Source organism: Mesorhizobium sp. Cs1299R1N1, from assembly GCF_037179655.1.
In the GTDB taxonomy this organism is placed as follows: domain Bacteria; phylum Pseudomonadota; class Alphaproteobacteria; order Rhizobiales; family Rhizobiaceae; genus Mesorhizobium; species Mesorhizobium salmacidum.
This window is the reverse complement of record NZ_JAPYKR010000001.1, coordinates 286622-401964: the sequence shown is the minus strand read 5'-3', so window position 1 is coordinate 401964 and position 115343 is coordinate 286622. Positions and strand designations below refer to the sequence as shown.

Sequence of the window (115343 nt, the reverse complement as noted above, 5' to 3'; positions counted from 1 at the left end):
GCGCAATTATCAGGATGTGATCAAGGGAGCAGGAGGCGAAGTCCTGTTCGAGTGCAAGAAGGAGGAATGTGGCGGCGCTGCCGACCGCTCGTCGAGCGGCGGCGGCGGCGACATGAGCCTGACGATGTATTCCTTCCATGAAAGCGATCTCAAGGACGCGGCATTCTCCAATGGCGCTTGCGCGTTGGCTACCGGCATCAACGACCAGCGCTATTTCTCGGCCAAGGTGCCGCAGGACGGCGGCGACGCCTATGTCACGGTGCAGACTTATTCGTTGACCGACAATCTCTACTGCAAGGAACTCAACGGTCGCACCGTCGCCGTAGTGCAGGTGCTGGAACCCAAGGCGCGCGACAAGAAAATGGTGGTCGTCGAAGCGGCCAAGATGGCGGACTCGCTCTCCGCCACCGGCAGCATCTCCCTCTACGGCATCTTCTTCGACACCGACAAGGCTGACATCAAGCCGGAGTCCGAGCCGACGCTGAAGGAGATTTCGACGCTTTTGACCAATGAGCCCGGGATGACCGTGATCGTCGTCGGCCACACCGACAATCAAGGCGCCTTCGATTACAACCTAGACCTGTCGTCCCGGCGGGCGCAGGCGGTCAAGGCGGCGCTCGTGGCGAAATACGGGATCGATGGGTCGCGGCTTACGGCTGCCGGAGCCGGCATGATGGCGCCCGTCGCCAGCAATGACGAGGAGACCGGCCGCGCCAAGAACCGTCGGGTGGTTCTGGTCAAGTTGAACTAAGCGCTTTCGAGCGCTTCAAATTCTTTGTTGCGACGCAATCCGGACGGGAACCCACACTTTTCCGCGCGAATGGCTGTGGGCCTATAGCGGCCCGCCGGCACGGCCGCTTCCTGGAGATGAGGGCACGGACAATTGAGGCTTATGCCTGCTCGAGCGGCGCGGGCTTGGGCAGCGCCAAGGTGTTCACCAGCGTCGAGAGATCGGGTTCGTCGATGAGCATCGCGGCCTCGGCCGGCGCCAGCCAGGCCCGCTGCCGCCGTTTGGCCTCCTGCCAGTCGGCAAGCTCTTCCGTCACTTCCAGCAGAAACACGATGACGTCGACGCGGACAAAGCGGTTGGCCAAGCGTTTCCAGTAGGAATAGGTGCCCGCCGGCTGCTTCAGCGTTTTGCCAAGCACGCCGGCTTCCTCCAGCGCCTCGATGGTGGCTGCCTTGCGCCCGCTCTTGCCTTTCATCGGCCATCCCTTCGGGACGATGAAGCGTCTCGTCGTTCTCGATGTGACCAGCATCACCTCGATACCGCCGCGCGGGTTCAGCCGAAAGGGAATGGCCGCCACCTGGCGGATCCTTTCGCCTTTCTTGGCCTGGCGCACGGCCTTTTTCTTGGTGGCTGCCATCTTGATAATCCAGTCGCTGCAATGCCCCTTAGCGTGATGCGACGCCTTTGCAAAATCCAAACTGCCGCAGGGGCACCTAAAGTGCCCTACCATGTAAGTCGGCTAAATAAAAGAAGATGCCCGTCGATCAGCGGCAGGTGCTGACGGCGGTGTTGCCGATTATCTGCGTCTGGCAGCTCGGCCTGACCTGCGGAACGACAGGCGGCGGCTGCTGGACGATAACGCGATCCTGGGCACGATACTGCTGTTGCTGCTGCTGAAATTGCTGCCGCTGAACCCGGCTCTGCAAGGCCTGCAGGTCATTCTGCTGGATGAGCACATTGTTTCTGGCCGCAGGATCGAGCATCTGCGCGGAAGCAGGCGATGCAAAGCCGACGAAAGCCGCCCCGGCCAGTACCGCCAGTACGAAACTCATAGGTGTACGACGCATGTACATCCGCTCATTCCTGCAAAAAAACCTCATCGCACCAGATATATAGGGTGTTTGTCCTGCGATGCCATGGCGGGAATACGACGTGGACCTCAACAACCTCGACGGCGAAGCTCCGCTGAACTTCCTGTCGATCGACAAGCTGTTCACCGAATATGTGGTGGCCAAGGGTTCGGCGATGGCCGATTCCGGCATAGAGGCGAAGACCTTGCATCCGGCAGTGGACTTCAACGTCCAGTTCAAGGTGGATAACGGCACCAATCTCGTTCTCTACGCCGATCCGACCTTCCTCGAACTGGCGCAGGATCCGGGTTCCGGCACTCACCGATCCGGGCGTGTTCCAGATGGCGCAGTGGCCACTTTGCGGCTGCGGAGAATCTGCCCGGCAACCCGGCATTGCACTTGACGGGAGCGATCGATTCGCCGCTCTATCGGGTCGGCGCCGGCCTCGAGCCGAAAGGCGTCAATGCGTCGGCATGTCCGTCAGGTATAATGGCGCCTTCGGGGAAACGGTCAAACAGAATGCAGTCAGCGCGTCTCTCAAGGTCAGTTTCTGGACTGGCTCGAGGCGGAGCCGGGAGAGGTCTTGATGGGGAAATACGCGTATTTCGCAGCAGTGCTGGGTGCTGCCTGCATCGCCGGCCTGCCGGCCATGTCGGCGCAAACCAAGAGCGACAAGGTGACGGCAACACCGCCCGCCGCAGTTGACGCGCCGCAGCTGCCCGGTGGTGCATCGGCCTTGTCCGAAACTCACGGCGACTGGACGGTCAATTGCCAGATATCGGGCACGAACAAGGTCTGCAGCCTGTCGCATCAGCAGTTCAACAAGCAAAGCAACCAGCGGCTGCTGGCGATCGAGCTGTCGAGCAAGACCGGCGAGGATGCGACCGGAACCCTTGCCCTGCCGTTCGGCCTGGCGCTTGCCAAGGGTGTTGCGCTGACCATAGATGACCAGAAGCTCGATGGCAGCCTGCCGTTCAACACCTGCCAGGTGGTCGGCTGCCTTGTGCCGGTGGCGTTCGATGCCAATGTCACGCCGCTGCTGAAGAACGGCACCACGCTCAAGATCGACGCGTTCGCGGCCGATACCGGGCAAGTCGTAAGCTTTTCAATTCCGCTCAATGGCTTCGGCGGGGCGCTTGCCCGCACGGCTGAGCTTTTGGCCAACTGACGGCCTAGCGCACCGCAGGCGACAGGATATTGGCGGCTTCCGCCAACACTTGTCAGACGACGATCGTTTTCAACCGCTCGGCGATGAGCGCGGCGAGCCGCGCCGCGACCTCGTCCTTGGTCATTTCAGGCCATTCCTCGACGCCGTTCCTAGACACGATCCGGACCCGGTTGCGATCGCCGCCCATCACGCCTGAAGGACCGATGCCGCTGGTCTGCGACACATCGTTGGCGACGATGAGATCGGCACCTTTCTTGCTGAGCTTGGCCTCGGCGTTGCGCAGGAGATCCTGCGTCTCGGCGGCAAAGCCGACGACCAGGCCGGGTCGCCGCCCGTGGTGACCGACACCAGCCAGGATGTCGGGGTTCTCGACCATGCGCAGCACCGGCGGACCTTCGCCCGCAACCTTCTTGATCTTCTCACCGGCCGAATTCTCGGTGCGCCAGTCGGCAACAGCGGCGACGAATACCGCGGCGTCGGCGGGCAGAAGCTGCTCCACCGCGTCGCGCATTTCCTGCGCTCGCTCGACATGTATGGTTTTCACGCCGGCTGGGTCGGCAATGCCTACGGGACCGGAGACAAGTCGGACATCGGCGCCAAGCCTTGCCAATGCCGCGGCGATGGCGTGGCCCTGCTTGCCGGACGACCGGTTGGCGATATAGCGCACGGGATCGATCGGCTCGTGCGTCGGGCCTGACGTGACGATGATCCTGCGCCCCGCCAGCGGCTTGGGGCCGGCATCGAGCAGCGCCTCGACCGCGGCGACGATCTCCAGCGGTTCGGCCATGCGGCCTTCGCCGGCCTCGTTGCTCTCGGCCATCTCACCCTTGGCGGGGCCGACGAAGGTGACGCCGTCCTTGCCCAAGGTCGCGCGGTTGCGGCGGGTGGCGGGATGCGACCACATCTTCGGGTTCATCGCCGGGGCCATCAGCACCGGCTTGTCGGCGGCGATGAGGACGGTCGAGGCCAGATCGTTGGCATGGCCATTGGCGAGCTTGGCCATCAGGTCGGCGGTTGCGGGCGCCACCACCAGGAGGTCCGCCTCGCGCGATAGCCTGATGTGGCCGACATCGTGTTCATCGTTGCGGTCGAACATGTCGGTGAAGACATGGTCGGCGGAGAGCGCCCCGACCGACAGCGTCGTCACGAATTCCTGCGCCGCCGACGTCATGACCACCCGCACCGCCGCACCACGCTCGCGCAGCCGGCGGATCAGATCGAGCGCCTTGTAGGCGGCGATGCCGCCGCCGATGATGAGCAGGATGCGCTTGTTGGAAAGTGTGCCTCGCGGCAAGCTCTTGACTGCCAAGGCCGACGCCACGGTCGGGGCGCCTTGCGAATTGGCCAGTTCAAGGAGGGCTTTCTCGATCTGATCGAGACGGCCAACCGGGCCGATCTGGCCGTCGACAGCGGCCCGGATCATCACCCGCGCCTGTTCTTCCATGGAGCGATCGTTTTCCGCCGCCAGCTGGCGCAGCAGTTCCTTGACCTCATCATCAAGGTTGCGGATCGTGATGCTGGCCATATGATTGCACTCTGCTCATCTTGCCTGATTGCGATGATAGCAATGCAATCAAATCGCCGCAAGTCGCAGGCCTCGGAGCGAAGGCTGGCCCTAAAGAAGCTTCCAGGCGATATAGACCAGCGTCAGCGCGATCACCCACAGCGCCACACGGCCAGAACGGCTGTAGCGTGCCTCGGCCTTGCCAATGGCGCGGGCGGTCGCTTCATCGAAGCGCAGGCCGTGCTCGGCCATCAGGTCGATCTCTCGCGACAGCCGTTCCGTACGGGCCGCGAGTTCCGGCGCCTGGCGGATAAGCGCCAGCATCGCCTTGCCGCCGTCGCGTGCGTCGGTCAGCAAGCCGCGCGGCCCGAGGTTACCGGCTATCCAGCCACTGACTACCGGCTCGGCGGTCCTCCACATGTTGAAAGCCGGATCGAGCGTGCGCGCCACGCCCTCGACCACCACCATCGTTTTCTGCAGCAGGATCAATTCAGGCCGTGTCGCCATGTCGAAGAGTTCGGTCACCTCGAACAGCAGCGTCAAAAGCTTGGCCATGGAAATGGTTTCGGCCGGCTGGCCGTGGATCGGCTCGCCGATCGCACGGATCGCCTGCGCGAAGGCGGAGACGTTGTGCTGGCGCGGCACATAGCCGGCCTCGAAATGCACCTCGGCGACGCGCAGATAGTCGCGTGTGATGAAGCCGTAGAGGATCTCGGCGAGGAAGCGGCGCTCCTTCTTGCCGAGGCGTCCGGCAATGCCGAGATCGACGGCGACGATGGTGCCGTTTGCCTCGACGAACAGATTGCCCGGATGCATGTCGGCGTGGAAGAAGCCGTCGCGCAGTGTATGGCGCAGGAAGGACTGGATGAGATTGGCGGCGATCGCCTTCAGGTCATGGCCGGCGCTTTGCAGGCTGGCGATATCGTTCATCTTGACGCCGTCGACCCATTCCATGGTCAGCACGTCGCGACCGGTGCGTTCCCAGTCCACCGAAGGGACGCGAAAGCCAGGGTCTTCCCTGGTGCTTTGGCCAAGTTCCGAGAGCGCGGCCGCCTCGAGGCGCAGGTCCATCTCGATCCTGGTGGTCTGCGCCAGCGTCTCGGTTACTTCGACCGGCCTCAGCCGGCGCGACGATGGTATGTATTTTTCCTGCAGGCGGGCGGCGAGGAAATAGCTTTCGAGGTCCTGGAAGAAGCGGCGGCGCACGCCTGGCCGGATGACCTTGACCGCCACCTTCCTGGCGACGCCACCATCGACGGTTTCAGCGGCATGGACCTGAGCGATGGAGGCGGCGGCGACCGGATCGCCGAATTGCTTGTAGAGATCGCCGAGCTTGCGCCCGAGCGAGGCTTCGATCGCCGCGACCGCCTCGGCCGTCGGGAAGGTGTGCATCTTGTCCTGCAGCATGGCGAGATCGAGCGCCATGTCGTTGCCGACGACATCGGGCCGCGTCGCCAGGAACTGGCCAAGCTTGACATAGGAAGGCCCGAGCCGGACCACTGCCTTGGCCAGCCGATCGCTACGCTCATAGGCAAGCGCGCGGCGGCGGGTGAACAGCCGCGCCAGCCGCCAGCCGAATTTCGGCAGGCCGGACAGTTCCTCGCCGGGCAAGGCAGCGACGACGCCTTCGCGCACCAGCACCCAACCGGCCCGTACGAGCCGGAACCCCGCGCTGACGGTGCTCATGGCCGCGTCCGCCCCACCGGTTCGTTGAACTGGCGCAAGGCACGTCGCGTGTTGGAGATGGGCGACGGCGTCAAAGCTTCCAGCCCGAATGCAGGGCCGCTATGCCGCCTGAATAGTTGCGGAAGGAGACGCGATCGAAGCCGGCGCGGGAAATCATCGCCGCGAAGTTTTGCTGATTGGGGAATTTCGCGATCGATTCGACCAGATAGGAATAGGGCTCGCCGTCGCCGGTGACCAACTTGCCGATCCTGGGAATGGCATTGAACGACCAGGCTTCGTAGACCTTGTCGAGCAACGGCATCTCGACCTCGGAAAACTCCAGGCACAGAAGGCGGCCGCCGGGCTTCAGCACGCGGAACGCCTCGTCCAGGGCCACGTCGATATGCGGGACGTTGCGAATGCCGAACGCGATGGTGTAGGCGTCGAAACTGGCGTCAGGGAAGGGCAGTTCCTCGGCGTTGGCCTCGACGAAATCGGTGTTGCCGGACAGGCCCTTCTTTTCGGCCCTGTCACGGCCGACAGCGAGCATCGAGCCGTTGATGTCGAGCACGGTGGCATGGGCATGGCCATGGCTGGCATCGACGATGCGGAAGGCGATGTCGCCGGTGCCACCGGCAACATCGAGCACACGCCAGCCCGAGCGCTTGGGCGGATTGAGCCAGGCGACCATGGCATCCTTCCACAGCCGGTGCAGGCCGCCTGACATCAGGTCGTTCATCAGGTCGTAGCGATTGGCGACCTTGCGGAAAACATCGTTGACCAGGGACTGCTTCTCGCCTTCCCCTACACGCTTGAAACCATAGGAGGTTTCCATGCCGCCGGCGGCCGTGGTTCTCTCAACTGACATTTTTTTGATCCGTCATAAAACCGGCGGGACCATAGCCGATCGATGATGCGGGCGCTATTGTTTAAGGCGCGGTGTTCAGCCGCGCTTCCAGGTGGTGGGTTTTCAAGACCTGGACTGACCGACGGGATGTTTGAATGCCTTTGAAAGCGGAACTGCACTGCCACATCGAAGGGGCAGCGGCGCCAGATCTCGTCATCCGCCAGGCGCAGAAATACGGCAAGGATACCTCGCCCTATATCCAGAACGGGTCCTTCGTCTGGCAGGATTTCACCTCCTTTCTCGCGGCCTATGATTTTTCCGCCGACCTGTTCCGGACCGAGGAGGATTACGCGCGGCTGGCCGACCATTATCTGACCAGCCTGGCCCGCGACGGGGCAATCTACTCCGAGGTGTTCACCTCGCCGGACCACGCGACGAAAGCCGGACTGTCGCCCAAGGCCTACACCGATGCGCTCGGCGAAGGCATGCTGCGCGCCAAGGCCAAGACCGGCATAGAGGGCCGCATGATCGTCACCGGCGTGCGCCATGTCGGCGTCGAATCGATCGAGCGGGCGGCACGCTTCGCGGCACGCTGCGGCCATCCGCTGGTCACCGGTTTCGGCGTCGCCGGCGACGAGCGCACGGGCGACATGGAAGACTACGTCAGGGCTTTCGAGATCGCGCGGGAGGCCGGGCTCGGCATCACCGTCCATGCCGGCGAACTGACGGGCTGGGAGACTGTCCAGGCGGCACTCGACCATATCCGCCCGTCGCGCATCGGCCATGGCGTGCGCGCCATCGAAAATCCCGACCTTGTCCGGCGCATCGCTGATGAGGGCGTCGTGCTGGAGTGCTGCCCCGGTTCCAACATCGCGCTCAAGGTCTTCGACAGTTTCGCCGACCATCCGTTTCCGGCCCTGCAGGCGGCGGGCTGCAAGGTGACGCTCAACTCCGACGACCCACCCTATTTCTGGACCTCGCTGAAGCGCGAATACGACATTGCGGCGGAGCATTTCGCGATGAATGAGAAAGCGCTCGCCGCGGTCACCAGGACGGCCATCGAGGCGGCTTTCATCGACCGCAAGACCAAAGCGGCGCTTCTTGCCCGGCTGAACAGTGCCGCTCGCTGATTTCTTTTGACAAAGCTGTGGTCGATGCGGGCCAAGCGGTTCCTTGGCCGGTCCAATACCGCTAGGGTTCGCCCAAGCAGCTTGAAGCGCGACACGTCCGAAAGGGTCCATGCGCGCGGTTTCGGGCGACACCGCATCAGGAGAACATCATGAAGGGCGTCACCGTCGTCGACCATCCGCTTGTCCAGCACAAGCTGACCATCATGCGCAAGAAGGAGACCTCGACGGCCGGCTTCCGGCGGCTGCTGCGCGAGATTTCGCTGCTGCTCGGCTATGAGGTCACCCGCAATCTCGAACTGACGACGACAACGATCGAAACGCCCATGGAGACGATGGAAGCTCCGACGCTGGAGGGCAAGAAACTGGTCTTCGCCTCGGTCCTGCGCGCCGGCAACGGCTTGCTCGAAGGCCTGCTCGACCTGGTGCCGGCGGCCCGCGTCGCCCATGTCGGCCTCTATCGCGATCACGAGACGCTGGAGGCTGTCGAGTATTTCTTCAAGGCGCCGAGCGACCTCGCCGACCGGCTGGTCATCGTCGTCGACCCGATGCTGGCGACAGCCAATTCGGCGATCGCGGCGATCGACAAGTTGAAGGAGCGCGGCGCCACCAATATCCGCTTCCTGTGCCTGCTGGCGGCGCCCGAAGGCATCGAGCGCTTTACCAAGGCGCATCCGGATGTTCCGGTCTTCACCGCGTCCATCGATCGCCAGCTCAACGAGAAGGGCTACATCATGCCCGGTCTTGGCGACGCCGGCGACCGCATGTACGGGACGAAATAGGCCGTCTGATCCTCTTAGGTCTATAAAACGTCCCCGTACCGGCGAATTGAGCAGTAGTTCTCTGGCATCCAAGGTATTTTCGTCGTGTTACCCATACTCGGATTCTTGCCTCGATTAAGGCGCCCCACGAATGACACAAGGCGGATCTTCATCAGTGGGACGGGGAGGGCTGGGCCCACTTATCTTGTCGAGCTGCTAACGGAGCTTGGTCTGGATACCGGCGAATGGTCGGCGACAGATTATTCTCCGAAAGCCCGAGCCGGCCTGGAAAGAGGGATCTTTGATCCGTGCGGCCCGAGAATAATCAAGAGTCCATTTCTATGTGAGAATGTGGACGCGGTCTTGGCTGCTGGCATTAAGATAGATCACGTCGTCATTCCGGTCCGACGGTTTGAGGATGCCGCGGCCAGTCGAGCTTACGTGCAGGAAATAACAACTGCCTCGCCAGACGGCTCCCCGGTTGCGGGAGGACTGTGGGAGACGGACCATGCGGATGAACAGATTGGCGTTTTGTATCGCAAGTTCGCAAATCTGATTGAATCGTTGTCAAGAAACGACATTCCAATGACGCTAATCTCCTTCCCACGTAGCGCAACGGATCCCCAATACTTATTTGGCAAACTGTCCTCTCTAATGCCAGGCGTTAGCGAATCCATGTTTCAGCAGGCGTTTTCACGAATAGCGAAGCCGTCATTGATCCATAAATTCGCGTAGGCCAGGAGCAACACTACTGATATAGGCTGACGATTCCCGGCCCGATACGGTTCGTTTACGAAGACCTGCGGTTTCGGCCTGCGTTAAAAAAGCAAACATCATGACGTGGTAAGTGTCGACTTTCACAAAGGCCGATCCATGCTGCGCAAGCTTCTTATTCTCAGCGTCTTTGCCGGTGCGTCGGCATCGATCCCGGTTGTCTACCAGTCAAATCCGCGAATATTCGAAAACCTGCTGAAATCGGCGGTGACGGCCAAGCCCGGGGCCGAGACGCAACCCGAGGCCAGTCTGGCGTCTGTTCCCGGCAAACCGGTGGCGCCGCTGCCGACCGGCCGCAAGGTTGTGGTTGCGGCTGACGGGCGCGGACACTTCTCGTCCACCTTCAAGCTCAACGGCCGTCAGGTCGACGGCATGATCGACACCGGCGCGACGCTGGTGGCGGTCAATACGTCGACGGCGCGCAGGATCGGGCTGTCGCTCAATCCTTCCGATTTCAGTCATGAGGTCAGCACCGCCAACGGCGTTATCAAGGCAGCCGTGGTGATGATCGACCGCCTGCAGATCGGCAGCATCAGCGTCGACGGTGTGCAGGCGATCGTGCTCGACGACAAGGCACTGCGCACCAATCTGATCGGCATGAGTTTTCTCAGCCGGCTCGGCAAATACCAGGCCGAGAACGGCACATTGCTGCTGGTTCAGTAGGGTCCACTCAGCCGCGCGGCAGAATCCGCCGGATGACCGACTTGTCGGCGACCGGCTTCGAAGCACCGATCGCATAGGCTGAAAGCACAGCCGCGGCAGCCGCTTCGGCATCGGAGGGTGAGCGGGCGTGGATCAGCGCCAGCGCATCTCCGGCGTTTACTTCCGCGCCTATGGGCAGCAGCCTGGTGATGCCGACCGCGGGATCGATCTTGTCGTCGGGCCGTGTGCGCCCGCCGCCCAGCCCGACCACCGCGAGGCCGATGTCGCGGGTGGCTATGCCGGTAACGAAACCGTCCGTCGTCGCCTTGACCGCGAATTCCGTTGCCGCCCCGGGCAGGTAATTTTCCGGCTTCTCGATGAAATCCGCAGGACCGCCAAGCACAGTCACCATGCGCGCGAAGGTGACGGCGGCGCGGCCGCTGGCGAGCGTCTCGGTGGCGCGGCGCATCCCGTCCTGGTTGGACGATACCAGCCCCGCCGACTGCAGCATTTCAGCGGCAAGCGCCAGCGTCACGTCCTCCAGCCGCCGGTCGCGCAAGCGGCCGGTCAGGAAATCGACGGCGTTGCGCACCTCGACGGCATTGCCGGCGGCCGAGGCCAGCGGCTCGTTCATGCCGGTGATCAGCGCCGAGACCTTCAGCCCGGCGCCGCTGGCAACCTCGACCAGGCTGTTGGCGAGCGCGGTCGCATCGCGGGATTTTTCCATGAAGGCGCCGTTGCCGACCTTGACGTCGAGCACCAGCGATTGCAGGCCTGCCGCGAGCTTCTTCGACAGGATCGATGCGGTGATCAGCGGCACCGATTCCACGGTTCCGGTGACGTCGCGGATGGCGTAGAGCCGGCGATCGGCAGGTGCCAGATCGGCGGTCTGGCCGATGATGGCGCAGCCTGTTTCCAGCACCGCCTTGCGGAACAGCGCGATGTCGGGCTGGCTGATGTAGCCGGGAATGGCATCCATCTTGTCCAGCGTGCCGCCGGTATGGCCGAGACCTCGGCCCGAGATCATCGGCACATAGGCACCGCAGGCGGCGACGATCGGCGCCAGCATGAGCGAGACATTGTCGCCGACACCGCCCGTCGAATGTTTGTCGGTGACGGGGCCCGGCAAATCCGACCAGTCGAGCACGTCGCCGGAATCACGCATGGCAAGCGTCATCGCCACGGCCTCGTCGCGGTTCATACCGTTGAAGAATACCGCCATGGCGAAGGCCGCGACCTGGCCGTCGGTTACGGTGCCCGACGTCACGCCGTCGATGAAGGCGGCGATTTCGTGAGGCGCCAGCCTATGGCCGTCGCGCTTGTGACGGATGATTTCCTGTGGAAGCATCAGCTCTCCAGCAGCCCGTCACGGAACACGCGCTGCAGCACCGTTGCCAGCCGCGATCCGCCAACCGGCGCCATGTCCTTGGTTTCCTGGTGCGAAAGCTCGGCGCCGGTCATGCCCGCGGCCAGGTTGGTGATGACCGAGCAAGCGGCGACGCGCAGGCCGAGGAAACGCGCGAGAATGACTTCCGGCACGGTCGACATGCCGACGGCATTGGCGCCCATGATGCGCGCCATGCGGATTTCGGCCGGCGTCTCGAAGCAGGGGCCCGAGAACCACATATAGACGCCCTTGTGCAGCGCTGTGCCGGTCGCCTTCGCCGCGCGTTCGATCGCGTCGCGGATGCCGGCATCATAAGCTTCGGTGAGGCCGACGAAACGGCGGTCGCTCGGCTCGCCGATCAGCGGATTGGTGCCGGAGAAGTTGATGTGGTCGGTGAGCAGCATCACCGAGCCCGGCGGCATATCCGGATCGACCGAACCGGCTGCGTTGGTGAGGATCAGTTTCGTGATGCCGATGCCGGCAAGCACTTCCAGCACCGGCCGCATCGCGGCCGCAACGCCATGCTCGTAGTAGTGGGCGCGGCCGGACAGCATCAGCACCGGAACGCCGGCAAACAGCCCGGCCACCACTTCGCCGGCATGGCCGCTGACACCGCTCCGGGGAAAGCCGGGCAGGTCGGCATAGGAGACGCGGATGGGATTCTCGATCCGGTCGACCAGGCCGCCCAGGCCCGAACCCAGCACCAGCGCGGTCGACGGCGCCAGGCCGTCGAGCCTTTCGATAAGATGGTCCAGCGCCTTTTCCGTCATCTCGGCCTACGCATCATTTGATCCAGCTTTTCATTTTGAGCCAGCTTGTCATTTGAGCCAGCTTGTCATTTGAGAATGTCGCCGCGAAAACCATAGGGCAGCATGTCGCCCATGGTCACGGTCTCGGCCACGCCGGTGTTGTCGCACAGATAGAGCTTCGTTTCCGGACGGCAGAATTCGGCCAGCCGCTGGCGGCAGCCGCCGCAAGGCGAGCATTTGGCCATGCGTTCGGCAAGGACGGCGATTTCCACGATCTTGCCGCCGCCGCCCATGATGTAGTGGCCAAGCGCGGTGGTCTCGGCGCACCAGCCCTCGGGATAAGAGGCGATCTCGATGTTGGCGCCGGTGAAGATGCGTCCGTCCTCGGTGCGCAAGGCGGCACCCACCGGGAACTTCGAGTAGGGCGCATAGGCCTTGGCCATGGCGGACTTGGCCGCTTCGAACAGATCATGCGACATTCAGTTGTTTTCTCCGATGATCGTGTCCAAAACCCGGTGCTTCGTCCGCCGAACTGTCGACCCTTAGCGTTCCTTGACGTAGGGCACGCCGCCGGCGCGCGGCGGGATGGCCTTGCCGATGAAGCCGGCGAGCAGGATGACAGTCAGCACATAAGGCAGCGCCTGCATGAACTGCACCGACACCTTGCCGACAATGGGCAGCGGTGTCCCCTGCAGGCGGATCGACGCCGCGTCGAGGAAACCGAACAGCAAGCAGGCGAACATGGCGTTGACCGGCTTCCATTTGGCGAAGATCAGCGCCGCCAGCGCGATGTAGCCCTTGCCGGCGGTCATGTCCTTCACGAAGCCACCATTCTGCACCATTGACAGATAGGCGCCGGCGACGCCGGTGAGGATGCCGGTGCAGATCAGCGCGCGGTAGCGCAGCCAGGCGACCGAGATGCCGGCGGTGTCGACCGCGGCCGGATTTTCGCCGACCGCGCGCAGCCGGAGACCGAAGCGCGTGCGAAACAGCACCCACCAGGTGAACGGCACCATCGCAAAGGCGAAATAGACGAGGATCGAGTGGCCGGAGATCAGTTCGGCATAGATCGGACCGATGACAGGCACGTCCCTGGCCGCGTCGGCGCCAGGCCAGATGATCGCCTCGAACCGCTCGCCCGGTTGCAGCGCCGGCGTGCGGCCGCCCTGCTGGAACCAGGCCTGGCCGAGGATGATGGTCGATCCGGCGGCGACGAAGTTGATCGCCACGCCCGAAACGATCTGGTTGCCGCGATGGGTGATCGAGGCAAAGCCGTGCACCATCGCGAAGGCGACAGAGATCAGGATCGCCATGCCGAGACCGATGAGCGCCGAATGGAACACGGAAGCCGCGGCAGCACCCGCGAAGGCGCCGACCAGCATCTTGCCTTCGAGGCCGATGTCGAAAATGCCGGCCCGCTCCGAATAGAGGCCGGCGAGGCAGGCAAGAAGCAGCGGCACCGACAGTCGGATGGTCGAGTCCAGCACCTGGATGATTGCGTTGAAGATATCCATTTCAGGCACCCTTCCCGGTGACCGCCTGCATGCCCACCGATTTCGGGCTGAACGAAGCGAACAGAGCCTGGATATAGGGCCTGAACATGTGCTCCAGCGCGCCGGCGAAGAGGATGACCAACCCTTGAATGATGACGATCATGTCGCGGCTGATCGCCGGCATCTCGAAGGCGAGTTCGGCACCGCCCTGGTAGAGCATGCCGAACAGGATCGCCGCCAGCACGATGCCGACCGGATGCAGGCGGCCCATCAGCGCCACGGCGATACCGACGAAACCGGCGCCCGAAACAAAGTCGATCGCGACATTGTGCTGGTCGCCCATCACCGGATTGAGCGCCATCATTCCGGCCAGCGCGCCCGAGATCATCATCGCGGTAATGATGATGCGGGTTTCCGAAATGCCGGCATAGCGAGCCGCCTTCGGGCTGTGGCCATAGGTGCGCATCTCGTAGCCGAGCCTGGTGCGCCAGATCAGCAGCCAGACCAGGAAGGCCATCACCAGCGCCAGCAGGAAGCAGATGTTGAGAGGCGCCGAGCGGATCTTGGCGCCGAACAGTTCGATGATCCAGTTGAGCTTCGGCAGTTCCGCGCCGGCGAGGAAGTTGCGCGTCTGTGGCGCCTGCGACCCCGCCGGTTTCAACGGACCGACCAGCAGGTAGACCATGATCGAGGCGGCGATGAAGTTGAACATGATCGTCGTGATGACGATGTGCGAGCCGCGCCTGGCCTGCAGGTAGGCGGGGATCAGCGCCCACAATGCGCCCACAAGCGCCGAAGCGACGATGGCCAGCGGAAATGTCAGCCACCAGGGCAGAGTGCTGTCGAAGGAAAGACAGACGATGGCGATGCCGAGGCCGGCGATGTAGGCCTGTCCCTCGGTGCCGATGTTGAACAGGCCGCAATGCGCCGCCACCGCCACCGAAAGCCCGGTGAATATGAAGGTCGTGGCATAGAACAGGGTGAAGGCGATGCCTGTTCCCTTGCCGAAGGCGCCTTCGACCAGGATGACGGCGGCGCGGAACGGGTTTTCGCCGACCAGCATGACGACGAAGCCGGCGACGATGAAGGCGACCGACAGGTTGATCAGCGGGATCAGCCCATAGTCGGCCCAGGCCGGCAATTTGGCGTAAGGGGTGCTCATTGCGCGGCCTCCTGATGCTCGACACCGGCCATCAGCAAGCCAAGCTCGCCTTCGGTCGCGTCGGGGCCGCGCTCGCCGACGATGCGGCCGGCAAACATCACCAGGATGCGGTCGGAAAGCGAACGGATCTCGTCGAGCTCGACCGAGACCACCAGCACCGCCTTGCCCTGGTCGCGCATGGCGATCAGGCGCTTGTGGATGAATTCGATGGCGCCCACATCGACGCCGCGCGTCGGCTGGCCGACGATCAGCACGCCCGGGTCCTGTTCGATTTCACGTGCGAGCACGATCTTCTGTTGGTTGCCGCCGGAGAAATTGGCGGTCTTCAGGCGCGGATTGCCGGGACGGATGTCGTATTTCTCGATCTTGTCCCTGGCATCGGCCATGATGGCATCGATGTTGAGGAACGGTCCTTTGAGGTAGCGGGGATCGTCATGGTAGCCGAGGATGGAATTCTCGTTCTCCTCGAAGGCCAGCACCAGCCCGACATGATGGCGGTCTTCCGGCACGTGGGCGAGGCCGCGGTCGCGCAATTCGCCGGGATCGGCCTTGCCGGTGAGATCGATCGGCTTGCCCTCGAGCATCACGGAACCGGAAACGGCATGCCTGATGCCGGAAATCGCCTCGAGCAGTTCGGATTGGCCGTTGCCGGCGACGCCGGCGATGCCGACGATCTCGCCGGCGCGCAAATCGAAGGAGACGTCGTCGACCATGGTGACGCCGCGGGAATCCCTGACCGTCAGGTTCTTGACCACGAGCTTGACGGCACCGGCCTCGGCCTCGCCCTTTTCGACCCTCAGCAGCACGCGCCGCCCGACCATCAGTTCCGCCAGTTCCTCGACAGTGGTTTTCCTGGTCTCCCTGGTCGCCACCATCGTGCCCTGACGCATCACCGACACGGTGTCGGTGATGGCCATGATCTCGCGCAGCTTGTGGGTGATCAGCACCACCGTCTTTCCCTGTTCCTTCAATTGCCTGAGGATGCGGAACAGGTGGTCGGCCTCGGCCGGCGTCAAAACGCCCGTCGGTTCGTCGAGGATCAGGATTTCGGCGCCGCGATAAAGCGCCTTCAGGATTTCGACACGCTGCTGCAGGCCGACTGGCAGTTCCTCGATGATCGCATCGGGATCGACTTCCAGCCCGTATTCGCGCTCCAGCCGGTCAAGCTCGGAGCGCGCCTTCGCGATGCTGCTCTTCAGAAGCGCATCGGTTTCGGCGCCGAGGATGATGTTCTCCAGCACCGAGAAATTGTCGACCAGCATGAAATGCTGGTGCACCATGCCGATGCCGAGCGCGATCGCGTCATTGGGAGTCTTGATCGACGCCGGCTGGCCGCCGACACGAATCTCGCCGCTGTCGGCCTGGTAGAAACCATAGAGGATCGACATCAGCGTCGACTTGCCGGCGCCGTTCTCGCCGACGATGCCGTGGATGGTGCCGCGCGCGATCTCCAGATTGATGTCGCGGTTGGCGCGCACCGCGCCAAAACTCTTGTTGATGCCGATCAGTTCGATTGCGGCTTGCGCCATGCAGCCCGTCCCACTCTTATTTTTTATCGCTTGGTCAAGACGCCTAGCATGACGCTCCGCCCGTGCCAATTGTCCGGAGCAGCCTCCACTCTCGACAAATCCCCGCGCTCTTGTCAATTTCGAACGTGGCCGAAACTCTCGCATTCGCTAATATGGCGAGGTCGATTTGACGTTGCGGCGCAAGGTGTCGCGGCACAAAACTGAGGACTTTGCATGATCATGCCCACCGACCGGCTGACGACGCTGGAAATCCGCGCCGCCGAGCAGGAAAAGACCATCGAGGAACTGTCGGGCCAGATCGCCGAGCAGTGGAAGGTGATCGAACGCATGCAGCGCAAGCTTGATGCGCTGACCGACCGCTTCCTGGCGCTCGAAGAGCAGGCGGCACCGGACGTGCCAGTGACCAAACCGCCACACTGGTGAGCAAAAGGGGAGGGTCCTGGCCATGGCAGGTGAAAGCGACCGCATCGCAAGGGCCGGCGATTATGTGCTCGGCCTGATGAACGACGCCGAGCGCGAGCGGGCCGAGCGCGATCTCGAGATCGATCCTGCCTTCCGCGACGCGGTGGTGCGGCTCGCCGAACGCATGCATGTTTTCGACCGCACCGAAAAACCGACCGGCGCCAATCATTGGGCGCTGGTTACGCAACGCCTCGCCGAATTGCCGCAAATGCGCAGCGTTGGCCTGGGCGGCAACGATGCCAGGGCACCGACTGTGATCCGAAGCCTGTCCCGGCCACCACACGGCGTTGGCGTGCACGCGCTTGGCCACCGGCGTGGGTACGTCGTCATGGTCGGGCTGATCGCGGCCTTCGCGCTCGGCTATCTCGTGGGGAAACTGTGATCCAGCCGGCGCGACATCAGCATCATCGTTTCGCCGCCCTGCTCGCACATCTCGACCGTTTCCCAGCCGAGTGCCGCGTAGAACTCGCGCGCTTGCCATGTGTAGAGGTAGAGCATCTCGACGCCGACTGACGCCGCATGCGCTTCGATCGCCTTGACCAGCGCGGTGCCGGTTCCCTTGCCTTGATGAGCGGCATCGACGACAAGCCCGGCCAGCCATGGTGTCACATCATGCGCCGGTTCCAGTTCATGGTGCACCAGCAGGCAGGTGCCGACCGGCACATCGTTGACACGGGCAACCAAAGCCGTTTCAAAGCCGTCGCTGGTCAGAAGGTTGCGGAGCCCTGCCGCATCCTCTTCCAGCGTCCTTCCCGTGCCCTCGAAGAAGGCGGCAATCCGCAGTCGCGCCACGACGTCGATGTCATGCTCGCGCATGGATTCGATCGTTGGCTGCATTCCTCGCTCCTGTGCCATTTGCGAGCTTCGTCAGATCAGGCAAAAGCAAAACCGCCGGGCGTTGCCCGGCGGTTCCAGTCATTGCCGTACGGCGCCGCCGATCAATAGGGGCAGGCGTTATCAGCCGTGTAGTCGTGGACCTTGACCGTGCCGGCGATGATGTCGGCCTTGGCCTTTTCGACCGCCGCCTTCATCTCGGCCGTTACCAGCGCCTTGTTGTTGTCGTCCATGGCGTAGTCGACGCCACCTTCCTTGAGGCCGAGATTCTCGACGCCACCCTTGAAGGTGCCGTTCTTGCCGTCCATGAAGGCCGTGTAGACGGCAACGTCGACGCGCTTCAGCATCGAGGTCAGCACCTTGCCGGGCTGCAGGCCGTTCTGGTTGGAATCGACACCAATGCCGAGCTTGCCGGCATCGGCCGCTGCCTGCAGCACGCCGACGCCGGTGCCGCCGGCGGCCGCGTAGACAACGTCGGCGCCCTGATCGATCTGCGTCTTGGCGATCTCGCCACCCTTGGCCGGATCGTTCCACGCCGCCGGCGTGTCACCAGTCATGTTCTGGATGACGTCGGTCGCGCCGGCCGACTTGGCGCCGCCGACATAGCCGCATTCGAACTTGCGGATCAGCGGGATGTCCATGCCGCCGACGAAGGCAACCTTCTTCGACTTCGACGCCATCGCCGCCATGATGCCGACGAGATAGGAACCTTCATTCTCCTTGAACACCAGCGAGCGGACATTGGGCAGGTCGACGGCATCGTCGATGATGGCGAAGTTGAGGTCCGGGTATTCGGCCGCGACCTTCTTCAGCGCATCCTCCCAGGCAAAGCCGGCCATGACGATCGGGTTGTGGCCGTCCTCGGCGAAGCGGCGCAGCGCCTGCTCGCGCTGCGAGGCGTTCGACACTTCGAACTCGACGTAAGGGGTGCCGGTCTCGGTCTTGAACTTCTCGGCGCCGTGATAGGCAGCCTCGTTGAAGGATTTGTCGAATTTGCCGCCCAGATCGTAAAGGATGGCCGGCTGGACATCCGCGGCAAAAGCCGGAAGAACCATTGCGGTTGCGGCCAGGAGGCCGAGAACGATACGTTTCATGTGATCCACACCCTGTCGGTTATTTTTTCCGTTACGCACCGCCTGCCTGCCCGGTTCTCCGGCCGGCAAACGACGTCAGCCAGGAGTGTATTCCCCTCCCGCTCCCGGGCAATCTGGCACGGCCCGAAACAAAATTCACGCGGAATTTTGACCTTTTGGAAAAGCGCGCCATGGGCAAGCCGCGCCGCGTTCCGATCCTTGCGCGCAAGCTGTCGGGAGGCGGCCGGAATGACGCAGGCGATGGGTCAGTTCGCCGCGAACCGTCCGGTGCGCCGCTGCCGCCGGTAGCCGATGGCGTAAAGCAGGAAGGCCAGCACCGCGAATACGGCAAAGCCCGGCTGGTTGAGCACCCAGGCGATGGCGCCATCCCACAGCAGCGGACTGGCCTTGGTGCGGACGAAGCTTTCGAAGGCGGCCCGCGTGTCCGGCGAGACGGCCAGCCAACTCGCGTTGAGCGGGGTCAGCACAAGGGCCGAAGCCGCCACCGTGCGCGTCGTGTCGAGCACCGCCATGATGACGGAAACCGACAGCGCGACCATGGCTGCAAGACGAAAGACGAAGCGAAACATCAAGGCTCCCCCCCGGTCCCTCCTGGACGCTAACCAGGAGACCTCCGGCACATGTCCCGAAACCAGAAATAGAATGCGTGCGGCTTGTCCGCAATCGCGATACGCGAATTTGAAGCCCCGCGCTTGCTGAACCCTATGCGGCCGGCTCACGCCGGCGGCGGTGAACGAGCAAGACGGCAAGAATGCCCCCGGCAATGGCGCCGACCACCAGCCCGGCCAAGCCGATGAAGGCGGCAAAGTAGCCGCAGCCGCCCTCGAAGCAACTGACCTCGGCGACATCGGCGATCACCGAGCCAGCCAGGAAGCCGCCAACGGCGCCGATGACCGCGCCCAGGATGATGCCGAGCAAGGCAGCGACGATGGAAACGAAGACCGACGGCGCTTCGGCTTGCTGCCTGGCATAGACGCCTTCGGCACCGGAGCCGCGGCGCAGCAGATAGATGCAGAGCAGGCCGATGGCGATTTCGGCGCCGCCTATGAGCAAGCTCCTGGCGGAGAAGACGAAATCGGGCACGGCAAGCACATAGGCCAGCCTCGCAAGCACCCAGATGATGGTCGCCACCTGCCAGATGATGAAGTGGCGCGGGAAGCGCGCCGAGCGGCCAAAGGCAAGGCCGAGAAGGTAGAGTCCCCACAGAATGGTGATGATGTCGACGGCAAGCCCGCCGAGGAGGAAATAGAAGATCCTGTCCGGCAGGCCGGAATTGCCGGTCAGCCACCAGGCCGAGGCCAGGCCGTAGACCGACCAAGCCATGACGAAGATGAGCCAGCCCACCGGCACGTAGGACAGCCCGCTGTCCGGGTGCCCCGTCGGCGCCTGTCCACTGTCCGGCGTTCCGCCCGGTTTTTCACTGCTTGAAGACATCTCCGGACGATGCCCCCCCGCAAAGCCTCCGCTTCACTCGACAGGTGGGCCGCGGCGAAGTCAAGCGCGGCCGGCCCTACGGCCATGGCTGTGCACATCATTCGGGCGGCGGCGGCTTGAAAAACGGGTGCGACGCAGCTTGGCGGAGCGGTGTGTGGCCGGCAAAGCGAATAGACCGCCGTTATGGCTTGGCATTCGGCGCGGGATCGACTAGATGAGCCCCGCGCCTGTTGCTTTGACGGCTCAGGTGCGAAGGGAAGGTGTTTGCTGGTTGGCGGCACCCACGGCGCTGATTTCGCGTACCGGCCTCCCTGAAGGGACTGCATTGTCCCCAACCCGCGCGGCGAAACCGGCCAACGCGAAAAATGCAAGGACGGAGAGGTGGCCGAGTGGTTGAAGGCGCACGCCTGGAAAGTGTGTTTACGGGAGACCGTAACGCGGGTTCGAATCCCGCTCTCTCCGCCATAACGTCCTGATTTTCCTGGATAATTTGAAAATTTTTCAAACCTTGCCCGCCAAGAAGCCCTGTTATCGGAAATGCCATTGGATGCGACTGCATGCAACAGCATCCTACAGCGCGTCACTGCGTTAGGCCGCAATTCCCGCCTGGCGTTGGCTTGGGATGGTCCTTTGCCGCTTTCACAATACGCCGCCTGATAATCGGTGCCACCTCCAAACCGTGGCTCGCTGGTAGTCGTCGAAGGCGACCTCTATCGCCGGTGGTCCGCCGCCTATCCCGAAACCTTTATAAAATTCCTATTTCTTTCCCATCCGCCCCGTCTCGAACCTTTATGGCGATCGGGTCCATATAACACGCCGACAGAAGCTTTGAATGCCGTCGCCATCGAGGCGACGAACAAGCGCGAGCGGTTTTTGGCCTCTTCGATTGCGGCCGAAAGACACGAGTGAAAGCAAGGAAGGCAATCATGGACGTCATTGTTCTCATGGTCGGGGTTTTGTTCTTCGCTCTGTCCCTCGTCTACGTCAAAGCCTGCGACAGAATCTGAGCGGAAGGGTCGAATCATGCTTTTCGATTACATCCTCGGTGGTGGCGTGACCTTGTTCCTGCTCGCCTACCTCACCTACGCCCTCATTCGTCCAGAGCGTTTCTAATCCACCGGCGCACGGAAGCTACATCATGATCATGAACGGATGGATACAGATCCTCCTCTATTGCGGGATCCTCGTTTTGCTGGTGAAGCCGCTCGGCTTCTACATGCACCGCGTCTTCAAAGGTGATCGCACGCCGCTTTCGCCGATCTTCCGCCCGCTCGAACAGGGGCTCTACCGCATTTGCGGAACCAGCGAGCGCGAGGAACAGCACTGGGCCAGCTATGCGGTGGCGCTGCTGCTGTTCAACCTGGCAGGCTTCCTGGTGCTCTATGTCCTGCAGCGCCTCCAGGGCGGCCTGCCCTACAATCCGGCAGGCATGAGCGCGGTCGACCCGGCGCTCGCCTTCAACACCGCCGCCAGCTTCATGACCAACACCAACTGGCAGAACTACGGCGGCGAAAGCACGATGTCCTACCTCGTGCAGATGGCCGGCCTGACTGTCCAGAATTTCGTTTCGGCCGCCACAGGCATTGCCATTGCGATCGCGCTGATCCGCGGCTTTGCCCGCGCTTCCGGAAGATCGATCGGCAATTTCTGGGTCGATATGACGCGCGCCACGCTCTATGTGCTTTTGCCGCTCTGCATCGTGCTTACCCTGGTCTATGTCTGGCTCGGCATGCCGCAGACGCTCGGGCCTTACGTCAACGCCACCACGCTGGAGGGCGCCAGGCAGACGATCGCGCTCGGTCCGGTCGCCTCGCAGGTCGCCATCAAGATGCTCGGCACCAATGGCGGCGGGTTCTTCAATGCCAACGCGGCACATCCATTCGAAAACCCCGATGGCATCTCCAACCTGATCCAGATGCTGTCGATCTTCGTCGTCGGCGCTGCCTTGACCAACGTCTTCGGCCGCATGGTCGGCAACCAGCGTCAGGGCTGGGCGATCCTGGCCGCCATGGGCGTGCTGTTCATCGCCGGCGTCGCCGTCTGCTATTGGGCGGAAGCCGCGGGCAATCCGCTGGTCCATGCGCTCGGCATCGACGGCGGTAACATGGAAGGCAAGGAGACCCGTTTCGGCATCGCGCTCTCGGCGCTGTTCGCGGTCATCACCACGGCGGCCTCCTGCGGCGCGGTCAACGCCATGCATGACAGTTTCACCGCGCTCGGCGGCATGATCCCGCTCATCAACATGCAGCTCGGCGAGGTCATCGTCGGCGGCGTCGGCGCCGGTTTCTACGGCATGCTGATGTTCATCCTGATCGCCGTCTTCGTCGCCGGCCTGATGGTCGGGCGAACGCCCGAATATCTCGGCAAGAAGATCGAGGCCAAGGAGGTCAAGATGGCGATGCTGGCCATCCTGTGCCTGCCGCTGGCGATGCTGGTCTTCACCGCCATCGCGGTGGTGCTGCCGAGCGCGGTGGCCTCGATCGCCAATGGCGGGCCGCACGGCTTCTCCGAAATCCTCTACGCCTACACCTCGGCGGCGGCGAACAACGGTTCGGCCTTCGGCGGCCTCGGCGGCAACACGCCCTGGTACAACATCACGCTCGGCATCGGCATGCTGATGGGCCGTTTCCTGGTCATCATCCCGGCGCTCGCCATCGCCGGCGCGCTGGCGGCGAAGAAGACCGTGCCCGCCTCGGCCGGCACCTTCCCGACCGACGGCCCGCTGTTCGTCGGGCTGCTGGTCGGCGTCATCGTCATCGTCGGCGGCCTGACCTTCTTCCCGGCGCTCGCCGTCGGACCTGTTGTCGAGCACCTGGCAACGATTCATGGACAGACATTCTGAGGCAGACATGTCCTGGTTCAGCAACAAGCGCCGCAATGTCAGGCATCGGGCCGATCCGGGGAAGGAGGGAATGCCGCCTCCTTTCCCGACCCTGTCGACATTTCTTGGGCTTGCCGCCGCCACGATCGCGCTCTGGCTGCTGGCCTACGGGCTTCCTCATCTTTTTCCGGCATCCGACCAATCGGTGCCGCACATCAATATTGAAACCGGATCTTCAAAATGAGCCAGTCAAGATCGGCCAGCATCATGGATGCCGGCATCCTGTGGCCCGCCATCGGCGGTGCCTTCCGCAAACTCGATCCGCGCACGCTGGCCCGCAATCCGGTGATGTTCGTCGTCGCCGTCGTGTCGGCGCTGACATCGGTGCTGTTCGTCAAGGATCTCGTCACCGGTGGCGGCGATCTGCGCTTCACGCTGCAGATCATCATCTGGCTGTGGTTCACGGTGCTGTTTGCCAATTTCGCCGAAGCCGTCGCCGAAGGGCGAGGCAAGGCGCAGGCGGATTCGCTGCGCAAGGCGCGCACCGAAACCCAGGCCAAGCTTTTGACAGGCGAGGATCGCACCAAGTTCAAGCTGGTGCCCGGCACCGGTTTGAAGGTCGGCGACATCGTTCTCGTCGAGGCCGGCGACATCATCCCGTCCGACGGCGAGGTGGTGGAAGGCGTCGCCTCGGTCAACGAGGCGGCGATCACGGGCGAGTCCGCGCCGGTCATCCGCGAATCCGGCGGCGACCGCTCGGCGGTCACCGGCGGCACGCAGGTGCTCTCCGACTGGATCCGCGTGCGCATCACCGCCGCCGCCGGCCATACTTTCCTCGATCGCATGATCTCGCTGGTCGAAGGCGCCGAGCGCCAGAAGACGCCGAACGAAATCGCGCTCAACATCCTGCTCGTCGGCATGACGCTGATCTTCGTGCTGGCCACCGCGACCATCCCGAGCTTTGCCTCCTACTCAGGCGGCTATATCTCGGTGACCGTGCTCGTCGCGCTGTTCGTGACGCTCATCCCGACCACGATCGGCGCGCTGCTGTCGGCCATCGGCATTGCCGGCATGGACCGCCTGGTGCGCTTCAATGTGCTGGCCATGTCGGGCCGTGCCGTCGAAGCCGCCGGCGACGTCGACACGCTGCTGCTCGACAAGACCGGCACCATCACGCTCGGCAATCGCCAGGCGACCGAGTTCCGCCCGGTCAGGGGCGTCAGCGAGCAGGAACTGGCCGACGCGGCACAGCTTGCCTCGCTCGCCGACGAGACGCCGGAAGGCCGCTCGATCGTGGTGCTGGCCAAGGAGAAATACGCCATCCGTGCCCGCGACATGGCGACATTGCACGCCACGTTCGTGCCCTTCACGGCACAGACCCGCATGAGCGGCGTCGACGTAGACGGCTCTTCGGTGCGCAAAGGCGCGGTCGATTCGATCCTGACCTATGTCAGCCAGCCGACATCAGCCACGCATGGCACACGGCCCGGAAGCGATACCGTGCGCGACCTGCAGGCGATCGCCGACGAGGTCGCCAAATCGGGCGGCACGCCGCTGGCGGTCGAGAGGGACGGGCGGCTGCTCGGCGTCGTCCACCTCAAGGACATCGTCAAGGGCGGCATCCGCGAGCGCTTCGCCGAACTGCGCAGCATGGGCATCCGCACGGTGATGATCACCGGCGACAATCCGATGACGGCGGCAGCCATCGCGGCGGAAGCCGGCGTCGACGACTTCCTTGCCCAGGCAACGCCCGAGGACAAGCTGAAGCTGATCCGCGACGAGCAGGCCAAGGGCAAGCTGGTCGCCATGTGCGGCGACGGCACCAACGACGCGCCAGCCCTTGCGCAGGCCGATGTCGGCGTGGCCATGAACACCGGCACGGTCGCCGCCCGCGAGGCCGGCAACATGGTCGACCTCGACAGCGATCCGACCAAGCTCATCGAGATCGTCGAGATCGGCAAGGCGCTGTTGATGACGCGCGGGTCGCTGACCACCTTCTCGATCGCCAATGACGTCGCCAAGTATTTCGCCATCATTCCGGCCATGTTCGCCGTCTTCTACGTCGCGCCAGGCCAAACGAGGGGCCCGTTGCAGGCACTCAACATCATGCACCTTGCGACACCGCAGAGCGCCATCCTGTCGGCCATCATCTTCAACGCGCTGATCATCATCGCGCTGATCCCGCTGTCGCTGCGCGGCGTGAAGTACCGGGCGATCGGCGCCGGCGCGCTGCTCAGCCGCAACCTTCTCGTCTACGGCCTCGGCGGCATCGTCGTGCCGTTCGTCGGCATCAAGATAATCGACATGGCCGTCACGGCCCTCGGCCTTGCATAAGGATCATTCCGATGCTCAAGCAAATCAGACCCGCGATCATCATGATCGCCTTCTTCACCATGTTGACCGGGCTCGTCTATCCCATCGGCATGACCGGCATCGCCCAGGCGCTGTTCCCGCGCCAGGCCAACGGCAGCCTGATCGAGAAGGACGGCAAGGTGATCGGCTCCGAACTGATCGGGCAGGCCTTCGCCAGCGACAAGTATTTTCACGGACGACCTTCGGCGGCGGGCAATGGCTATGATGCCGGCGCCTCGGGCGGCTCCAATCTCGGCCCGACCAATCCGAAGTTGATCGAGCGCATCAAGGACGATGCCGGGAAGCTGAAGGCGGAAAATCCGAATGCGCCGGTGCCGATGGACCTGGTGACCACATCCGGCAGTGGCCTTGATCCGCAGATCAGCCCCGAGGCCGCTTATTTCCAGGTTCCGCGCGTGGCCAAGGCCAGGGGCATCGACGAAGCCAAGGTCAAGGCGCTCGTCGACAGCCAGGTCGTGGACCGGGAGTTGGGCGTGCTCGGCGAGCCGGCGGTCAATGTGCTGGCCCTCAACCTGGCGCTGGATGCCGCGAAATAGGTGATGGCCGGCGCCGGGGATCGACACGGTCCCCGGCGCCATTCATGATCGGACCCGATGCCGGACAACAGAAGCTACGTCGAAAACAGACCATCTCCCGACGCGCTGCTAGAGCATGCCGGGCGGGAAGGGCGCGGCCGTCTGCGCATATTCCTGGGCGCGGCACCGGGTGTCGGCAAGACCTACGAGATGCTAATGTCGGGCCGTGCCAGGCTGGCCGACGGTATCGACGTGGTGATCGGCGTTGTCGAGACGCATGGCCGCAAGGAAACCCGGGCCCTGGTCGAGGGCTATGAAGTCATTGCCCGCCGCAAGGTCGATTACAGGGGGCGTGTCCTCGACGAGATGGATATCGATGCCATCCTTGCCCGGCGTCCGGCGCTGGTCCTGGTCGACGAACTCGCCCACACCAACGCGCCCGGCAGCCGCCACCCCAAGCGCTATCTCGACGTCCAGGAAATCCTGGCGCGGGGCATCGACGTCTATACGACGCTCAACATCCAGCATGTCGAAAGCCTGAACGACGTCGTCGCCCAGATCACGCGGGTCAGGGTGCGCGAGACGGTGCCCGATTCCATCATCGACCAGGCCGACGATGTCGAAATCATCGATCTGACGCCCGACGACCTGATCAAGCGGCTGGAGGAGGGGAAGGTCTATTTCCCCAACACGGCGCAGCGTGCCGTCGAGAACTATTTTTCGCCGGGCAATCTGACCGCGTTGCGGGAACTGGCGCTGCGGCGTACCGCCCAGCGCGTCGACGAGCAGTTGCTCAACCACATGCAGTCCCACGCCATCCAGGGACCGTGGGCTGCCGGGGAACGGGTTCTCGTCTGCGTCGATGCGCGTCCGGGCGGGGCAGCCCGCATTCGCTACGCACGCAGGCTGGCCGACAGGCTTCGTGCGCCATGGACGGCACTTCATGTCGACACGCCTCGCTCGGCCGGCATGTCCGAGGACGACAAGGACAGGCTCGCCACACTCCTGCGCCTGGCCGAGCAGCTCGGCGCCGAGGTGACGACCATTCCGGGCCAGAGCGTCGCGCAGGACATCGTTCGCCATGCGACGGCGAACAATTTCACCCACATCGTGGTCGGCAGGCCGACCCGGTCGCGCTGGCGGGAACTGATCGAGGGATCGCTCACCTATGATCTGATCCGCAATGCCGGCGACATCAGCGTCCATGTCATCTCCGGAACGGAGCGGGACACCGAGACGCCTTCCAGGAGAGTGAGCGCGGCAGCCGAGCAGAGGCAGTTTCAGGCCAAGCCGTATCTGCTCGCCACGGCGTACGTTGCCGGATCATTGGCCGTCAGCACTGTTCTCGACCAGTTCCTCGACGTTCGCAACCTGGCGATCGTCTTCCTGCTCTCCGTGCTGACATCGGCGGTGGCCGGTGGTCTCTGGCCGGCGCTTTACGCCTGTTTCCTCAGTGTCCTTGCCTTCAACTATTTTTTCCTCGAGCCGCGCTACACGCTGACGATCCGGGATCCCGAGAGCATCGTCGCGATTGCCGTCTTCGTCGCCGTTGCCGTCATCGCCAGCAACCTGACGGCGCGCGTCCAGCGTCAGGCCGCCGCCGCCCGCTCACGGGCGCGGGCAACCGAGGACATCTATCTGTTCTCCAAGAAGCTCGCCGGCGCCGGCACGCTCGATGACGTGCTCTGGGCCACCGCCTTCCAGATAGCCTCGATGCTGAAGCTGCGCGTGGTGCTGCTGCTGCCAGAAGACGGCACGATCACCGTCAAGGCAGGCTATCCGCCCGACGACACGCTGGCCGAGGCCGACATCGCCGCCGCCCGCTGGGCCTGGGAGCACAACCGTGCCGCCGGACGCGGCGCCGACACGCTGCCCGGCGCCAAGCGCCTCTATCTTCCCTTGCGCACGGGACGCACGGCAATCGGCGTCGTCGGTCTCGACAATGACAAGCAGGGCCCGCTTTTGACGCCCGAGCAGCAGCGGCTGCTCGACGCGCTGGCAGACCAGGCGGCGGTGGCGATCGAACGCGTCCAGCTCGTCGCCGATGTCGACCGCGCCAAGCTCGCCGCCGAAGCCGACCGGCTGCGCTCGGCGCTGCTGACATCGATTTCGCATGACCTGAAGACGCCGCTCGCGGCCATCATGGGGGCGGCCGGCACACTCAAGGAGTTCGCGCCCGACCTGCCCGAGCAGGACAGGGCGGAGCTTCTGTCGACGGTGATCGACGAATCGGAACGGCTGAACCGCTTCATCGCCAATCTGCTCGACATGACCAAGATCGAGTCCGGTGCGATGGAGCCGAACTACGCCCTTCACTATCTGGGAGATATTGTCGGTACGGCACTCGACCGTGCCCGCAAGATCGCCAGTGAACACAAGATCGAGGTCGATATTCCGCCCGACCTGCCGATGCTGAGGCTCGATCCCGTGTTGTTCGAGCAGGTGCTGTTCAACCTTCTTGACAATGCGTCGAAATATTCGCCGCCGGGCTCGGCGATCCGCATCCAGGCCTGGGCCGACAATGGCTCTGTCATCGTGCAGATCATGGATGAGGGGCCGGGCATTCCGGCGCAGGACCTGGAACGCGTGTTCGACACCTTCTACCGGGTGCGCAAGGGCGATCAGGTGCGCGCCGGCACCGGGCTCGGCCTGTCGATCTGCCGTGGCTTCGTCGAGGCGATGGGCGGCACGATCGCGGCCGCCAACCGGACCGACCGCCCCGGTGCCGCCTTCACCATCAGGATGCCGGTGCCGGCGCAAGCGCGCGGTGTCGGCAACCGTGGCGATGAACCCGGCGTGGACCAGCCTCGATGACCAATTCGAATGTCAGGATACTGGTTGTCGATGACGAGCCGCCGATCCGCAAGCTGCTTCGGGTCGGCCTTGCCAGCCAAGGCTACACGGTCAGCGAGGCGCCCAACGCCAAGGTGGCGATCGAGCTGATGGAACAGGAAAAGCCCGACCTGGTGTTGCTCGATCTCGGCCTGCCCGGCATAGGGGGCCATGACCTGCTGCGCAAATGGCGTGACGAGGGCGTCGACATTCCCGTCGTCATCCTCTCCAGCCGCACCGACGAGGCCGGCATCGTCAGCGCGCTCGAACTCGGCGCCGACGATTATGTCACCAAGCCGTTCGGAATGAACGAACTGGTGGCGCGCATCCGCGTTGCGCTGCGCCACAAGTTCCAGCAACAAGGCGAAAAGCCGGTTTTCCAGAGCGGCGACCTCAGCGTCGATCTGGTCAAGCGCATCGTCAAGGTCGAGGACAGGGAGGTGAAGCTCTCGCCGAAGGAGTACGACATACTGCGCATCCTGGTGCAGCATGCCGGCAAGGTGCTGACCCACCACTTCATCCTGAAGCAGATCTGGGACGATTCGACAGATGTGCAGTATCTCAGGGTCTATGTGCGCCAGCTCAGGCAGAAGATCGAAAAAACCCCCGACCAGCCGCGCTACATCACCACCGAGACCGGTGTCGGCTACCGCCTGCGTGTCGAGTGAATTAGCCGTCCGATAGAAACCTGCGTCAGCCGATGGCTGCGAGCGGCCGGTTTGCCGCCGCCGATATCCGCAAGGCGGCGAGGCAGCCGAGAATGCCGAGCGGCACGAAGGCAAGGAACAGCCAGCTCGCGACACCGGCGGCCGCGTCATGGTTCAGGCCTTGCGAAAAACCGCTGGCATTGGCGACAATGCCGGCAAGGGCGGCACCCACGGCATAGCCGATGCGCTGCATGGTCGGCACCGCGGCCGAGGCGATGGTCTGTTCGTCGTCCGGGGCGGAGGCGACGATGACGCGGGTCAGGAACGGCCAGGCGATGCCGAAGCCGCCGCCCTGCAGCAGGGCGCAGACCAGGATCAGCGGGATCGAGCCCAACGGTATCGTGTAGGCGAAGCCGGCGATGCCCGCCGCGATCATCAGTGCGCCGCAGACGATGATCAGCCTTTCGCGCCGCGGCGGCGCGTTGGCGACAAGGATCGACAGGATCGACCAGGCGATCGATTCGGCGGCGATGATGTAGCCGGTGGTCAGCAGCGGAATGTCGTGCAGGCTGGTCAGCAGCAGCGGCCCGTAGACGCCGAAGGAGCAGGTCGCGATGGAAAAGGCGGCGACCATGGTCATGCCGGCGCCGACCGGCGTGCGCCATGAGAACAGCCGCGCCGGGAAAAGCCGGGAGCGCGGCTTCAGCGCATCGATGTAGAAGAACAGCGCGAGACCTGCCAGCCCCAGCACGATCAGCAGCGAGGAACGCAGCAGGGCGATGTCGACGCCGGCCGAGGCGATCAGCACCACGGCAATAGCAAGGCAGCCAAGCGCCATGAACGGAAAAGGCGGCGCCTTGCCGGCGCTCGTGTTGGGTCTTGTCGCTTCCGGCGTGTCGAGCACGAGGAAGCTTGCCAGCGCCATGGCGGTGCCGCCAAGGGTGAAGACGCCGAAGGCCCAGCGCCACGACAGCAATTCGGTCATAACAGCGCCGAGGAGCGGGCCGCTGAACGCCGCGACGCCCCAGATCGCCGACATGATGCCGAAAAGCTGCGGCCAGATGGCACGCGAAAACAGCCGCTCGACCGAGACGAAGGCCAGCGACACCAGCGCGCCACCGCCCAGCCCCTCGATCAGACGGCCAGCCAGGAACAATTGCATGGAAGGCGAGGTGGCGCAGATCAGCGCCCCGGCGGCGTAAAGCAGGGCGGCGACCACCATGTTGGTGCGCAGCGCCACATAGCTCACCAGCCGTCCCGCCGCGGCACCGGCGACGATGGCGCCGAGTTCGTAGATCGCCAGCGACCAGCCGACGAGCTGCACGCCGGCCAGTTCGCCGACCATCGCCGGCATGACGGTCGCCACCATCGTCTCATTGGTGGCATGAAGCAGGATGCCGAGGCTGATGAAGCAGAAGCGCGCCAGGTCGCCGCTTGCCCACAATGCGCGCCAGTCGACCCTGTTTGTGCTGATCTCGGTCATGTCCATCCCTGCTTTGCATATCTCGACGCAGCCGCACGGCACCAGAAGCCAGCGCGAGGCTTCCGGCAGGACCATGCGCGCCGCGTCGGGACGCTGTTTTGCTCGGGACGGGTTTGTAGAACCTCAACCTCGGTTGAGCTCAAGCGGTTTTTTCGAGATATGTTTGGGCCAGCGTCGTCCTGGATGCACCGCTTGCCGGCAAGCATGATTTGCAATCATGGCAGCGGCGATAGCTGTCCTCGGCATGGCGTCCCCAAAAACAAAACGGCGCGGAACCATCCTATCCGGTTCCGCGCCGCAGAGTGAAGGGTCTGGAGCCAAGGCCCCAAACCGCTTATTTGAGTGAGTGGATCAGCTCCAGCGACGTCACCGCCACGGCGAGATTGACGCCGGTCTGCGCCTGGACGCTGAGCGGCTCCAGCATGAAGGCGCTGTCGAAGCCACCGACCAGCAGGTTGGCGCCGCCACCGGTCACGACGCTCGCCTCGGCGTTGACGCCGTAGTAGCTGCCGGCAAGATCGCCCGCGTCACGGTCGCGGGTCGCGGCAAAAACCGCCCAGATGAGCTGGCCCTGGTGCGTCTTGCCGACATCGACACCGAGCTTCGAGATGACGCCTGTATAGATTTCCGACGGCCCGTGATGATGGGGCCGGAAGACGCAGGACACGCCCTTGTTGGACGTCACGATATAGCCGGTGCCGCCATCGATGGTGCAGTCGAGCGTGCCGAGTTGCAGCCTGCCGGCGCTGGCCGGGGCGGCAGCGAAAACGGTCGTTGCAAGAGCAGCGGCGCAGACGAGTTTCTTGATCATGGGGAGGGTCCTTTCGCAATCAGTCTTCAGTAACGTCTCGAGCGCCGCGACCGTTCCGCCGAAAACTTGGCGCGAACAAGGCGAGGGTTTGCGGCTTGTCGCGGGGGTTAACACAGGGTTGCCGGATTGGCGGCGATCCGCCGCGCCGCGTGTCCTTTCGGACACGCACGATGCAATGGGACGCTTGGCGCGGGCCTGCGGGAGCCGATGTCAGCTGACGCGGGCGAGGCCGTCCTTGGCCGGCTGGTAGGTGGGGTTGAGGCGCACGGCCTCGCGATAGGCCTTCGCCGCCTTTGCCTTGTCGCCGCGCCGTTCGTAGATCAGCGCCTGGTTGGCCCAGGCCTCGGCGTTCTGGCCATCGAGCTTGATGGCCATGTTGAAGTCGGAGAAGGCGTTGTCCTCGTCGCCGGTCGCAAGATAGGAGAGGCCACGGCCGTTGTAGGGCTCGGCGGCGTCAGGGGCCAGCGAGATGGCGGTCGAGAAGTCCTCGATGGCGAATTTGTGCTGGCCCTGGCTCTGATAGATCAGGCCGCGATTGTGGTAGGCGCGGGCATCCGTCGTGTCGAGCTGGATCGCCTTCTGGAAGTCGGTGAAGGCATCCTGGGTGCGGCCCGCCTTGCGATAGAGATTGCCGCGGCCGATATAGGCGGCGTCGTAATTGCCGTTGATCTGGATCGAGCGATTGTAGTCCGCGAGTGCGGCTTCCTGGTTGCCGAGGAAGCGCTGGATGAGGGCCCGGTTCGAATAGGCTTGGTAGAAATTCGGATTGAGCTGGATGGCCTGGTTGAAATCCTTGAGCGCCTGCTGGTACTGGCCGCCGCGGCCATAGGCCGAACCGCGCACATTATAGCCTTCAGGATCCTGGGGATTGCGCTGGATGACCGCCGACAGCGAGGAGATGTTCTCGCTCGACCCTTGCGCCTTGTCGATGTTGTTGAACTCGCCGGCCGGGCCCGACGTCTGGCAGCCGGCAAGCACCAGTCCGGAAAGCAGGGCCGCTGTCAGGGCGAAACCACGCAATGCGGTCCCGCGCTCCACGCTTGTTGCGTTCATGTCTGCCCTGTCCTCACTTGCGCCGTCGTTCAGGTCCGGTTCCCCCCTCCGGGCCGGGTCACAATCAAAATAAAAGGGTGGCGGCGATTCCGCATCGCGCCACCCTGGTATCCTTCGAAAAGGACGAAATATTGGCGATAATCAGCGCGGCGGACGCGCTGCACCGGCGGCACCGCCAGCAGCAACCGGACGCGGGGTCATCGGCAGCAGGCCTTCGCGCTGTGCGCGCTTGCGGGCCAGCTTGCGGGCGCGGCGAACGGCTTCGGCCTTTTCACGGGCGCGCTTCTCGGAAGGCTTCTCGTAGTGGCCGCGCATCTTCATTTCGCGGAAAATGCCTTCGCGCTGCATCTTCTTCTTCAGCGCGCGAAGCGCCTGATCAACGTTATTGTCGCGGACGAGTACCTGCACGGGCAATCCTGTCTTTCGGGTTTGATATCAACAGGCAAGCAGCCATAGCCACAAGCCTCCGCGGCGCTCGACACCACGAATTGTGGCGGCTGATAGCAGAATCAAGCCTCGCTGTCCACAGTCGAAATGACGGACGACAGCCAAATTGCCACGGTCGCCTGGAGATAGGGTGCCTGTTACGCCGTCGCCAGGTGCAGCCGCTCGAAATCCTCGAAGAACTCACCGTAATCGCAGGTGATCTCCTCGCCGACGGCGATATCCCGGGTCGCGGTGGCGCCGCCATATTGCGAAAAATCGGTGTTCGGGGTCGCCGAATGGTTCATGAAGCGGCCATTGTCGACCTCATAGACGATGAAACCGGGCTTGTCCGGGCTCGGATAGGCGTAACGGTCGAGCAATTCCTTCAGGGGGTGCGGCGCCGTCTCGTATTTGTCCATCGGGATCAGCCGATCGAAATCCGGATCCAGGCGCCAGATCGAGGCGCCCTTCCGGATGGGCTCGGCGGCGAACATTCCGACGCCTTCGATTGCACTCTGGGCGACATAGGTTCGGATCAGCATCATGGTTCCAGGACCCGTCTTGGCAAGAAGACCCGTTTAGATAGAAACGGAATCGCCAAATCGCGCCGAAAAAGCAAGACCGGCGGCCTGCGTCACAACGACGAACAGGCCTGTCCCCGCAAAAAATCCTTCACGTCCGGTTGATCGACACGCCGCCATCCGCAAACAGCGCGGTTCCCGTGGTGAAGCTCGAGGCGTCGGAGGCAAGGTAAAGCGCGGAGCGGGCGATCTCTTGCGGCTGCGCCATGCGCTTCAGGGCGTGGAGGCCCTCGACGAAGGCGCGGGCCTCAGGCGTGGTCGTCGTCGCGCCTGGCGTGTCGGTGCCGCCCGGCAGCAGCGCGTTGACGCGCAGTCCCTTCGGTCCGTATTCGGCGGCCAGCACCTGTGTCAATCCGATCAGGCCGGCCTTGGCCGCGGCGTAGGCGGCCATGCCCGGCATGCCGGCGGTGTAACCGACAAAGCTCGACGTGAAGATCAGCGAGCCGCCGCCGCGCTCGAGCATGGCCGGTATCTGATACTTCGCACCGAGAAAGGCGCTGGTCAGATTGGTGTCCATCGTCCCGTGCCATGTCGCAGGCAACATCGCCGGTATCGGACCCATCAGCCCGACGGCGCCGGCATTGTTGAAGGCGATGTCGAGACCGCCGAAACTGTCGACCGCCAGCTCGACGAGAGCTTTCGCGTAGGTCTCGTCGGTGACATCCCCCGCGAGAGCGACGGCCGTGCCGCCGGCATCCTCGATTTCAACGGTGAGTGCATCAAGCTCCGCTTGCCGGCGAGCGGAAATGACCAGCTTGGCGCCTTCCTCCGCGAACAGTTTGGCGGTGGCGCGGCCGATGCCGGAACTGGCACCGGTGACGATGGCGATCTTGTTGGAAAGTGCGAGCATGTCTGGCATCCTTGTCCTTCGCGCCAGCTTTGCCGGCGATCGGATGCTTCGTCGCAAATCGGCAGGACAGCAGCCACCCGAAAGCCGCAGAGGCTCGCACAAACTATTGCCGCAGCAGCCAGGCCAATCGATCCAGCGAGAACACGTAGCTGATGACGATCAGCACGGCCATGATGGTGCCCGTGGCGGCATGGCCTGCCACATGGAAACCGGCCGCGCCGCCGAACAGGACGACGAATTCCAGCGCCAGCCTGACAGCGCCAGGCACCGGTACCGGTGCACTCCCTGAACGGCTCGGATCGCCGGGCACGGCAAAAATCCCCCACAACGCTGCAGCGATGAGTGGCAGGGCAAGGGCCAGGATCCAGTGCCACCAGCCCTCGAAAAGACTCCAGCCTGCCATGCCGAGGCCAAGCAAGGCCGCCAGCTCCAGCAGGAAGCGCAATGTGAGATTCCACCAGGCGTTGCCCACCATCATCCTCCGAATCCCCCGACGCCGGGAAGTGTGACTGAAGCCAATCACAGGGGCCAGACCGGATACCTCTTTTTCAGCACGGCGCAAAACGGCAAGCGCCGTCGCAAACAGCGCAAGGATGGCAGCGCCGTTTCGCTAGTGATACACCTCGCGCGCTGGGCCGAAGGAAGACCCGGCTGCAATCCGCGAGACCTTTTGGCGCGAGGCTGGACCGTGAAGAAATACTCTGTATTCGCCATCGCCCGCGAGGCCATGCGCGGCCACAAGGGCTGGGAGGAACAATGGTCCTCGCCTGAGCCCAGGAAGGAATACGACGTCATCATCGTCGGCGCCGGCGGTCATGGATTGGCGACGGCCTATTATCTCGCGACCGTGCACGGCATCACCAATGTCGCGGTGCTGGAAAAGGGCTGGCTGGGTGGCGGCAATACCGGCCGCAACACCACCATCATCCGATCCAACTATCTCTATGACGAGAGCGCAGGGATTTACGACCATGCGCTGAAGCTGTGGGACGGGCTCTCCCAGGAGCTCAACTACAACGTCATGTATTCGGCGCGCGGCGTCATGATGCTCGCCCACAATGTGCACGACATCCAGGTGCTGAAGCGCCATGTCCATGCCAACCGGCTGAACGGCATCGACAATGAATGGCTGACGCCGGAGCAGGCCAAGGAATTCTGTCCGCCGCTCAACACCTCGAAAGACGCGCGCTATCCGGTCGTCGGGGCTGCCTTGCAGCGCCGCGGCGGCACGGCGCGCCACGACGCGGTTGCCTGGGGTTATGCGCGGGGCGCCTCGGCGCGCGGCGTCCACATCATCCAGAATTGCGAGGTCACCGGCGTCAAGCGGGCGGCCAATGGCGCGGTCATGGGTGTAGACACGACGCGCGGTTTCATCGGCGCCAAGAAGGTTGGCGTCGTCGCCGCCGGCCATTCCTCGGTCATCATGAACATGGCCGGCGTGCGCATGCCGCTGGAGAGCTATCCGCTGCAGGCGCTGGTGTCGGAGCCGGTCAAGCCGGTCGTGCCTTGCGTTGTGATGTCGAACACGGTGCACGCCTATATTTCGCAGTCCGACAAGGGCGAGCTGGTGATCGGCGCCGGCACCGACCAATATGTTTCCTATTCACAGACCGGCGGACTTCACATTCTTCAGCATACGCTGGACGCCATCTGCGAGATGTTCCCGATCTTCACGCGCATGAAGATGCTGCGTTCGTGGGGCGGCATCGTCGACGTCACGCCCGACCGCTCGCCGATCCTGGCCAAGACGCCGGTGCCCGGCCTCTACGTCAATTGCGGCTGGGGCACGGGCGGCTTCAAGGCGACACCTGGCTCGGGCCATGTCTTCGCCCACACAATAGCCAAGGACGATCCGCATCCGATCAACGCGCCCTTCACCATCGAACGCTTCCGCACCGGCCGCCTCATCGACGAGGCAGCGGCGGCGGCGGTGGCGCACTGATGATGGCCGAAGTGGCAGTCGCGATGCCGCTGATGCTGGCGGGGGAACAAGGCATGTTCCATGTTCCCACGGCGCAGGAGGTGCGGCTACAGCCGATCAGCCGTGCCGGAAACGAGGCCGGCTGGCCGTTTTCCGTCGACGAGGGAATGCTCGCCTGCGTCTGGAGTGTCGGCCAGAAAGTGGTGATGTTCTTCGAGGGCAGGCCGCATGGGCTGGATGAGGACGAGGATTTCCAACCGCGTGGCGTCATCGTTACGACCGATCCGATGCAGCTGACGCTCGGCAACATGGCCAACCGCGATCTCTTCAGTGCGGCGACGAGCGTCGAGGAGCGGCTGCGACTCGTCGCTCCCTTCATGACCATGGGCCAGAAGCTTTGCGACCAACCCCCCGGCGCGCGCGTCGGCCACGGCGAATTGTAGGAACAAACACGATGCTTCTCATCCGCTGCCCCTATTGCGAGGAAGAGCGCCCGGAACTCGAATTCCGCAACGCCGGCGAGGCGCATATCGCGCGCTCGGCCAACATGGTCGGCGAGAGCGACGACGATTTCGAGAAGTTCTTTTTCATCCGCTCGAATCCCAAGGGCATCATTTATGAGCGCTGGCGGCACATGCATGGCTGCGCGCGCTTCTTCAACGCGGTGCGCGACACCGTCACCGACAAGTTCGTCATGACCTACAGGGCCGGCGAGCCGAAACCTTCCAAGCTGCCCAAAAACTCCAACGAAGGGCTTGCCAAATGAGCGGCGCGTTGCGCATTCCCGGCGCCGGACGCCTCAGCCAGGCCAAGACCGCCCGCTTCAGCTTCGATGGCCAGTCCTATGCCGGCATCGAGGGCGACACATTGGCTTCGGCGCTGCTTGCCAACGGCGTGCATCTGGTCGGCCGTTCGTTCAAGTACCACCGCCCGCGCGGCATCCTCTCGGCCGGCGCGGAAGAGCCCAACGCCCTGGTGCAGATCGTGCGTGATGACGCGCGCAAGACGCCCAACGTGCGCGCCACCGTACAGGAACTCTATGACGGGCTTGCCGCCAATTCGCAGAACCGCTGGCCGTCGCTGTCCTTCGACGTCGGCGCGGTCAACGATTTGGCATCACCGCTGTTCTCGGCCGGTTTCTACTACAAGACCTTCATGTGGCCGAAGGCGGCCTGGAAGAGCCTCTACGAACCGAAGATCCGCGAAGCAGCCGGTCTTGGCGTTTCTCCCGACAGGCCGGACCCCGACCATTATTCCTCGCGCTACGCCCATTGCGACGTTCTGGTACTGGGCGGCGGTGCGGCTGGTATCGCGGCGGCGCTTGCCGCGGCGGAGACCGGCGTGCGTGTCATCCTTGCGGACGAGCAGGCCGAGTTCGGCGGCAGCCTGCGCTTCGAGTCTGGCGCGAAAATCGACGGCCAGGACGGCTTTGCCTGGGCGCAAGCGGCGATCGCCAGGCTGGGTGCGATGGACAATGTCCGCGTGCTGCCGCGCACCACGGCGTTCGGCTATTACGCGCAGAATTTCGTCGGCCTGGTCGAGCGCGTCAGCGATCACCTGAAGGCTCCCGGCCATGACCTGCCGCGCGAACGGCTATGGCAGGTCCGCGCCAAGCGCGTGGTGCTGGCCTCCGGCGCCATCGAGCGCCACATGGTGTTCGCCAATAACGACCGGCCGGGCGTCATGCTGGCGGGCGCGGCGCGCACCTTCCTCAACCATTATGGTGTCGCGGTCGGAAAAAATGTCGGTGTCTACACCGCCAATGACTCGGCCTACGGCGCCGCGATCGACCTGAAGAAGGCCGGCGTCAACGTGGCGGCGATCGTCGATTTGCGAGACAACCCGACCGGCCCGGTGATCGACGAGGCGAGGGCGCTCGGCATCGAGATCAATTCCGGGCGTGCTGTGATCCGCGCCGGCGGCAAGTTGCGGGTGTCGTCGATGACGGTGCAGCCGAAGAATGGCGGCGGCGAACGCACAATTCCGGTCGATGCGATCCTGATGTCGGCCGGCTGGACACCGTCGGTGCATCTGTTCTCGCAGTCGCGCGGCAAGGTCGCCTTCAACGACGAGACCAAGCGGTTCGTGCCTGGCACCTACGCGCAGGACTGCGTCTCGGTCGGCGCCTGCAACGGCACCGACGGACTGGCGGCGACGGTCGACGAGGCCCATGCGGCGGGCGTCAAGGCGGCCAAGGATGCCGGCGCGAAAGCCGCCAAGGGGACCAAGCCGAAGGTGGACGCCTCGGAGAGCTGGTCGCGCGGCATGCTAGGTGCGGCGCCCGGCGCCGGACCGGACACGACGGTTAAAGCCTTCGTCGATTTCCAGAACGACGTGACCGCCAAGGACATCCGCCAGGCGGTGCATGAAGGCATGCGCTCGATCGAGCATGTCAAGCGCTTCACCACCAACGGCATGGCGACCGACCAGGGCAAGACCTCCAACATGCACGGCCTGGCGATTGCCGCCGAAACGCTGGGCAAGCCGATCCCGGAGGTCGGCCTGACCACGTTCCGCGCGCCATACACCCCTGTCACCTTCGGTGCGATCGTCAGCCACGCGCGTGGGCCGCTGTTCGACCCGACCCGCAAGACGGCAATCCATCCCTGGGCCGAGGCGCAAGGCGCGGTGTTCGAGGATGTCGGCCAATGGAAGCGCGCCTGGTATTTCCCGAAAGCCGGCGAGGACATGCATGCGGCGGTCGACCGCGAGTGCGTTGGGGTCCGCAATCAGGCCGGCCTTTTCGACGCCTCGACGCTGGGCAAGATCGAAGTTGTCGGGCCGGATGCGGCCAAGTTCATGGAGCTGCTCTACACCAACCCCTGGGAAAAGTTGGAGCCGGGCCGCTGCCGCTATGGCATCATGCTGCGCGAGGACGGCTTCATCTATGATGACGGTGTCGTGGGCAGGCTGGCACCGGACCGCTTCCATGTCACCACGACGACGGGCGGCGCGCCGCGCGTCATGAACCACATGGAGGATTACCTCCAGACCGAGTTCCCGCATCTCAATGTCTGGCTGACCTCGATCACCGAGCAATGGGCGGTCATCGCCGTGCAGGGTCCGAAATCCCGCGACATCATCGCGCCGCTGGTCGAAGGCATCGACATGTCCGATGAAGCGCTGCCGCATATGTCGGTGCGCGAAGGCAAGATCTGTGGCGTGCCGACACGGCTGTTCCGCATGTCGTTCACCGGCGAGCGCGGTTTCGAAGTCAATGTCCCGGCCGACTATGGCCAGGCCGTCTGGGAAGCGTTGTGGGCTGAGGGCCAGAAGCATGGCGCCACCGCTTACGGCACCGAGGCGATGCACGTGCTGCGCGCCGAGAAGGGCTACATCATCGTCGGCCAGGATACGGACGGCACGGTGACGCCAAACGATGCCGGCCTCGACTGGGCGGTCGGCAAGAAGAAGGCCGACTTCGTCGGCATCAGGGGCATGGCGCGGCCGGACCTGGTCGCCAAGGGCCGCAAGCAGCTGGTCGGCTTGAAGACCAAGGACCCCAAGGTGGTGCTGGAAGAAGGCGCGCAGATCGTCGAGGACCCGAAGCAGGCAATCCCGATGAAGATGATCGGCCACGTCACCTCGAGCTACTGGTCGCAGAATTGCGGCCGTTCCATCGCCCTGGCGCTGGTCGCCGGCGGGCGTGACCGGATGGGCGATACGCTCTACGTGCCGATGCCGGACAGAGTGATCGAAGTGGAGATTACCGGCATGGTGTTCTTCGACGAGACGGGAGGGCGCCTCAATGGCTAAGGCTGCTGCAAAGACGGCCGCGACTGCTTCGCCCTCGGCGGAGCGGCGTCCGGCATTGGCCGGGCGCACTGTCTCCGCAACGGGCGTCAAGGTCGAAGTGCTGCCGCCGGCCGAGCGCATTTCGCTGCGCGCGCCGGAAGCTTCGGTCGCCGCTCTGTCGAAGGCGCTCGGCGTGACCCTGCCGAAGCAGCCGAAAACATCGGCGTCGAAGGGCGGGCGTACGGCGCTGTGGCTTGGGCCGGACGAGTGGCTTGTCATCGACGAGACCGGCAAGGACCCGCTCGCCGATTGCGCGAAGGTTTCAGCCTTGCACTCGTCGGTCGGCATCTCGCATCGCAACATCGCGATTTCCGTCACCGGCCCGGCGGCCGAAGCCGCGATCAATTCGGGCTGCCCGCAGGATCTGTCGCTCGAAGTCTTCCCGGTGGGCGCCGCTTCGCGCACCATTTTGGGCAAGGCCGAGATCGTGCTGTTGCGCACGGCCGACGAGGCCTTCAGGGTCGAGTGCTGGCGTTCCTTCTCGGACTATGTCTTTACTTTCCTGTCCGAGGGAGCCCGCGACGCCGCCGGCTGACCCCGGTGCGTTTGCCGCCCGCGTCCGTTGTGCGGCGACAAATCGAGGGAGAACTGCCGATGCCGTCGAAGTCCGCGCCGAAATCGCCGAAAACCGCGGCGGTCCGTTCGCTCGAACATGAGCGGCATCGCGAGGCCGACGCCGAAGAGGAACTCGAGGAAGGCCTCGAGGACACGTTTCCAGCCAGCGATCCCGTGTCGATTACGGGATCGTCCATTCCTGGCGCGCCGGCGAAACCCGGCAAGGCCAAGGCCGTCCCCGGCCGCAAGACCCGCAAACCCTGATTCACAAATTTTGGTCGACAGACATCTTCCCAAGACCTCATCGGATGCGATATTCAAAGCGCTTTGGAGAGGAAAAATGCCTGTTAAAGCCGTTGTCTGGGGCGAGAACGTCCATGAACAGACCAATGCCGCCGTGCGCGACCTCTATCCCGTGGGCATGCACGGCACGATCGCCGCCGCGCTCAACCAGGACAAGCGCATCGAAGCGACCACCGCCACCTTGCAGGAACCCGAACACGGCCTGAGCGAGACACGTCTGGCGGCCACGGACGTGCTTCTATGGTGGGGCCATGCCGCCCATGGCGAGGTCAAGGACGAGATCGTCGAGCGCGTGCAGAAGCGGGTCTGGGAAGGCATGGGGCTGATCGTGCTTCATTCCGGCCACTACTCGAAGATTTTCAAGCGGCTGATGGGCACGCCCTGTTCGCTGAAATGGCGCGAGGCGGGCGAGCGCGAGCGTGTCTGGGCGATCAATCGCGGCCACCCGATCGCGCAAGGCATCGGCGAATGCCTGGAGATCGGCGAGACGGAAATGTATGGCGAGCCGTTCGCGGTGCCAGAGCCGCTGGAGACGGTGTTTATCTCCTGGTACGAGGGCGGCGAGGTGTTCCGCTCCGGCCTGACCTATCAGCGGGGAGCGGGAAAAATCTTCTATTTCTCACCGGGCCACGAGACCTATCCGATCTATCACAATGAAGGCGTGCAGCAGGTGCTGCGCAACGCCGTGCACTGGGCGCACAACCCGGCCCCGGCATGGTCCGGCATCACCAACGCGCCGAATGTGCCGACGGACAAGGCCAAGGAGAAGATCGTCCAGAAAGGCCTGCGCCTGCATGCCGACGGTGAGAAGGGGCTGAGCTGATGCATCGCCTGCTTTTGCTCGGCACCGGCTGGATCGCGGCGCATCATATCGAGGAGTTCGGTCAGGTTCCGAGCTGTACCATCGTCGCTTGCGTCGATCATCTGCCGGGCCGCGCGGCGGCGTTCGCCGACGCCAACAAAATAAGCAATTTCTTCGAAAGCCTCGAAGCTGCGATCGCCTGGGGCGAGTTCGATGCCGCCATCAACGCGACGCCGGACCAGGTCCACAAGGCGACGACGCTGGCCCTGCTGGCCGCCGGGAAACATGTGTTCTGCGAGAAGCCACTGGCGCCGAACCATGCCGATGCGCTTGCGATGAGCGAAGCCGCCGAGGCGGCCGGGCTCGTCAACATGGTTAACCTGACCTATCGCAACACGCCGGTGATCCACGAGGCGCGGCGCATGGTGGAGGCCGGCGAGATCGGCGAGTTGCGCCATGTCGAGGCGAACTACCGGCAAAGCTGGCTGGTCAGCAAGTTCTGGGGTGACTGGCGTGTCGACGACAAATGGCTGTGGCGCCTGTCGAGCCGGCACGGTTCGACGGGTGTTCTGGGCGATGTCGGCATCCATATCCTCGACTTCGCGACCTATGGCGCGGCCCAGGATATCGTCTCGCTGCATGCCGATCTGGTGACGTTTCCGAAGGCGGAGGGCGACCGCATCGGCGACTATGTGCTCGACGTCAATGACAGTTTGGCGATAACGGCGCGGCTCAGCTCAGGCGCGCTGGCCACGATCATGGCCAGCCGCTACACGACGGGCCATGGCAATGATTTGTCGCTGGCCCTGCACGGCACCACGGGCGCGATCAAGGTCGAGACCGACGGCAAGGTTTCGCGGCTGTCGGCCTGCCTGGGTGATGACGTCGATCAGCACCGTTGGCGGATGCTGACGCCGCCTGACGTCAAGCACAATGCCCGGCGCTTCGCCGATGCGCTGGACACGGGACGGAACGGCGATCCGTCGTTCCGGCGCGCCGCCGACATGCAGAAGCTGATCGACGCGGCCTTCGAAAGTTCAGCGACCAGGCTGCCGGTCTCGGTCGCCTGAAATCACCATCTGGCCGGCTGAGCCGGCCAGACTTTCGGAAAATCTCAGTAGGCGCTCGGCATGATCCACGGGTTCACCGTGATCCCGAGCCTGGGGCCCTTGCCGTCGGTTGTGGCTTCCGCGGAAGCCTTCTTGGCGACCGATCCGGTCGAAGCGCAATCGAGCTTCACATTGGTCTTGGTGTCGACGCAGGTCGCTGCAGTCGGGTGCTTGACCGCGTGGGAGATGTTGTTGGCGGCAAAGGCCGAACCCGAAAGTGCCAGGACGGCGGCGAGGGTGAGGAGTGTCTTTTTCATGATCAGTCTCCGTTTTCGACGGGTGAATTTTGTTCCGTACATGTACGTTGCTCTGTACAGATACGTCCGTCAATCGCGAAGTTCAAGAGGAATTGTACGCGTACGGTAGACTTTTTGTTAACCAAGAAATCCGCCCCATTCTGGCTGGGAGAGGCGGTGAGGAAATCTGGAAAAACGAAGAGGTCGCGCTCAGCAGTTGACCGGTGTCTCGGTCAATGGCGGCACATCTTGCGTGCTGAGCGTGGCAAGGGTGAAGTCGCACATCCGCTTCACGAAAGCCTGCGCGTCGCCGAAGGGATAGAAGGGGAAGGTGATCAGCAGCGAGATCGTGCCATGGCCGACCGCCCACAGCATGGTGGCGATGGCGCGCGGATCGCCACGCAATTTGCCGGCGGCGACGCAGGCCTCGACCCTGCTGATCAGCACCTTCATCGCCGGGTTGCCTTCCTCCATGTCCTCGTAGCTCCTGCCTTCCGGCAGCTTGGTCTTTTCGGTCATGAAGACAGTGCGGTATTCGTTGGGATTGCCGAGCCCGAAGGCGGCATATTCGGTCATCACCGCCTGCAAGGCCTCGATCGGATCGTCGGACGGGTGCTCTTCGATGCGCCGCGCGAGCGTTTCGAATGCGTCCTCGGCCAGCGCGAAGAGGATGTCCTGCTTGTCGGCGAAGTAGGAATAGACCGACATCGGCGCATAGCCGACCCGCTTGGCCAGCTTGCGAATGGTGAGGCCTTCATAGCCTTCTTCCTGGACGAGCTTATGTGCGGCCGCGACAAGCTCCGAGCGCAGTTCGGCCTTTTGTTTCTCGCGGCGTTTCTGGACGCTCAGCGGCAAGTCCGTTGCCCTTGTCTGGTTGGTGCCTTGGCTAAATTATATACGCTGTACGGAAACGAACAAGGGCGCCGCGGGTTCCCAAGCGGCAGGCGTCGGAAGCGACCCATGACGTCCCCCTTACGACTGCTTTTCGATCAGTTCGGCAGCGAGGTGCGAGAGCAGTTTCACCGCCTCGCCATAGGTTTTGGCCTTCTCCGGATTGGAAGCATTGCCGTCGAGCGCCCGCTTGTAGACACCCTGGCAGATTGCCGCCAGCCGGAAGAAGGAGAAGGCGAGGAAGAATGTCCAGTTGCCGATGCCGGTCAGCCCACGTCGGCGGCAATAGGCGGCGACATAGTCTTCCTCGCTGGGCAGGCCGAGTGCCGAGCGATCGATGCCGCCAAGGCCGCGAAAGCCGGATGCGTGCGGCAGACGCCATTGCATGCATTGATAGGCGATGTCGGCGAAGGGGTGGCCTGATGTCGACAATTCCCAGTCGAGTACCGCCAGTACCCTCGGCTGGTCCGGCGCGAAGATCACGTTGTCCAGCCGATAGTCGCCATGCACCAGCGAGACCCTGACGTCATCGGTCGGCATATGGGTGTCCAGCCAGGCAATCAGTTGATCCATGTCGGCAATGGTGCCGGTTTCGGAGGCACGGTACTGGCTGGTCCAGCGTGCCAGCTGCCGCTCGAAGTAATTGCCGGGGCGGCCGAAATCGCTGAGACCCACCGCCTCGACATCGACATCGTGCAGGGCAGCAAGCGTGGCGTTCATGGCATCGTAGATCGCGGCGCGCTCATCGTTGTCGCGGGCCTCAGGCAGTGCCGGATCCCAGAACATGCGGCCATCGAGGAAACCCATAATGTAGAACATGCGACCGATCGGCGAGCCCTCGGCCGACAGATGCAGCATTTTGGGCACCGGCACGGCGGTGCCCGAAAGCGCCTCCATCACCCGGAATTCGCGGTCGACCTGGTGCGCCGATTTCAAGAGTTGGCCTGGCGGCTTGGCGCGCAGCACGTAACGGCCGCTTGCCGCCGTCAGGAGATAGGTCGGGTTGGATTGGCCGGATTTGAATTTTTCGATTGCCGCGAGCCCGGAAAAGCCCGGGATGTGCGTCTCGAGGTAAGGCGCAAGCGCCGCCTGGTCGAGCGCGTTCGGGTCGCTCATACCGTCTCGGGCTGACGTTCAAGCAAGGTCAGCGTCAGCCAGCGGGCGGTCAGCGCCGGCTTTTTGGAACCTTCGATCTCGATGGTCACGTCATGCGCCGTCTGCACCCAGCCCGATGGCCTGACCTTGACGTCGGCCAGCACGAAATGGGTGCGGATGCGCGCGCCAGTCTTCACCGGCGCCAGGAAGCGCAGCGAATCGAAGCCATGGTTGACGCCCATCTTGCCGTTTTCCAGCGGCGGCATGGTCTCGAACGTCATCGCCGACAACAGCGACAGCGACAGGAAGCCGTGCGCGATGGTGCCACCGAACGGCGTTTCGCGCTTGGCCCGCTCCGGATCGCAGTGGATGAACTGGTGATCGTCGGTGGCGTCGGCGAACTGGTCGATCATGCGTTGCGTGACCACGCGCCAGGGCGAAACGCCGACCTCCTTGCCGACACTGGCCAGAAGCACATCGAGACTGATCGGTTCCACGCTCATGTCCTCCTGTTTCACTCCCGGCTTCTGCGGCCGGAAAATGTCATTCCTTGAATAAGGTCAACCCATGCTGCACCGACTGCCCGCCGTCGATCGGCAGGATGGCGCCGGTGACATAGCTGCCTGCACGGCTGCACAAATAGAGCGTTGCGCCGGCAATGTCATCCGGCGTGCCGATGCGGCCGATCGGGACATGGCTTCCGACATGCCTGGCCTGTTCGTCCGTGCCGGTGGCGAATGCGGTCATGCGGCTCTGGAATGGGCCTGGTGCGAAGGCGTTGACGGTGATGCGGCGGCCAGCGAATTCGAACGCCAGCGTGCGTGTCAGATGATGCACGGCGGCCTTGGAGGCGGTGTAGGAATAGGCATCGTCGGCCAGCGGCTGCATGCCCATCACCGATCCCAGATTGATCACCCGGGCCGGATCGGCGTCGCTTGCGGCAGCATCAAGCAGCGGCAGCAATTCGCGTGTCAGATGGAAGACCGCGGTGACATTGACGCCGAACACCTTGGCCCAGGCGTGATAGGGAAAGCTCTCCAGCGGCGCGCCCCAGGACACGCCGGCATTGTTGACCAGAATATGCAGTCTTTCGGTCCGTGCCTTGACCTCACCGACCAGGGCGGCAATGCCAGCCTCGCTGGAAACGTCGGCGGCAAAGCCCTCCGCCCGGCCCGGGGCGCCAAGTCCGTTCAACTCGCTGGCGACCTTGATGCAGTCCTCGCCCTTGCGCGAGGCGATCATGACGCTAGCGCCGGCCTTGACCAGCGCGGTTGCCGCCATGCGGCCGATGCCGGTCGCCGCTCCCGTCACCAGCGCGGTCTTGCCGGCAACCGAAAACAGCTCATCCAGATAGCTCATCCAAATTCTCCGCGCCTTCGCCCGCCGGCAAACAGTTCGCGTTGACAAGGCTATCCGAAGTACGGTCATCCTTGCCACGGATAAAATGCCCGGCCTGCATGAAGGGTTAGCGACCGATGACGCAGATGAATCTCGGCATGACCGTGCGGCTGAAGCCGATCCACGCACGCGTCGCGGCCATGGTGCGCGACGAGATCATGCCGCTCGACAAGGAGTTTCTGGGCGAAGTCGGCAAGGCCGGCGACCGCTGGGTCTACAGCAAACGCCAGAGCGAGATCCTCGAAGGGCTGAAGAAGACCGCACGGGAGCGCGGCCTGTGGAACTTCTGGTTGACCGGCTCGGAACGTGGCTACGGCCTGTCCACTGTCGAATACGCCTATCTGGCCGAGGAGATGGGCAAGGCGCATCTCGGCGCCGAAACATTCAACTGCTCGGCACCGGACACCGGCAATATGGAGGTTCTGGAACGCTACGGGTCGGCCGAGCACAAACGGGAATGGCTCGAGCCGTTGCTGGACGGAAAAATCCGCTCGGCCTATCTGATGACGGAGCCGGATGTCGCCTCCTCTGACGCCACCAACATTTCCATGCGCTGCGAGCGGCAGGGCAGCGACTACGTGCTCGACGGCGAGAAATGGTGGGCGTCGGGCGCCGGCGATCCGCGCTGCGCCATCTACATCGTCATGGTGCGGACCGGCGGCGATGACGAGCCGCAGCACCGCCGCCACTCGATGGTCCTGGTACCCTCGGCCACGAAGGGCGTGACCAAGGTCCGTCCGATGCAGGTCTATGGCGACGATGACGCGCCGCATGGCCACATGCATCTTCGCTTCGACAATGTGCTGATATCAGCGTCGAACCTGATCCTGGGCGAGGGCAGGGGTTTCGAGATCGCGCAAGGCCGGCTCGGCCCCGGCCGCATCCATCACTGCATGCGCGCCATCGGGCAGGCCGAGATGGCGCTGGAGATGCTGTGCCAGCGTTCAGTGCGCCGCGACGCCTTCGGCCAGAAGCTGGCGAAGCTTGGCGCCAATTTCGACATCATCGCCGAATGCCGCATGGAGATCGAGATGGCCCGCCTGCTCTGCCTCAAGGCGGCATGGATGATCGACCAGGGCGACGCGCGGGCCGCCGCTCCCTGGATCAGCCAGATCAAGGTCGTCGCGCCACGCGTGGCGCTCAAGGTCACCGACGAGGCGGTGCAGATGTTCGGCGCCCAGGGGATTAGCCAGGATACGCCACTGGCGCGCTCGTGGACGCATCTGAGGACGCTGCGCCTCGCCGACGGGCCTGACGCAGTCCATCGCCGCCAGGTGGCGCGTACGGAGTTGAAGAAGTACACGCAGGAGAAGCTCTGAGCGGCAGTTCGGCTGGCCACATACGGGTTTTCCCGCGGCAACCAAGGAGTGTCAGTGATGACCATCCCCTCCGAAATGAAGGCGCTGCTCTTGATCGGTGACGGCTATACCAGGACGCCGAGCGGCAGTGCGCTCGAGGCGATTGAGCCCTATCTCGAGCCGGGCAGCATCGCCGTGCCTGCGCCCGGACCGAGCCAGGTGCTGATCAAGGTCAGCCTGGCTTCGATCAATCCATCGGATGTCGCCTTCATCAAGGGCCAGTATGGCCAGCCTCGCGCCAAAGGTCGGCCGGCCGGCTTCGAGGGCGTCGGCACGGTCGTCGCGGCTGGCGAGGAGGCCTATCCCAAAAGCCTCGTCGGCAAGCGTGTCGCTTTCGCCACCGGTCTCAGCAATTGGGGCTCGTGGGCCGAATATGCCGTCGCCGAGGCGGCGGCCTGCATTCCGTTGCTCGATACGGTGCGCGACGAGGACGGCGCCGCGATGATCGTCAATCCGCTGACCGCGATCGCCATGTTCGACATCGTCAAACAGGAAGGCGAGAAGGCCTTCGTCATGACCGCCGGCGCCAGCCAGCTCTGCAAGCTGATCATCGGCCTTGCCAGCGAGGAAGGGGTCCGGCCTGTTGTCACCGTGCGCCGCGACGAGCAGATCGCCATGCTTAAAGAGCTTGGCGCGGCGCATGTCCTCAACGAGAAGGCACCGGATTTCGAGGCCACGCTGCGCGAGGTGATGAAGGCCGAACAGCCGCGCATCTTCCTCGATGCTGTCACGGGCCCGCTGGCTTCAGCCATCTTCAATGCAATGCCGAAACGGGCGCGCTGGATCATCTACGGCCGGCTCGATCCCGAGGCCACGGTCATCCGCGAACCCGGCCAACTGATCTTCCAGCACAAGCACATCGAGGGCTTCTGGCTGAGCGAATGGATGCGGCAATTCAAAGATCGGCGTGGTCCGGCGATCCTCGAGGCGCAGAAGCGTTTTTCCGATGGACGCTGGTCGACCGACGTGACGGCGGTCATTCCGCTGGCCGAGGCAATGGCACGCGTGCCGGCGGAACTGGCCAAGCCCAACGGCAAGGTGTTCATTCGGCCTTAAAGCGGTGACCTTGCTCTCGACGCTCGACACAATCACGTGTCCGGCGCTATCGGAACGGCCGGATCGTAGCTTGCGCCATTGAGCCCCCTATGCCTGGTCGCTTTGTCCGTGATATGCCGCCGCCATCGAATGCCGGGACGACGCCAGGCTGAGGCGCCTTCCGCGATGGCGTGCGGGGTGTGTTGATGACGATTTCCAAGCCGGTTTTCGACCGTTTGGGGCTGGGTATGTGGGTCGGGGCGTTCCTGGTCGTTCTCGGCCTGGTGCTATGGTCGCCCCACACGCGCACGGTGATGCAGGCCTACGGATATGGCAGCGAGGCATTCCTCAGCGGTCAGCCGCTGTACAATCTCCAGTCGGAGATGGGCTATCTCTACGCGCCGGCCTTTGCCGCACTCTACATTCCGGTGCTGAAGCTTGGACCGTATCTGGGCGGCGTGGTGTGGCATGCGGTGGGCTTCGCGGCGCTCACCTTCGCGGCGATGCGGCAAGTGCGCAAAATAGGCGGCGGGGAATTGCCGTGGCTGCTTTCCTTCGGGCTCTTCCTTGCCCTGCCGATGGCGCTGGGTGCGATCCGCAACGGCCAGGCGACGATCCTCTTGACCGCCGCCTGCTGGCTCCTGACCCTGTCGGCGCTCGAAGGGCGGCGCGCCGAGACCTTCTTCTGGGCTTCGGTCGCCATCATTGCCAAACCGACCGCCATCATCATGCTTTTGCTGGTGGGAGCCCTGCGCCTGCGGCTGATACCCGTGCTCGTGCTGGCGGTGCTGTTCGTGCTCGCCATACCGTATGCCTTCGCACCTGCCGGCTATCTCAACGCGCAGTACGGTGATTTCGCCCGCATGCTGACCTCGATGGCCGTCGACCAGTCCGGCCACTTTGTCCCCACCGACTTCACGGCGCCTTTCACCTCGGCGGGAGTGCCCATGCCTGAATTCGCCGCCACGATCGTGCGCGTCGTCGTGGCACTGCTTACGCTATCGATCGTCCTCTGGTTCGACCGCAAGCTCCAGCCTGGGATGGCCGGACTGGCGATCTTCCTGACGGCCGCCTTCTACATGTGCGTCTTCAATCCGCGCGTCGAGCCAAATACCTATGCCATGATCGCCGTGCCTGCCGGTCTCGCTATCGCCACACTGTGGCGGGAGGAGCGTGGTGGCGTCTTGGCTTCGGTGCTGTCGACGGTATTGTTCCTCACAGGTTTGACCAGCGTCGAGCGCCACATGCATAATTTCTTCTACCCTTGGTTCCGGCCGCTCGCGGTCACCTTCATCGCCTGTTCGCTGATCTGGTGGTTCTGGGCCAGAGCGCGCGACAAGGCGGTGAATGTCGGACCCGTTGCACATGGCTGAGTCGCGGCAGAAACTCGATATCGTAGCGCCCTTCTTCAACGAGGCGCAGTCGGCGTCGGCCTTTGCCGGGCTGCTCGAGAGGCTCGAGGAAGCGGTATCAAGCCGTTTCGGCATGGCCGTCCATAAGATCCTGATCGACGATGGCAGTCGCGACGATGGCGCCGAGCGGTTTTCGCTGGCGCTGTCGGGTTCCTGGGAGGTCGTGCGGCTCAGCCGCAATTTCGGCAAGGAGGTCGCGGTGCTCGCCGGCCTCGACCATTCGCGCGGCGACATGGTGCTGATCATGGACTCCGACCTTCAGCATTCCATGGATGTCAGCCTGCAGATGATTGCCGAGTTGGTGGAACACCCCGATATCGACGTCGTCTACGCCCAGAACGACCGGCGCGAGGCCAGTTGGCGGCGCAGCCAGCTGGCGAAGCTGTTCTATAGCCTGATCAACAGCAGCCAGCGTTTCGATATCCCCGAGAATGCGGGAGACTTTCGCGTCATGCGCGGTACCGTGGCGCGCGCGCTGACCAGCCTGCGCGACAAGCGGCGCTTCAACAAGGGCCTGTTCGCCTGGGCCGGCTTCCGCCAGAAAGCCATACCCTATTCGCCGGAGAACCGTGCCATCGGCACATCGAAATGGAGCCGGCTCAACCTGATCGCCTTTTCGCTGGAAGGCTTTACGTCGTTTTCCGTCATCCCGCTGCGCATCATCAGTCTGAGCGGCATGCTGGCGGCGCTGGCGGGCGTCGTTTACGGCGCCAAGGTGTTCTTCGAAGTGATGTTCTACGGCATTGCAGTGCCTGGCTATCCCAGCCTGATGGTCGCCGTCGTCCTGCTCGGTGGCCTCAACCTCACCCTCCTTGGCTTGATCGGCGAATATGTCTGGGTCACGCTGTCGGAGAGCAAGGACCGTCCGGTGTATATCGTGCGCGATGTCGTGCGCAGCGACGTTTCGGACGGCGCCCCGGGCGCGTCCCGCGGATGACGCGGCGCATTCGCCTGATCGCCGATGACTACGGCCTGGCGCCAGGGGTTTGCGCCGGGATTCTCGACCTGCTCGACCGGCGACGCCTGACCGGCACCAGCTGCATGACCGGTTTTCCGGAATGGGCTGGGGCGGCGGCGCGTATAAGGCCACTGTGCGGCCACGCGGCGATCGGACTGCACCTGACCCTTACGGACCAGCCAGCCGTCACGGGCAAATCGAGCCTGGCGCCTGAGGGCCGGCTGCCGCCGCTTCGTTCGCTGGCCCTGCCGGTCTTGCGCGGCCGGATCGACGGGCGCGACGTCCATGCCGAACTCGGCGCGCAGTACAGTCGTTTCGTCGAGGCGCTGGGCCGCAAGCCCGACTTCATCGACGGACATCAGCACGTGCATTTCCTGCCCGTCGTGCGCGGATGGCTGCGGGCGCATTTTCGCGAAGCTGCCGACAGGCCGGTGTTGCGCGGCGCTCCCGCGCTGGGCGATGCCGCCGTACCGAAGATCGCGGCAATCGCTGCCGTGGCCGCCGGCTTCAACCAATCGATGCAACGCGCCGGCTTTGCCGTTTGGAAGCCGCTCGCCGGCATCTATGACTGGCGGCAACCCGAAAAATTTGCCCCATTGCTGGAGGCTGCGGTCGAAGCGCTGCCGGACCATGGATTGTTCATGTGCCACCCCGGCCATGTCGACGAAACACTGTGCGCGCGCGACCCGATGCAAGGCGTGCGCGAAGTGGAACTTGGGGTTCTGGCCTCGGATGCGTTCGGCGCGCGCCTGGCCCGCGCCGGTGTCGAGATCATGGACGGCATGGGATGAGCGGCGGCAAACAGCCCCAGCGTTCGACCGGCAGCAAGATCATCCGTTTTGCGCTTGTCGGACTGGCGAACACGGCCATCGATCTTGCCGGCTTTTCCCTGCTGCTCAAGCTGCATGTCCCGCCGCTGTCCGCCAATGTCGTCTCGTGGTCGATCGCCGTGATCTTCTCTTTCGTGGCGAATGGCTTCTGGTCGTTCGAGCGCAATCATGCCATCCGGCTGCATGACGCCTTCCTGCGGTTCGTCACGGCTGGGGCGTTGATTTCGCTCGGCGTTTCCAGCCTGTCGATCGCACTCTTCGCCGGTATCACCGGTGTGTGGCCGGCAAAGATCGGCGGCGTCATCGTAGCGGCTGTGTTGAACTTCCTTGCCGCCCGCTGGTCGATCGAAGGCCGGCTGCTGAAATAACTATCTCTATTGCGCCGGTTCCACATTGGTGTAGGCGGCTTCCTCGAGTTCGCGCTTCAGCCGTGCTTCCTCGTGGGTCTTCGGGGTGACGAAGCGGCCAAGCAGGAGGTAGGCGACCGGTGTCAGGAACAGCGTCGAGACGGTGGCCAAGCCAAGCCCGCCGACTATGACCCAGCCGAGCGCCACGCGCGCCTCGGCGCCCGCGCCGGCGGCCAGCACAAGCGGCACACCGCCGAGGATTGTGCAGATCATCGTCATCATCACCGGCCGCAGTCGGATGGTGGAGGCCTGCTCGATCGCTTCGCGCACGCCCATGCCGCGGTCGCGCAGCTGGTTGGCGAATTCGACGATCAGGATGCCGTTCTTGGCCATGACGCCGACCAGAAGCACCAGGCCGATCTGGCTGTAGGCGTTGAGGCTGGTGCCCGAGAGCAGCAAGGCGAAAATGGCGCAGGCAAGGCCGAGCGGCACCGTCGCCATGATGATGACGGCGCTAACGAAACTCTCGAACTGGGCGGCCAGCACCAAGAGGATGATGACCAGCGCGAAGCCGAAGATGGTGACCATGGCGCTGTTGGTTTCGCCCAAAGTCGCGGCTTCGGCCAGCGGCAGGATGCGGCTGCCGGGCGGCAGAAGCGGCGCGGCGATCTCCTGCGCGCGTGTCAGCGCATCGCCAAGCGCGAAATTGCCTGAGAGGTTCGAGGTAATCGCCACCGAAGGCTGCTGCTGTTCGCGCGAGAGCGACGGCGGCACGGCGCGCTCGGTCAGCGTGGCGATGGTCGACATCGGCACGAAGCGGCCATCCGCCGTCTTGAGGAAGACATTTTCCAGATCGGTCGGGTCGTTGATCGGGTTGGTGGTCGAGACCAGCTTCACCCCATAGCTACGGTCGGCGATGTAAACATCGACGACGTCGTTGCCGTCGAGCATGGCTTGCATGGTGTTGGCGAGCCCGGTGATGTCGATGCCGAGATCGGAAGCGCGCTCGCGGTCGATGGCCACGGCGAGCTGCGGCTGCGTCGGGTCGATCGACAGGCGCGGCGTCTGGAAACGCTGATCCTTCTGCATTTCGGCGATGATCTTGACCGCCGCGTCGCCAAGCGCCTTGCGGTCGTTGCCGACCAGCGCGAATTGGAGGCCATTGCCGGCGCCGCGGATGCCGAGGCTGTTGGGTTGGACCGGGAAGATGCGCACGCTGGGCACCTGCCTGGTCAACTGGCTGATCTCGGCCATGATCTCCTGCTGGCTGCGGCTGCGCTCGTCCCACGGCGCCAGCGTCATCACCATGAAACCGGAATTGTAGGAGCCGTTCTGGCCGGCGTTTTCGAAGGTCGAGCGGATCTCGCCGGAATCGCGCATGGGCTGGATCAGGCGCTCGATCCTCTGCATCTGCTGCGTCGTATAGTCGAGGCTGACGCCTTGCGGGGCGTTGATGCGCAACAGCACGGCGGCGCGGTCCTCGGTTGGCGTCAGCTCCTGGCGGATGGTGCCGAACAGCGCAAACGCGATGCCGGCAAACAGAACCGCGACCAGAACCACGATCCACGGCGCGTCGAGACATGCATGGAGGGCACGCTTGTAGCCGGCATTCAGGACGCCGCCGATGCGCGCGCCAATGCCATGGCCGCCTTCGTGGTGTAGCGACGCGCTGGTCAGCATGCGTGAGGCAAGCATTGGACAAAGCGTCAGCGCCACCACGCAGGACAAAAGCACCGACATCGCAAGCACGAAGCCGAATTCGCGGAACAGGCCGCCGGTCTGGCCCGGCAGGAACGAGATCGGCACGAAGACGGCGACCAGCGTCAGCGTCGTGGCGACGACGGCGAAGAAAACCTCCTGCGCCCCGAGCACGGCGGCCGCGCGCGGGCCCATGCCTTCGTTACGCCGTCGCACGATGTTTTCCAGCACCACGATGGCGTCATCGACGACAAGGCCGGTGGCCAGCACCAAAGCGAGCAGCGTCAGGATGTTGACGGAGAAGCCGGCCAGATAGATGGCGGCTATGGTGCCAATCATGGCGACCGGCATCGATAGGCCCGGGATGAGCGTGGCGCGCCAGTCGAGCAGGAAGACATAAATCACGATCAGCACCATGGTGACCGACAGGCCAAGCGCGATCTCGACCTCGTGCACCGCACCCTTGACGAAGACAGCGTCGTCGCTGGTGATCTTGATCGACATGCCCTTGGGCAGGTTCTCCTGCAGCTTGGCGACGGCGGCCTGGACGCCGGTCGAAATGTCCAGCGTGTTCGATTCCGCCTGCCGGATGATGCCGATGCCGATGCCGGTCTTGCCGTCCGAACGCAGCGTCGTCTGGCCGACATCGGGGCCTAGCGTGACGGTCGCGACATCGCGGATGCGCGTCGTGCCGCCGATGATGATGTTCTCGAATTCCTCAGGCGTCGTCACGTCGGCCGTGGTGCGGACGATCAGGTCCTGGTTTGTCGTGGTGATCGACCCGGCCGGGGAATCGAAGGCGACGGAGGCAAGCGCCGCCCTGAGGTCGGCGACCGTGAAGCCAAGGCTGGCCAGCTTGTTCTGGTCGACATCGATGCGGAAGATCTTGTCGCGGTCGCCATAGACCTGGACGTCGGCGACACCAGGCACGGCGGCCAGTTCGTCCTCGATCTGGTCCTGGACCACCACCGTCATGTCCTGGATCGACATGGTATCGGAGGTCACCGCCAGCCGCATCACCGCGTCGGAATTGGCGTCGGCCTTGACGATGCGCGGCGGATCGGCCGTGTCCGGCATCTGGTTGGCGACGCGGCCGACCGCGTCACGCACGTCCGAGGCGGCGACGTTGAGATCGACACCGTCGTTGAACTCGATGGTGACACGGCTCGAGCCGAAGGAGGAGGAAGACGAGATCGACTTGACGCCGGAGACGCGGGCGACTGCACCCTCGATCGTGTCGGTCAATTCGCGGTCGACGGTTTCGGCGGCGGCCCCTTCGAAGGTGGTGGAGACCGTGACGACGGCACGGTCGACGTCGGGCAATTCGCGGATCTCGACACCGTAGAAGGCAGCGAGGCCGGCAACGGCAATAAGGGTGTTCAGCACGAAGGCCATGACCGGCCTGCGGATGAACAGCGCGGTGAAGCCGGTGTCGCTGGAGGCGTTGGCGGGACCGGTCATGAGCCTTCCGCGGCGTTGGCGGCGCGCTGGTCCTGGCCGGCGATGCGAACCTCGCCGCCTTCGCTGACACTTTGGGTGCCTTCGGTGACCACCATGTCGCCGCTGTCGATCTTCGCGTCGATCAATACGGTCTCGGTGTTGCGCTGGATGATGCGAACCGGCAACCGCCTGGCCTTGCCGTCCTCGATCTGCCAGACATAGGCGCCCTCCGATCCCCACAGGATCGCCAGCGGGCTGACGGCCGGATAGGTCTGGCCGGGGAATTTCATGGTGATGGAGAACGACATGCCGGCGCGCAGCGAATCGGCCGGGTTGGCGATCTTGGCCTTGACCAGCAGGGTGCGGCTCTTTTCATCGATGTGGTTGTCGATCGCCGACACCGTCCCGGTATAGGCCTTGCTCGGATTGGCGATCGGCGTCGCCGTCAATTGCGCGCCGACCTTGACAGCGGCGGCGAAGCGCTCGGGCACCTGGAAATCGACCAGGATCGAGGAGCGGTCGTCAAGCGTGGCGATCGCCGACTGGTTGGTCACATAGTTGCCGGCCGAGATCGGCAGGATGCCGACGGTACCGGCGATAGGCGCCAGGATCGAGCGGCGCTGCAGCGCAAGCTCGGCATCCTGAAGCGCCAGCTTGGCGCCGGCCAGCACCACTTCGGCATCGGCGACCGCGACCGGCGTCGCGGCGTTCGAGGCACGCAACGACTTGACGCGGTCGAGCTTGGACCGGGCATCCTGCAAAGCGAGCTTGGCCCGGTTCTGGGCGATGATCTCCGTCTCGGAATCGAGCGTGGCGATGATCTGCCCTTTGTCGACATGGCTGCCGGATTCGACCAGCAGTTCGGCAAGGCGGCCGGAACTATAGGGATTGACGGTCACCGAGGCGTTGGCGCGGCCGGTGCCGATCGCCTGCAGGCGGTCGTTGATCGTGGCCATGCTGGCTGGCGACGCGACGATAGTGGCAATCCGGGTGCGCTCCGTCTGCCGGGCGCCAGCCGCTGCGGTGTCCTTTGCTGAAGGCGTCGCGCCATACGCCCAGTCCATCCCCCAGCGTGCCAGCACTTCGGGAGCGCCGGGGTAGAAACGCGCCCACGCAACCACGGCGGCGGCCACGATCACAAATGCAAGGACAATCTGTTTCCAGCTCGACATCGATGCTCCAGCGGCAACAATCGTCCGCTGGGTTCCAGGTGGAAGCGGATGCAGCGACGATGCGGGCTGGCGGCAACAACCGGCCACGCCACACCCCGATATCATCGGTTTATGGCAATTATCACGCAATCGTGCACATTAAATCTCGGTAACGTGAATTCGGGACGCCGTAGTGGAGCCGATGCGATGCCGCGGGGAATCTGCTTATCGCAGGCCTTCCATCTCGCGGATGCGCCGGGCGCCGTCGGCCTCGAGCTGCCTTGTGACGGCGCCGATCAGGGTTTCGGCGACGACGAAGAGCGCCGCCGAGGAATCCCATGCGGAAGGCACGGCGGTTCGCCCGGCGATGACATGGCGGGCAAAGCGGGCGATCGGCGACAGCCACTGATCGGTGAACAGCACGATCTGCACGCCGCGCTGATGCGCCTTCTCGGCAAAGCGGAGGAGGCTGTCCTGGTAGCGCCTGATGTCGAAGATCACCAGCACGTCGCGCTTGCCCATGTCGATCAGCCTGTCGCGCCACATGCTCTCCTGGCCGGCGAGGTGAAAGACATCGGGCTGGATGACGGCCAGATGGGCTGCCATGTAGCGCGCCAGCGGATCGGTGAAGCGGCCGCCGATGAGGAAGGTCTTGCCGCGCCGCTCGGCCAGCCTGGTGGCAATGTCGGCAAGCTGCCTGTCGGACAGATGCCTGAAGGTCTCGCGCATGTTGTCGAGCGTCGCTTCCAGCATGGGCGACACCGTGCCGCCATTGGGCGAGGGCGGATTGAGCGTTCGTATCGCCGGCGACTGCAATTGCGCCGCCAGTTCGTCCTGCAGGCTCGACTGGAACTCGGGATAGTTCTGGAAGCCGAGCCGGGCGACAAAACGCAGGATCGTCGGCGAGGAGACGCCGGCCGCGGATGAGAATTCGGCGACCGTCTTCAGGCCGATCATCGGATAGTTCGCGATCAGCGTCTGCGCCGCTCGCCGTTCGCCGGCGGGCATCGCGCCGATACGGTCGGCGATCAATTCGGCAATGTTGGAAATCATCTTTTCCCCACCCTGGCCCGTCGACGGTCTTTTCCCCAGATCGCATTTGACAAAGCCAAACAAACTGTATGAAATCATCCGTAGGGACGCAATGAGGCAAAATACGTAACATACGATACAGCGCTCCCCGGGGACGGCAGACTATGGAGAAAGCACGGCCCGCCAGCCTTGCATCGTCTGATACCGTGCGGGTGACGAACCCCGGCGGATCGAGCCCTTTCGTACTGACCTGCGACCACGCTTCCAATTTCCTGCCGACCGAATTCGGTACGCTCGGCCTCGCCGCCGAGGACCTGACGCGCCACATCGCCTGGGATCCCGGTGCGCTGCCGGTTGCGTCGCGGATGGCGCAGGCACTCGATGCCACGCTGGTCGAAACCCGGATTTCGCGATTGGTCGTCGACTGCAATCGGCCGCTCGACGCGCCGGACCTGGTGCCGCGGGTCAGCGAAACGACAGCCATACCGGGCAATACCGGCCTGTCCGAAAAGCAGCTCGCGGCGCGGGTGGCCCTGTCATGGCAGCCATTTCACAGCACGATCGATCGCATCGTCGAGGAGCGGCTGGCGCGCGGCCAGGAGACGCGGCTGGTCTCCGTCCATTCCTTCACGCCGGTCTACAAGTCCAAAAACCGGCCCTGGCACATCGGCATTATCCATGACGAGGATCGCCGCCTGGCGGCGCCGCTGATCGCGGCACTCAAGCGGCTTGCCGGCGTAACCGTCGGCGTCAACCAGCCCTATTCGCCGGCCGACCGCGTCTATTTCACGCTGGAACGGCACGCACGTTCGCGCGGCCTGCCCTGCGCGATGATCGAGATCCGCAACGACGAAATCTCCGGCGAGACCGGGCAGCGGAAATGGGCGGATCTGCTCACCGGCATTTTTTCGGATCTGGAGCCAGAGGAGGCCATGGGCTCCCGACAACGCGCAGTAGGAAAGTCAGTACTTTCGGCCAGCTAAGAAACAAAGGGGACTAACATGTCAGCGCAAGACTACACGGAAGTCGACAAGCACGAGGACCTAAAGGTTCTCCACGGAATGGGCTATGCCCAGGAATTGTCGCGAAGCATGAGTCGCTTCTCGAACTTCGCGATCTCGTTCTCGATCATCTGCATCCTTTCAGGCGGGATCAATTCCTTCGCCCAAGCCACGTCTTCGATCGGCGGTGCCGGTGCCGGCATCGGCTGGATCGTCGGTTGCGCCGTATCCGGTTTCTTTGCCCTCGCCATGGCACAGATCGCCTCGGCATTCCCGACAGCTGGCGGTCTTTATCACTGGGCCTCGATCCTTGGGAACCGCTTTACCGGCTGGCTGACCGCCTGGCTCAACCTGCTTGGCTTGATCACCGTGCTCGGCGCAATCAACATCGGCACCGCGTTCTTCTTCACCGGAACGTTCGGGAGCTGGTTCGGGATAACCGGGACTCCTGGAGAAATTGTCGGGTTCGTCGCTCTGATTACCGTGCTGCAGGCTTTGCTCAATCATTTCGGCATCAAGTTGACCGCCATGCTGACCGATGCTTCCGGCTTCATCATTCTCGCCACGACCGCGGTGTTGATCGTGGCCTGCCTTGTGTTTGCCCCGGCGATCGACGTCACGCGGCTGTGGACTTTCACCAATTACTCAGGTGACGCCGGCGGCGGCGTTTTCCCGCAGACCGACTCCATGAGCTATCTTTTCCTGCTTTGCCTGCTTTTGCCGGTCTACACCATCACCGGATATGATGCTTCGGCACATACGTCGGAAGAGACGCTGAAGGCTGCGCACTCGGTTCCGCGGGCGATCGTTTCGTCCGTGGTCTGGTCCTCGCTGATCGGCTGGGTGATGCTGTGTGCCATCGTTCTGGCGATCCCGGACCTGGCTGCGGGCGCCAAGCAGGGCTGGAACGTCTTTTTCGCCACCATGGACGCGATCTTGCCGGTCTGGTTGAAGGAACTGCTCTATCTGGGAATCCTGATCGCGCAGTTCCTCTGCGGTCTGGCCACGGTGACCTCGGCTTCGCGCATGCTTTTCGCCTTCTCTCGTGACGGCGGCATGCCGGTCGGCTCGGCCTCACTCGCCAAGGTCAATCCGACTTGGCGCACGCCGGTCAACGCCATCTGGACCGCTGCGATCCTCGAGATCATCTATGTCTTCCTTGCCCAGTTCATCTCGATCGGCGGCACGAATATCTATACCATCGTGGTCAACTCGACGCTGGTCTTCCTGTTCCTCTCCTTCATCATTCCGATCGTGCTCGGCATGATGGCTTTCGGAACGGCGAAGTGGCCGAGCCCCGGTCCATGGAATCTCGGCAGCGGCCTGTTCAAGCTGTTCTGCGCCCTGTCTGTCGTCGGCATGGCGATCATTTTCTACATTGCCGTCCAGCCGCCGAATGACAAGGTGCTCTACATCACCATCGGCTTTCTGTTGCTGACCGCTGTGCTCTGGTTCGGCTTCGAGAGCCGCCGCTTCCAAGGTCCGCCGATCGGTGACCAGATTGCCAAGCGCCAGGCGGCGATCAAAGCTGCCGAACAGGCGGTCGGCGAAACCGGCCACTGACATCCGCCATCATGGCCATGGCCGGCGTCGCGCCGGCCATGGTTTTGTTTCTCCCTTTCAACGACCAAGCACTGGAGCGCCAAAGGAATGGCCGGAAATTTCTCGTTCGATCAGTTGAAGAAAGCGGTCTCCAATGGCGAGATCGACACGGTGCTGGCCTGCATCGTCGACATGCAGGGCCGACTGGCGGGAAAACGGTTCCTGGCGCAATATTTCGTCGATTCCGCGCATGACGAGACGCATGGCTGCAATTATCTGCTGGCGGCCGACATCGATATGGAACCGGTGCCGGGTTACAAGGCGGCAAGCTGGTCGAAGGGCTATGGCGATTTCGTCATGAAGCCGGATCTGGCGACGCTGCGGCGCATTCCCTGGCTGGAAAAAACGGCGCTGGTGATCTGCGACGTGCTCGACCACCACACCCATGACGACCTGCCGCATTCGCCGCGCGCCATCCTGAAGAAGCAGGTCAAGCGGCTGAGCGAGCGCGGCTATATCGGCTATTTCGCTTCCGAGCTCGAATTCTATCTGTTCAACGAGAGCTACGATTCCGCCCGCAAGAAGCACTGGCAAGGTCTCGACACCGCTTCGCCCTACATCGGTGACTACCAGATCGGCATCACCACCAAGGAAGAAGGCGTCATGCGCCGGCTTCGCAACGAGATGGAAGCGGCCGGCATTCCGATCGAGAATTCCAAGGGCGAGTGGGGTCCGGGCCAGGAAGAGATCAATGTGCGCTATGCCGAAGCGCTCGACATGGCCGACCGCCACGTCATCCTGAAGAACGGCGCCAAGGAAATCGCCGAGTCCGAAGGCAAGGCGATCTCCTTCATGTCGAAGTACAATTACGGGCTCGCCGGCAATTCCAGCCACATCCACAACTCGCTGTGGAGCGCCGACGGCAACACGCCGCTGTTCTTCGACAAGACGGCCAACTGGACCTTGTCGACGCTCGGCCAGCAATGGGCGGCCGGACAATTGAAATACGCCAAGGAATTCACCTGGTTCCTGGCGCCCTACATCAACTCCTACAAGCGCTTCCAGGCCGGCACCTTCGCGCCGACCAAGATCATGTGGAGCGAGGACAACCGCACCGCCGGCTTCCGCCTGTGCGGCGAGGGCACCAAGGGCATCCGCATGGAATGCCGCATCGGCGGCGCCGACCTCAATCCCTATCTCGCTTTCGCGGCGCTGATCGCGGCCGGCCTTGCCGGCATCGACGAGAAGCTGGAATTGCAGAAGCCTTTCGTCGGCGACGCCTATCAGGCTTCCCGTTTGCCGGAGATTCCGAAGACACTGCGCGATGCCACGGAGACGCTGGCCAAGTCGAAGATGCTGAAGCAGGCGCTCGGCGAGGATGTGCTCGAGCACTATGTCCACACGGCGAAGTGGGAACAGTTCGAATACGACCGCCGGATCACGGATTGGGAACTGCACAGAGGGTTCGAACGATATTAAACCAAGCCGCCGCTGCCCTCTCGGGCCATCGCTGGAATGGCGGCGGCGCCAATCAAGATTCATGAAGTGCGAGGACTGAACGAATGACCGAAACGGTCAAGTTAAAATCTCCCATCGACGGCTCGATCTACGCCGAGCGTCCGATCGCAACGGATCAGGCGATCAACGCCGCGGTCGAGCGCGCCAAAGCGGCGCAGGAGAAGTGGGCTGAGACGCCGATCGTCGAGCGCGGCAAGTACATGCTGGCGATGCTGGAAGCGCTGGTCGCGATGACCGACGAGATCGTGCCGGAGATTGCCTGGCAGATGGGGCGGCCGGTTCGCTATGGCGGCGAGTTCGGCGGCGTCAAGGAACGCACCAACTATATGGTCGAGATCGCTGAGCAGGCGCTCAAGTCGGTGCCGGCCTCCAACCCGAAGGACGGCTTCCGCCGCTATGTGAAGAAGGATCCGCTCGGCGTGGTCATGGTGATCGCGCCGTGGAACTATCCTTATCTCACCGCCGTCAACACCATCGTACCGGCGCTGATGGCCGGCAACGCCGTTATCCTGAAACATGCGGCGCAGACATTGCTGGTCGGCGAGCGCTTCCAGCAGGCCTTCGACAAGGCCGGCCTGCCTAAGGGCGTGTTCCAGAACGTGGTTCTCAACCACGCCCAGACCGAAAAACTGCTGGGTTCGGGCAAGATCGACCATGTCAATTTCACCGGCTCGGTCGGCGGCGGCCGCGCCATCGAAAAAGCGGCGGCAGGCACCTTCATGACGCTCGGCCTCGAGCTTGGCGGCAAGGATCCGGCCTATGTGCTGCCCGATGCCAAGATGGACCATACGGTCGCCAATCTGGTCGACGGCGCTTTCTTCAATTCCGGCCAGTGCTGCTGCGGCATCGAACGCATCTATGTGCACGAGAAGGTCTATGACGAGTTCGTCGAAGGCTTCATCGCCGAGACCAGGAACTATGTCGTCGGCAATCCGCTCGACCAGGCGACCACGATGGGGCCGATGGCGCAGGCGCGTTTCGCCGACCTGATCCGCGAGCAGAAGGCCGAAGCGCTTCGCAAGGGCGCTAAGGCCCATATCAACATGAAGGTGGCTAACGACGAGCCCGGCTCGCCCTACCTGGCGCCGGAGGTGTTGACCGGAGTCGACCACCAGATGAGCGTCATGCGCGAGGAAAGTTTTGGCCCGATCGTCGGCATCATGAAGGTGCGCAACGACGAAGAGGCGATCGCTTTGATGAACGACAGCGCCTATGGACTGACGGCCTCGATCTGGACGCGCGACACCGAGCATGCGGTGGCGATCGGCGACGCGGTCGAGACCGGCACGGTGTTCATGAACCGCTGCGACTATCTCGATCCGGCGCTGGTCTGGACCGGTGTCAAGGACACCGGCAAGGGCGCCGGGCTGTCGGCCATCGGCTATGACAATCTGACGAGGCCGAAGTCATTCCACCTGCGCGAAGCCATCTGATTTTTGAAAGACAAGCAATGTCCAAGCTCATCTCCAAATGGAACTACCCCACCACCGTCCGCTTCGGCGCCGGGCGCATCAAGGAATTGCCGGAGGTGCTCGCGGCCACCGGCATCAAGCGGCCGCTTTTCGTGACCGATCCGGGCCTGGCGAAACTGCCGGTCGTCGCCTCGACGCTCAGGATTCTCGATGAGGCCAAGGTGCCCTACGGCGTGTTCTCCGAGGTGAAGCCGAACCCGGTGGACTCCAACCTCACCGCCGGCATCGCGGTGTTCAAGAAGGGCAAGCATGACGGTGTCATCGCTTTCGGCGGCGGCTCGGCGCTCGACCTCGGCAAGCTGATCGCTTTTCAGGCCGGCCAGACGCGGCCGGTCTGGGATTTCGAGGACGTCGGCGACTGGTGGACGCGCGCCGACTCCGATGCGATCGCCCCGATCATCGCCGTGCCGACCACGGCAGGCACCGGCTCGGAGGTCGGTCGCGCCGGTGTCATCACCAATGAGGCGACCCATACCAAGAAGGTCATCTTCCATCCTAAACTTTTGCCGGCAATCGTCATTGCCGATCCGGAACTGTCGGTCGGCATGCCGGGCTTCATCACCGCCGGTACCGGCATGGACGCGCTCGCCCATTGCCTCGAAGCCTATTGCGCGCCGGGCTACCATCCCATGGCCGATGGCATTGCCGTGGAAGGCGTGCGCCTGGTATTCGAGAACCTGCCGAAGGCTTATGCCAACGGTGGGGACCTCGTCGCCCGCGCCCATATGATGAGTGCAGCCGCCATGGGTGCTGCCGCCTTTCAGAAGGGGCTGGGCGCCATCCACTCGCTGTCGCATCCGATCGGCGCGCTCTACGACACCCATCACGGTATGACCAATGCCGTGTTCATGCCTTACGTGCTGGCCTTCAACCGGGACTCCATCGAGGAGCGTATTGCCAGGCTTGCCGCCTATTGCGGCATCAAGGGCGGCTTCGACGGCTTCGCCAAGGCAATCATCAAGCTGCGCAAGGAATTGAAGGTGCCGCACGCGCTGCCGGGCCTGATCAAGGGGCTCGACATGGACAAGAAGCGCAAGGCGCTGATCGCCGACATGGCGGTGGTCGATCCGACTGCCGGCGGCAATCCCGTCAAGCTGACCAAGAAGGCGGCGCTGACACTGCTCGAAAACGCTATCGCCGGGACGGTCTGAGGCTGGTTCCGGGGTGCGGAAGTTGATCGGGAAACGAGGGGAAAGGAAAGGGGAAGGGGCAATATAGGGCGTATTAATGATTAGCCGGAAAATTAAGTGATGGCTAATTGCTACAGTCCGTTAAAAAGAGTTAACTTTTCACGCTGCGAGGCGCCGGTTTCACAAAGCTTTCATCTGGCTGTCACACGGAAACGATACCGCATCGCAGACGTCCAACGGCGTCAGTTCAATGGAGAGAACACATGTTCAAATTCACGGGGAAGGTGCTTTCCCTTTCGGCCGCGACCCTCATGGTGTCGTCGGTGATTTCGTCCGCTGCTTCGATGGACGATCTCATCAAGGCCGCGAAGGCCGAAGGCCAGCTCACCACGATCGCCTTGCCGCATGACTGGTGCGGCTACGGCGACGTCATCGCCGGCTTCAAGGCGAAATATCCGGAAATCACGGTCAACGAACTTAACCCCGACGCCGGTTCCGGCGATGAAGTCGAGGCGATCAAGGCCAACAAGGACAATAAGGGCCCGCAGGCTCCTGATGTCATCGACGTCGGCCTGTCCTTCGGCCCGACCGCCAAGGCCGATGGCCTGTTGATGCCTTACAAGGTGTCGACCTGGGACTCGATCCCGGACAGCGCCAAGGATGCCGATGGCGCCTGGTACGGCGATTATTACGGTGTGCTCGCCTTCGAGGTGAACAAGGATCTGGTCAAGGAAGCTCCAACCGACTGGGCCGACCTGCTGAAGCCGGAATTCGCCAACTCGGTCGCGCTTGCCGGTGATCCGCGCGCTTCGAACCAGGCCATCCAGGCCGTCTACGCCGCCGGCCTTTCCGGTGGTGCGGCAGCTGGTGAAGCCGCCGGCACCGCTGGCCTCGACTTCTTCAAGAAGCTCAACGCCGCCGGCAATTTCGTGCCGGTCATCGGCAAGACGGCGACGCTCGCCCAGGGCCAGACGCCGATCCTCGTCACCTGGGACTACAACGCGCTTTCGGGCCGCGACACGCTGAAGGGCAACCCGCCCGTCGACGTCATCGTGCCGAAGACCGGCGTTGTCGCCGGTGTCTACGTGCAGGCGATCAGCGCTTTCGCGCCGCATCCGAATGCAGCCAAGCTGTGGATGGAATACCTCTATTCGGACGAGGGGCAGATCGGCTGGCTGAAGGGCTATTGCCACCCGATCCGCTTCAACGATCTTGCCAAGAACGGCAAGGTCCCGGCTGATGTGCTGGCCAAGCTGCCGCCGGCGGAATCCTATGCCGCCGCCGCGTTCCCGACGCTCGACGAACAGGGCAAGGCCAAGGAAGCCATCACCAAGAACTGGGACGCTGTCGTCGGCGCCAACGTCAAGTAACTTGAAATCCACCGGGCGGCCACGTGGCCGCCCGGTCTTTCCTCGAAGACGGTAGCCGGCGCATGACCGATCTTACGCTTTCCAGTCAGGCCATTGCGGGAAAGACCGCGCCCCCAGGAGAAGCGCGCGCCTTGCGGTTTCCGACGCAGTGGCTCGGGGTGACGCCGTTCTTCATTTTCGCCATCATGTTTCTGATTTTGCCGACGCTCTACCTGATGCTCGGCGCATTCCAGAACGATGCGGGCGAATTCACGCTGGATAACATCTTCGCGTTGTCGCAGGCGAACATCGTTGCCGCCTATTGGATATCGATCAAGGTAAGCCTGGCCTCGTCGCTGATCGGCGCCTTTGCAGGCTTGGCCATTGCGATTGCCATCGTACGAGGCGGTCTGCCGAACTGGATACGGTCGGCAACGCTGACCTTTTCCGGGGTGGCTTCGAATTTCGCCGGCGTGCCGCTTGCGTTTGCTTTCATCGCCACGCTTGGCCGCCTTGGGCTGGTTACCGTTCTGCTCAATACACTGGTTGGGCTGAATCTCTATGCGCATGGTTTCAACCTACTGTCGTTCTGGGGGCTGACGCTCACCTATGTCTACTTCCAGATCCCGCTCATGGTGGTCATCATCGTGCCGGCGATCGACGGGCTGAAAAAGGAATGGGGTGAGGCCGCAGCGACGCTCGGCGCGACACAGTCGCAGTACTGGCGCATGGTTGTGATACCCGTGCTATGGCCGAGTTTCCTGGGCACCGTGATCTTGCTTTTCGCCAACGCCTTCGGCGCCATCGCCACCGCCTATGCGCTAACGGGCTCTTCGCTCAATATCGTGCCCATCCTGCTCTACGCGCAGATACGCGGCGATGTGCTGCACAATGCCCACCTCGGCTATGCGATTGCGTTCGGCATGATCTTCATCACCGGGCTGGCGAACATCTTCTATATCTGGTTCCGCTCCCGTTCCGAGAGGTGGCTCAAATGAAGGCTGGCAAATTCTGGGCCTGGGTCGTCTTCATCCTCGGCGCGGCCTATTTCTTCATACCGCTCATCGCGACGATCGAGTTTTCGCTGCGCATGCGTCGCGGCGTCTATTCCTTCGACGCCTACAAGGTCGTGCTCGGCGATAGCCAGTTCCAGACAACTTTCATGTATTCGGTGATCGTGGCGGTCTTCACCATCCTTCTTGGTGTGCTAATCGTTGTGCCCACCGCCTATTGGATCCGGCTGCGTCTGCCCCAGCTTCGCCCGGTGGTCGAGTTCATCACCTTGTTGCCGCTGGTCATCCCGGCCATCGTCATCGTCTTCGGCTATATCAGGATGTACGGCTCGAATTCGCCCCTGCCGTTCCTGTCTAACAATACAGCCACAAATGCTCTGCTGGTCATCGGCTACGCGGCGCTGGCGCTGCCCTATATGTACAGAGCAGTCGACACCGGCCTTCGTACCATCGACGTGCGGACGCTGACGGAAGCGGCCCAGATCCTCGGCGCCGGCTGGGGTACGATCGTCACCCGCGTGATCCTTCCCAACGTGTTGATCGCCGTGCTCTCCGGCGCCTTCCTGACGTTCGCGATCGTCATCGGCGAGTTCACCATGGCAAGTCTGCTCAATCGGCCCGCTTTCGGTCCTTATTTGCAGAACCTGGTTGCCAACCGAGCCTATGAACCGGCAGCGCTGTCCATTATTGCTTTCGTGATCACCTGGGGTTGCATGTCGCTGATCCAGGTCCTGTCGCGGTTTGCGCCGAAGTCCGCCAACCGCCCGAATTGATTGAAAGAAAGAACCATGGCCGAGCCATTCCTCTCCATCCAGCACGTCCGAAAATCCTTCGGCGCCACCACGGTGGTGGAGGACTTCAATCTCGACGTCGAGCCGGGTGAATTCGTCTCGTTTCTTGGGCCGTCCGGCTGTGGCAAAACCACTGTGCTGCGCATGGTCGCCGGCTTCGAGGAGCCATCAGCCGGCAAGATCGTCGTAGCCGGCAAGGACATCACCCGGTTGAAGCCCAACCAGCGCAATGTCGGCATGGTGTTCCAGGCCTATGCGCTGTTCCCGAACCTAACCGTGGCGCAGAACATCGGCTTCGGCCTGAGGGTCGCCGGCATGCCCAGGGCGGATATCGATGGCCGCGTCGCCGAGATGCTCGACATGATCAAGCTGCCGCAGATGGCCGACCGCTATCCCTATCAGCTCTCCGGCGGCCAGCAGCAGCGCATTGCGCTGGCGCGTGCGATCGCGCCGAAACCGAAGCTGTTGTTCCTCGACGAGCCGCTGTCGGCGCTCGACGCCAAGGTACGTGTGTCGCTGCGCGAGGAAATCCGCTCGATCCAGAAGAAGCTCGGCATCACCACTATCTTCGTCACCCATGACCAGGAAGAGGCGCTGTCCATCTCCGACCGCATCGCCGTCATGTATGGCGGCAAGGCCGAGCAGGTCGGCACACCGTTCGAGATCTACAACCGGCCGGCAACCAAATTCGTCGCCAATTTCGTTGGCACGCTGAACGTGCTCGAAGGCAAGGTCACTGACGCCGCATCCGGCACGGTGCAGGTCAACACGCAGGAAGTCTCGCTCAAGGGCAAGCTCAACGGCTCGAAGTCCGGCGACATGCTGTCGCTGGCGCTGCGGCCCGAGGCAATTTCGCTCGGCCGCCAGCCCGGCCGTGATTCCAGTCTTTCGGGCGAGATTTCCGAAGTACACTTCCTCGGCTCGGTGATCCGTGTTCGCGTCGGCATCGGCGGCAACACGGTGTCGCTCGACACGTTCAACAGCCCGGCGACGCCGCCGCCCGCGGTTGGTGAAAAGGCCGAGATTTCGTTCTCGTCGAGCGATATGCTGGTGTTGCATTGACAGTAGCACAGGCCGTTTGGTCAATTAGGGCGGGCAACGCCCCCAAAGGAAAGGCATTCCGAAGCCGAAATCAACTTCCAGCAGGATGTTTGGCGACATCATCATCAACGAGCTTGTTCCGTTGGCATTTCTCAATATCTGCGTGCTGGTGGGCTCCGAGTCGCCGAGGTTGTCTATTTGTTGCTGGATGTTCCATCGGTAGTTGTAGGACATTCCCATTTTGAAAATATACTCTTTATGGATCGGCTGTTTCGCGTGACGGAGGACTGCCTGTGAGGTGACTTCAAAGGAATAGTCCGTTAATTTTCTGAATGTGACTCCAAATTCACGGCAGTATTTATTCAGGCGGTCTTCGCTGGTCAGATCGGAGTATCCGAGATCGACCCATTTCCCTTCTAGTGTGGACATCAATCTCTCATTTGTCTGTTTCGCCCAGAGTCCCATGCCCGGATCTGGTCGCTGGGTTCCCAGAAGTTTTACCTTCGCGACCAGTAGTTCTTCGTAAAGTGCGGACGCTGTTGCCATTGGCGGGAGCAGTATCAATGCGCACAGTGTCGCGAACAATCTCAGCATGGGACTCTTCAATCAGCTAAATATCGAGATATGACTTTTGCAGTTGGTAATAGAGGACCGCTGTCGTTGAAAGGTCAAGACTCATCGTTTGACCAATTGGCATCAGGCAAATGTTTCTGTCGGCTCGCCTTTCCTGGCCTGGCCGCGCGTTCGGTCTGTCCGGCTGAAGGCGGTTTGAGACGTACTGCCAGAGGGCTTGAGTTTGGTGGCCAATCCACCGCATCCTCCAGGCATGTCGAGGCAGGCACTCCCGTCGCATGGATTTAAACGCCCATGGCTCTTTTCGAACTGACGCTTATCCTGCTTTTGACCGCCGTCGCGCTGACGGCACTGTCGCGACGGCTGGAGATTCCCTATCCGTCCCTTCTGGCCCTGGCCGGCGTCGCGATTGCCTTCGTACCCGGTGCGCCAGTGATCGAGATCGATCCGGAACTGGCGCTTGCCCTGTTCATCGCGCCGGTGCTGCTCGATGCCGCCTATGACACGTCGCTGCGCGACCTGAAGCGCTACAGGCTGTCGCTGGTGCTGCTGGCGCTCGGCGCCGTGGTCTTCACCACCTTGGTCGTTGCCTTCGTCGGCTGGAAAATGGCCGGGCTGCCGATCGCGGCTGCGGTCGCGCTTGGCGCCATCGTCGCACCGCCGGATGCGGTGGCGGCCAGCGCCGTGCTCGGCCAGTTCAAGGTGCCGTACCGCCTCACCGCCATCCTGCAGGGCGAGAGCCTGCTCAACGATGCCACCGCGCTGCTGATCTACCGGTTGGCGGTTTCGGCCGCGCTCGGCTCGATCCTGCTGAGCAACGCCATTCCGGTGATCTTGCTGTCGACGATTGGCAGTTTGGCCGCTGGTTATGTGCTTGGCCGTGTCTCGCTGCTGACACTTAGCCGGATCGACGACGCCGCAAGCAGCACCGTGGTGCAGTTCGCCGGGACATTCGGGGTGTGGATCCTGGCCGACAGGCTCGGTCTTTCCGCCATCATCACCATCGTCGTCTATGCCATCACCATTGCGCGCAGTGCGCCGCGCCGCATGTCGGCGAGACGCCGCGTCAGCACCTATTCAGTCTGGGAATCGGCGGTGTTCGTGCTCAATGTACTGGCTTTCGTGCTGATGGGGCTGCAGGCACGCTCTATCGTCGGCCGGCTCTCCGGCGACGGGCAGGGCGGAGCCTTTCTCTTTGCCGCGACGGTGCTGGTTGTCGTCATTCTGGCACGTCTCGTCTGGGTGGCGAGTTACGTTGCGATCATCCGATGGTTCGCCCGTTTCAGCGGCGAAGACAGAAGGCGAGAAGCGCCGACATTTCGCGGCGCCGTGCTGGTCGGCTGGTGCGGCATGCGGGGATTGGTGACGCTGGTGGTGGCCATTGCCCTGCCGGCCGGCTTTCCCGGCCGCGACCCGATCGTGCTTGCGGCCTTCGCAGTGGTTCTGGGCACGCTGGTGTTGCAAGGCATGACCTTGAAGCCCTTGCTGCGGATACTCAACTTCGAACGGGACACGAGTGTCGATCGCGAAGTGGCTCAGGCGCGGGTTGCCATCATGCAGGCCGCCCTTGATGTATTGAGCCGCAAGACGTCGGCCGCGGCGGCCGTCGTGCGCGAGCAATACGAGGCTCAGCGCGTGGTCGCGGAAAACCCGGAGGACGCGCAGGCGGCGACCGAATACGACCGGCTGCGGCTCTACGCCATCAACCGCCAGCGCGACACGCTGGAAGAACTGCGCAGCAACGGCACGATCGGCGATGAAGCCTATCACCGGCTGGAGGAAGAGATCGACTGGGCGGAACTGGCGGCGTCGCCGGCAGGCCGGTTCCAGCCGTTGACCACCGACTAGCAGATGCCGCGTCTCGACCGCCGCCCTGCTGGCCCAAGCCCCGTCCGTCCTCCTGCACATTGCAAGCGATCGACCGAACCGTTACTGCCAACACCGGGAAGTGAGCCGGATAAGCAATGAAGCTGGTCAGCTACAACATCCAGTACGGGTTCGGCAGCGACGGGCGCTACGATCTTTCGCGCGCCGCGCGCATGATTGCCGGCGCCGACATCATCGCCTTGCAGGAGGTCGAGCGGCACTGGCAGCGCAGCAATTTCGACGACCAGCCGGAGCTGCTTTCACGGCTTCTGCCTGATTATCACTGGGTGTATGGCCCGGCCTTCGACATGGATGCCAGCGAATGGCGGGACGGCCGTCTGGTCAACCGCCGCCGGCAATTCGGCACCATGGTCCTGTCAAAACTGCCGATCGTCTGGTCGCGGCTGCACGCGCTGCCGATGCGCCGTACGCTGCGTCCGCTCAACACCCGCAACGCCGCGCTCGAATGCATGATCCGCACGCCGGCCGGGTCGGTCAGGGTGCTTTCGCTGCACCTCGCGCACATCGCCGCGGAAGAGCGGCTGGACCAGATCGACTATCTCTTGGCGCAGCATCGCCGGGCGCCGGGGGAAGGCGGACCGTGGAGCGGCGTGGACGACGAACCTTCGCGCAACTGGACACATGGGGAGGTCGAGCCGGAAAATCCGCTGGCGGCGATCTGGCTGGGCGACTTCAACATGGAGCCGGACAGCGCCGAATACCGTCGCATCGTCGGCGGCACGCCATATCATCGTGGAGCAGCCTATCTCGACGGCTTCGTCGATGCCGCCGCCGTGGCGGTTGAACCGGCTGGTGATTTCCATACGCATGAGAAGATCATCGACGGCAGACTGGCAAAGCGCCGTCTCGACCATTGCTTTGTCGGCGGCACGTTGGCCGGGCGTGTCCGCTCGGTCGGCGCCGATATCGGCGAGGTTGCTTCCGATCACTTCCCCGTCCGGGTCGACATCGATCTCGAAACGCCCTCCGGCTCCGGAGGTCGATGAGCTCCATATGACGCTTTTCGTCTTCTTCGCGGTGCTTGCCGCGGCCGCCATGCACGCGATCTGGAACGCGCTGGTCAAGGTGCATCTCGACCGCTTCCTGTCGATCACTTTGATGACGTTCGGCATGGGGGTCGCTGGCCTCGTGGTGCTGCCTTTCGTCGAGGTGCCCAAGGCGGAAGTCTGGCCCTATATTGCCGCTTCGGTGATCTTCCACATGGGCTACCGCACCTTCCTGATCGGGGCCTACCAGGCCGGCGATTTTGCCCAGACCTATCCGTTGGCACGCGGAACGGCACCTCTGCTGGCCGCGATTGGCGGGATGTTCGTCGTCGCCGAGGTGCCGGCACCGCTTGCCGTTGTCGGCATCCTGCTGTTGTCGGCCGGAACGCTGGTGATGTCGTTTCGTGGCGGGGCGCATCTGGAGAAGCTGAACCTGCGCGCGGTCGCATTTGCGCTGGGCACGTCGATCTTCATTGCCAGCTACACGCTGTCAGACGGCAGCGGCGCGCGGCTGGCCGCAACCGCGCAAAGCTATGCCGCCTGGTTGTTCATCTGCGATGCGCTTGGGGCGCTGGTGCTCTGCCTCGTTTTCCGAGGACCCAAGGCGCTTCCGGTGTTGGCGCGCGACTGGAAGACCGGGCTGTTCACCGGCGTACTTTCCGGCGCCGCCTACTGGATCGTGATGTGGGCGATGACCAAGGCGCCGATCGCCTCGGTGGCGTCACTGCGCGAAACCTCGATCCTGTTCGCCATGATGATTTCGGTCTACGCGCTCGGCGAGAAAATGACGGGCTGGCGCGGTGCCGCCGCGCTCAGCATCGTCGCAGGCGTCATCGCGCTGAGGATGGGCTGACGTTTCAACCCAGCACCGTCATTACCTGACCGCGCCGCTCCGGACTGAAGCGGATGACCACGATGATGCAGACGGCGACCACGCCGGCAAACAGCGCCAGCGCGTAGCCATAACTGCCGCCGGGTGCCTCCGCGATCCCCGCTTGATACGGACCGCCGTAGGAGGCAGCGAGATTGCCGGCCTGGTATATGAAGCCGGGCAAGGTGGCGCGCACCGCGCCGGGCGAAAGCTCATTGAGGTGAACCGGGATGACACCCCAGGCACCCTGGACCGCGACCTGCATGATGAAGGCGCCAATTGCCAGCATGAAGGGCGTGGAGCTGTAGGCCCATAGCGGGATCGCTGGCAGGGCGATGATGCATGCGAGGGTAATGGCGTTGATGCGGCCGATCTTCTCCGACAGCGCGCCAAACGCCAGGCCGCCGACAATGGCGCCGATATTGGCGACGATGGTGATCCAGCTCACCGTATGCGGATCAAAGCCATGCTGTTTCTTCAGGAAGGTCGGGTAGAGGTCCTGCGTGCCATGGCTGAAGAAGTTGAAGAACATCATCAGCACCACGGCATAGAGCGCGACGCGCCAGTGCTTCCGCAGCGTTTCCGGCAACCCCGGTCTGACCTGCTTTTGTGCCTCGACGAAGGGGGGCGATTCCGGCACGTGCGAGCGGATGAACAGCACCATCAGCGCCGGTATGAAGCTCAGCAGGAACATGAAGCGCCAGCCGAGGACGAAATCGCCGACCTTCTGTCCGTAGAGCAGCCCATAGGCCACCGCCGCCAGGAGGTAACCGGCGGGGTAACCGCATTGCAGGATACCCGAGACCATGCCGCGTGCCCGCGGCGGTATGGATTCCATGGCAAGCGAGGAGCCGAGGCCCCATTCGCCGCCCATGGCGATGCCGAACAAGGCGCGCAACGCCAGGAAGATGCCGAGATTGGGCGAGAAGGCGGCCAGCGCGCCGATCACCGAGTAGCTGACGATGTTCAGCATCAAGATCGGCTTGCGACCGTATTTGTCGGCAAGCATGCCAAAGAAGAACGCACCGATGAAGCGGGTCGCCAAGGTTAGGAACAGAGCCTTCGACACCGCGGGGACATCGGTCCGGAATTCAGCCGCAATGTCGGTGAGCAGAAATGTCAGAAGGAAGAAATCAAAAGCATCGAGCGTCCAGCCCAGAAATGACGCCAGAACGGTTTTCTTCTGCTCGGCGGTGAGGTTCAAGGCGTCCTCCTTTGTACCCCCAAAGGAACGATATGTCGCCTTGTCGGCAAAAGAGAACAGCGATCAGCCGGCCTTCGAAAGGCCGGCGGTTCACTTTTTCGTAAGATCGAGGTCGAAGACCATCAATCCGTCGGTGCCGCCTTCGAGGGCCGCGACCAGCCGGGCGCCGGCACGCTGATGCGCCTCATGGACGAGATAGGCGTCGCGCGCCGCTGCATCGCGGAAATCGATGGTGAAGCCATGGCTGAAGCCCCGCGCGAAGGGCTCCGGACTGACATTGGCGCCGAAATGAACCGTTTCCATGCCTTCGATCGCCTGCCGCAACGCTTCGAGGTCGGCGTGGATAGCCGTGCGGTCGGCCGGGGACACATCACTACGAAATCTTGCGAAAACACAGTGCCTGATCATTTTACCACTCCCTAAGCAGCACGATTGCCGGAAAACACCGCCGGCGCCAGCGGCTCGCGGCCAAGGATCAGATCAGCGCCCTTTTCGCCAACCATGATGGTCGGCGCGTTGGTGTTGGAAGAAGGCACACGCGGCATCACCGATGCGTCGCAGACGCGCAAGCCTTCTATACCGCGCAGCTTGAGATCCGGCGTCACCACCGCCATCTCGTCATGGCCCATGCGGCAGGTGCCGACGGGATGGTGGTCGGTCTTGGACGTGCGGCAGGCATAGTCGATCAACTCGTCATCGCTGGCGAGCGACGGACCGGGCAGCACCTCGCGCAGCACGTAGGGGGCAAGTGCCTTCTGCCGCATGATCTCCCGCGCCAGCCGCAGCCCCTTCAGCGACATGGCGCGGTCATAGGGATCGGACCAGTAGTTCGGATCGATCAGCGGATGGTCGGCTGGATCGGCGCTTTTCAGCCGCACCGTTCCGCGCGAGCGCGGCCGCAGGAAAGCCGAGTTCAAGGTGACGCCCGGGTTTTTCAGCTTCTCGACGCCGGCCTCGATGCCGGAGCCGAGACCCAGATGGAACTGGATGTCAGGCGAGGCGGCGGTCGGATCCGCGTACCAGAAGCCGCCGGTCTCGAACAGGCTGGAAGCCACCGGTCCCTTCTTCAAGAGCAGATATTGCAGGCCGGCCCAGGCCGTGCGGTGCAGCTTGGCGTAATTGTCGTAGGTGTGATCGCCTGTGCATTCGGCAATGACGAACAGGTCGAGATGATCCTGCATGTTGGAGCCGACGCCTGGCAGATCGTGTACCGGCGTGATGCCGACCGATTTCAGGTGGTCGGCCGGGCCGATGCCCGACTGCATCAGAAGCTTCGGCGAACCGATGGCGCCGGACGAGACGATCACCTCGCGGTCGGAATGCAGGATTGTTGTCTGGCCGCCCGGTCTGTCGACCACCTCGACGCCGATGGCACGGCCGTTCTCGACGACGATGCGGGTGACCAGCACATCGGTCCGGACAGTGAGGTTCTTTCGGTCGCGGATCGGCTTGAGATAGGCCACCGAAGCGGAGGACCGGCGGGCGTCCTTCTGGGTGAGCTGGTAGTAGCCGACGCCTTCCTGGCTGGCGCCGTTGAAATCCGGGTTGAAAGGAATGCCCATCTCCTGGCCGGCACGGAAATAGGCCTCGCAGATCGGCAGCGGTGAGATCGGGTTGGAGACGCCGAGCGGGCCCTGGTCGCCGTGAAAATCGTTGGCGTAACGCTGATTGTTCTCGGCGCGCTTAAAATAGGGCAGTACGTCGCGGTAGCCCCAGCCGGCCAGCCCTTCTTCCTTCTCCCACGCGTCGTAGTCGCGGGCATTGCCGCGCGTGTAAATCTGGGCGTTGATGGAAGAACCGCCGCCGACCACCTTGGCCTGCGTGTACCAGAAGACGCGGTCCTGCATGTGTTTCTGCGGCACGGTCGACCAGCCCCAGGAGGCGATGCCCTTGGTCATCTTGGCGAAACCCGCCGGCATGTGGATATAGGGGTGCCAGTCCTTGCCGCCGGCTTCGAGCAGCAGCACGGAATTGGAGGGATCCTCGCTTAGCCGGTTGGCCAGCACGCAGCCGGCCGGACCGGCGCCCACGATGATGTAGTCGGTCATTGTCTCATCCGTTCACAGCCGGGGCACGGAGAGCGCGCCGTCGACATTGATGATCGAGCCGGTCGAAAAACCCAAGCTGCCGGCAGCGAGCGCCGCCACCATGGCACCGATATCGGAGGCTTCGCCCCAGCGTTTCGCCGGCACCAGGCCGCCGTCGATCAGCGCGTCGTATTTGGCACTCACGCCTGCCGTCATGTCGGTGCGGATGATGCCCGGCCGCAGCTCGAACACGCCGATGTTTTCCGGGGCGAGCCTGAGCGCCAGGTTCTTCACCCACATGGAAAGCGCTGCCTTCGACATGCAATATTCGGAGCGTTCCGGAGAGGCCATCTCGGCGCTGACCGAGGTGATGGTGATGATCGACTTGGCATGATCGCCCGGCTTGGCCAGCATCGCCTTGGCGACGGCCTGGCTGAGGAAGACGGTGCCACGCAGGTTGACGCCGAGCGCACGGTCGAAATTATCGGGTTTGAGGTCGAGGAGGTCGCCCCGCACCACGGCGCCGACGCCTGCATTGTTGACCAGGCAATCGATGCGGCCGAAGGCTTGCATGGCGGCGTCGACAAGGGCGGCATGGGCGGAAAGATCGGCGACGTCGCAGCCGACATAGGCAAACTTCGCGCCGCGCGCGGTGATGTTTGCGGCGAGCTCGCCTGCGGCTGTTTCGGCAAGGTCAGCGACGAGAATGTCGAAGCCGGCGTCGGCCAGCGCCTCGGCGCAGGCAAGGCCGATGCCGCGCGCGCCGCCGGTGACGATGGCTGCGGGGCGGGTCATGCGGCAAGCTCTGTTTTGCGGATGTGATCCGCTACCCGCAGCGCCTGGGCGGCGATCGACAGCGCCGGATTCACGGCGGCCGAGTTCGGCAGGAAACTGGCGTCGACGACGAAGAGGTTCCGGTGATCGAAGGTGCGACAGAACGGATCGAGCGGCGACGTCGCCGGATCGTCGCCCATTTTCACCGTGCCGCACTGGTGCGAGGGCGTGCGCTTGTCGAATGGGCGCGACAGCACGATGGGATAACCGCAGGCGCGGAAATTCGCGCGCATCACCTTGGTCAGGCCGTCGAGCGACTGCATGTTGGAGCGTCGCCATTGCATGACGATGTCCTTGCCGTCGACCATGATGCGGCTTTCGGGATCGGGCAGGTCTTCGCACATCAGGTACCAGTCGATGGCATGGCCGGCCATGAAGTCGAGCGCGAATTTCGGCACCTGTTTCACATTGGCCTTGAGCATGTTGCCGTCGATCTTGCCGAGAAGCTGGACATTGCCGAGCGGTTTTCCGCCCCTGCCGTCCGTGAGGTAGTAGTCGTTCAGCATCAGCGTCTTCTGGTAGACGGCATCGTTCCTGCGGCGCGGATCGATCGCCAGCATGGCGCTCGAATTGTGATTCATGAAGTTGCGGCCGACCTGGTCGGAGCGGTTGGCCAGGCCCTTGCCGCCCCCCTTGCCATTACCGGGTGAGGGCGAGCGCAGCAGGATGACCGCTGAATTGACCGCGCCGGCCGACAGGATCACCAGCTTTGGCGCGACTTTCCTCGGCTCGCCGTTCTGGCGGTAGTGAACGGCCGAGATGGTTTTGCCGTCCGGGGCTGTCTCGAGATATTCGACACAGGCGCCGGTCTCGAGCTTGATGTTCTGGTCGGTCAGGGCCGCCGTCAGCGGTCCGGTCTGCGCGTCGACCTTGCCCTGGCCGGTATTGGGAAAAGCGTCCCAGCCGGTCCTGCCCTCCTTCAGCCAGGTGTCGATGTCGACGCCGAGCGGCAGGGAGGCCGGATGCAGCCCCAGCCCCTTGAGTTCGGCACGGGCGCGCGCGATCGGCGCCTCGTCGGGCACCGGCTTGAAGGCATAGGGAACCGAATGAAATGGCTCGGTTGGATCCTCGCCCAGCGCGCCGCGCACGCGGAACAGCTGCTCTGCCATGGAATACCAAGGCTCGAACTCTTCATAGGAAAACGGCCAAGCCGGCGAGACGCCGCCAAAGTGTTCCATGGCGGAAAAGTCTTCCTTGCGGTAGCGGATCAGCACCGCGCCGAAGAATTTCGAATTGCCGCCGACATAGTAGTAATTACCTGGGTTGAACGCGGCACCGCCAGCTTCGCGCCACATCTCCTTCGGCCGGTAATGGCCGTCAACGAAGATGGCACGTGTGTCGCGCGCGTGCGGCGTTGCCGGCAGCGGCTCGCCACGCTCCAGCATCAGGATAGAGGCGCCGCTGCCGGCCAGACCGGCGGCGATCGTGGCGCCGCCGATGCCGGAACCGATGATGACGATATCGGGGTTTGCCATCGCCTAAAGCGCGCCGCGTTTGAATTGACACATGCGACCCGCTTCAGGTCTTTTGTTTTGATGCATGTCGTTGCCCCAAAACCGGATCCACTTTTGGGCGACACGCATCAGCGAATACGGCTCTCGGTCGCCGGATCGAAGAACACCGCCTTGGTCAGGTTGAAGGCCAGCGGCGTGTTGGTGCCCGGCTGGATGTTGGCATCGGCGCGCAGCCGCGCCACCACGCCCTTGCCACCGAGATTGGTGACGGCGAAGGTGTCGGAACCGGCCGGTTCCACAACCTCGATATGACAATCGGCGGTGGCGATTTGCGAGGCGTTGCGTTCCGCGCCTTCCGGATCGGTGAGCGCCTCCGGGCGGACGCCGAAGATGATCGGCTTGCCCTTGAACGCTGACAGTCCGGCCGGCGCGTTGGCCATCGGCAAGGTGATCGGCTGGCGTGCCTCGCGATCGAGCACGACAGCCAGATCGCCGCCATTGCCGCCGATGGTCGCCGGGATCAGGTTCATTGCCGGCGACCCCATGAAGTCGGCGACGAAGACATTGCTCGGGTTATTGTAGATTTCCGCCGGCGTGCCGAATTGCTGCACCTCGCCGTCACGCATGACCGCGATCTTGGTCGCCAGTGTCATCGCCTCGATCTGGTCGTGGGTGACGTAGACGATGGTTGTGCCCGTGGTGGCATGCAGGCGCTTGATCTCGATGCGCATGTCGACGCGCAGCTTGGCGTCGAGGTTGGACAGCGGCTCGTCGAACAGGAACAGCTTGGGGTCGCGCACCAATGCCCGGCCCATGGCGACGCGCTGGCGTTGGCCGCCGGAGAGCTGGCTCGGCTTGCGCTGCAGCAGATGGCCGATCTGCAGCACCTTGGCCACCTTGTCGATCGCCTTCTGGCGTTCCTCGGCTGGTACGCCGCGCATCTCCATGCCGAAGGAGATGTTCCCGGCCACTGTCATGTTGGGGTAGAGCGCATAGCTCTGGAACACCATGGCGATGTCGCGCTTGGACGGGTGCAGATCGGTGATGGTGCGGCCGTCGACGCGGATATCGCCAGACGTGATCGTCTCCAGTCCGGCAATGGTGTTGAGCAGCGTGGACTTGCCGCAGCCGGAAGGGCCGACCAGCACCAGGAAGCCGCCCTTTTCCAGCTCGAGGTTAATCCCTTTCAGGATCTCGACCTGGCCGAAACGCTTCCTCAGACCATCAATTTCCAGAAAAGCCATTGGGTTATCCTTTGACCGCGCCGGCCATCAGGCCACGCACGAAATAGCGGCCGGCGAGCACATAGACGAGAAGGGTGGGCAGCGCGGCGATCATCGCAGCCGCCATGTTGACGTTATATTCGACGACGCCGGTCGAGGTGTTGACGACATTGTTGAGCGCCACCGTCATCGGCATCGCGTCACCTGTGCCGGCATAGGCGGAGGCGAACAGGAAGTCGTTCCAGATGTTGGTGAACTGGTAGATGACGGTGACGACAAAGATCGGCATCGAGTTCGGCAGCATGATGCGCCGGAATATCTGGAAGAAGGAAGCGCCGTCCACCTGCGCGGCCTTCACCAGTTCGGTCGGGAACGCCTCATAATAGTTACGGAAGAACAGCGTGGTGAAGCCGATGCCGTAGACGACGTGGACGAACACCAGGTTGACCGTCGGGTTGCCGAGGCCGAAGCTGGTTCCGACCGTGTTCTGCAGCGTCACGCCGAACCGTCCGAGGCTGCCCAGGATCGTCGCCATCGGCAAGAGCACCGACTGGAACGGGATGAAGCAGGCAAACAGCATCAGCCCGAACACCAGTGTCGCGCCGCGGAAACGCCATTTGGTCAGCACGTAGCCATTGAGCGCGCCGAGCATGGTCGAGATCAGCACGGCGGGAACCACCATCTTGATGGAGTTCCAGAAATAGCCCTTGATGCCGGCGCAGGTGAGGCCAACGCAGGTCTCGCCCCAGGCCTTCAGCCAGGGCTCGAAGGTCGGCGCCTTGGGCAGCGCCAGCATGTTGCCGTTCTGGATTTCGTCCATGGTCTTGAACGAGGTCACCAGCATGACGAACAGCGGGATCAGGTAGAACAGCGCGAACAGCGCCAGAAGCCCGTAGATGACGATGCGGTTGACGATCTTGACGTTCATGCCGCCGCTGGCCTGGCGGGTGGGAGTGGTCACGGCGCTCATCGCGACTTCTCCCTGAGTTCCGAATAGAGATAGGGCACGATGATGGCGACGATGGTCATCAGCATGATCACGGCACTTGCCGAACCGACGGCCATTTCGTTGCGCTTGAAGGTGTATTCATACATGAAGTTGGACGGCAGCCAGGCCGAGCCGCCGGGGCCACCGCTGGTCAGCGCCACAACCAGATCGTAAGATTTGATGGCAAGGTGCGCGAGCACGATGAAGGCTGACAGGAAGATCGGCCGCAAGAGCGGAATGACGATGCGGCGATAGAGCTGGAAGGTGGTGGCGCCGTCGATCTGCGCCGCTTTCATGATCTCGCCGTCAATGCCGCGCAGGCCGGCCAGGAACATCGCCATGATGAAGCCGGAGGCCTGCCAGACACCGGCGATGACCACGGTGTAGATGACGAAATCCTTGTTCTTGATCCAGTCGAAATGGAAGCTCGTCCAGCCCCATTGATGCAGCGTCTGCTCGAGACCGAGGCCGGGGTCGAGGAACCATTTCCAGGCAACGCCGGTGACGATGAAAGAGAGCGCCATCGGGTAGAGATAGATCGGACGCAGCACGCCTTCACCGCGGATCTTCTGGTCGAGCAGGATGGCCAGGAACAGGCCGAGCGCCAGGCAGATCAAGATGTAGAGAAAGCCGAAAATGCCCATATTGGTGATCGACGTGTACCAGCTCGATGGCGGGTCGGTGTCGAAAGTCCAGCCCCAGAGTCGCTGATAGGCGCGCCCGCCCGTTATGGCGTAGGACGGGAAGGTCTTGGAGTTGGTGAAGGACAGGTAGATCGTCCACAGGATGAAGCCGTAGACGAAAACGATAGTGATGGCGAAGCTCGGCGCCAGCACGATTTTCGGCAAGGCGTCCTGCAGGCGCGACCGCACAGAGGTGCGCGGGCGGGCATGCTCCGGCGTCAGCTTGATCTGGCTTGTCGCAACTGTGCTCATGGGTTCCTCCCGTCGGCGTCCGGCCGACCGGCCTCACGGGACCTTCCCCGCCGGAGCGGGGAAGGTGTTTTCGTGCGTAACGCTTACTTGGCGTCGTCGATTGCCTTGACCAGTTCGGTCACGGCCTCGTCCGAGGTCTTGATCTGACCATGGACGAATTTGGAGATGACGTCCTTGTAGGCATTGGCAACAGCCGGGGGCGCGCCATAGCCCTGGGCGAGCGAGCCGAACAGCGTGCCGCCTTCATTGGCCTTCTTCAGGTCGGCAATACCCTTCTTGCCGCAAGCGTCGAAGTCGGTGTCAGGCACGTCGGTGCGGGCCGGAACCGAACCCTTGACGACGTTGAAGGCCGACTGGAAGCTCTTCGACAAAGTGGCGGTGGCGAGTGCAACCTGGGCGGCCTTGCGGTCGTCCGGGACGTTGAACATGCCGAACATGTCGGAGTTGTAGATCACCGAGCCGTCGGTGCCCGGGAAGCGATAGCAGAGGAAGTCGGTGCCCGGGGTCTTGTTGGCGGCGTGGAATTCGCCCTTGGCCCAGTCGCCCATGACCTGCACCAGCGCATCGCCCTTGATGACCATGGCCGTGGCGAGGTTCCAGTCGCGGCCCGAGAAGTTCGGGTCGACATAGGTGACGAGCTTGGCGAGATTGTCGAACGACTTCTTCATCGTGTCGGACTTGAGCGAAGCGTCGTCGAGGTCGTTCATCGCCTTCTTGTAGAACTCCGGCCCGCCGGTCGACAGCACGACGGAATCGAACATGGTGGCTTCCTGCCAGTTCTGACCACCAAGCGCGAGCGGGGTGACGCCGGCCGCCTTGGCCTTGTCGAGCAATGCCACGAAGTCGTCGAAGGTCTTCGGCTCGGTGCCGCCGATCTTGTCCATCACCGCCTTGTTGATCCATAGCCAGTTGACCGAGTGGACGTTGACCGGAGCCGCGACCCACTTGCCGTCATAGACGGCGAATTTCTGCAGGGCGGCCGGAACCGACTTGTCCCAGCCTTCCTTCTTCGCCGTCTCGGTGAGGTCGCCCATGACGCCGGCAGCGGCATAGTCGAGCACGGTGTAGCCGAGCATCTGCGAGGCGGTCGGATAGTTGCCGGCCGCGACCATCGCCTTCAGCGCGGTCATGGCGGCATCGCCGCCGCCGCCAGCCACGGGAACGTCCTTCCAGGCATAGCCTTCCTTGGCCAGATCGCCCTTGAGCACGTTGAGAGCAGCCGCTTCGCCGCCCGACGTCCACCAATGCAGCATCTGCACTTCCTTAACATCCTCGGCATGGGCCGCGAAAGCCAGGCCCGAAGCGAGCGCCGTTCCGATAAGCAGTTTGCGCAACATGTACTTCCTCCCTTGTTGCATTACACGACCGGTGGCAGCCCACCGGGTTCTTCCCAACTCAGCCGACCCACCAACCGGTGCGCTGGCCGCGATGAAACTGGATTGTCTTTTCCTCGGTATAGTCCTCGACGGCGCGCTTGCCGAGTTCACGGCCCAGGCCCGACTGCTTGTAGCCGCCGAACGGCAGTTCTGGATAACCTTCCATGAACGTGTTCACCCAGACCGTCCCCGAACGCACGCCCCGCGCCACCGACATGCAGGTGTCGATGCTGGCGCTCCACACACCCGCCGACAGACCATAGGGCGTGTTGTTGGCGATGTGCAACGCCCTTTCAATCGATTCAAAAGTCAGCACCGAGAGCACCGGCCCGAACACTTCCTCGCGGGCGACGGCCATGTTTTCGGTGACGTGGCGTAAGATCGTCGGGTCTAGATATTGGCCGGCATTGGAGCGGAGTTGCCCGCCGCCGCTGTAGATGCTGCCGCCGTCACTCGCGGCCGCCGCCACGTAATCCGTCACCTTGGCCAGATGATCGGACGAAATCATCGCGCCGACCTTGGTCCTGTCATCGAGCGGATCGCCCACCGTCACCCTGGCGGTCAACGCCTTCACCGCGGCCAGGAAATCATCGGCGATCGCCTCGTGCACGATCAGCCGGCTGCCGGCATTGCAGCATTCGCCGGCATTGAAGAAACCGCCGAACACTGCTGCGTCGGCGGCCGCCTCGAGATCGGCATCAGGAAAGACGATCTGGCCGTTCTTGCCGCCGAGCTCCATCGACACCTTCTTCAGGGAATTCGAGGCCGCCGCCATGGTCATCTTGCCGACGCGGGTGGAGCCGGTGAACGACACCATCTCGACCAGGGGATGGCTGACCATCGGCGCGCCGACATCGGCGCCGAGGCCGGCGAGGATGTTGACGACGCCGGCGGGCACGCCGGCTTCGAGCAGGATGTCGCCAAGCACGAAGGTCGAGGCCGAGGTCATTTCGCTCGGCTTGACCACCGCCGTGCAGCCGGCGGCGAGCGCGAAAGGCAGTTTCTGGCTGACGATGAGGAACGGGAAGTTCCACGGCGTGATGATCGAGACGACGCCGATCGGCTCGCGCAGCACCACGCCCAGCATGGCGTCGCCGAGATTGGCGTAGCTTTCACCGTGCAACGTGCGGGCCAGCGAGGCGGCATAGCGCCAGATGTCGACGGCGCCGCCGATCTCGCCGCGCGCCTGGGCGATCGGCTTGCCGGATTCCAGTGCATCGAGCCGGGCGATGTCTTCCAGCCGCGCCTCGATCAAGTCGGCGGCCTTGAGCAGGATCGCGGCGCGCTCGGCCGCTTTCATGCGCGGCCAGGGACCGGTCTCGAACGCCCTGTGCGCGGCCTGCATCGCGGCTTCCACTTCGGCGGCACCTGCCTGGGCATAGTGTGAAACGGTGAAGCCGTGGCCGGGGCTCTTGCGTTCCAGCATGCGGCCGTCGCGGGCATCGACATGCTTGCCGTCGATCAGAAGCCTGTATGCCTTGGGAGCCGCGGAGGCTTCGGCAGGCATGGAAATCTTGAGAGGTGCATTCATGTGATTTCCACTCTGTCCTAGGAACGCGAAAACACGGGCTTCTGCTTGGTCTTGAAGGAGTCGACGCCGGCCTTGAGATCGCCGGTGAGCGCTATGAAGCCGCTGGCCAAGGCTTCGGTCGCGGCAGCGCTTTCCTCGCCTTCCGCCACCGCGATCATCAGCTTGGCGGCTTCGGTCGCCAGCGGCCCGCGTTCGGCGATTTTTTCAGCCCATGTCTTGGCTTCACCCGACGCTTTGCCGGTTTCGACGACGCGGTCGACGACACCCAGCGCAAGCGCTTCCGCCGCCAGAAAAACCTCGCCACCGACAGCCATGCGACGAACCGTCTGGGCGCCAAGGCGGCGCACCGCGCGCTGCGTGCCGGACCAGCCGGGGACGACGCCGATCGAGGTTTCGGGAAAGCCGAGTTTCACCTGCGTTTCCGCGACGCGAAAATCGCAGGCGACAGCCAATTCGAGCCCACCGCCGAGCGCATGGCCGGACAGAACGGCGATAGTCGGCTGCCGCAGCCTCGCCAGCCGGTCGAAGACACGGTGGCCGTAGCGCACCCATTGCACCTGGAAATCGGCGGCGCTCATGCCGCCCCAGGCCTCGACATCGCCGCCGGCGCAAAAACCCTTGCCTTCGCCGCATATGAGCACCACGCGCACACCTTCGGCGCTTTCCGCCTCGTCGAGCGCTGCTTCCAGCGCGCGCAGCATCGGGATGTCGAGCGCGTTGAATTTTTCGGGCCGGCGCAAGGTGACGATGCCGATCGCACCATCCTGCTCGAAGGTGACGAGGCGCTCAGCCATGCGCGCCTCCGAGCGAGGTGCTGCCATTGAGCGAAAGGCCGATCGGCCGATCCTGGTAGAGCGCGGCCGGCGTCACCTTGAGGTCGTTGGCTACATTGAGCGGGATCTCGGCTTGACCAAGCACATCGCGCTCGAGGTCGATGCCCGGCGCCAGTTCCGTCACCATCAGCCCATCTGATGTCAGCTTCATCACGCAACGCTCGGTCACATAGGTGATATCCTGTCCCTGCGCGACGGCGCGCTTGCCGGAGAAGGAGATGTGCTCGACCTCCTCGACGACTTTCTTGACCTTGCCTTCCGCGTCGATGCGGATGCCGCCATCGGCGAGCGACAGCTTGGCTCCGGCATTGAAGAAGCCGGAAAAGACGATCTTCTTCGCTCGCGACGTGATGTCGACGAAGCCGCCGGCGCCGGCGGTGACATGCGGCCGTGCCGAAAGCTTCGAGACGTTGACCGAGCCGTGGCGGTCGATCTGCAGGAAGGAGAGCAGCGAAGCGTCGAAGCCGCCGGCCTGGAAGTAGATGAACTGGTGCGGCGAGGGCATGATCGCCTCGGCATTGGAGGCGCAGCCGAACTTGAAGTCGAGCAGCGGCACGCCGCCGACAGCACCCTGTTCGATCAGCCAGGTGACCTTGCCGTGCTGGCCTTCTTCCAGAAGGATGCGCGGCACGTTGGCCGAGATGCCGAAGCCGATATTGACGGCCATGCCGTCGCGAAGCTCCATGGCGACGCGGCGCGCGATCACCTTCTGAACGTTCATTTCCGGCGTGCGGAAGCTCGACAGCGGCCGGAAGATTTCACCCGAAATCGCCGGATCGTAAGGCGTCAGCGTCGTCTGCAACTGGTCGGGCGCGACGACGATATGGTCGACCAGCACGCCGGGCACGCGCACATCATGCGGCTTCAGCGTGCCGTTCTCGACGACGCGCTTGACCTGCGCGATGACGATGCCGCCATTGTTGCGGGCGGCGAGCGCCTGTTCCAGGCCGCCGAGATAGGCGCCCTCATGCTCATAGGTCAGGTTGCCGCGCTCGTCCGCGGTGGTGGCGCGGATGATCGAAACCTGGGGCACGATGGCGCGGAAATAGAGCCATTCCTCGCCGTCGAATTGTTGCACCGACACGATCGGCTCGCCGGCGGCGGCGTTCATCGCGCAGCCCTGGTGGCGCGGGTCGGCGAAAGTGTCGAGGCCGACCTTGGTCAGCACGCCCGGCCGCTTGGCGGCGGCCTCGCGGTGCATGTCGAACAGAATGCCGGACGGCACGTTATAGGCGGCGACTGAATTGTCGCCGATCATCTTCCAGATCCGCGGCGGCTCGGCGGAGGAGGGACCCGACGGATAGGAGCCGCACAGCGTACGCTTCAACAGGCCCGGCTTGGCCAGATGATCGATACCCTTGATGCCATACATGTCGCCGGCGGCGATGGGGTGCAGCGTGGTGATGTCCTTCGGATGGCCCTCGCTGTCGAAGCGTTCACCGATGGCGGCGAGCACGGCGTCCGGACAGCCGAGGCCGCTCGACGAGGACACCGAGACGACCATACCATCCTTGATCAGGCTGGCTGCCTGCGCCGACGAAACGACCTTGCTCAATTCATGCTCCCGAGTTTCGGGTCGATCTTGACGGCTCTGCCGGAATTGGCTGATTGCAATGCCGCCTCGGCCGCGGCGAGCGACCAGATGCCGTCCTCGCCGGTAGCGGACGGCTGGCCCTCGCCACGGATCGCGGCATGGAACCGGTCGACCGACCTGACATAGAGATTCTCGCGGTCGAAGCTCAATTCTTCCTCGCCGCTGGCGGTGCGCAGAAGAACCGAGCCGACCGGTTTCTGCGTCATCACGTTACGGGCGATCAGCGAGCCTTGGGAGCCGTGCACCTCGAAGCCGGTGCCGGCAAATCTGGTGGTGAAGCCTTCATGCGATTGCGCGATGAGGCCCGACTCGAAGCGCCAGATGCACATGGCGCCGTCTTCCAGCCCGCTGCCGGCCATACCGGCGGATTGCGTGAAGGCGGAAACCTCGACCGGATCGTCGCCAAGCACGAAGCGCAGCGTGTCGGCATCGTGCACGGTGATGTCGAGCACCACGCCGCCGCCCGCCTCAGGCCTGGCGATGCGCCAACCCTGCAGGTTTTCGGGCAGGTAGACGGCGTGGAAGACCCGCGCGGCGATCGGCTGGCCTATGCGACCGGCGGCAATCGCCTCGCGCATGGCACGGTGCGCGCCGGCGTTGCGCAGATGATGATTGGTTCCGAGCACGATGCCCGCGGCCTTGGCCGCAACGACCATTCTGCGCGCGTCGTCGCTGGTCAGCGCCAGCGGCTTCTCGCACAGCACATGCTTTCCCGCCTTGATCGCGGCCAGCGCCTGTTCGAGGTGCAATTCGTTGGTGGTCGAGATATAGACGGCGTCGATGTCGGATCCGAGCAAGGCATTGAGATTTGATACGGCGGATGGAATACCATTTTCCGTCGCATAGGCCGTGGCGCGTTCGGGGTTGGAACTCATCACCGCCGCGATCTCGCCATCGGCTTGCGCGCGAATGGCGTCGATCATGAATTGCCGGGCGATCGTGCTGGCGCCGATCAGCCCCCATTTGACGCTCATGTCGCGGCTCCCGTAGGCGCGGGCCTTTTTTGCGTGCGGCGATCTGGGCCGCAGCTTTCCCTGACCACGAGATTGACGGCGCCGATATGGTCCTCGGCGCGCGTGGTGCGCGACTGGATCATCTTGATCATGACGTGGGCCGCGCGTTCGCCGAGACCGGCGGAGTCCACCGCGACGCTGGTCAGCGGCGGCATATAATGTTCGGCCTCGACCACATCGTCGAAGCCGACGACGGCGAAATCCGGGCCCGGCTCAAGTCCGCGCTTGCGCAGCGCCAGCATGACGCCGAAGGCAACGGCATCGTTGAAGCAGAGCGCCGCGGTTGGCGGCTCCGCCATTGCGAGTGACGTTTCCAGGCAGGCCATGCCGCCCTTGCGGTTGGTCTCGCCCTCGATGATGAGCGCGTCGCGAGCGTCGATGCCGAGCGTCTCGCAGGCCTCGCGAAAGCCGCCCAGCCGCTCATGGTAGACCACCAGATCGGACGAGCCGCCGAAGAAGGCCAGCCGTCGATGCCCCTTGCCGACGAGATGAGCGGTGGCGAGATAGGCGCCCCGATGATTGTCGGGAGCAATCACCGGAATGCGGCTTTCAGGCAGCCGGCGCATGGCGAAGGCAATCGGCAGACCGGCTATTTCCAGCCGCCGGAACGCCCCTGGCGTGGTTCCGCGCGCCGGGGAAACGATGAGCCCGGCGACGCCTTGTTCCATCAGAGACTTCAGCACTTCTTCCTGGCGCACCGGATTTTCGGCCGTGTTGGCGATGAAGGGCACGATGCCGGCTGATTGGAAAACACGCTCCATGCCCACTGCCAGTTCCGCGAAGAACGGATTGGTGAGATCGTTGATGACCATGCCGATGACGTTGGAGTGGGCCTTGCGCAGATTGGCGGCGCCGCGGTTGTAGACATAGCCGACATCCTCGATCGCCTTGCGCACCTTGACCGCGGTTTCGGGGCGGATCAGGCCGCTGCCCTGGAGCACGAGCGACACGGTCGATTTGGACACGCCCGCCTCGCGGGCAATGTCGAAGATCGTCGCCTTGGCCCGGCTGGCCATCCTGATATCCTCCCGGTTTTCTCAATCGACTTTTATTGGAACGTTCTAATCTCTGCTTCGTGGGCAAGTCAATCGGGATTTTTTCTCAATCAGAAGGAAGCGACCATACGCGGTCAAGCAATATGCCATCCAAGGCCCTTTTGTGTTGCAACGCAGCATTGGCCGGCCGGCTATTTCGAATCTCAGAGGTTCTTGATTTATTGGAACGTTCCATTTAATAGGCGCCGAAAAGGAAGAGATCGATGGATATTGCCTTGCCGGGCGAGAGTGGCCGCAGCACACGTTACGCGCTTGTCGGACAGCCGGTCCAGCCGGTGATCGGCGCGCGGTTCCCGCGCATCGCCTATGCTGCAGCGCACGTCGTTGCCGATCCCCTCAAGATGACCGATCCGTGGTCGCGGCCAGTGGTCGACTGGGACAGGACGATGGCGTTTCGTCATCATCTGTGGCGGCTCGGCTTCCGCATCGCCGAGGCCATGGACACGTCGCAGCGCGGCATGGGCTTCGATTGGTCAAATGCGCAGGAATTGATCCGCCGTTCAATCGCGGAGGCGCGAACCGTCGCCGGCGCCGATCTCGCCTCGGGCGCCGGAACCGACCATCTGGCGCCGGCGTCGGCCAGGACACTGGACGATGTGATCGCAGCCTATGAGGAGCAGTTCGCTTTCATCGAAGGGCAGGGCGGCAAGGCGATCATGATGGCCAGCCGCGCGCTGGCGGCCGTGGCGAAGGGACCGGACGATTACGCCCTGGTTTACGATCGCATATTGGGCCAAGCCTCAGGCAAGGTCATCCTGCACTGGCTGGGCGACATGTTTGATCCGGCCTTGAGGGGCTATTGGGGCAGCGACGATTTCGAGACCGCGCTCGATACGGTGGTCGCCATCATCGAGCGCCATGCCGGCAAGGTCGAAGGCATCAAGATATCGCTGCTCGACGCCGGAAAGGAGGTGGCGCTCAGGAACCGGCTGCCGGACGGCGTGTTGATGTTCACCGGCGACGACTTCAATTATCCCGAACTGATCGCCGGAGAGGGCAAGCGGCACTCGCACGCATTGCTCGGCATTTTCGACGCGATCGCACCGGTTGCCAATGCCGCGCTGGCGAAACTGGCTGACGGCGATCGTGCCGGCTACGACGCGCTGATGGCGCCGACCGTGCCGCTGTCACGAAAAATCTTCGAGGCGCCGACCGAATATTATAAAGCCGGCATCGTCTTCATGGCCTGGCTGAGCGGCCACCAGGATCATTTCGCGATGGTCGGCGGCATGCAGTCGGCGCGCGGCATCCGCCATTATGCCGATGTCTTCCGCCTAGCCGACCAGGCTGGCCTGCTGGCCGATCCGGAGATGGCGGTTGCCAGGATGAAGAGCCTCTGCGCCGTCGCGGGCATCTAAACGAGTTTCGCGATCGGATCAGCCGTCGTCCATCCCAGTCGGCGCCAAGACGGGCGCTCCGCGATGCAAGGTCCGATTGTCCGGGTTGGATGATGGGCGTGACAGGGCTGTCCACCATCGCCTTGAAGCCCAACGGTGCCGGGCATTCTGGCAAAGCAGGGAGACGAAATGTCCCCCTTTGATGTCCCACTAGCTACCAGCATTGCTGATTTGAGGCAATTGATAGGCCGCAGTCGTAGGCTGTTCACGAGCTTTGTCAGTCGACCATTGACGCAGCTATTACTTCCGGCTCTTCTAGACTAGGGTATGCAGACATGCTGGTGGAAGGCGGGTAGTAAGAAATGGTAGGTAAGGATATCGGTGCGCTTACAAGCTTGTCAGTTGGAAATATGGCAAAGAACTCGGAGGGGAAAACTGGGCTTCCTTCCATTGGAACTGAATTGGTTCAACTGCTCGATTCGTACGAGGACTATCTGCCCCTTGGCTGCCCGCCCCATGGCGCGCAGCAGATAGAAAAGGTAGTCTACCGTCTTGTACGAAATGACCCGCCCACGGCGCTCGATTTTCGGACAGCGCATGAACTGAACAATCATAAAGACAAAGATCCCTGCCAGCGCTGTAGTCTGTCGGTCTCGGGATCATTGGACGCGAGTGAAGAACTTCGACGTTTCGTGCCTGCCTTCAAAGGTCGGAAAATTTCCTCTGGTGTCATAACCCCTTTAATTGGCGTGATAATGGATACTTCAGAGAAAGTTCAGGACGACCACTGGTCTTGGTGGCCAAGAAAAGGTTTGCAAAGGCACACTTACTTCGCCGTGGTCCCCTAATGTTGCCGCCTCCCAGCTCTCCGCTTGGTCCGCTAAAACTTGATAAGGTGTTCATCGAGTACGACAGCCCGCAGCTGTTCACCTGTAAGGATGCTACCGGTTCGCATTTTCTGGCGGTGCATGCGTTCGAAGACGAGCATAGTGATCAGTGGATCTATGTCCGTGTGAGCACCAGGCGTCTCCGTCAATTGCAAAAGGGTAGTTTGGATCTCTACGAAGCTTTTCGTAAAGCAGAATCCGAGCATCTCGATATCGTGTATTTTAGGGAAGGATCGTTCGATAGAATCGAGACGGTAAGATCTGACGATATAAGAAATGATTTAATGCCGGAGAGAAATACATTTCTTAGTAGTATAATAAAGCCAAACCAAACCCTTGAACCTGCATCGAATTATGCGATTGCGAGTAATGAAACATATGAATTTGAGGATGAGGGTCGCGTTTTAGCTATCGCCACTGAATCTGCGCCCATGTGGGAAACTTCTCCGATTGTACTAGATTATTTGAAAAGAATGCGGACCCCGGTGCACGTCGCGGCTGAGCGGAGTCGTAGGGTTGTCGCTGATATTGTTCTGAAGCAGGCGGAGAGTGTGGTAAATGTGCCGTTGGCTGCTCTGGGCGCACTGCTTGCCACGACGCAGAGGTTAGTTGACGCGTTGGGGTCGCCTTCAGGTGGTACGAGAGGGCCGATTGGTTCGGCTCTTGCGCAATGGACGAAGCTTGACGCGGTCGCACCGTTCCCTTCGTCCTTTGGCATACGTGTAGAAACTCATGAGCCGAGCATGTTTGGCGATACGGGTGGGCAACGCGCCGTGGAACTCATGGTCTCGCTGATAGCGATACGAGACGAAAGCGTGCTGCGCGCAGCTTTGGAGAATGTGCACAAAAGGGCCCTGTTGCATTACAAAATGTTTGTTAGGGCTGTCGCAAAGACCGGATCAGACCTGAATTTCTCGGTTGGCGTACCAGGCGCCCCTTCTGTCCTAGAATCAAGCATGCGAGCCAATGAGGCTGAAACCGTCTACCAATGGCTCGATTCGGTAGTGCAAAAGGATGACGCGGACATCACCTTTGAGGGGCGGCTTGTAGGCGTCAGTCTGAGGAGCAGAACGTTTCTGTTGGAAAATGAGAAGGAAAGTTATGAAGGTCGAATTGCGGAAGAGTGTCTAAAGGAAGTTGATCAGAAGCGTATTAACATGATGCATGTCGCTACCATCGGGGTTCGCACTGAATTGAACGAAGCGACAGGCGACGAGTATCAGCGCTACACATTGAAAAAAATTGCTGCTCAAGGTAACGAGCAATCTTAGTGATGTTCTTTGCACTACAAAGGCTCATGGTATCGAGCCCCTATGTTCGCTGAGGTCGGTGTCTCATCGGGTCGAATTTCCGGAGCGATAGCAAGGCGGCTCAGTGCAATAAGTCTGGCTGTTATTGTTTGCCATTTCGGAGCAAACACTTCTCCGAGTGGTTGACCTATTGGAGGGCGTTCTCGAAGGTCCGCGCCGCCTTACGCATTAATGCTGTTTGATTGAAGGTGTGCATCCTGGCAATACAAACGATGGACTTACGCTCTGTCGTCTGCAGGCCACGTTGGCCTTATGTTTGACCCATCCAAAGGGGTGTAAACAGGTTTGTGGCCGTCTTCAACGCACGGACCAAACATTCCTGGCCTTCGCGCTAGTGTGCCAACCATCATCGACAAGTTTGCGTTTTGAAGGTCGACCATGCAGTTTACCATCTCTACGCCTCGCTCAGTACGCCGGTAAGTTGATTGCGAGTCGTTTGGCCAGTGGATGGCGAATCCACATAGCAGATCCCTATCATCGACTAGAACCTCCATCAATCCCTTGTATTGAAGGTCATAAGGAACCGCCGTGCCTTTATGAAGACCCCATACCTGCCTGGTAGTCATCTCAATCTGAAGGTAGGCCGCAATGAATGCCTTCGCCTTAGTGACGAAATTATCCAGCTCTTCAAACGTTAGTTTAAATGCTCTAGTCCCACTTAAATCGCTACGACTCCGGAATCCGTCCTCTGCTAGGATGAAGTCTGAATGTTGAACTGCGTTTCGCAGTCTGCTGTTGTAAAACTCGTCGTATAGATCGCCAATTTTTAGTCCGCTCTCTATCGACAACGACTTTATGATCTCGATCTTTCTACCCGTTCGAATTCCGGACTTTCGAAATGCCGATTTTTCCTTATCAGTGAGCAGGTCAAAGTATGGATTGGGGCTGTATCCCTTGCCGAGCCTAAATCGCAGCAGGTTTGTGAGCACCTCATATGGCGCATCCATCTCAACGATGTGGCTGTAGAGCAGAAGCCCGATCCGCCACATAGTCTTCTCGCCATCGGGGAATCTCTGTTTCGGGAGCCTCACCTTCATCAATCGATTTAGGTCATTCAAGATGTTGCGGCTTTCGGCATAAGGGTCCCACCCCTTGTCCTCCATACCAAGTACCCGTAGCAAAGACGAAAAATAGCAAACTATATCGTTGCTGATAGGACTGCTGGGAAGGAAGAGCGGCTCCAGGAGCCCAATATACCGGTCGCGATGTTCGTAGAAGACGGAGCCAGTTTCCGTATCGGTCATACCGAAGCTTTCAAGCGTCAACGTCTATTCGTTACAAAATTTTACAGTATTCCCTAAGTGAGGGTATATCACCGATATACTGCTTCGCATACCGAAAACTCTCCGACGAAATCATGTTCGCATCTGGAGCTTTCGGTCTGGAGGCCCAGCTCTCAGCCGTTTTCTGCTCTGCCATGAACTTGGCTGCGACGTCAGTAAGGGTGTTCACAGGCCCGGACGCGGGTTTCGCAAACGTTGAGCTTAACGGAATGACGGTTTCGTCGAAGTCGAAGCTATCAAAGGAGTGATCGTGAGCCAAAACCTTTGCGCTGTAATCTCTGTAAGCCTTCCGCATTTCGATTTTGAATGTCTCGAACGCAATTGAGCCCGGAGCTAGAGGGAGACGGTACTTTTCGGCAAAGCCAATGGCTAGCGAGTCATCGCTAATGTGCGGCAAGATATCAGCGCCGGTTGCGACAGCTTCCTCCGCGAACCCGACCCCGTTCCGTAAGGCGTCTGTGTGAATGGCCGAAAGTCGTCCTTGCGCAGCCATCTCGCTTTTGCGGCGCGCTAACGCATCTTGAAAGTGATTCTTAAGAGCTTCACGTATCTCATCATAGCGCATGCCGGATGCTGACCACTGTTTCATAAAGGCTTGGCCGACATAGCTTAGGTGTCGAGCCAGAGACAAGGCTTCCGAGCCTACGCTCGTACCAAGCGAAATTTTGAGACTTGTTGGAGTCCGACTGCCGGAAGCGCAGGACCTAATGAGTGGCCAGCGAAAATAGAAAACCCGGTGACGTGAGATTTCGAGATAGGTCGGATTATGCATTCTGGTGCATCCTCTGGATGCCTCACCAGCAAATGCTCAGCGTAAGCCATTGATTTTCAAGAGGATGGTGGGCGTGACAGGGATTGAACCTGTGACCCCTGCAATGTCAATGCAGTGCTCTCCCGCTGAGCTACACGCCCATCCGAAGCCGCGCATACACCATTTTTGGTCCGGCGCGTCAATAGCAGGAAAAGAGGAAATACATGTCGTCTCGCCGCGGCTGTGGATTGACGCCCGGCGGCTTGCGGGAGGCGGGTCAGGCCGCCTGCAGCATCTTCTCGACCTCGTTGACGAGATCGCGCAGGTGGAAGGGCTTGGACAGCACCTTGGCGTCTTTCGGCGCCTTGGAATCCGGGTTCAGCGCGACGGCGGCAAAACCGGTGATGAACATCACCTTGAGGTCCGGATCGATCTCGGTGGCGCGACGCGCCAGCTCGATGCCGTCCATCTCCGGCATGACAATGTCGGTCAGAAGCAGCGAGAACGGTTCCTCGCGCAGCCGCTCATAGGCGCTGGCGCCGTTGTCGAAATCGCTGACCTGATAGCCGGCGCGCTCCAGCGCCTTGACGAGGAACCGACGCATATCGTCGTCGTCTTCCGCCAGAAGAATGCGTGCCATGATATCCCGTCCGAATCACCCGCCCGAGACTGCCGTGGGGCAGGCCCGTTAACCATCCTGTATATGAGGAGGTGAGAGTAAACATCAAGTGAACGCGGACGCGCTTGACCCACATTTGCCCAGCGGCACGACCGCCGAAATGCTGGACATGCGGCCAGCAAGGTGGCAGTTTCATGCCATGATGCACTGGTGTTTTCGGGTTCGTTCAAATTGAAGACGGCAGCCGAGGATTTTTCGGTCTTTCCACCCTTCGAAATCCGTTCGGGCGCCGAGCAGCGCGTCCCCTTTCTCTTCAATTCACCGCATAGCGGCCGTTACTATCCCGAACGCTTCCTTGCCATGGCAAGGCTCGATCGCAACGCCATCCGCCGCTCGGAGGATTGCTATGTCGACGAGCTGTTCGGCGGCGCCGTGGCGCTGGGCGCGCCGATGCTGGCGGCGAATTTCCCGCGTGCCTATCTCGACGTCAACCGTGAGCCCTGGGAACTCGACCCGCGCATGTTCGCCGAGCCGGTGCCGTCCTTCTGCAACATCCGCTCCGCGCGCGTGGCCGGCGGGCTCGGCACCGTGCCGAAGCTGGTGGGCGAGGGGCTCGACATCTATGCGGGCCGCTTGCCGCTCGCCGAGGCGGTTGCTCGCATCGAGGCCGTCTACAAGCCCTATCACGAAACGCTGAAGCGGCTTTTGACCAGGACCCACGCCCGTTTCGGCTTTGCCGTGCTGATCGACTGCCACTCGATGCCGGCGAGCATCCGCGTCGGTGACAACGGGCTGCGGCCGGATTTCATCATCGGCGACCGTTTCGGCATCTCGGCCACCGCGGCCCTGACCGAAACCGCGATCGGCCTGCTGACCGCGATGGGCTATACCGTCGCTCACAACAAGCCTTACGCCGGCGGTTTCATCACGGAACACTATGGCCGCCCTGCGCGTCATCTGCATGCGCTGCAGATCGAGGTCAATCGCGGGCTCTACATGAATGAGCGGACATTCGAGAAAGCCGCCGGCTTCGACGCGCTGGCCGACGATCTGACGCGATTTTCAGCCGACCTGATGGCGATGCCAGACCATCATTTCATCGACCTGCCGCTGGCCGCGGAGTGAAGATCACGCCTTGTCTCATGCGTGCCACTGCCCCAATACACTTTGCAGTATTTGGACCCTTTGCAGTATTTGGGCGGCACGCTGCGGAAGCGGCGGTGAAAAAAAGACCGCATCGTTTGCACGATACGGTCGAAGTCTAGGGAGGAAACGCCCAAGGAGGGCATGGACAGGAAACCCTGTCCGAGATTGAGGGTATTGTGCAGCGCACAAATGTCAAGCGACGTTTAGGCTTTTTTAATTCAGAGTGATGTGGAAATTGCGTTTCGTTGGCGGGAACGTGACATTTTGGCAACAGACGTCGCTGGCGAATAATCCTCGAACACCCTTGTTTTGGCACGAAAGTGGCGGCAAACGACAGTCCGGGCATGCCGTAATGCGGGAGAATCAGTTGGACATCAGCATCGACTTCATGCGCCGCATCGCGCAAGCGGCGGCCGCCGAAACCTTGCCGCGCTTTCGCGCCCAAGGTGCGGTCGCCAACAAGGAGAAGGGCAGTTTCGACCCGGTCACCGAGGCCGACCGCGAGGCCGAGCGCGCCATCCGGGCGCTGATATCGGCCGAGTATCCCGACCACGGTATCCTGGGCGAAGAGCATGGCAGCGAGAACATTTCCAGCCGGCATGTCTGGGTGATCGACCCGATCGACGGCACGCGCGCCTTCATCTCCGGCCTGCCGGTGTGGGGGACATTGGTCGGCCTGACGGTCGATGGTGACGCGGTCGCCGGCATGATGGCGCAGCCCTTCACCGGCGAGCTGTTCTACGCCAATGGCTCCGGCTCGCACTACGAGGGGCCGGGAGGTCCGCGAAAACTGTCGACCCGCAAGACGACGAAGCTGGCCGAGGCGACGTTGTTCACCACAACGCCGGCGCTGTTCAAGGGCGAGGCGCGCAATCGCTACGACGCGTTCGAGCGGCAAATCCAGCTCGCCCGTTATGGCGCCGATTGCTATGCCTTCGCCATGATCGCCTCGGGAAGCGTCGACATCGTCGCCGATCCCGGATTGAAGCCCTATGACATCGTGGCGCTGATCCCGATCATCGAGAAAGCCGGCGGTGTCGTCACCACTTTCGACGGCGGGCCGGCGGAGAATGGCGGCGATATTCTGGCGGCGGCGACACCGGAGCTTCATGCCGCCGCCATGGCCGCCCTGCGCGGCTGATATCGTCCCTGGTCAGCGCGGCCTTATCGAGCGCTGGAATTCCGCAGGGGTGCGCCCGTAGACCTGCCGGAATGCCGCCTGCGTCCGGGAGAGGTCAGGCCGTCGGATCGTCCGAGCCGGGGACGAAGGCGTCGAAGGCGGCGAGGAATTGTTCGCGGTAGAGGTCGGCCTCCTGCAGGATTTCGTGTTTGGCGCCGTCGATCATCAACAGCGAACCGAGTCTCAGATTTCTCGCATATGCTTCCACCGCCTTGGTCGAGACGACCTGGTCGGCGCCGGCGGCGATGATCAGCAGAGGCACCTGAATGCGGGCCATGAAGTCGGGATCGCATATGGCTTCCGACGCCTTCGCCGCCGCCTGCAGCCAGCGGACCGTCGGGCCGCCAAGTGCCAGTTGCGGATATTCTTCATAGATGCGCGTGTTGCGGCGATAGCGCTGCGGATCTGATGTCACCTTGTTGACCTCGAAGGGCAGCGTCTGTCTCGGGCGTGGACCCCAGGCGGCATAGAGCCTGCCGAGCCCCAGGGCGCAGAAAATCGAACAGACCCGGCGCACCGTCCCTATCGAGACCGGCAGGTCGGGCAGCGTCAGGAATGGCGCGATCAGTACCATGCGCCGCACGCGGTTCACCATCGACGGCGCGGCAAGCAGCGTGATTACCGCCCCGGCGGAATGGGCGAGGATGTAATAGGGTCCACGGCAGTCCGGCAGCACGATCTCCTCGAAGAACTGCTCCAGATCGGCCGTATAGTCGCGGAACGACCTGACATAGCCGCGCTGGCGATCGCGGATCAGCCGGTCGGAATCGCCCTGGCCGCGCCAGTCGAGGGTGGCGACACCGAAGCCCCGCGCGGCAAGGTCGCGGATGGTCTCGAAATATTTCTCGATGCACTCGTTGCGGCCGCCGAGCAGCACCACGGTGCCCCGCATTGGACGCGCCACCGCCGCGAACAGGCCATAGCGGATCTTCTTGCCGTCGCGCGTGGTGAAAAAGCCGCCCGTGACGTTTTCCGGTCGCGGATTGCCTTCAACTTCGTGAAAAAGGGGTGTGTCGTGGAAAAGATCCGTCATTCGGCGCTTTGTGCTCGGCGTCTTGGCGCGCCAGCCCTTCACGGCCAGCCTCGTCAAGGTGATAGACGCCCACACATCAAAAGCAAAGCAAATCCGGGTTACGGAGGCCTGCAGCGGGGAAGGCCGGAAGCGGCTTTGAGCGCGCTTCCGGCCCCTGTCGATCCGGGAGGAAGGGACGTTAACACCCGGTTCGGCCTCGATGCGGCACCTCTGCAAATGCGGCGCCGCCAATCCTTGATCTTGAAAGCCACTTTAGCGGCGGTTGTCTGAACGGGCGCCGAAGCGCCGGTTCATCTGCCGTTCATCAAAGGCGGGCGGCCTCACTCTTTTTGCCGTCAAACGAAACTTGAAATGCTTTCGAACGCTCCCCAGATGTGGGTTGCGGCCGCCAATGTTGGGGCCGCTGGTCCAGCCGAAACGCCACTTACGGGTTTCGCACCGGCCATACGCAAACCATGTTGCTCAACAGGAGAACACCTCATGCGTCACGTTGATTTTTCCCCGCTTTATCGTTCGACCGTCGGCTTCGACCGTCTCTTCACCATGCTCGATTCGCTCGCGCAGCCCGATGGCGCGCAGACCTATCCGCCCTACAACATCGAGCGCACTGGCGAGGATTCCTACCGCATCTCGATGGCGGTTGCCGGCTTCTCGGATGACGAGATCTCCATCGAAGCCCACCGCAACGTGCTGACCGTGAAGGGTGAGCGCAAGGACGAGGGCACCGGCGAAGGCTCCGAGCTGCTCTATCGCGGCATTGCCTCCAGGGCTTTCGAGCGCCGCTTCCAGCTTGCCGATCACGTTGAAGTCGTAGGCGCCGCGCTGAAGAACGGTCTGCTCTTCGTCGACCTCAAGCGCAACATTCCCGAAGAGCTGAAGCCGCGCAAGATCGCGATCACCTCGGCTCCGGCCAAGGCCAAGCAGATCGAGGCCAAGACGGCAGCCTAAAGGTTCAGTCTCCCTCCCGAGACGGAAAGCGGCGCCGAAAGGCGCCGCTTTTTTGTTGTCGCGAAGGCTGATTATCCCGCGATCAGCTGGCCAAAGCGGTCGACTTCCTCCGAGGTCGTCGCAAAGCTGGTGACGAAGCGATAGAGCAGTTCCTCCTCGCCGATATGGCCGTCAAAGCCGTGCGGCCTGTGCCAGTCGTAGAAGGCCGCGCCCGCCGCCTGCAGCTTCTCGGCTTCGGTTTTCTTGATCACCGCGAACACTTCGTTGGCCTGCGGCAGCCAGGCGAGCTTTGCCGTGGCCGAATCCTCGATCGCGGCCGCCAGGCGCGCGGCCATGGCGTTGGCATGCCTGGCGGTGTCGAGCCATAGCCCGTCCTTGAAATAGGCTTCGAACTGCGCTGCGACGAAACGCGACTTCGAAAACAGCTGTGCCGCACGCTTGCGCAGGAAAGCCAATTCCTTGGCGCGGTCGAGATCGAACAGCACGATCGCCTCGGCGCACCAGCAGCCGTTCTTGGTGCCGCCGAAGGACAGGATGTCGACGCCGCGCTTCCAGGTCATTTCAGCCGGCGTTGTGTCGAGCGCGACCAGCGCATTGGCGAAGCGGGCGCCGTCCATGTGCAGCGGCACGGAATGGTGTTTGGCGATCGCCGCAATCGCGGCAATGTCGTCCAGGCCATAGATCGTGCCGACCTCGGTCGACTGGGTGATCGAAACGGCCATCGGTCGGCCCCAATGGACCACCTCGCCGGCGAAACGGCCGATCGCCTTGTCCAGATTGTGTGGCTCGATCTTGCCCAGCGGGCCATCGACGGCGTGAAGCCGCGAGCCGCCGGAAAAATATTCCGGCGCGCCGCACTCGTCCTCGATGATATGCGATTCGCGGTGGGCGAAGGAAATGCCGCCGGGCTTGTTATAGGCCGTCAGCGACAGCGAATTGGCGGCGGTGCCGGTCGCCACGAAGAACACGGCCACTTCGCGTTCGAAAATCTCGCTGAAGCGCTGATAGACGCTTTGGTCGAGGGCACCATCGCCATAGGCGGTCGAAAAGCCGGCGGTATGGGCCGAAAGGCCGGCTGCAATGCTTGGGTGGGCGCCTGCCCAATTGTCGGAAGCGAAGAACATGCGTCTGCCTGTGCTGGGGAAATCGCCGGGACCTTGACCGGTTTCATGACCCGCCCGCAAGAGCCAGACACAAGAAAACGGGTAAAGCCAGCGTCGGGCTCGCGGTACGTTCAGAGACCGAAGCTTACGTTTTGCAACCGCCTCACGAAATTTTGTGTCGCGACGAGGCCAAGTTTTTTGTGAATCGGTCTTGTATGGGTCCTGGATTTCTGTCATAAAAATTTAGGACAGTAGTGCTGTCTTATTTTGTCGCACAAAACAGGCTGGATTGGCGTATCGTTTAGGCCACTCCGGCTTTTGCCGCGAGCGACAGGTGGACGGACCAGCTCTGGCCTGTACGATACCGGATGTGAACCAGCGGCGCGCCGCTTGGTTCGGCGATTTCGCAAGACGTGCCGCAAGGATGAAGGGCGAGCCCAAGTGCTCGCCAAGGCAAACCAGCGCCCCCAGGCTGACCAAGGCCAAATGGCGCGGAACGGAGGATAGGACGATGACGGAATTGACGCTCTCTGCGACGAACGGCCAGGCCGCGCAGACGAAAGCGGCCGCCGTCAAAAATACCTCCACCAAAAATCGCGCGACCACCGGCGGCCTCACCGCTCAGGGTCTCTACGACCCGCGCAACGAGCATGACGCCTGCGGCGTCGGCTTCATCGTCAACATGAAGGGCGTGAAGTCGCATCAGATCGTCGAGGACGGGCTTGCGGTGCTCGAAAACCTGACGCATCGCGGCGCCGTCGGTGCCGATCCGCTGGTCGGCGATGGCGCCGGTGTGCTGGTGCAGCTTCCGGATCTTTTTTTCCGTGAGGAGATGGCGGCCCAAGGTATCGATCTGCCACCAGTAGGCCAGTATGGCGTCGGACACTGGTTCATGCCGCAGGATGCCGTCCTTCGCGCCCATGTCGAAGAGATCATCGCGGAATCGGCGCAGTCCGAAGGGCTGCCGCTGCTGGGATTCCGTGACGTGCCCGTCGACAATTCGTCGCTGTCGAAGGCGGCTGACATCGTCGCGTCCGAGCCTTTCCACCGCCAGGTCTTCATCGGCCGCACGGCTGATATCACCGACGACGAGGAATACGAGGCCAGGCTCTATCTGCTGCGCAAGGTCATCTCGGGCCGCATCTACGCCGAGAACGACAACAAGGACATCGGCGCCTATTGCGTGTCGCTGTCGGCGCGCACCATCGTCTACAAGGGCATGTTCCTGGCCTATCAGGTCGGCGCCTACTACAAGGACTTGACCGATCCGCGTTTCGAGACCGCGCTGATCCTCGTCCACCAGCGTTTCTCGACCAACACCTTCCCGTCGTGGAAGCTGGCGCATCCCTACCGCATGGTCGCGCATAATGGCGAGATCAACACCGTGCGCGGCAACAACAACTGGATGGCTGCGCGCCAGGCGTCGGTCGATTCCGAACTGTTCGGCAACAACATCTCGAAGCTCTGGCCGATCTCCTATGACGGCCAGTCCGATACGGCGTGCTTCGACAACGCGCTCGAGTTCCTGTTCCAGGGCGGCTACAGCCTCAGCCACGCCATGATGATGCTGATCCCGGAAGCCTGGGCCGGCAACAAGCTCATGGATGCCGACCGCAAGGCTTTCTACGAGTACCATGCGGCGTTGATGGAGCCGTGGGACGGGCCGGCGGCGGTTGCTTTCACCGATGGACGCCAGATCGGCGCCACGCTCGACCGCAATGGATTGCGCCCGGCACGCTACATCGTCACCGATGACGACCGCGTCATCATGGCTTCGGAAGCCGGCGTGCTGCCGGTGCCGGAGGAAAAGATCGTCCAGAAGTGGCGGCTGCAGCCCGGCCGCATGCTTCTGATCGACCTGGCCAAGGGCCGCATCGTCCCCGACGAGGAGATCAAGTCGGAGATCGCGACCAAGCACCCGTACAAGACCTGGCTTGGCAACACGCAGCTCATCCTGGAAGATTTGAAGCCGGTCGAGCCGCGCGCGCTGCGCAAGGATGTCAGCCTGCTCGATCGCCAGCAGGCGTTCGGCTACACCCAGGAAGACACCAAGCTGTTGATGTCGCCGATGGCGACCACCGGCCAGGAAGCGGTGGGCTCGATGGGCACGGACACGCCGATCTCGGCGATGTCGGACAAGTCGAAGCTGCTCTACACCTATTTCAAGCAGAACTTCGCCCAGGTCACCAACCCGCCGATCGACCCGATCCGCGAGGAGCTGGTGATGAGCCTGGTGTCCTTCATCGGACCGCGGCCGAACATCTTCGACCTGGTCGGCAATTCGCGGCGCAAGCGGCTCGAGGTGCGCCAACCGATCCTGACCAATGGCGACCTCGAGAAGATCCGCTCCATCGGCCACACCGAGGACCGCTTCGACACCAAGACGATCGACATCACCTATGGATCGAGCGAGGGCGCTGCCGGCATGCAGGGCGCCGTCGAACGTCTGTGCGAGCGGGCCGAAGCGGCGGTCGCCGGCGGCTACAACATCATCATCCTGTCCGACCGCCAGCTCGGGCCGGACCGCATCGCCATCCCGGCACTGCTGGCGACGGCCGCCGTGCACCACCATCTGATCCGCAAGGGACTGCGCACCGCGGTCGGCCTGGTCGTCGAATCCGGCGAGCCGCGCGAGGTGCATCATTTCTGCTGCCTCGCGGGCTATGGCGCGGAAGCGATCAATCCCTATCTCGCCTTCGACACGCTACTCGACATGCACAAGCGCGGCGAACTGCCGGAAGAGGTCGACGCCTATGAAGTGGTGTCGCGCTACATCAAGTCGATCGGCAAGGGCATCCTCAAGGTGATGTCCAAGATGGGCATCTCGACCTATCAGTCTTATTGCGGCGCGCAGATATTCGACGCCATCGGGCTGAAGTCGGATTTCGTGCAGCAATACTTCACCGGCACCGCGACGCTGATCGAAGGCGTTGGACTGGATGAGGTCGCAGGCGAAACCGTCAGCCGCCACACGGACGGTTTCGGCAGCGATCCGGTGCTGCGCAACAGCCTGGAGGTCGGCGGCGAATATTTGTTCCGCATGCGGGGCGAGGCGCATATCTGGTCGCCCGACGCGGTCGCCACCTTGCAGCATGCGGTGCGCCAGGGATCGTGGGAGACGTTCAAGGACTATTCGGCGCAAATCGACAGCGAGACGGCCCGTGCCCAGACCATCCGCGGCCTGTTCAAGATCAAGCTGGCGGGTGAGACCGGCCGCACGAAGGTCGCACTCGACGACGTGATGCCGGCGGCCGATATCGTCAAGCGCTTCTCGACCGGGGCGATGTCGTTCGGCTCGATTTCCAGGGAAGCGCACACCACGCTGGCGCGCGCCATGAACCAGATCGGCGGCAAGTCGAACACCGGTGAAGGCGGCGAAGAGGCTGACCGTTACCTGCCGCTGCCTGGCGGCGGCAAGAATCCGGAACGCTCGGCGATCAAGCAGGTCGCTTCGGGACGGTTCGGCGTGACTGCGGAATATCTCGTCAACTCCGACATGATGCAGATCAAGGTCGCGCAAGGCGCCAAGCCCGGCGAGGGCGGCCAGTTGCCAGGTCACAAGGTCGACGCCACCATCGCCAAGGTGAGGCACTCGACGCCTGGCGTCGGCCTGATCTCGCCGCCACCGCACCACGATATCTACTCGATCGAGGATCTGGCGCAGCTGATCTACGATCTGAAGAACGTCAATCCGGCGGCCGACGTGTCGGTCAAGCTGGTGTCGGAAGTCGGTGTCGGCACGGTCGCGGCGGGCGTCGCCAAGGCACGCGCCGACCACATCACCATTTCGGGATATGATGGCGGCACCGGTGCCTCGCCGCTGACCTCGCTCAAGCATGCCGGCAGCCCGTGGGAAATGGGTCTTGCCGAAACGCACCAGACGCTGGTGCTGAACGGCCTGCGCTCACGCGTGGCGCTGCAGGTCGACGGCGGTTTGCGCACCGGGCGCGACGTCATCATCGGCGCGCTGCTCGGCGCCGACGAGTTCGGCTTCTCGACCGCGCCGCTGATCGCGGCCGGCTGCATCATGATGCGCAAGTGCCATCTCAACACCTGCCCGGTCGGTGTGGCGACGCAGGACCCGGTGCTGCGCAAGCGCTTCAAGGGCACACCCGAGCACGTCATCAACTTCTTCTTCTACGTGGCGGAAGAGGTGCGGGCGCTGCTGGCCGAGATGGGCTTCACCCATATCGACCAGGTCATCGGCGACGCCGACCTTCTGGAAAAGCGCGACGTGATCCAGCACTGGAAGGCGCGCGGGCTCGACTTCTCGAAGATGTTCTACAAGCCCGATGCGCCGCATGAAGCGGTGCACTGGACCGAACGGCAGAAGCATCCGATCGACGATGTGCTCGACCGCAAGCTGATCGAACTGGCCAGGCCCGCGCTGGAGACCAAGCAGCCGGTCAAGATCGAAGTCGACATCCGCAATGTCGACCGCTCGACGGGCGCCATGCTGTCGGGTGAGGTGGCCAAGCGCTTCAGGCACAAGGGCCTGCGCGAGGACACGATCCAGGTCAAGCTCACCGGAACCGCGGGGCAGTCCTTCGGCGCCTTCCTGGCGCGCGGCATCTCGTTCGAGCTCGTCGGTGCCGGCAACGACTATGTCGGCAAGGGCCTGTCGGGCGGACGCATCGTGATCCGGCCGCCGCAAGAGGCCAGGATCGTCGCGGCCGACTCCATCATCGTCGGCAACACGGTGCTCTATGGCGCGACCGAGGGCGAGGCCTATTTCGCCGGCGTAGCGGGCGAGCGTTTCGCCGTGCGCAATTCGGGCGTGGCAGCCGTCGTCGAAGGCGTTGGCGACCATGGCTGCGAATACATGACCGGCGGCGTCGTCGTCGTCATCGGCAAAACCGGCCGCAACTTCGCCGCCGGCATGTCGGGCGGTGTCGCCTATGTGCTGGACGAGGCGGGCGATTTCGCCGAGCGCTGCAACATGGCCATGGTCGAGCTGGAGCCGGTTCCGGAAGAAGACGACCTCATGGAAAAGCTGCTGCACCATGGCGGCGACCTCGATCACAAGGGTCGCGTCGACGTGTCGGGCGACATGACCAGCCATGACGAGGAGCGGCTTTACCAACTGATCTCGAACCACGTGCATTATACGGGTTCGGTGCGCGGCCGCGAGATCCTCGACGACTGGACGATTTTCCGGCCGAAATTCCGCAAGATCATGCCGGTCGAATACCGCCGCGCGCTGATCGAGATGGAACGCATGCGCATGGGCGTCGCGGCCGAATAGATTTTTGAGAATTGCCGGGGAGCCCAGGTTTCCCGGCCCCTTTCATCGACAGTTTGACCTCGGGCTCAAGGTTGCCATGGCTGCCTCAAGAGGTTAACGGGTGCGGCGAAAACCGCACCATCTGGACAGCAGGAACTGGACTATGGGCAAGGTAACAGGCTTTCTCGAAATCGACCGGCAGGTGCACAAGTACCAGCCAGCCTCGGACCGCATTCGGCACTTTCGCGAGTTCACGCTGCCGATGTCGGACAAGGAGGTCGAGAAACAGGCCGCGCGCTGCATGGATTGCGGCATTCCGTTCTGCCACGGGCCGACGGGCTGCCCGATCCACAACCAGATCCCCGACTGGAACGACCTCGTCTACAACAGGGACTGGGACAACGCGATCCGCAACCTGCATTCGACCAACAATTTCCCGGAGTTCACCGGCCGCATCTGTCCGGCACCCTGCGAGGAAGCCTGCACGCTCAACCTCGAGGACATTCCAGTCGCCATCAAGACGGTGGAGCAGGCGATCGCGGACAAGGCTTACGAGACCGGCCATATCAGGCCTTATCCGCCGGAGAAGAAGACCGGCAAGCGGGTCGCCATCATCGGCTCTGGACCGGCCGGCATGGCGGCCGCCCAGCAGCTTGGCCGCGCTGGCCACGACGTGCATGTCTACGAGCGCGAGAGCCGCCCCGGCGGGCTGATGCGTTACGGTATTCCCGACTTCAAGATCGAGAAGCACTATATCGACCGGCGCATCGAACAGATGCAGGGCGAGGGCGTCACCTTCCATTGCGGCGTCAATGTCGGCGTCGACAAGCCCGTCGTGGAACTGCTGACCGAACATGATGCCGTGCTCTATTGCGGCGGTTCGGAAACGCCGCGCGCCGCCGGAATTCCCGGCGACGATCTCGGCGGCGTGCATGACGCGATGCCCTATCTGGTGCAGCAGAACCGCCGCGTCGGCGGCGAACCGATCCAGTCCGTGGCATGGCCGTCGCATCCGATCATCGCCGGTGGCCAGCATGTCGTCGTGGTCGGTGGCGGCGATACCGCGTCCGACTGCGTCGGCACTGCCTTCCGCCAGGGCGCGGTGCGCGTCACCCAGCTCGACATCCGCCCGCAGCCGCCCGAGAAGGAAGACAAGCTCTCCGTCTGGCCCTACTGGGCGACCAAGATGCGCACCTCGTCCTCGCAGGCCGAGGGCGCCGAACGCGAATTCCAGGTGGCGACGCTCGAATTCATCGGCGAGGAAGGCCAGCTCACCGGCGTCAAGTGCTGCGAGGTCGACGAGAAGCGCAAGCCGATCGCCGGCACCGAATTCGTCATCCGCGCCGATCTCGCCTTCATCGCCATCGGCTTTGCCGGCCCGGCGATGGCAGGCGTTGCGGCGGAACTGGAGGGTGAGATGAAGATCACCACGGACAGCCGCCGTTCCAGGAATGTCGAGGCCAACGACCGCGACTACAGGACCAGCGTCGACCGGCTCTACGCGGCGGGCGATGTGCGCCGTGGCCAGTCGCTGGTCGTCTGGGCGATCCGCGAGGGCCGCCAGGCCGCACGCTCGATCGACGAGGCGCTGATGGGGACGACCGTCCTGCCGCGTTAGAGCTGTTCAGCGTTTGATAGACTCGCTGACCCGCTCTAACTCTTTGCTTTCACGCAATTCCCTAGGGAAAGCGCTACGCGCTTTTCCCGGAAAACCGTTACACACTTTTCCTGGAATTGCTCTAAGGGCTGATCGCCGTCGTGGTGTCGCTTGCCGCCGCCGCGGCTGCTGGACTTGCCTTCGGCGGCCATGAGAAATCATCAGCGCGACCTGGGGAGGCCTCCGGTGCCTTGCCCTCGATCACCAGCCTTTCCCCGGGAAGAGCTGGATTGGCTTTCGGCGGCGGGGCAGCGCCGAGCAATTCGGTGCCGCCGTCGAGCGCGGGATCGCTGAGCAGCATGGGTTGGGTGCGATCGATGACGATGGGCGCGGCCGCCGGAGCCGGTGCTTCGACGGGTGCGCCTGCCGGCGCTGCCGTCGGTGCCACGCTTCCCGGCGCTGCCAGTCCAAGGATCTTCAGCAGCGGCTTTTCGGTGTAGAAAGCGAGCTTGCGCTTGCCTGCCTTGGACACGTTGATGCCGTCATCGGCGCGCAGCCGCACGGGCTGGCCGTTCATGTCGGGGCCGCTGGTAATGAAGGCGCCGTTCTCGTCGACGAAGCCGTCCCAGACATCGACGAATTCGCCGCCGTGGCTTTCGGCCGCCTTGTGGTAAATATCGTTGAAGGCCAGCATGTCCGAGGTCATCTTCGGCACCCGGAAGGCCGGCATGCCGACCCACAGGAAAGGCACCTTGGCGGTGGCGATCGCCTTGCCGAACTCATCGGTACGGCGTTCGTATTCCTTGGTCCAGTTTTCGGAGCGAGGCTGCTCGCGCACGTCGCCGACCTTCATCTGCTGGCGGTCGTTAGACCCCAGCATGACGACCACCGCGGCGGGTTTTTCGGTTTCGATCAGCGATTTGATCTGTTCGGGCCAGTTGTAGAAATCATCGCGCACGAAGCCTGACGAGCCATTGCCGCGGACAACGATCCTGACACCGGTATTCTCGGCGAAGGCTTCGTCCAGACCCTCGGCGAGGCCCGTCGCCATGAAGTCGCCGACCACCAGGACGGTGCGGGCGTCCGGCGCCTTGTCGACCACGGGCGTTGCCGGCTCCTCGGGTGGACGAGGCGCACGAGGTTTCTTCTTCGGCTTAGGCCTCGCCTGCTGGATGTCCGGCGGCGGCTCGACCCGCTCGCTGCGGCGCGGAAACAGAAGGTCGCGCAACGACCAGCCTCGGCTCTGCTGCGGCTGCTCCTGCGCCATGGCTGGGGCATGGACGGCGCCGGCCACCGCAATGGCGAGCACGGCGAAGGCCAGGATCAGCACCGGCATGCGACGAACGAACGTGCCGATGCGCGCAGGCCAAACCAATCGCTCCCTCCCTACTCAACGTCAGGCTCTATTTCTGCCTGAGCCATTTCAGCACTTCCAAGCTCGGATAGCCATCCTGGGTCAAGCCGACCTTTGCCTGATAGGCCATGATGGCCGTCTTCGAGCCGTCGCCGATCTTGCCGTCGAATTTGCCATCATAAAGGCCATGCTGGGAAAGTCGCTTCTGCAACTCCTGCCGTTCCTCGAAGCTGAGCTTGGTGAAAGGCCGGTTCCAATCCTGGACCAGGCCGCTGCCGCCGGCGATCTCATCGGCAAGCAGACCAACGGCCAGCGCGTATTTGTCGGCATTGTTGTAGGCCTTGATGACAGAAAAATTCCTGACCATCAGGAAGGCTGGTCCGCCACGCCCGTCCGGCACTTTCAGCGTCGCCTTGTCGGTGAGGTTCTTGAACGGCTTGCCGCTGGCCCTGACGACGCCGAGCGCCTGCCATTGTGCCAGTGTCTTCGATCCGCCCGGCAATTTGCCTGCCGGCAACGTGACTTCGTAGCCCCAGGTCTTTCCGGCCTGCCAGCCATTCTTCTTGAGCAGGTTGGCTGACGTCGCCAGCGCATCGGGAATGGAATTCCAGATGTCGCGCTTGCCGTTGCCGTCCATGTCGACGGCATAATGCTGGTAGCTGGTCGGGATGAACTGGGTCTGGCCCATGGCGCCCGCCCAGGAGCCCATCAGGTGGCTCTCGTCGATATCGCCGGTTTGCAGTATCTTCAGCGCCGCGACCAACTGGGTGCGGGCATATTTCGAACGTTTCGCGTCGCCGTAGCCCAAAGTCGCCAGCGAACGGATGACGTTGCGCATGATGTCGTCGCGCTTGAGGATCTCGCCATAGTTCGATTCCATCGACCAGATGGCAAGGAGAACGTAGCGGTCGACGCCGAACCTTGCCTCGATCCTGTCCAGCCAAGGCTTCCACTTTTTCGCCATCTGCTGCCCGACGGCGACGGACTGATCATGGACGCGGTTGTCGAAATAGTCCCAGGCGGGGGCGGTGAATTCGGGCTGCGTTCGGGCCTTTTCCAACACCACCGGATCGGGCTCGTTGATAGCCCTGAAAGCCTGGTCGTAGACGGAGCCGGAAACGCCGCCCGCCACGGCGGTGGCGCGGAACCCGGCGACCCATTGCCGGAAACCGGCGTCGGCGAAAGCCGGCCCGGTCGGCATCAGCAAAGCGAGCGAGAGGCTGGCCGCCGTCATGACGCTGGCGGCGAAACGTTTTGCGGCATTGCGAACGGACATCTTTTCCTCCTTCTCTGTCTCAGGAAAGACCATTCATCGCCGAACCGGGTTAGGAATTAGTTTACCATAGGCGTCGCCTGGAACGAAAAGACACCTGGAAGCTTAACCGGTGGAAGTTTCCCTCAGTTGCCCCAGTAATCTTCAATTCCGGCGTGAAAATGTCGCGAGACGGGGATTGCGGAGCTGGCCTGCAAACGGATAATTGAAAGCATGAAGAGAGTTCGCAAGGCAGTTTTCCCGGTCGCCGGTCTCGGCACGCGGTTTCTCCCGGCCACCAAGGCTGTTCCCAAGGAGATGCTGACCGTCGTCGACAGGCCGGTCATCCAGTATGTCGTCGATGAGGCGCGCGAGGCGGGCATCGAGCATTTCATCTTCGTCACCGGCCGCAACAAGGCGGTCATCGAGGACCATTTCGATATCCAGTTCGAGCTCTATGACACGCTGGCACAGCGCGGCAAGGACGAGCAGCTTGCCCGCCTGCAACGGCTGCAGCCGGCGCCGGGGCAGACCAGCTTCACCCGCCAGCAGGTGCCGATGGGTCTCGGCCATGCCGTCTGGTGCGCGCGCGAATTGGTCGGTGACGAGCCGTTCGCCCTGTTGTTGCCGGATATGATCATGCAGTCGGAGAAGAGCTGCACGAAGGCAATGGTCGAGCTCTACGAGGAAACCGGCAACAACATCATCGCCGTGCAGGAATGCGATCCGGCGGAGGCGCATAAATACGGCATCGTCGGGCGCGGCGAAGACACGCATCACGGGTTCCGCATCACCGAAATGGTGGAAAAGCCGAAGACCGGCACGGCGCCGTCCAATCTCTACATCAACGGCCGCTACATCTTGCAGCCGGAAATCTTTGGGATTCTGGAAGGGCAGGAGAAGGGCGCCGGCAACGAGATCCAGCTCACCGACGCGATGCTGAAGCTGGAGAAGCAGCAGGCCTTCTACGGCTACCACTATCAGGGCCGCACCTTCGATTGCGGTTCGCCGGAAGGTTTTGTCGAGGCCAATGTCGCCTTCGCGCTGTGGCGCAGCGACATGAATGAGAACATGGCCGGCGTCATCCGCACGCTTCTCGACGAGGTGAGCCCATCCGAGCGCCGCGGGGCCGCATTTTAGTCACCGCACTTTCGTCATCCTCGGGCAAAGCAGGAGCGTGGCGACGTCGCGGAGACCCCAGGATGACGAAGCTTATACGCCTTCAGCGCTGCACTTTCACGCCGAGGTAGATGCTGTTGGCGGTGTAGTCGCGGCCGGGCAGGTTGCTGGTCAGCTTCTCGGTTCTCACCCCGGTGGTGAGGCCGGCATACCGGTTCAGCCACCAGGTCAGTCCGGCCTCCGCGCTCAAGATCCTGTCATGGCCGTCGATGCCGACATAGTCGCGCCAATCCAGGCCCAGAGCCGCATTCGCGGTAAGATTGGATCGGATCACACGTTCGCCCGTCAGGCGTCCGGAGTAGAGGATATCGCCGCTTTCGCCTGACGTGGTCGTGGTCTCGACAGTTGTCTTGCCGGTCAAGCCGATCAGGGTGCCGCGTTGCGGCGACCATTTGACATCCGCGTTGACGGTGGCCCCAGAAATCGCTTCCAGGCTCTTGTCGTCGACCGCTTCCCTGAGCCAGCCGGCCGAGAATTCACCCGACAGCTTCTCGCCCATGTCGAGTTGCAGGCCCGCGCGGGCGCCAAGCCGCGTCGAGGAGCGCTCGAAGCCTTCATTGTCGACGCGCTGGTCGTAGGCCCGGCGGCCGACCTCGATTTCGGTGAAAGGCGTGAGCGCCGGGGAAATCTCGTAGCCGGTGCGCAAGGTTGCCGTGTAGAGCGTGTTGTCCTGGTCTTTCTGCGACAGCGAGGTGCCGTCCGAGAGCTTGGCGTCGCCATAGAAGTCGTGTGAGACCGCCCCGGTCAATGTGTACTGCATCTTGCCGACCGCCTTCTCGACGCCGAAACTGCCGTCGATCGACTGCCGCAGGGGCTGGGTGCTGACGCCGGCGATGGCATCGGGCGAAGACGCGGATTCCGGCACGGCTTCGTAGCCGAGCTTGGCGATGGCGCGCATTTCCTTGTCGAGGTCGACATTGAGCTGGCCTTCGATGCGGCCCTGCGCATCGTGAACCCGGTAGCCCGACACGGTTTCGCGGAAAATGCCGTAGCCGTCGATGGTCGCGGAGTTTTCACGCCAGTCGGAGGCGGCGGTAAAGCGCAGCGCCGTCTCGGACAGCAGCGCCGATGTGCCGGCACTGCTCGAATCGCCGTTCGTCGTGGCCGTCAGCCCCTGTTCGATGGTCGGCCGGATGACGAAGGAGCCCCATTTGACGCCGGTGGCGGCGAACGGATCGTCCTCGGGTTTCTTGTTCCGGCCCTCGATCGCAGTGGTGCGCTCGGCGCCGGCGTCGAGTTTCTGCTTGTCCGCACTGTCGATGGTGAGTGCACGGCGGTTGGCCGCGTCCTGGTCCGCCGCGATGCCGTCGGTGTCGTCCGTTGTGGCAGTGGTGGTTGGATCCGTAGCCGCCGTAGTGCTCTTTTTCTTCTTCGACTTGTCGGTCGCCCTGTCCTTTGCCTTGTCGGCCGCATTCTGCCTGGCGGTCGAAGTGCGGCGCGGCTTGGGCTGCGTGGGCGCATCAGGGGGGGTATCGTCGCTAGCCTGGGGCGGGTCGAAGGCGCTGCTGGTCGAGTTCGCGGCGTCCGTGTCGTCAGGCACGGCGTCGGCGCTGGCCGGCAAATAGGTGCGCGCCGGCGCATTGTCCCGCGCGTCAGCGTTGGCCGCCGTTTGCTGGGCGAGAACCAGGCTTCCCGCCTTGCGCTGCTGGTCGGACAGGATCGCCGATTCGGATACTTCTCCACGCAGTTCCGTTTCCTGGGCATGGAGGGGCGCAGGGCGCAGCAAGGCAAGGATGCTGGTCGCCAGCAGCAAGGCGCAGGCCGCCTTGTCCCGTCGTCCTCTCAATTTTTCTGGCTGGACCCCGGACATCGCCACCACTGCTCGCGCGGCGCATGCGCGCCATACTTACCGAACCGTAAATGGGGATGGTTAATGGAGGGTTGAGGCGGCACGCATCACCCCCGGCTCAAACGCGATTTCCGCGGGCGACAATGCGGGTCCGGGTCGTGCCTCTGTTTTGATCCTTGTCCTTGCCCCAACCGCCGCACACTCGACCTTGATGCCGGAGGGCCATTTCCGTTGGACAGGCGGGCGGCAAAGCGCTAATCGCATCATCCATGCATGCTAGATCTCTCGATAAGAAGCCTCTGGACAGGCAAGCGTCGATCGAATCGGCGCTGAGAACGGTGGCAACCGAACAGGCCGGGATCGCGGCCCTTGCCGAGGCACTCGAGAACGGACTGGCAGCACCCTTTGCCCAGGCCGTCGAGATGATCTCGAAGATCGAGGGCCGGCTCATCGTCACCGGTATCGGCAAAAGCGGCCATATCGGTTCGAAAGTCGCGGCGACGCTGGCCTCGACCGGCACGCCGGCCTTCTTCGTCCATCCCGTCGAGGCCAATCATGGCGATCTCGGCATGATCGCCAAGGACGATGCCATCATCGCGATTTCGTGGTCGGGCGAGAGCAAGGAGATGATGGGCATCGTCGCCTATTCCAGGCGTTTCTCCATCCCGCTCATCGCCGTGACCTCCGGGGAGACGTCGGCGCTGGCGCGCGCGGCCGACGTGGTGCTGCTTTTGCCACGCACCCCCGAGGCATGCCCGCATGGCCTGGCGCCGACGACATCGACGCTGCTGCAACTGGTCATCGGTGACGCGCTGGCGATCGCGCTGCTCGAGGCGCGCGGCTTCACGCCTGACCATTTCCGCACCTTCCATCCCGGCGGCCAGCTCGGCGCCAACCTGACCATGGTCTCCGAGATCATGCGGGCCGGCGACCAGATGCCGCTGGCTTCGCTCGGCACCAAAATGCCGGAAGCTGTGATGACATTATCGCAGAAGAAGGTCGGCTGCGTTCTGATCGTCGACGCGAATGGCGAACTGGCCGGGATCATCACCGACGGCGATGTCGCGCGCAACCTGCACCGCAACCTGGCCGACGTCATCGTCGACGAAGTGATGACCCGCACGCCCAAGACGGTCGACCCGCAGACGCTTGCAGGCACGGCCATCGCGCTGCTCAACGAGCACAATATCGGCGCGCTGGTGGTGACCAGGAACAACATGCCGCTGGGCGTGGTGCATTTCCATGACCTGCTGCGCATCGGCGCCGCCTAAGGCGTGTCGGTATTCAGGTCAGGCCGAGCCGAGAACGACAGCCTCCTGCGCTTCCCAGTTCTACTGCGTCGCAGTAGAACTGTGCTCACGGACTTAATGCCCGCTCCGCTCCGGTTCTCGGAGGCCACCATTCTCGGCTCGGCCTGACCTGAATCTCAACACACCTTGTGCCGGTGCTATTCAGGTATTGGGGGTCGGAAACTCAGACCTGTTCCACCGTCAGTTCCAGGTCGGTGTCGGCAGCGGCGGTGACGCGCACCTGTGTGCCGGCGGGCAAATCCGGGCCGGAAACCCGCCACAGCGTGTCCCCGAGCTTGATGCGGCCGCGGCCGTCGCGGATCGGCTCGGCAAGCGTCGCCATCCTGCCGATCATCTGCGCACCACGGCGGTTGAGCAGCGGCTGGTCGCTCGGCTGGTCGTGTCCGCCCATGAGTTTCTTGCCGGCAAAGGCTGAAACCAGCGACAGCACGAGGAATAGCAGCACCTGGACCTGCCATGTCCAGATGGCGGCATCCCAGATCAGCAGCGACACCGCGCCGACGATGAGGGCGGCGATGCCGATCCAAAGCATGAAGAAGCCCGGCGCGATGACCTCTACCACCAGCAGCACGAAGCCCAGAACCATCCAGTTCCACGGGCCGAGTTCAGA

Annotated in this window: 104 protein-coding genes and 2 tRNA genes (2 of these 106 running past the window's edge); 51 read left to right on the top strand and 55 right to left on the bottom strand. The window is 63.0% G+C overall.

Annotated features, from left to right (window positions below; translation table 11 throughout):
* On the top strand, positions 1-751 hold the 3' portion of the coding sequence (locus O7A70_RS01895; RefSeq protein ID WP_337138792.1) for an OmpA family protein. 326 nt of this gene lie to the left of the window's left edge; only the last 751 of its 1077 coding nucleotides appear in the window; its start codon lies off the left edge, out of view; the stop codon is at positions 749-751.
* A gap of 139 nt (positions 752-890) precedes the next feature.
* Here the strand turns inward: O7A70_RS01895 and O7A70_RS01890 are convergent, their stop codons facing one another.
* Positions 891-1367 carry an NUDIX hydrolase gene (locus tag O7A70_RS01890; protein WP_337138791.1) on the bottom strand — a complete coding sequence of 159 codons (477 nt, stop codon included), beginning with the start codon at positions 1365-1367 and terminating at the stop codon, positions 891-893.
* Between the two features lie 127 nt (positions 1368-1494).
* Positions 1495-1803 carry a hypothetical protein gene (locus O7A70_RS01885; protein ID WP_442921147.1) on the bottom strand — a complete coding sequence of 103 codons (309 nt, stop codon included), beginning with the start codon at positions 1801-1803 and terminating at the stop codon, positions 1495-1497.
* A gap of 79 nt (positions 1804-1882) precedes the next feature.
* Between O7A70_RS01885 and O7A70_RS01880 the strand changes: the two genes are divergently transcribed.
* Complete coding sequence (locus O7A70_RS01880; RefSeq protein WP_337138790.1) at positions 1883-2203, top strand: hypothetical protein; 321 nt, start codon at positions 1883-1885, stop codon at positions 2201-2203.
* A 183-nt stretch (positions 2204-2386) separates the two neighbouring features.
* Complete coding sequence (locus O7A70_RS01875; protein WP_337138789.1) at positions 2387-2968, top strand: invasion associated locus B family protein; 582 nt, start codon at positions 2387-2389, stop codon at positions 2966-2968.
* A 52-nt stretch (positions 2969-3020) separates the two neighbouring features.
* Here the strand turns inward: O7A70_RS01875 and coaBC are convergent, their stop codons facing one another.
* The 3 genes from coaBC to ubiE form a co-directional block, all read right to left on the bottom strand.
* Entirely contained in the window at positions 3021-4493 is a 1473-nt protein-coding gene (coaBC, locus tag O7A70_RS01870) for a bifunctional phosphopantothenoylcysteine decarboxylase/phosphopantothenate--cysteine ligase CoaBC (protein WP_337138788.1), read from the bottom strand.
* Positions 4494-4583: 90 nt separating this feature from the next.
* Positions 4584-6158, bottom strand: coding sequence for a 2-polyprenylphenol 6-hydroxylase (gene ubiB / locus O7A70_RS01865; protein ID WP_337138787.1), 1575 nt, complete (start codon positions 6156-6158; stop codon positions 4584-4586).
* 70 nt (positions 6159-6228) lie between these two features.
* Positions 6229-7005 (bottom strand): bifunctional demethylmenaquinone methyltransferase/2-methoxy-6-polyprenyl-1,4-benzoquinol methylase UbiE, encoded by a 777-nt coding sequence (gene ubiE, locus O7A70_RS01860; RefSeq protein ID WP_337138786.1) that lies wholly within the window; start codon positions 7003-7005, stop codon positions 6229-6231.
* A gap of 134 nt (positions 7006-7139) precedes the next feature.
* On the opposite strand from ubiE, the gene O7A70_RS01855 reads away from it, so the two are divergent.
* From O7A70_RS01855 to O7A70_RS01845, 3 genes are all read left to right on the top strand, one after another.
* Positions 7140-8114: an adenosine deaminase gene (locus O7A70_RS01855; RefSeq protein WP_337138785.1), complete on the top strand. Its 975-nt coding sequence runs from the start codon at positions 7140-7142 to the stop codon at positions 8112-8114.
* A 149-nt stretch (positions 8115-8263) separates the two neighbouring features.
* A complete protein-coding gene (gene upp / locus O7A70_RS01850) occupies positions 8264-8893 on the top strand; it encodes a uracil phosphoribosyltransferase (RefSeq protein ID WP_015315749.1) in 630 nt (209 codons plus the stop codon).
* An 852-nt stretch (positions 8894-9745) separates the two neighbouring features.
* Positions 9746-10309: a TIGR02281 family clan AA aspartic protease gene (locus O7A70_RS01845; RefSeq protein ID WP_337138784.1), complete on the top strand. Its 564-nt coding sequence runs from the start codon at positions 9746-9748 to the stop codon at positions 10307-10309.
* A 7-nt stretch (positions 10310-10316) separates the two neighbouring features.
* Here the strand turns inward: O7A70_RS01845 and deoA are convergent, their stop codons facing one another.
* The 6 genes from deoA to O7A70_RS01815 form a co-directional block, all read right to left on the bottom strand.
* Positions 10317-11636 carry a thymidine phosphorylase gene (deoA, locus tag O7A70_RS01840; RefSeq protein WP_337138783.1) on the bottom strand — a complete coding sequence of 440 codons (1320 nt, stop codon included), beginning with the start codon at positions 11634-11636 and terminating at the stop codon, positions 10317-10319.
* A complete protein-coding gene (locus tag O7A70_RS01835) occupies positions 11636-12445 on the bottom strand; it encodes a purine-nucleoside phosphorylase (RefSeq protein WP_337138782.1) in 810 nt (269 codons plus the stop codon). Before O7A70_RS01835 ends, deoA begins: the two co-directional genes overlap by 1 nt.
* 65 nt (positions 12446-12510) lie before the next feature.
* Positions 12511-12903, bottom strand: coding sequence for a cytidine deaminase (gene cdd, locus O7A70_RS01830; protein ID WP_337138781.1), 393 nt, complete (start codon positions 12901-12903; stop codon positions 12511-12513).
* A gap of 63 nt (positions 12904-12966) precedes the next feature.
* Positions 12967-13938, bottom strand: a complete 972-nt coding sequence (locus tag O7A70_RS01825; RefSeq protein WP_337138780.1) for an ABC transporter permease — start codon at positions 13936-13938, stop codon at positions 12967-12969.
* 1 nt (position 13939) lies between these two features.
* Complete coding sequence (locus tag O7A70_RS01820; protein WP_337138779.1) at positions 13940-15079, bottom strand: ABC transporter permease; 1140 nt, start codon at positions 15077-15079, stop codon at positions 13940-13942.
* Positions 15076-16608 carry an ABC transporter ATP-binding protein gene (locus O7A70_RS01815; protein ID WP_140745252.1) on the bottom strand — a complete coding sequence of 511 codons (1533 nt, stop codon included), beginning with the start codon at positions 16606-16608 and terminating at the stop codon, positions 15076-15078. The genes O7A70_RS01820 and O7A70_RS01815 overlap by 4 nt, the downstream gene beginning before the upstream one ends.
* A 216-nt stretch (positions 16609-16824) precedes the next feature.
* Between O7A70_RS01815 and O7A70_RS01810 the strand changes: the two genes are divergently transcribed.
* Both O7A70_RS01810 and O7A70_RS01805 read left to right on the top strand, forming a co-directional pair.
* Positions 16825-17031, top strand: a complete 207-nt coding sequence (locus O7A70_RS01810) for a SlyX family protein (protein ID WP_181165827.1) — start codon at positions 16825-16827, stop codon at positions 17029-17031.
* A 22-nt stretch (positions 17032-17053) separates the two neighbouring features.
* A complete protein-coding gene (locus O7A70_RS01805; protein ID WP_337138778.1) occupies positions 17054-17452 on the top strand; it encodes a hypothetical protein in 399 nt (132 codons plus the stop codon).
* Here the strand turns inward: O7A70_RS01805 and O7A70_RS01800 are convergent.
* The 4 genes from O7A70_RS01800 to O7A70_RS01785 form a co-directional block, all read right to left on the bottom strand.
* Complete coding sequence (locus O7A70_RS01800) at positions 17431-17907, bottom strand: GNAT family N-acetyltransferase (RefSeq protein WP_337138777.1); 477 nt, start codon at positions 17905-17907, stop codon at positions 17431-17433. The two genes, O7A70_RS01805 and O7A70_RS01800, sit on opposite strands and share 22 nt — an antisense overlap.
* 101 nt (positions 17908-18008) lie before the next feature.
* On the bottom strand, positions 18009-18998 hold the full coding sequence (locus tag O7A70_RS01795) for a BMP family lipoprotein (protein ID WP_140502920.1): 990 nt from the start codon (positions 18996-18998) through the stop codon (positions 18009-18011).
* Between the two features lie 245 nt (positions 18999-19243).
* Positions 19244-19567, bottom strand: a complete 324-nt coding sequence (locus O7A70_RS01790; RefSeq protein ID WP_027142997.1) for a hypothetical protein — start codon at positions 19565-19567, stop codon at positions 19244-19246.
* Between the two features lie 133 nt (positions 19568-19700).
* Complete coding sequence (locus O7A70_RS01785) at positions 19701-20432, bottom strand: hypothetical protein (RefSeq protein WP_337138776.1); 732 nt, start codon at positions 20430-20432, stop codon at positions 19701-19703.
* Positions 20433-20807: 375 nt separating this feature from the next.
* Between O7A70_RS01785 and O7A70_RS01780 the strand changes: the two genes are divergently transcribed.
* The 8 genes from O7A70_RS01780 (at position 20808) to O7A70_RS01745 (ending at position 29641) form a co-directional block, all read left to right on the top strand.
* A tRNA-Ser gene (locus tag O7A70_RS01780) sits at positions 20808-20897 on the top strand.
* A gap of 558 nt (positions 20898-21455) precedes the next feature.
* Positions 21456-21545 carry a K(+)-transporting ATPase subunit F gene (kdpF, locus tag O7A70_RS01775; protein ID WP_032919213.1) on the top strand — a complete coding sequence of 30 codons (90 nt, stop codon included), beginning with the start codon at positions 21456-21458 and terminating at the stop codon, positions 21543-21545.
* Positions 21546-21570: 25 nt separating this feature from the next.
* Positions 21571-23274, top strand: a complete 1704-nt coding sequence (gene kdpA / locus O7A70_RS01770) for a potassium-transporting ATPase subunit KdpA (RefSeq protein WP_337138775.1) — start codon at positions 21571-21573, stop codon at positions 23272-23274.
* Positions 23275-23281: 7 nt separating this feature from the next.
* Complete coding sequence (locus O7A70_RS01765; RefSeq protein WP_337138774.1) at positions 23282-23497, top strand: hypothetical protein; 216 nt, start codon at positions 23282-23284, stop codon at positions 23495-23497.
* Positions 23494-25587, top strand: coding sequence for a potassium-transporting ATPase subunit KdpB (gene kdpB, locus O7A70_RS01760; protein ID WP_337138773.1), 2094 nt, complete (start codon positions 23494-23496; stop codon positions 25585-25587). The genes O7A70_RS01765 and kdpB overlap by 4 nt, the downstream gene beginning before the upstream one ends.
* Before the next feature lie 11 nt (positions 25588-25598).
* On the top strand, positions 25599-26162 hold the full coding sequence (gene kdpC / locus O7A70_RS01755; protein ID WP_337138772.1) for a potassium-transporting ATPase subunit KdpC: 564 nt from the start codon (positions 25599-25601) through the stop codon (positions 26160-26162).
* A 57-nt stretch (positions 26163-26219) separates the two neighbouring features.
* On the top strand, positions 26220-28955 hold the full coding sequence (locus tag O7A70_RS01750; protein WP_337138771.1) for a sensor histidine kinase KdpD: 2736 nt from the start codon (positions 26220-26222) through the stop codon (positions 28953-28955).
* Entirely contained in the window at positions 28952-29641 is a 690-nt protein-coding gene (locus O7A70_RS01745; protein ID WP_027142991.1) for a response regulator transcription factor, read from the top strand. Before O7A70_RS01750 ends, O7A70_RS01745 begins: the two co-directional genes overlap by 4 nt.
* Positions 29642-29666: 25 nt before the next feature.
* Here O7A70_RS01745 and O7A70_RS01740 read toward each other — a convergent pair whose 3' ends face one another.
* The 7 genes from O7A70_RS01740 to O7A70_RS01710 all read right to left on the bottom strand — a co-directional run bounded on the left by O7A70_RS01740 (position 29667) and on the right by O7A70_RS01710 (position 35302).
* Positions 29667-31103, bottom strand: a complete 1437-nt coding sequence (locus tag O7A70_RS01740) for an MFS transporter (protein WP_337138770.1) — start codon at positions 31101-31103, stop codon at positions 29667-29669.
* Positions 31104-31437: 334 nt separating this feature from the next.
* Positions 31438-31914 carry a DUF992 domain-containing protein gene (locus tag O7A70_RS01735; RefSeq protein WP_027142989.1) on the bottom strand — a complete coding sequence of 159 codons (477 nt, stop codon included), beginning with the start codon at positions 31912-31914 and terminating at the stop codon, positions 31438-31440.
* 210 nt (positions 31915-32124) lie between these two features.
* Positions 32125-32967, bottom strand: coding sequence for a tetratricopeptide repeat protein (locus O7A70_RS01730; protein ID WP_027142988.1), 843 nt, complete (start codon positions 32965-32967; stop codon positions 32125-32127).
* Positions 32968-33108: 141 nt separating this feature from the next.
* Positions 33109-33375 carry a 30S ribosomal protein S21 gene (rpsU, locus tag O7A70_RS01725; protein WP_010911429.1) on the bottom strand — a complete coding sequence of 89 codons (267 nt, stop codon included), beginning with the start codon at positions 33373-33375 and terminating at the stop codon, positions 33109-33111.
* 176 nt (positions 33376-33551) lie between these two features.
* A complete protein-coding gene (locus O7A70_RS01720; protein WP_337138769.1) occupies positions 33552-33938 on the bottom strand; it encodes an SET domain-containing protein in 387 nt (128 codons plus the stop codon).
* Positions 33939-34065: 127 nt separating this feature from the next.
* Positions 34066-34824 carry an SDR family oxidoreductase gene (locus O7A70_RS01715; protein ID WP_337138768.1) on the bottom strand — a complete coding sequence of 253 codons (759 nt, stop codon included), beginning with the start codon at positions 34822-34824 and terminating at the stop codon, positions 34066-34068.
* A gap of 103 nt (positions 34825-34927) precedes the next feature.
* Complete coding sequence (locus O7A70_RS01710) at positions 34928-35302, bottom strand: DUF2568 domain-containing protein (RefSeq protein ID WP_337138767.1); 375 nt, start codon at positions 35300-35302, stop codon at positions 34928-34930.
* 210 nt (positions 35303-35512) lie between these two features.
* Here O7A70_RS01710 and O7A70_RS01705 point away from each other — a divergent pair, with 210 nt between their 5' ends.
* From O7A70_RS01705 to O7A70_RS01670, 8 genes are all read left to right on the top strand, one after another.
* Positions 35513-36766, top strand: a complete 1254-nt coding sequence (locus O7A70_RS01705) for a sarcosine oxidase subunit beta (RefSeq protein WP_337138766.1) — start codon at positions 35513-35515, stop codon at positions 36764-36766.
* Complete coding sequence (locus tag O7A70_RS01700) at positions 36766-37188, top strand: hypothetical protein (protein ID WP_337138765.1); 423 nt, start codon at positions 36766-36768, stop codon at positions 37186-37188. Before O7A70_RS01705 ends, O7A70_RS01700 begins: the two co-directional genes overlap by 1 nt.
* Positions 37189-37199: 11 nt before the next feature.
* Positions 37200-37511 carry a sarcosine oxidase subunit delta gene (locus O7A70_RS01695; protein ID WP_337138764.1) on the top strand — a complete coding sequence of 104 codons (312 nt, stop codon included), beginning with the start codon at positions 37200-37202 and terminating at the stop codon, positions 37509-37511.
* Complete coding sequence (locus O7A70_RS01690; RefSeq protein ID WP_337138763.1) at positions 37508-40501, top strand: sarcosine oxidase subunit alpha; 2994 nt, start codon at positions 37508-37510, stop codon at positions 40499-40501. Before O7A70_RS01695 ends, O7A70_RS01690 begins: the two co-directional genes overlap by 4 nt.
* Positions 40494-41075, top strand: a complete 582-nt coding sequence (locus O7A70_RS01685) for a sarcosine oxidase subunit gamma (protein WP_337138762.1) — start codon at positions 40494-40496, stop codon at positions 41073-41075. The genes O7A70_RS01690 and O7A70_RS01685 overlap by 8 nt, the downstream gene beginning before the upstream one ends.
* Before the next feature lie 59 nt (positions 41076-41134).
* The gene (locus O7A70_RS01680; RefSeq protein ID WP_337138761.1) at positions 41135-41359 is read left to right on the top strand and encodes a hypothetical protein; all 225 of its coding nucleotides are present in this window, start codon (positions 41135-41137) and stop codon (positions 41357-41359) included.
* A gap of 76 nt (positions 41360-41435) precedes the next feature.
* Positions 41436-42221 carry a ThuA domain-containing protein gene (locus tag O7A70_RS01675; RefSeq protein WP_337138760.1) on the top strand — a complete coding sequence of 262 codons (786 nt, stop codon included), beginning with the start codon at positions 41436-41438 and terminating at the stop codon, positions 42219-42221.
* Entirely contained in the window at positions 42221-43270 is a 1050-nt protein-coding gene (locus tag O7A70_RS01670; RefSeq protein ID WP_337138759.1) for a Gfo/Idh/MocA family protein, read from the top strand. Before O7A70_RS01675 ends, O7A70_RS01670 begins: the two co-directional genes overlap by 1 nt.
* A gap of 44 nt (positions 43271-43314) precedes the next feature.
* Here the strand turns inward: O7A70_RS01670 and O7A70_RS01665 are convergent, their stop codons facing one another.
* The 5 genes from O7A70_RS01665 to O7A70_RS01645 form a co-directional block, all read right to left on the bottom strand.
* On the bottom strand, positions 43315-43566 hold the full coding sequence (locus O7A70_RS01665) for a DUF680 domain-containing protein (RefSeq protein ID WP_337138758.1): 252 nt from the start codon (positions 43564-43566) through the stop codon (positions 43315-43317).
* 189 nt (positions 43567-43755) lie between these two features.
* Positions 43756-44400, bottom strand: coding sequence for a TetR/AcrR family transcriptional regulator (locus O7A70_RS01660; protein WP_027142975.1), 645 nt, complete (start codon positions 44398-44400; stop codon positions 43756-43758).
* Positions 44401-44517: 117 nt separating this feature from the next.
* On the bottom strand, positions 44518-45552 hold the full coding sequence (locus O7A70_RS01655; protein WP_337138757.1) for a phosphotransferase family protein: 1035 nt from the start codon (positions 45550-45552) through the stop codon (positions 44518-44520).
* Complete coding sequence (locus tag O7A70_RS01650; protein ID WP_281405562.1) at positions 45549-46034, bottom strand: MaoC family dehydratase; 486 nt, start codon at positions 46032-46034, stop codon at positions 45549-45551. Before O7A70_RS01650 ends, O7A70_RS01655 begins: the two co-directional genes overlap by 4 nt.
* Positions 46035-46074: 40 nt before the next feature.
* Positions 46075-46890 (bottom strand): SDR family oxidoreductase, encoded by an 816-nt coding sequence (locus tag O7A70_RS01645; protein WP_337138756.1) that lies wholly within the window; start codon positions 46888-46890, stop codon positions 46075-46077.
* A gap of 116 nt (positions 46891-47006) precedes the next feature.
* Here O7A70_RS01645 and O7A70_RS01640 point away from each other — a divergent pair, with 116 nt between their 5' ends.
* The 6 genes from O7A70_RS01640 to O7A70_RS01615 all read left to right on the top strand — a co-directional run bounded on the left by O7A70_RS01640 (position 47007) and on the right by O7A70_RS01615 (position 52890).
* The gene (locus tag O7A70_RS01640; protein ID WP_337138755.1) at positions 47007-48248 is read left to right on the top strand and encodes an acyl-CoA dehydrogenase family protein; all 1242 of its coding nucleotides are present in this window, start codon (positions 47007-47009) and stop codon (positions 48246-48248) included.
* 57 nt (positions 48249-48305) lie between these two features.
* Positions 48306-49343 (top strand): zinc-binding dehydrogenase, encoded by a 1038-nt coding sequence (locus O7A70_RS01635; protein ID WP_337138754.1) that lies wholly within the window; start codon positions 48306-48308, stop codon positions 49341-49343.
* 185 nt (positions 49344-49528) lie between these two features.
* Positions 49529-50695, top strand: a complete 1167-nt coding sequence (locus O7A70_RS01630) for a glycosyltransferase family 87 protein (protein ID WP_337138753.1) — start codon at positions 49529-49531, stop codon at positions 50693-50695.
* Positions 50688-51671: a glycosyltransferase family 2 protein gene (locus O7A70_RS01625; protein WP_337138752.1), complete on the top strand. Its 984-nt coding sequence runs from the start codon at positions 50688-50690 to the stop codon at positions 51669-51671. The genes O7A70_RS01630 and O7A70_RS01625 overlap by 8 nt, the downstream gene beginning before the upstream one ends.
* Complete coding sequence (locus tag O7A70_RS01620; protein ID WP_337138751.1) at positions 51668-52483, top strand: ChbG/HpnK family deacetylase; 816 nt, start codon at positions 51668-51670, stop codon at positions 52481-52483. Before O7A70_RS01625 ends, O7A70_RS01620 begins: the two co-directional genes overlap by 4 nt.
* Positions 52480-52890, top strand: a complete 411-nt coding sequence (locus O7A70_RS01615; protein WP_337138750.1) for a GtrA family protein — start codon at positions 52480-52482, stop codon at positions 52888-52890. The genes O7A70_RS01620 and O7A70_RS01615 overlap by 4 nt, the downstream gene beginning before the upstream one ends.
* 6 nt (positions 52891-52896) lie before the next feature.
* On the opposite strand, the gene O7A70_RS01610 is transcribed toward O7A70_RS01615, so the two are convergent.
* From O7A70_RS01610 to O7A70_RS01600, 3 genes are all read right to left on the bottom strand, one after another.
* Entirely contained in the window at positions 52897-56028 is a 3132-nt protein-coding gene (locus tag O7A70_RS01610; RefSeq protein WP_337138749.1) for an efflux RND transporter permease subunit, read from the bottom strand.
* Positions 56025-57179: an efflux RND transporter periplasmic adaptor subunit gene (locus O7A70_RS01605; RefSeq protein ID WP_337138748.1), complete on the bottom strand. Its 1155-nt coding sequence runs from the start codon at positions 57177-57179 to the stop codon at positions 56025-56027. Before O7A70_RS01605 ends, O7A70_RS01610 begins: the two co-directional genes overlap by 4 nt.
* A 204-nt stretch (positions 57180-57383) precedes the next feature.
* Entirely contained in the window at positions 57384-58211 is an 828-nt protein-coding gene (locus O7A70_RS01600; RefSeq protein ID WP_337138747.1) for a MurR/RpiR family transcriptional regulator, read from the bottom strand.
* Positions 58212-58354: 143 nt separating this feature from the next.
* Here O7A70_RS01600 and O7A70_RS01595 point away from each other — a divergent pair, with 143 nt between their 5' ends.
* The 9 genes from O7A70_RS01595 (at position 58355) to O7A70_RS01555 (ending at position 69068) form a co-directional block, all read left to right on the top strand.
* Positions 58355-59173 carry an N-formylglutamate amidohydrolase gene (locus O7A70_RS01595; RefSeq protein WP_337138746.1) on the top strand — a complete coding sequence of 273 codons (819 nt, stop codon included), beginning with the start codon at positions 58355-58357 and terminating at the stop codon, positions 59171-59173.
* 18 nt (positions 59174-59191) lie between these two features.
* The gene (locus O7A70_RS01590) at positions 59192-60754 is read left to right on the top strand and encodes an amino acid permease (RefSeq protein WP_337105523.1); all 1563 of its coding nucleotides are present in this window, start codon (positions 59192-59194) and stop codon (positions 60752-60754) included.
* A gap of 87 nt (positions 60755-60841) precedes the next feature.
* Entirely contained in the window at positions 60842-62212 is a 1371-nt protein-coding gene (locus O7A70_RS01585) for a glutamine synthetase family protein (RefSeq protein ID WP_337138745.1), read from the top strand.
* A gap of 83 nt (positions 62213-62295) precedes the next feature.
* Positions 62296-63684 carry an aldehyde dehydrogenase family protein gene (locus O7A70_RS01580; protein WP_337138744.1) on the top strand — a complete coding sequence of 463 codons (1389 nt, stop codon included), beginning with the start codon at positions 62296-62298 and terminating at the stop codon, positions 63682-63684.
* Between the two features lie 17 nt (positions 63685-63701).
* A complete protein-coding gene (locus O7A70_RS01575) occupies positions 63702-64874 on the top strand; it encodes an iron-containing alcohol dehydrogenase (RefSeq protein WP_027142958.1) in 1173 nt (390 codons plus the stop codon).
* Positions 64875-65116: 242 nt separating this feature from the next.
* Entirely contained in the window at positions 65117-66223 is a 1107-nt protein-coding gene (locus O7A70_RS01570; protein WP_027142957.1) for an ABC transporter substrate-binding protein, read from the top strand.
* A 62-nt stretch (positions 66224-66285) separates the two neighbouring features.
* On the top strand, positions 66286-67200 hold the full coding sequence (locus O7A70_RS01565) for an ABC transporter permease (RefSeq protein WP_337105527.1): 915 nt from the start codon (positions 66286-66288) through the stop codon (positions 67198-67200).
* On the top strand, positions 67197-67988 hold the full coding sequence (locus O7A70_RS01560; RefSeq protein ID WP_337105528.1) for an ABC transporter permease: 792 nt from the start codon (positions 67197-67199) through the stop codon (positions 67986-67988). The genes O7A70_RS01565 and O7A70_RS01560 overlap by 4 nt, the downstream gene beginning before the upstream one ends.
* Positions 67989-68003: 15 nt before the next feature.
* Positions 68004-69068: an ABC transporter ATP-binding protein gene (locus O7A70_RS01555; protein ID WP_337138743.1), complete on the top strand. Its 1065-nt coding sequence runs from the start codon at positions 68004-68006 to the stop codon at positions 69066-69068.
* 24 nt (positions 69069-69092) lie between these two features.
* Here the strand turns inward: O7A70_RS01555 and O7A70_RS01550 are convergent, their stop codons facing one another.
* A complete protein-coding gene (locus O7A70_RS01550) occupies positions 69093-69641 on the bottom strand; it encodes a hypothetical protein (RefSeq protein WP_337138742.1) in 549 nt (182 codons plus the stop codon).
* Between the two features lie 273 nt (positions 69642-69914).
* Between O7A70_RS01550 and O7A70_RS01545 the strand changes: the two genes are divergently transcribed.
* The 3 genes from O7A70_RS01545 (at position 69915) to O7A70_RS01535 (ending at position 73346) form a co-directional block, all read left to right on the top strand.
* Entirely contained in the window at positions 69915-71468 is a 1554-nt protein-coding gene (locus O7A70_RS01545; protein ID WP_337138741.1) for a cation:proton antiporter, read from the top strand.
* Between the two features lie 116 nt (positions 71469-71584).
* Positions 71585-72493, top strand: coding sequence for an endonuclease/exonuclease/phosphatase family protein (locus O7A70_RS01540; protein ID WP_337138740.1), 909 nt, complete (start codon positions 71585-71587; stop codon positions 72491-72493).
* A 7-nt stretch (positions 72494-72500) separates the two neighbouring features.
* A complete protein-coding gene (locus tag O7A70_RS01535; RefSeq protein ID WP_337138739.1) occupies positions 72501-73346 on the top strand; it encodes an EamA family transporter in 846 nt (281 codons plus the stop codon).
* A gap of 4 nt (positions 73347-73350) precedes the next feature.
* On the opposite strand, the gene O7A70_RS01530 is transcribed toward O7A70_RS01535, so the two are convergent.
* The 14 genes from O7A70_RS01530 to O7A70_RS01465 all read right to left on the bottom strand — a co-directional run bounded on the left by O7A70_RS01530 (position 73351) and on the right by O7A70_RS01465 (position 89392).
* Complete coding sequence (locus O7A70_RS01530) at positions 73351-74568, bottom strand: MFS transporter (RefSeq protein ID WP_337138738.1); 1218 nt, start codon at positions 74566-74568, stop codon at positions 73351-73353.
* Positions 74569-74658: 90 nt separating this feature from the next.
* Positions 74659-74976 (bottom strand): Dabb family protein, encoded by a 318-nt coding sequence (locus O7A70_RS01525; protein WP_337138737.1) that lies wholly within the window; start codon positions 74974-74976, stop codon positions 74659-74661.
* A gap of 11 nt (positions 74977-74987) precedes the next feature.
* The gene (locus O7A70_RS01520) at positions 74988-76616 is read right to left on the bottom strand and encodes a GMC family oxidoreductase (RefSeq protein WP_337138736.1); all 1629 of its coding nucleotides are present in this window, start codon (positions 76614-76616) and stop codon (positions 74988-74990) included.
* Positions 76617-76628: 12 nt separating this feature from the next.
* On the bottom strand, positions 76629-77390 hold the full coding sequence (locus tag O7A70_RS01515) for a 3-ketoacyl-ACP reductase (RefSeq protein WP_337138735.1): 762 nt from the start codon (positions 77388-77390) through the stop codon (positions 76629-76631).
* Positions 77387-78904, bottom strand: coding sequence for a GMC family oxidoreductase (locus O7A70_RS01510; protein ID WP_337138734.1), 1518 nt, complete (start codon positions 78902-78904; stop codon positions 77387-77389). Before O7A70_RS01510 ends, O7A70_RS01515 begins: the two co-directional genes overlap by 4 nt.
* A gap of 107 nt (positions 78905-79011) precedes the next feature.
* Entirely contained in the window at positions 79012-80127 is a 1116-nt protein-coding gene (locus tag O7A70_RS01505; protein ID WP_140711924.1) for an ABC transporter ATP-binding protein, read from the bottom strand.
* A 4-nt stretch (positions 80128-80131) separates the two neighbouring features.
* Positions 80132-81076 carry a carbohydrate ABC transporter permease gene (locus tag O7A70_RS01500; protein ID WP_337138733.1) on the bottom strand — a complete coding sequence of 315 codons (945 nt, stop codon included), beginning with the start codon at positions 81074-81076 and terminating at the stop codon, positions 80132-80134.
* The gene (locus O7A70_RS01495; RefSeq protein WP_027142944.1) at positions 81073-82029 is read right to left on the bottom strand and encodes a carbohydrate ABC transporter permease; all 957 of its coding nucleotides are present in this window, start codon (positions 82027-82029) and stop codon (positions 81073-81075) included. The genes O7A70_RS01500 and O7A70_RS01495 overlap by 4 nt, the downstream gene beginning before the upstream one ends.
* A gap of 83 nt (positions 82030-82112) precedes the next feature.
* On the bottom strand, positions 82113-83366 hold the full coding sequence (locus tag O7A70_RS01490) for an ABC transporter substrate-binding protein (protein WP_337105540.1): 1254 nt from the start codon (positions 83364-83366) through the stop codon (positions 82113-82115).
* 58 nt (positions 83367-83424) lie between these two features.
* A complete protein-coding gene (locus O7A70_RS01485; RefSeq protein WP_337138732.1) occupies positions 83425-84936 on the bottom strand; it encodes an aldehyde dehydrogenase family protein in 1512 nt (503 codons plus the stop codon).
* 17 nt (positions 84937-84953) lie between these two features.
* Entirely contained in the window at positions 84954-85730 is a 777-nt protein-coding gene (locus O7A70_RS01480) for an enoyl-CoA hydratase/isomerase family protein (protein WP_337138731.1), read from the bottom strand.
* Positions 85723-87324 carry an acyl CoA:acetate/3-ketoacid CoA transferase gene (locus O7A70_RS01475; RefSeq protein ID WP_337138730.1) on the bottom strand — a complete coding sequence of 534 codons (1602 nt, stop codon included), beginning with the start codon at positions 87322-87324 and terminating at the stop codon, positions 85723-85725. The genes O7A70_RS01480 and O7A70_RS01475 overlap by 8 nt, the downstream gene beginning before the upstream one ends.
* On the bottom strand, positions 87321-88337 hold the full coding sequence (locus tag O7A70_RS01470) for a Gfo/Idh/MocA family protein (protein ID WP_337138729.1): 1017 nt from the start codon (positions 88335-88337) through the stop codon (positions 87321-87323). Before O7A70_RS01470 ends, O7A70_RS01475 begins: the two co-directional genes overlap by 4 nt.
* On the bottom strand, positions 88334-89392 hold the full coding sequence (locus O7A70_RS01465; protein WP_027142938.1) for a LacI family DNA-binding transcriptional regulator: 1059 nt from the start codon (positions 89390-89392) through the stop codon (positions 88334-88336). Before O7A70_RS01465 ends, O7A70_RS01470 begins: the two co-directional genes overlap by 4 nt.
* A 242-nt stretch (positions 89393-89634) precedes the next feature.
* Between O7A70_RS01465 and O7A70_RS01460 the strand changes: the two genes are divergently transcribed.
* Positions 89635-90789 carry a dihydrodipicolinate synthase family protein gene (locus tag O7A70_RS01460; RefSeq protein ID WP_337138728.1) on the top strand — a complete coding sequence of 385 codons (1155 nt, stop codon included), beginning with the start codon at positions 89635-89637 and terminating at the stop codon, positions 90787-90789.
* A gap of 775 nt (positions 90790-91564) precedes the next feature.
* Positions 91565-92926 carry a DUF6575 domain-containing protein gene (locus tag O7A70_RS01455; protein WP_337139024.1) on the top strand — a complete coding sequence of 454 codons (1362 nt, stop codon included), beginning with the start codon at positions 91565-91567 and terminating at the stop codon, positions 92924-92926.
* 257 nt (positions 92927-93183) lie between these two features.
* Here O7A70_RS01455 and O7A70_RS01450 read toward each other — a convergent pair whose 3' ends face one another.
* The 4 genes from O7A70_RS01450 to cpdR form a co-directional block, all read right to left on the bottom strand.
* Entirely contained in the window at positions 93184-94209 is a 1026-nt protein-coding gene (locus O7A70_RS01450) for a hypothetical protein (protein WP_337138727.1), read from the bottom strand.
* Between the two features lie 31 nt (positions 94210-94240).
* Positions 94241-95020, bottom strand: coding sequence for a hypothetical protein (locus O7A70_RS01445; RefSeq protein WP_337138726.1), 780 nt, complete (start codon positions 95018-95020; stop codon positions 94241-94243).
* 65 nt (positions 95021-95085) lie between these two features.
* Positions 95086-95160: transfer RNA gene (locus O7A70_RS01440), tRNA-Val, on the bottom strand.
* Positions 95161-95276: 116 nt separating this feature from the next.
* On the bottom strand, positions 95277-95639 hold the full coding sequence (gene cpdR, locus O7A70_RS01435; RefSeq protein ID WP_006199474.1) for a cell cycle two-component system response regulator CpdR: 363 nt from the start codon (positions 95637-95639) through the stop codon (positions 95277-95279).
* Between the two features lie 162 nt (positions 95640-95801).
* Here cpdR and O7A70_RS01430 point away from each other — a divergent pair, with 162 nt between their 5' ends.
* Both O7A70_RS01430 and hisN read left to right on the top strand, forming a co-directional pair.
* Positions 95802-96743 carry an N-formylglutamate amidohydrolase gene (locus O7A70_RS01430; protein ID WP_127869910.1) on the top strand — a complete coding sequence of 314 codons (942 nt, stop codon included), beginning with the start codon at positions 95802-95804 and terminating at the stop codon, positions 96741-96743.
* A gap of 388 nt (positions 96744-97131) precedes the next feature.
* Positions 97132-97905 carry a histidinol-phosphatase gene (gene hisN / locus O7A70_RS01425; RefSeq protein WP_337138725.1) on the top strand — a complete coding sequence of 258 codons (774 nt, stop codon included), beginning with the start codon at positions 97132-97134 and terminating at the stop codon, positions 97903-97905.
* Between the two features lie 94 nt (positions 97906-97999).
* On the opposite strand, the gene O7A70_RS01420 is transcribed toward hisN, so the two are convergent.
* Positions 98000-98977 (bottom strand): alpha/beta hydrolase, encoded by a 978-nt coding sequence (locus tag O7A70_RS01420; RefSeq protein WP_337129745.1) that lies wholly within the window; start codon positions 98975-98977, stop codon positions 98000-98002.
* 480 nt (positions 98978-99457) lie between these two features.
* Here O7A70_RS01420 and O7A70_RS01415 point away from each other — a divergent pair, with 480 nt between their 5' ends.
* A complete protein-coding gene (locus O7A70_RS01415) occupies positions 99458-99925 on the top strand; it encodes an Hsp20 family protein (RefSeq protein WP_027142918.1) in 468 nt (155 codons plus the stop codon).
* A 71-nt stretch (positions 99926-99996) separates the two neighbouring features.
* Here O7A70_RS01415 and O7A70_RS01410 read toward each other — a convergent pair whose 3' ends face one another.
* Positions 99997-101049: a threonine aldolase family protein gene (locus O7A70_RS01410; protein ID WP_337138724.1), complete on the bottom strand. Its 1053-nt coding sequence runs from the start codon at positions 101047-101049 to the stop codon at positions 99997-99999.
* Between the two features lie 490 nt (positions 101050-101539).
* Here O7A70_RS01410 and gltB point away from each other — a divergent pair, with 490 nt between their 5' ends.
* Both gltB and O7A70_RS01400 read left to right on the top strand, forming a co-directional pair.
* Positions 101540-106273 carry a glutamate synthase large subunit gene (gene gltB, locus O7A70_RS01405; protein ID WP_337138723.1) on the top strand — a complete coding sequence of 1578 codons (4734 nt, stop codon included), beginning with the start codon at positions 101540-101542 and terminating at the stop codon, positions 106271-106273.
* Positions 106274-106415: 142 nt separating this feature from the next.
* Positions 106416-107870: a glutamate synthase subunit beta gene (locus O7A70_RS01400; RefSeq protein WP_337138722.1), complete on the top strand. Its 1455-nt coding sequence runs from the start codon at positions 106416-106418 to the stop codon at positions 107868-107870.
* 121 nt (positions 107871-107991) lie between these two features.
* On the opposite strand, the gene O7A70_RS01395 is transcribed toward O7A70_RS01400, so the two are convergent.
* Together O7A70_RS01395 and O7A70_RS01390 are read right to left on the bottom strand one after the other, a co-directional pair.
* The gene (locus tag O7A70_RS01395; protein WP_337138721.1) at positions 107992-109224 is read right to left on the bottom strand and encodes an SGNH/GDSL hydrolase family protein; all 1233 of its coding nucleotides are present in this window, start codon (positions 109222-109224) and stop codon (positions 107992-107994) included.
* Between the two features lie 28 nt (positions 109225-109252).
* Complete coding sequence (locus tag O7A70_RS01390) at positions 109253-110479, bottom strand: lytic murein transglycosylase (RefSeq protein ID WP_337138720.1); 1227 nt, start codon at positions 110477-110479, stop codon at positions 109253-109255.
* Between the two features lie 210 nt (positions 110480-110689).
* On the opposite strand from O7A70_RS01390, the gene galU reads away from it, so the two are divergent.
* On the top strand, positions 110690-111595 hold the full coding sequence (gene galU, locus O7A70_RS01385; protein WP_032936280.1) for a UTP--glucose-1-phosphate uridylyltransferase GalU: 906 nt from the start codon (positions 110690-110692) through the stop codon (positions 111593-111595).
* An 82-nt stretch (positions 111596-111677) separates the two neighbouring features.
* On the opposite strand, the gene O7A70_RS01380 is transcribed toward galU, so the two are convergent.
* Positions 111678-113444 carry an outer membrane beta-barrel protein gene (locus O7A70_RS01380; protein ID WP_337138719.1) on the bottom strand — a complete coding sequence of 589 codons (1767 nt, stop codon included), beginning with the start codon at positions 113442-113444 and terminating at the stop codon, positions 111678-111680.
* 248 nt (positions 113445-113692) lie between these two features.
* On the opposite strand from O7A70_RS01380, the gene O7A70_RS01375 reads away from it, so the two are divergent.
* Complete coding sequence (locus O7A70_RS01375; protein ID WP_337138718.1) at positions 113693-114694, top strand: KpsF/GutQ family sugar-phosphate isomerase; 1002 nt, start codon at positions 113693-113695, stop codon at positions 114692-114694.
* 202 nt (positions 114695-114896) lie between these two features.
* Here the strand turns inward: O7A70_RS01375 and O7A70_RS01370 are convergent, their stop codons facing one another.
* Positions 114897-115343, bottom strand: the 3' portion of a protein-coding gene (locus tag O7A70_RS01370) for an NfeD family protein (RefSeq protein WP_027146255.1). It continues 18 nt past the right edge of the window; the window shows 447 of its 465 coding nt (coding positions 19-465); the start codon falls outside the window, past its right edge; it ends in the stop codon at positions 114897-114899.

Bases quoted from the DNA above. Each gene is read 5' to 3' on its own strand.
- O7A70_RS01890 (WP_337138791.1), bottom strand. From the start codon at position 1,367: ATGGCAGCCACCAAGAAAAAGGCCGTGCGCCAGGCCAAGAAAGGCGAA.
- O7A70_RS01885 (WP_442921147.1), bottom strand. From the start codon at position 1,803: ATGTACATGCGTCGTACACCTATGAGTTTCGTACTGGCGGTACTGGCC.
- O7A70_RS01875 (WP_337138789.1), top strand. From the start codon at position 2,387: ATGGGGAAATACGCGTATTTCGCAGCAGTGCTGGGTGCTGCCTGCATC.
- coaBC (WP_337138788.1), bottom strand. From the start codon at position 4,493: ATGGCCAGCATCACGATCCGCAACCTTGATGATGAGGTCAAGGAACTG.
- ubiB (WP_337138787.1), bottom strand. From the start codon at position 6,158: ATGAGCACCGTCAGCGCGGGGTTCCGGCTCGTACGGGCCGGTTGGGTG.
- ubiE (WP_337138786.1), bottom strand. From the start codon at position 7,005: ATGTCAGTTGAGAGAACCACGGCCGCCGGCGGCATGGAAACCTCCTAT.
- O7A70_RS01855 (WP_337138785.1), top strand. From the start codon at position 7,140: ATGCCTTTGAAAGCGGAACTGCACTGCCACATCGAAGGGGCAGCGGCG.
- upp (WP_015315749.1), top strand. From the start codon at position 8,264: ATGAAGGGCGTCACCGTCGTCGACCATCCGCTTGTCCAGCACAAGCTG.
- O7A70_RS01845 (WP_337138784.1), top strand. From the start codon at position 9,746: ATGCTGCGCAAGCTTCTTATTCTCAGCGTCTTTGCCGGTGCGTCGGCA.
- deoA (WP_337138783.1), bottom strand. From the start codon at position 11,636: ATGCTTCCACAGGAAATCATCCGTCACAAGCGCGACGGCCATAGGCTG.
- O7A70_RS01835 (WP_337138782.1), bottom strand. From the start codon at position 12,445: ATGACGGAAAAGGCGCTGGACCATCTTATCGAAAGGCTCGACGGCCTG.
- cdd (WP_337138781.1), bottom strand. From the start codon at position 12,903: ATGTCGCATGATCTGTTCGAAGCGGCCAAGTCCGCCATGGCCAAGGCC.
- O7A70_RS01825 (WP_337138780.1), bottom strand. From the start codon at position 13,938: ATGGATATCTTCAACGCAATCATCCAGGTGCTGGACTCGACCATCCGA.
- O7A70_RS01820 (WP_337138779.1), bottom strand. From the start codon at position 15,079: ATGAGCACCCCTTACGCCAAATTGCCGGCCTGGGCCGACTATGGGCTG.
- O7A70_RS01815 (WP_140745252.1), bottom strand. From the start codon at position 16,608: ATGGCGCAAGCCGCAATCGAACTGATCGGCATCAACAAGAGTTTTGGC.
- O7A70_RS01805 (WP_337138778.1), top strand. From the start codon at position 17,054: ATGGCAGGTGAAAGCGACCGCATCGCAAGGGCCGGCGATTATGTGCTC.
- O7A70_RS01800 (WP_337138777.1), bottom strand. From the start codon at position 17,907: ATGCAGCCAACGATCGAATCCATGCGCGAGCATGACATCGACGTCGTG.
- O7A70_RS01795 (WP_140502920.1), bottom strand. From the start codon at position 18,998: ATGAAACGTATCGTTCTCGGCCTCCTGGCCGCAACCGCAATGGTTCTT.
- O7A70_RS01790 (WP_027142997.1), bottom strand. From the start codon at position 19,567: ATGTTTCGCTTCGTCTTTCGTCTTGCAGCCATGGTCGCGCTGTCGGTT.
- O7A70_RS01785 (WP_337138776.1), bottom strand. From the start codon at position 20,432: ATGTCTTCAAGCAGTGAAAAACCGGGCGGAACGCCGGACAGTGGACAG.
- kdpF (WP_032919213.1), top strand. From the start codon at position 21,456: ATGCTTTTCGATTACATCCTCGGTGGTGGCGTGACCTTGTTCCTGCTC.
- kdpA (WP_337138775.1), top strand. From the start codon at position 21,571: ATGATCATGAACGGATGGATACAGATCCTCCTCTATTGCGGGATCCTC.
- O7A70_RS01765 (WP_337138774.1), top strand. From the start codon at position 23,282: ATGTCCTGGTTCAGCAACAAGCGCCGCAATGTCAGGCATCGGGCCGAT.
- kdpB (WP_337138773.1), top strand. From the start codon at position 23,494: ATGAGCCAGTCAAGATCGGCCAGCATCATGGATGCCGGCATCCTGTGG.
- kdpC (WP_337138772.1), top strand. From the start codon at position 25,599: ATGCTCAAGCAAATCAGACCCGCGATCATCATGATCGCCTTCTTCACC.
- O7A70_RS01750 (WP_337138771.1), top strand. From the start codon at position 26,220: ATGCCGGACAACAGAAGCTACGTCGAAAACAGACCATCTCCCGACGCG.
- O7A70_RS01745 (WP_027142991.1), top strand. From the start codon at position 28,952: ATGACCAATTCGAATGTCAGGATACTGGTTGTCGATGACGAGCCGCCG.
- O7A70_RS01740 (WP_337138770.1), bottom strand. From the start codon at position 31,103: ATGACCGAGATCAGCACAAACAGGGTCGACTGGCGCGCATTGTGGGCA.
- O7A70_RS01735 (WP_027142989.1), bottom strand. From the start codon at position 31,914: ATGATCAAGAAACTCGTCTGCGCCGCTGCTCTTGCAACGACCGTTTTC.
- O7A70_RS01730 (WP_027142988.1), bottom strand. From the start codon at position 32,967: ATGAACGCAACAAGCGTGGAGCGCGGGACCGCATTGCGTGGTTTCGCC.
- O7A70_RS01720 (WP_337138769.1), bottom strand. From the start codon at position 33,938: ATGATGCTGATCCGAACCTATGTCGCCCAGAGTGCAATCGAAGGCGTC.
- O7A70_RS01715 (WP_337138768.1), bottom strand. From the start codon at position 34,824: ATGCTCGCACTTTCCAACAAGATCGCCATCGTCACCGGTGCCAGTTCC.
- O7A70_RS01710 (WP_337138767.1), bottom strand. From the start codon at position 35,302: ATGATGGTGGGCAACGCCTGGTGGAATCTCACATTGCGCTTCCTGCTG.
- O7A70_RS01700 (WP_337138765.1), top strand. From the start codon at position 36,766: ATGATGGCCGAAGTGGCAGTCGCGATGCCGCTGATGCTGGCGGGGGAA.
- O7A70_RS01695 (WP_337138764.1), top strand. From the start codon at position 37,200: ATGCTTCTCATCCGCTGCCCCTATTGCGAGGAAGAGCGCCCGGAACTC.
- O7A70_RS01690 (WP_337138763.1), top strand. From the start codon at position 37,508: ATGAGCGGCGCGTTGCGCATTCCCGGCGCCGGACGCCTCAGCCAGGCC.
- O7A70_RS01685 (WP_337138762.1), top strand. From the start codon at position 40,494: ATGGCTAAGGCTGCTGCAAAGACGGCCGCGACTGCTTCGCCCTCGGCG.
- O7A70_RS01680 (WP_337138761.1), top strand. From the start codon at position 41,135: ATGCCGTCGAAGTCCGCGCCGAAATCGCCGAAAACCGCGGCGGTCCGT.
- O7A70_RS01675 (WP_337138760.1), top strand. From the start codon at position 41,436: ATGCCTGTTAAAGCCGTTGTCTGGGGCGAGAACGTCCATGAACAGACC.
- O7A70_RS01670 (WP_337138759.1), top strand. From the start codon at position 42,221: ATGCATCGCCTGCTTTTGCTCGGCACCGGCTGGATCGCGGCGCATCAT.
- O7A70_RS01665 (WP_337138758.1), bottom strand. From the start codon at position 43,566: ATGAAAAAGACACTCCTCACCCTCGCCGCCGTCCTGGCACTTTCGGGT.
- O7A70_RS01655 (WP_337138757.1), bottom strand. From the start codon at position 45,552: ATGAGCGACCCGAACGCGCTCGACCAGGCGGCGCTTGCGCCTTACCTC.
- O7A70_RS01650 (WP_281405562.1), bottom strand. From the start codon at position 46,034: ATGAGCGTGGAACCGATCAGTCTCGATGTGCTTCTGGCCAGTGTCGGC.
- O7A70_RS01645 (WP_337138756.1), bottom strand. From the start codon at position 46,890: ATGAGCTATCTGGATGAGCTGTTTTCGGTTGCCGGCAAGACCGCGCTG.
- O7A70_RS01640 (WP_337138755.1), top strand. From the start codon at position 47,007: ATGACGCAGATGAATCTCGGCATGACCGTGCGGCTGAAGCCGATCCAC.
- O7A70_RS01635 (WP_337138754.1), top strand. From the start codon at position 48,306: ATGACCATCCCCTCCGAAATGAAGGCGCTGCTCTTGATCGGTGACGGC.
- O7A70_RS01630 (WP_337138753.1), top strand. From the start codon at position 49,529: ATGACGATTTCCAAGCCGGTTTTCGACCGTTTGGGGCTGGGTATGTGG.
- O7A70_RS01625 (WP_337138752.1), top strand. From the start codon at position 50,688: ATGGCTGAGTCGCGGCAGAAACTCGATATCGTAGCGCCCTTCTTCAAC.
- O7A70_RS01620 (WP_337138751.1), top strand. From the start codon at position 51,668: ATGACGCGGCGCATTCGCCTGATCGCCGATGACTACGGCCTGGCGCCA.
- O7A70_RS01615 (WP_337138750.1), top strand. From the start codon at position 52,480: ATGAGCGGCGGCAAACAGCCCCAGCGTTCGACCGGCAGCAAGATCATC.
- O7A70_RS01610 (WP_337138749.1), bottom strand. From the start codon at position 56,028: ATGACCGGTCCCGCCAACGCCTCCAGCGACACCGGCTTCACCGCGCTG.
- O7A70_RS01605 (WP_337138748.1), bottom strand. From the start codon at position 57,179: ATGTCGAGCTGGAAACAGATTGTCCTTGCATTTGTGATCGTGGCCGCC.
- O7A70_RS01600 (WP_337138747.1), bottom strand. From the start codon at position 58,211: ATGATTTCCAACATTGCCGAATTGATCGCCGACCGTATCGGCGCGATG.
- O7A70_RS01595 (WP_337138746.1), top strand. From the start codon at position 58,355: ATGGAGAAAGCACGGCCCGCCAGCCTTGCATCGTCTGATACCGTGCGG.
- O7A70_RS01590 (WP_337105523.1), top strand. From the start codon at position 59,192: ATGTCAGCGCAAGACTACACGGAAGTCGACAAGCACGAGGACCTAAAG.
- O7A70_RS01585 (WP_337138745.1), top strand. From the start codon at position 60,842: ATGGCCGGAAATTTCTCGTTCGATCAGTTGAAGAAAGCGGTCTCCAAT.
- O7A70_RS01580 (WP_337138744.1), top strand. From the start codon at position 62,296: ATGACCGAAACGGTCAAGTTAAAATCTCCCATCGACGGCTCGATCTAC.
- O7A70_RS01575 (WP_027142958.1), top strand. From the start codon at position 63,702: ATGTCCAAGCTCATCTCCAAATGGAACTACCCCACCACCGTCCGCTTC.
- O7A70_RS01570 (WP_027142957.1), top strand. From the start codon at position 65,117: ATGTTCAAATTCACGGGGAAGGTGCTTTCCCTTTCGGCCGCGACCCTC.
- O7A70_RS01565 (WP_337105527.1), top strand. From the start codon at position 66,286: ATGACCGATCTTACGCTTTCCAGTCAGGCCATTGCGGGAAAGACCGCG.
- O7A70_RS01560 (WP_337105528.1), top strand. From the start codon at position 67,197: ATGAAGGCTGGCAAATTCTGGGCCTGGGTCGTCTTCATCCTCGGCGCG.
- O7A70_RS01555 (WP_337138743.1), top strand. From the start codon at position 68,004: ATGGCCGAGCCATTCCTCTCCATCCAGCACGTCCGAAAATCCTTCGGC.
- O7A70_RS01550 (WP_337138742.1), bottom strand. From the start codon at position 69,641: ATGCTGAGATTGTTCGCGACACTGTGCGCATTGATACTGCTCCCGCCA.
- O7A70_RS01545 (WP_337138741.1), top strand. From the start codon at position 69,915: ATGGCTCTTTTCGAACTGACGCTTATCCTGCTTTTGACCGCCGTCGCG.
- O7A70_RS01540 (WP_337138740.1), top strand. From the start codon at position 71,585: ATGAAGCTGGTCAGCTACAACATCCAGTACGGGTTCGGCAGCGACGGG.
- O7A70_RS01535 (WP_337138739.1), top strand. From the start codon at position 72,501: ATGACGCTTTTCGTCTTCTTCGCGGTGCTTGCCGCGGCCGCCATGCAC.
- O7A70_RS01525 (WP_337138737.1), bottom strand. From the start codon at position 74,976: ATGATCAGGCACTGTGTTTTCGCAAGATTTCGTAGTGATGTGTCCCCG.
- O7A70_RS01520 (WP_337138736.1), bottom strand. From the start codon at position 76,616: ATGACCGACTACATCATCGTGGGCGCCGGTCCGGCCGGCTGCGTGCTG.
- O7A70_RS01515 (WP_337138735.1), bottom strand. From the start codon at position 77,390: ATGACCCGCCCCGCAGCCATCGTCACCGGCGGCGCGCGCGGCATCGGC.
- O7A70_RS01510 (WP_337138734.1), bottom strand. From the start codon at position 78,904: ATGGCAAACCCCGATATCGTCATCATCGGTTCCGGCATCGGCGGCGCC.
- O7A70_RS01505 (WP_140711924.1), bottom strand. From the start codon at position 80,127: ATGGCTTTTCTGGAAATTGATGGTCTGAGGAAGCGTTTCGGCCAGGTC.
- O7A70_RS01500 (WP_337138733.1), bottom strand. From the start codon at position 81,076: ATGAGCGCCGTGACCACTCCCACCCGCCAGGCCAGCGGCGGCATGAAC.
- O7A70_RS01495 (WP_027142944.1), bottom strand. From the start codon at position 82,029: ATGAGCACAGTTGCGACAAGCCAGATCAAGCTGACGCCGGAGCATGCC.
- O7A70_RS01490 (WP_337105540.1), bottom strand. From the start codon at position 83,366: ATGTTGCGCAAACTGCTTATCGGAACGGCGCTCGCTTCGGGCCTGGCT.
- O7A70_RS01485 (WP_337138732.1), bottom strand. From the start codon at position 84,936: ATGAATGCACCTCTCAAGATTTCCATGCCTGCCGAAGCCTCCGCGGCT.
- O7A70_RS01480 (WP_337138731.1), bottom strand. From the start codon at position 85,730: ATGGCTGAGCGCCTCGTCACCTTCGAGCAGGATGGTGCGATCGGCATC.
- O7A70_RS01470 (WP_337138729.1), bottom strand. From the start codon at position 88,337: ATGAGCGTCAAATGGGGGCTGATCGGCGCCAGCACGATCGCCCGGCAA.
- O7A70_RS01465 (WP_027142938.1), bottom strand. From the start codon at position 89,392: ATGGCCAGCCGGGCCAAGGCGACGATCTTCGACATTGCCCGCGAGGCG.
- O7A70_RS01460 (WP_337138728.1), top strand. From the start codon at position 89,635: ATGGATATTGCCTTGCCGGGCGAGAGTGGCCGCAGCACACGTTACGCG.
- O7A70_RS01450 (WP_337138727.1), bottom strand. From the start codon at position 94,209: ATGACCGATACGGAAACTGGCTCCGTCTTCTACGAACATCGCGACCGG.
- O7A70_RS01445 (WP_337138726.1), bottom strand. From the start codon at position 95,020: ATGCATAATCCGACCTATCTCGAAATCTCACGTCACCGGGTTTTCTAT.
- cpdR (WP_006199474.1), bottom strand. From the start codon at position 95,639: ATGGCACGCATTCTTCTGGCGGAAGACGACGACGATATGCGTCGGTTC.
- O7A70_RS01420 (WP_337129745.1), bottom strand. From the start codon at position 98,977: ATGACGGATCTTTTCCACGACACACCCCTTTTTCACGAAGTTGAAGGC.
- O7A70_RS01415 (WP_027142918.1), top strand. From the start codon at position 99,458: ATGCGTCACGTTGATTTTTCCCCGCTTTATCGTTCGACCGTCGGCTTC.
- O7A70_RS01410 (WP_337138724.1), bottom strand. From the start codon at position 101,049: ATGTTCTTCGCTTCCGACAATTGGGCAGGCGCCCACCCAAGCATTGCA.
- gltB (WP_337138723.1), top strand. From the start codon at position 101,540: ATGACGGAATTGACGCTCTCTGCGACGAACGGCCAGGCCGCGCAGACG.
- O7A70_RS01400 (WP_337138722.1), top strand. From the start codon at position 106,416: ATGGGCAAGGTAACAGGCTTTCTCGAAATCGACCGGCAGGTGCACAAG.
- O7A70_RS01390 (WP_337138720.1), bottom strand. From the start codon at position 110,479: ATGTCCGTTCGCAATGCCGCAAAACGTTTCGCCGCCAGCGTCATGACG.
- galU (WP_032936280.1), top strand. From the start codon at position 110,690: ATGAAGAGAGTTCGCAAGGCAGTTTTCCCGGTCGCCGGTCTCGGCACG.
- O7A70_RS01380 (WP_337138719.1), bottom strand. From the start codon at position 113,444: ATGTCCGGGGTCCAGCCAGAAAAATTGAGAGGACGACGGGACAAGGCG.
- O7A70_RS01375 (WP_337138718.1), top strand. From the start codon at position 113,693: ATGCATGCTAGATCTCTCGATAAGAAGCCTCTGGACAGGCAAGCGTCG.